Here is a 115343-nt window from a genome sequence, read left to right as displayed (position 1 = left end):
TAATTGGCCGATTGCACCAGCTGCACCGGCGTGTAGTCCACCTCGGTCAGCAGCAGGCGGTTCTGCACGTCGCCATTCGGCGCCACGATCACCAGCAGGATGCGCTTCTCGCCCAAACGCAAGAACTCGATCTGCTGGAACACCGACTCGCGGCGCGGGCTCGACACCACGCCGGCAAACTGCGACAGCGAGGACAGCATCTGCGCCGCGCTGGTAATCATCTTTTGCGGCTGCGGCGATTGCAGGCGCAATTGCGCGCCCACCGTCTGCTCATCGATGTGCTGCACCGTCAGCAAGGTATCGACAAAGATGCGATAGCCGCGCGGCGTCGGCACCCGGCCGGCCGAGGTGTGCGGGCTGGCCACGTAGCCCAGCTCTTCCAGGTCGGCCATGATGTTGCGGATGGTGGCCGGCGACAAGTCCAGCCCGGAAATCTTGGACAGCGCGCGCGAGCCCACCGGCTGGCCGTCCGCGATATAGCGTTCGACCAGCGCCTTGAGCAAAGTTTGTGCACGATTATCGAGTTGCATACGAAATAACGGTATAGATGTTCTGCTTATTATGCACGGCTATCCTGCATCTGCCCACGTATCCATGCGAGGAGTTCGTCGAAAGTGCTGCAAATGGCGTCCGGCGTGACGCCCGCTTCCAGATGGGCGCTGCTGCCGCTGCGGTTCATCCACACCGCGCGCAGGCCAGCCGCTTGCGCGCCCTGCACGTCCAGCCGCAGGTCGTCGCCGACATACACCGCGTCCTGCGGCGCCACGCCCATGGCCGCGCAGGCGGTCTGGAAAATCGCCGGATCGGGCTTGGCGCTGCCGAACTGCGACGAGGACAGCTTGTACTCAAAGTGGTGATCCATGCCGATCACTTCAAGATCGGCGTTGCCGTTGGTGATCACGCCAAGGCGCAGCATGCCTTGCAGCAGCGGCAGCACCGGCATCACATCGGCAAACGGCACCACCAGGTTGCGCTTGAAGGCAAAATGCTGCATGGCGCCCTCGATGTGGGCGCGGTCCTCGCCGGTCTCGGCAAAAACTTCTTCCAGCGCCTCGCGCCGCAGCTGGTACAGGTCGGCGATCAGCTCGGGACGGCGCTCGAGCAGCGCCATGCGGCGCACCCGCAGCTCGGCCACGCTAAAGGCCTGCGCCACCTTGGGCGCGTGCTGAGCCAGCCAGGCGTGCCAGCTGGTCTCGGCGGCGGCAATCACCGGGCCGATCGGCCACAAGGTGTCGTCGAGGTCAAACAGCAGGGCGAGGGGGCGGCGTGCAGTCATGGCGATATAGGCAAATAAACACCATGGTAACATCAGCATTATTCCGCTGGAGATCCCGTGCTGTTACCCATCCTGAAACGCCTGGCCCCGGCCATGCTGCTGACCGGCTGCGCCGCCATCAATTCACTACCGCCGACTGACTTTACCTCCTACGTCGTGCTGGGCGAATACGGCGCCGCCGTGGCCCGCGTGCTGATCGATGCACCGGCCTGCCCCGCGATCGTCATCGACCAGCGCAGCCAGCCCATGACGCTGCGCGCGCCGGCCCAGACCATCGCGCTGCGAACCACGCCGTTTGCCCCGGCCGATTCCAAGCCGGCCGAATTCCCGCTGCTGACCTGCGAGGCCACGCTGCCGTCCGGCGCTGCCAGCGCCACCGTGCTGGGCCGCCCGCTGCCGCTGCCGAAAGCCGAGCCGCAGCGCATCGTGGTCATCGGCGACACCGGCTGCCGCCTGCAAAAGAGCAGCAATAGCTACCAAGCCTGCAACGACCTCGCGCAGTATCCATTTGCCACCGTGGCCGCGCAGGCCGCCGCGTGGAAGCCCGACCTCGTGATCCACGTTGGCGACTACCACTACCGGGAGAACGCCTGCCCCGAAGGCAACGCCGGTTGCGCCGGCAGCCCGTGGGGCTACGGCTGGGATGCGTGGGACGAAGATTTCTTCGCGCCCGGCGCCCGGCTGCTGGACGCAGCGCCGTGGATCATGGCGCGCGGCAATCACGAAAACTGCCTGCGCGGCGGCCAGGGCTACTGGCGCTTCCTCGATCCGCGCCCGCTGCTCAAGGGCCGCGACTGCAACGCCGCCGCCGATGACGACGTTGGCAACTACAGCGATCCCTACGCCGTGCCGATCGGCCTGTCCACCCAGCTGCTGGTGCTGGACACCGCCAACACCACCTGGAAAGGCTTGAAGCCGGGCGACACCGGCTACGCCAAATACCGCGACCTGTACCGCAAGCTGGACGCGCTGTCGCAGCAGGCGCCGCGCAACATCGGCATCATGCACCACCCGCTGCTGGGCATGGGCGCCGACCGCAAGGCCGACGGCAGCATCGTGCTGCTGCCGGGCGACGCCGGCCTGCAAGCGAGTTTCGGCTCGCTCAACCCGCTGTTGTTCCCGCCGGCGATACAAACCATGCTCTCCGGCCACGTGCACCTGTGGCAGCAGGCCAGCTTCGGCAGCGCCCACCCGAGCCAGTTCATTGCCGGCTTTGCCGGCACCTCGGAAGACATCGTGCCGCTGCCGGAGCGCTTGCCGGCCGGCGTCACGCCGGCCCCGGGCGCCGTGGTCGAGCACTTCAGCTCGTGGGTGGACGGCTTCGGCTTCATGACCATGGAACGCCGCAGCGCCGCCCAGTGGGATGTGGAAGTGCATGATTTACAAGGAAAAATCCGCAACCGCTGCCGCATCGACGGGCGCAAATCCGAGTGCGACGTGGCGCAGGTGAAGTAAGCCGGCGTCACACGCTGTTACATCGATTTGCAGGGCCGGCAGTATCAAATGCACTAAAATACGGCCCACGAGTGTAATATGCTGCCTCCCGTGCGCGCTGCCGGGCCTTATTCGTTTTGGAGAGAGAGTTTTATGAAAAGTTCGTATCTGCGTGCGGGTTTCGCCCTGCTGTGTGCCGCCATCCTGAGCGCCTGCGGCGGCAATGGCGGTAGCCTGCAACTGTCCGGCGGCATCAGCTACGTTGGCCCGGCCAAGGCCGGCTTGGTGCTGATCAATAACAGCAACGGCGAAAAGCTGACCATCGAGACTGGCGCTACCGCCTTCTACTTTACCAAGCTGCTGGGCACCGACGAGGGCTTCGACATCGGCATCCTGACCCAGCCGGCCGGCGCCAATTGCGACATCGTCAACAACAAAGGCACGGCCAACTACTACACCGTGGGCCGCACCGTAGTCACCTGCACCGCCACCCCATTCACGCTGGGCGGCACCATCAAGGGCCTGAAGGGCACCGGCCTGGTGCTGGCTAACGGCGCCGATACCGTCGGCGTGACGCCACCGGCCGCCGCTGGCGCCGACGTGGCCTTCACCTTCCCGTCCAAGGTACCCAATGGCGCCCTGTACGGCGGCACCGTGCTGACCCAGCCTGCGGGCCAAACCTGCACCTTCGACCCGGGCCTGAATCCGGGCACCATGCCGTTTGCCGACCAAAAAGGTCTGATCGTCAACTGCACCAACAACTAAGCCGCCGGCCGTTTAAACTTTGGAGAAATACATGAAATTTTCGTTTGTAAGCGCTGTCGCAGCGCTGGCCGTAGTGGCCGCGCTGGCAGGTTGCGGCGGCAAGGCGCAGTTCACGGTACAAGGCCGTTTTATCGATGGTCAAAACAACTACGTCAGCCTGCCCAATGGCGGCTTGATCCTGAGCAATGGCAACGAGACCATTACCGTGCCGGCGGGCGCCACCAGCTTCAGCTTCCCGACCAAGATCGATTACGGCACCGATTACAACATCCTCGTCGTTAAAAGCGCCGACCACATGGGCTGCGGCGTCACCGGCGGCAGCGGCTCGGCCGGCCATAACGTCAGCATTCAAGCGGTGGTGCAATGCATCCAGAACAGCTACACCATCAGCGGCAACTACACCGGCGTGACCGTGGCTGCCGACGGCAAAACCGCCCGTACCGTGACCCTGATTAACGGCTCGACCGGCGGCTCCGTCACCATCAGCAGCGCCAACGCCACCAACGGCGCCGGCACCTTTGTGCTCAGCGGCGCGGTGTACGACGGCCAAGCCTACGGTGTGACCGTGGTTGATCCGAACAACGGCCTGAGCTGCACGCTGGCCAATGGCACCGGCGTCATGCACGAGATCGCCGTGACCAACCTGCAGCTGACCTGCGTACCGAAATAAGCAGGACAGGAGGAGATATTCAGTATCGGAATAATTGATATTGGGAAAATAAAGTGGATTGATATGCTGTCACGCAGCATACTGCACTTGTCTCCTCCACTTCTTGCAAAGGAAATGGATTTAGCCCGCTAGCTTTAGCGGGCTTTTTTTTTTGCCTGATTACTTGAGCAGCTTGGCCAGCGCGACGTACTGGGCCAGGCCGACGGCTTCCGGGCGGTCGGTGGGGTTGATGCCGGCGGCGATGATCTGCTCTTCCGTGAACATGCCGCTCAGGCAGTTGCGGATCACCTTGCGGCGCTGGGAGAAGGCTTTCTGCACCACGGCCTCCAGCACTTCGCCATCGCACTCGAGCGGCTTGGCGATCGGGATCATGCGCACGATGGCAGAATCGACCTTCGGCGGCGGGTCGAACGCTTCCGGCGGCACCACGAACAGCAGCGACATATCGTAGCGCCATTGCAGCATCACCGACAGGCGGCCATAGACCTTGCTGCCCGGCTCGGCCACCATGCGCTCTACCACCTCTTTTTGCAGCATGAAGTGCTGATCCTGCACCAGCGGCGCGAAGGTCGCCAGGTGGAACAGCAGCGGGCTGGAAATGTTGTACGGCAGGTTGCCGACGATGCGCAGCTTTTGCCCCTCCGGGACAGGAATGCTGGCAAAGTCGAATTTCAGCGCATCGCCCGAGTGCACGGTCAGCTTGTTCGGCGGATAGGCCTTCTCCAGCCGCGCCACCAGGTCGCGGTCCAGCTCGACCACGTGCATGTGCTTGAGGGTGCGCAGCAACTGGTCGGTCATGGCGGCCAGGCCGGGGCCGATTTCAACCATGGCGTCGTCCGGCGCCGGGTCGATGGATTCGGTGATGCTGCCCAGCACGTGCTGGTCATGCAGGAAGTTTTGGCCGAAGCGTTTGCGGGCTACGTGTTGTTTCATTTTTGATTGTCCAAAGAATTGTTGACCATGGCCAGCGCGGCGCTGATGGCGTGCTCCATGCTGCCGGCGTCGGCCTTGCCGAGGCCTTGCGCCGCCAGGTCCAGCGCGGTGCCGTGATCGACCGAGGTGCGGATCAGCGGCAGGCCGAGCGTGATGTTGACGCCTTTTCCAAAGGTCGCGTATTTCAGTACCGGCAGGCCTTGGTCGTGATACATCGCCAACACGCAGTCGGCGTCTTGCAGGTATTTCGGCTGGAACAGCGTATCGGCCGGATATGGGCCGCGCGCGTCGATGCCGCGCGCCTGCGCCGCGGCCAGCGCCGGGGTGATGGTCTCGATCTCCTCGCGCCCCAGGTAGCCGCCCTCGCCCGCATGTGGGTTCAGGCCGCACACCAGGATGCGCGGCGCGGCGATGCCGAACTTGTTGCGCAGATCGGCGTCGAGGATGTCCAGGATGCGCGCCAGGCCGTCTTGCGTGAGCGCTGCCGCCACGTCCTTCAGCGGCAGGTGGGTGGTGGCCAGCGCCACGCGCAGTTGTTCTCCCCCCACGGCCTGCGGCCCGGCGAGCATCATCACCACCTGCGGCGTATTGGTCTTCTCGGCGAAATACTCGGTGTGGCCGGAGAACTTCACGCCGGCGTCGTTGATGGTGCTCTTTTGCAGCGGCGCGGTGACCACGGCTTCAAACCAGCCGGCCTGCACGCCCTCGATCGCGGCATCGAGCGTAGCGAGCACGGCGCGGCCGTTGTCCTTGTCCAGCTTGCCGGGCACCACGTGCGCGCTCAAGGGCACGTCGATCACGCTGATCCGATCCGGGCCGAAATGCGGCAAGCCGCCATTGCGCACCGCCATCAGCGACAGCGCGGACACTTTAATCCCGGGATCGATATCGTTGGCCGTCATGGCCAGGAAAGCAGCGTCGCCCAGCAGCACGCAGTTGACCTCGTGCCGCCGCGCCCACGCTGCGCGGATAGAAATTTCTGGACCGATGCCGGCCGGTTCACCAACCGTCACGGCAATGGCGGGGCGCACTCCCGGGCGCCGTTTGGATAGAGTGGCGCTCATGCGTGCTCCCCTTTCGTCTTACTTGTTCGCAGCGTTGGCGGCTTTGTCGTCGTCGTTGCGGTACTCGACATAAGCGCGGTCGCGCACTTCGCGCTGCCAGCTCTCGGTCGCTTCTTCCAGCTTGCGGTCGCGCAGTGCCTGGCGGGCGTTGTTGCGTTCGCGCTCTTTCGAAACGTCGTCGCTCTTGCGCTCCAGCACCTGGATCAGGTGCAGGCCGAAGCTGGTTTCCACCGGCTCGCTGACTTCGCCGATCTTCAGGTTATTCATGGCCGCCTCGAATTCCGGCATGGTGTCGCCCGGATACAGCCAGCCCAGGTCACCGCCCTTGGAGGCCGAGCCGTCGTTCGACACCAGGCGCGCCAGGTCTTCAAACTTGGCGGCGTTGTTGTCGAGGCGCTCTTTGAGCTCCAGCAGCTTGCGCTTGGCGTCGGCCGCGCTCATGGTCGGCGTGACCTTGATCAGGATGTGGCGCGCGTGGGTTTGCTGCACGGCGGCCACGGCTTGCGCCTCGGCCAGGCTGCGGCGGTCCACCGCCTTCAGAATGTGGAAGGCGCCGGTGCTCTTGATGATAGGCGTCACCTGGCCTGGCTTCAGCTTGGTCAGCGCCTCGGCGAAGATCGGCGGCAGGCGCTCAGGCTGGCGCCAGCCGACCGCACCGCCTTGCAGCGCGTCGCTGGCGTCCGAGTAGGTGGCGGCCATCTTGGCAAAGTCGGCGCCGGTGCGCAGCTGGCGCATGACTTCCTCGGCACGCGCGCGGCGCTGGGCGATCACTTCCGCGGTGGCGTTGTCCGGGATGCGGATCATGATCTGCGAGATGTTGATCTCGAACTGCTCGGCGGCGGCGGCTTTTTCAGCGGCCACAAAGCTGTCCACTTCAGCATCGGAAATCTGGATCTTGGCGTCGACTTCATGCTCGCGCAGGCGCTGCATGATGATCTCTTCACGAATCTCTTCGCGGAAAGCGGCGTACGGCGTGCCGTCTTTTTCCATTTGGTCGCGCAGCTGCTGCACGCTCAGTTTTTGCGCTTCGGCGATACGGCCGATGGCGCGGTCCAATTGCAGGTCGTCCACGCGCACGCCCATTTCCTTGGCCATTTGCAGCTGCGAACGCTCGACGATCATGCGCTCCAGCATCTGGCGGCGCAGGTCGGCGGCCGATGGCATCTGCACGTTCTGCGCCTTCATGCGCGCGGTCACGGTCTTGATGCGGTTGGCCAGCTCGCGCTGGGTGATGACGTCGTCATTGACCACCACCACGATCGAGTCGATCGCGACGTTGCCCGATTCGCCCGGCGGGATGAAGCCGGCGCTGTCTTTCTTGGGAGCCGCTGCGGCGGGTGCCGCAGCCGGGGCCGCAGCAGCGGCAGGCGCGACAGCCGGTGCGGCCGCTGGCTCAGCTTTCTTCTTCGAAGAGAACAGGCTACAACCGCTGAGCGCGGCCGTGCACAACAGGACTGCGAGGAGTTTCATCTGGTACTTACTGGCATTACGCATGTTAAGAACGCTCAAGAGGTGTAAGAAAAAATCAAACCGAAGTGTACATGGAGTTAGCGGCCATAGCCTTCATTCAGGCGCTGGTAGCCGGGGATGCTGCTCTTCATCGCTTCCAGCGGGCTGCCGACGCCGAGATGCGACAGGCCGTTCAGCTCGAGCTGGAAGAAGATCTGGGTCGAGGCCTTGGTCGAGGTGGTCACGAAGCGCTGGGCGCCGGTGCGGAATACCCAGCAATCGGCGTTGTACTCGAGACCGACCAGGCTTTCGAGGATTTTTTTATCCTGCACCGAGTAGCTGATGCGGCCCACGCCATACCAGCGCTGGAAAATCGGCCACTGGCTCGACAGCTCGATATTCTTGAAGCTGTCGCGCAGGTAGCGGTAGCCCAGGTTCAGCACCTTCTTCTGGCCCGGTATCCACTGCGCGGTGTAGCTTTCCGAGACGATGCGGCTCTGGCTCGGGTTGTACTGCACGGCGCTGTCGAAGGCCCAGGTTTCCGAGATGCGACCGGTGGCGGCCAGCAGGATGTCGGAGTGGGCGTCGACCACCGGCGTGCCCGACGCCAGCTGCACCTTCTGGTCGCGGAAGTAGAAGCGCTGGCCGAACGCCAGGCGCAGCGCCTCGGCGCCGTTGGCGTCGAGGAAGCGCGAGGTCAGCGCGGCGGTCAGCTGGTTGGCGTCGCCGATGCGGTCCGAGCCGACGAAACGGTTCTCGCTGAAGATCTGGCTGAAGTTGAAGGTGGCCGCGTCGGTATCGAAGGTCGGGAACTTGCTCTGGTCGCGGTACGGCGTGTTCACGTAGAACAGGCGCGGCTCCAGCGTCTGCGTCATCTCTTTGCCGCCGAATTTGACGTCGCGCTCAAACACCAGGCCGGAGTCGAGCGAGAAGGTCGGCACATTGCGCGACAGGTTCTCGGCCTTCTGCGTGCCGAACGAGTCCAGCTGGTAGCTGGCCATATTCACCATCAGCTTGGGCGTGATGAAGTAGCTCGGTCCGATGATCGGGTAGCTGACTTGCGGGATCGCCACCAGGCGGGTGCCGTTGATCAGGGTCGGGTGGTAGAAGCGGGTCAGCTCGGAGTCGAAGGCCCAGTCGAAGCCGCCCGCCACGTCGTACTGCGCCGCGTGCAGGTTGACTGCCGGCAGGCGGTCGTACGGCCGCGTCACCGTCAGCGATGGATCGACGATCGACTCTGGATCTTGCAGCACCTGGTACTTTTGCACGCGCGCGGTCAGCGTCCAGAACTCGCCGTGGTAATCGGTGCGCAGTTCGCGCAGCAATTGGCGCTCAGTCGAGCTCGATACCGTCTTGGAGAAATCGTTCGGATAGTTGTTATCCGAGGCGGCGCGGAAGTTCCAGCTGTACTCCCAGTCCTTGCTCAAGTCCTGGGTGTGGGTCGAGCGGATCATCCAGCGGTCGCTCTGCACGTCCGGGTTGGCCTTGCCATATGCGCGGTCGTGCGGCAGGTACTCGATGTAGGTCTCGCCGTGGTACAAGCCGCTGTCGGTCTCGCCCAGGTAGCGGCCCAGCGCGCCGAGCTGGAGGCCGCGGTTGCCGATCAGCTTGGGGTACACCGTCAAATCGCGGTTCGGCGCGATGTTGAAGTAGTACGGCACCACCAGCTCGGCGCCGTTCTTGGAGCCGAAGCCCGGCGTCGGCGACAGCCAGCCGGAACGGCGCGCGCCCGACAGCGAGAACGACAGCGCCGGCGTGCCGATGATGGGCACGTCCTTGAAATAAATCAGTGTCTTGCCGGCGGTGCCGACGTCGCGGCCCGAGTCCAGGTTCAGCGTGTCCGACTTCAGATACCAGTCTGGATCCGCGCTCTGGCAGGTGCTGTAGGTGCCGTTGACCACCTGCGCCTCGTCTTCGTTGATGAAGTTGAGGCGCTCGGCCTTGCCCTGCGCATGGTTGGCTTCCAGCTTATAGGTCGGGTTGAGCATATAGCCCTTGCCGGTGTCCATGTTCAGCTTCAACTCGTCGCCGGTGAAATAGTCGCCGAAGCGCCAGATTTTCACGTTGCCGGTGGCCTCGATTTCGTCTTCGACCTGGCGATAGCAGGCGCTATCGGCCTTGACCCTGGTCTTGTCCTTGACCAGCTCCGCGTCGCGCTCCAGCGTGACTTCGCGCTCCGGGCGGCCGCCGATATCCTCGGCCTTGATGACTGTGACGGCGTTCTTGTCTTCCACGCGCGGCGCGCGCTGCTTCGGCGGCCCGGCCTGGGCATAGGCGAACGACGGCAGCGCCGTGACAGTGAAGATGGCGGACAGGGCATACGCCAAGCGATGCGGTTTGGGCATGCGACTCATGAAAAGAAGGAACCAAGCACCATGAAAGGCGATTTTTTAAGTTGAATCCCTTATTATATGGGAATCTTCACCTGACGCCGGTTTCCTCGGCATGCTTCAATGTCTTTATTACAGAATTTAACCTCCGATACACGCCTGCAACTGCTGGTGACCTGGCTGCGCGGCCTGAACGTTGTCGACGTGGACAGCATACGCCCGGCCTCGGCCGACGCCAGCTTCCGCCGCTACTTCCGCCTCGACGTCTTGCCGGAACAGCAAGCCGCGCTGGGCGCGACCCTGATCGCCATGGACGCGCCGCCGGAGCGCGAAAACGTGCTTGGCTTTGTCAAAGTTGACGAAATGCTCACGCACGCGGGCGTGACCGTGCCGCGCATCATCGCTACCGATTACGAAGCCGGCCTGATGCTGTTGTCGGATCTGGGCACCACCACCTACCTGGCCGCGCTGAACCACGACAACGCCTCGACCATGTACGCCGAAGCGCTGGAAGCGCTGGTCAGGTTCCAGATCACCAGCCGCCCGGACGTGCTGCCGGAATACGACCGCGCCTTCCTGCTGCGCGAGATGAACCTGTTCCCCGAGTGGTACATCGGCAAGCACCTGAATGCCACCCTGACCGACAAGCAGACCGCCGAACTGCAAGGCGTGTTCGATGCCATCCTGGCCAATGTCACCGCGCAGGCGCAGGTCTACGTGCACCGCGACTACCACTCGCGCAACCTGATGGTGGTCGATGCCGGCAATCCGGGCGTGCTCGATTTCCAGGATGCGCTGTACGGCCCCATGACCTACGACCTGGCCTCGCTGCTGCGCGACGCCTACGTGTCGTGGGACGAAGAACTGGTGCTGGACTGGGCCATCCGCTACTGGCAGCACGCCAAGGCGCTGGGCCTGCCGGTCAACGCCGACATCGACGCCTTCTACAAGGACTTCGAGTACATGGCGCTGCAACGCCACCTGAAAATCCTCGGCCTGTTCTGCCGCCTGAACTACCGCGACGGCAAGGCCCAGTACCTGGAAGACCTGCCGACCGTGATGGAATACGTGCGCAAGACGGCCGGCCGCTACAAGGATCTGAAGCCGCTGGTGCGTTTGCTCGATCTGCTGGAAGACACCAAGCCGCAAGTCGGCTACACCTTCTAAAGGCCCGCGCATGAAAGCGATGATTTTCGCCGCCGGCCGCGGTGAGCGCATGCGTCCCTTGACCGATACCACGCCAAAGCCGCTGCTGAAAGTGCGCGGCCGTCCGCTGATCGTCTGGCACATCCTGAACCTGGTGAAGGCCGGGATTACCGAGATCGTCATCAACCACGCGCATCTGGGCGATCAGATCGAACAGACGCTCGGCGACGGCAGCCAGTTCGGCGCCAAGCTGCTGTACTCGCGCGAAGAGAAAGCGCTGGAAACGGCGGGCGGCATCGCCAAGGCCCGCGAGCTGCTGGGCGAAGAACCGTTCGTGGCGATTTCGGGCGATATCTACACGCCTTATTTCGACTTCGAGCAGGTCAAGGACGTCTTGCACGACAAGGACATGTGGGGCAATCCCTACCCGGCCGACAAGCGCGACATCTGCTGGCTGTACATGGTGCCGAATCCTGATTGGCACCCGGAGGGCGACTTCGGCATGAACATGTATACGCTGACCAACGACGGTTCGCCAAAATGGACCTTCGGGAACATCGGCGTGTATCGCATGGAGATGTTCGACCGCATCACCGCCGGCGAATACGCCAAGCTTGGCCCGCTGCTGCGCGAATACGCGGACAAGAAACAGGTCGGCGGCGAAGTGTACGAAGGCGAATGGCACAACGTCGGCACCGTCACGCAGCTCGACCTGCTGAACGCCCCGCTCGCAGCGCTGGCGCCGGCCAGCAAGGGCGTGCAGTGATGACGGCCGCTGTCGCCGACTATGTCGCCCGCCGCGCGCGCCTGCTGGCGCAGATGCCCGCAGGCGCGGTGGCCGTGCTGCCGACCGCACCGGAAGTCGCGCGCAACAGCGACAGCGACTACCCCTACCGCCACGACAGCTACTTCTACTACCTGACCGGCTTCACCGAGCCGGAAGCCGTGGTCGTGCTGGTCGCCGCGCAAGGCGAAACGCCGGCCCGCGCCATCCTGTTCTGCCGTCCGAAAAACATCGACCGCGAAATCTGGGACGGCTACCGCTACGGCCCTGAAGGCGCACGCGCCGCCTTCGGCTTCGACCAGGCGCACGCCATCGAAACGCTGGACGAACAAATGGCAACGCTGCTGTCCAACGCGCCATCGCTGTACTACCCTCTGGGCAGCAAGCTCGATGTGCGCGTTGCAGACTGGCTGTCCGCCGTGCGCGCCAAATCCCGCACCGGCGTCACGCCGCCCGCATCCACGGTCGACCTGCTGCCGCTGCTGGACGAAATGCGCCTGCTGAAAGACGACAGCGAACAAGCCACCATGCTGCGCGCCGCCACCATCTCGGCCCAAGCGCACATCCGCGCCATGCGCGCCGCTCGCGTGGGCGTCTACGAATACGAACTGGAAGCGGAACTGCTGTACGAATTCCGCCGCAACGGCGCACAAGCGCCAGCCTACACCTCCATCGTCGCAGCGGGAGCGAATGCCTGCGTGCTGCACTACAGCGCCAACAACGCGCAGTCGAAAGACGGCGACCTGGTGCTGATCGACGCCGGCTGCGAACTCGATGGCTACGCCTCCGACATCACGCGCACCTTCCCTGTGAATGGCCGCTTCAGCGCACCGCAAAAACGCCTGTATGAACTGGTGCTGTCCGCGCAAGCCGCCGCATTGAACGCCATCGCCCCCGGCCTGCCCTACTCCGGTGCGCACGAAGCGGCGGTCAAGGTGCTGGCGCAAGGCATGCTCGATCTCGGCCTGCTGAAAGGCACGCTGGAAGAAATCATCGCCGGCAAGAGCTACCTCCAGTTCTACATGCACGGCACCGGCCACTGGCTCGGCATGGACGTGCACGACGTCGGCCAATACCGCGACGTGACGCAAGCCGACAAGCCATCGCGCGCGCTCAAGCCGGGCATGGTGGTGACGGTGGAGCCGGGCATCTACGTGCGTCCGGCCGAAGACGTGCCGGAAGAGTACTGGAACATCGGCATCCGCATCGAAGACGACGTGCTGGTGACCGCCGACGGCTACACCATCCTCAGCGCCGCTGCGCCAAAGACCGTGGCCGAAATTGAAGAACTGATGCAGCATGACTGAACTTGATTACGACATCGCCATCTGCGGCGCGGGCCCGGCCGGCATGGCGCTGGCGGCGCTGCTGGTGAAGCGCGGCGTGCCTGCGGGCCGCATCGCGCTGATCGATGCGAAGACGCTGGAGCAAGCCGGCAAAGACCCGCGTTCGCTGGCGCTGTCGTGGGGCAGCCGGCAGATACTGGAAGAAATTGGCGGCTGGCCTGCTGCGGCGACGGCCATCGAACAGATTCACGTTTCGCGCCGCGGGCAGTTTGGCCGCAGCCTGATCGACCGCAAGGATTACGGCTTGCCGGCATTGGGCTACGTGAGCCGCTACGGACATCTGGTGAACGCACTGGGCGCGGTCTGCGCACACGCAGGCATCGCCTCACTGCGCCCTGCCCGCGTGATCGCACTGGACGAAAGCGACGACGCAGTTACGCTAACGATTGACGCCGAGGGTACGCCTCAGACACTGCGCGCGGCAATCGTGGTGCAGGCCGAGGGTGGGCTGTTCAACGAACAGCAAACCCGCGCCACCAACCGCGATTACGAACAAACCGCCATCATCGCGCAAGTGCGCAGCACCACGCCGCCACCGCACCGCGCCTACGAACGCTTTACGGAGCAAGGCCCGCTGGCGCTGCTGCCGCAAGATGGCGAGTACTCGCTGGTATGGTGCGTGCGTCCTGAGACTGCGGCCGAGCTGCAGGCGTTGGACGACAGGGACTTCCTGAAAGCGCTAGGCACTGCCTTCGGCGAACGCGTGGGCGCATTCACGCACACCACGCCGCGTTTGGCCTTCGCGTTGGGATTGAATGCTGCGCCGCGCAGCACTGCGCGCACCGTCGCTATTGGCAATGCAGCGCAGACGTTGCACCCGGTCGCAGGTCAAGGTCTTAATCTGGGGCTGCGCGATGTGACCGTGCTGGCGCGCCTGTTGGCGCAAAGTGCAACGCCAGGGACACTGGCGAAATTTACCGAGCAGCGCCAGCGCGACCGCAGCACCACCGTGCGCATCACCGATACCATGGCGCGCATCTTCGCCAACGACAACCCGACCCAAGCCCTGCTGGGATTGTCGCTGGCCGCAATCGACATGATAGGTCCGGCACGCGGGGTACTAGCGGAACTCATGATGTACGGCCGCCGCTAACCACTACCCCGCACGCTTTTAGCGATACGCTGGAATCACCACTTAGGGGTCTGACCCCGTACGGGGTCAGACCCCGCGTGGCCGTGCGGGTTAATCAGGTGCGAGTAATCGAAGCACCACCATCCACCAGCGACGCCGTGCCAGTCACAAACGAAGAATCATCCGAAGCCAGATACAGCACCGAACGCGCCAACTCCTCCGGCTGCGCCACGCGCTTCAGCGCATGCAGGTTGGTGACAAACGAAGTCGACTCCGGCGTGTTATTCATCTCGCGGTACATCTGCGTATCCACAGCACCCGGCAGCACCGCATTCACCCGCACACCCTGCGGGCCGTATTCCGCCGCCAGTGCCTGGGTCAAGCCAATCAAGCCCGCCTTGCTAGCCGCATAAGCCGCCACACCCGGGAAAGCAAAGCTATAGCCAACAAACGTCGAAGTGAAAATCACCGAACCGCCGCCATTTTTGGCCATGGCAGGCACCTGGTATTTCGCGCCAAGGAAAGCACTGGTCAGATTAGCTGCCAGCGTGTCGTTCCAACCCTGCTCCGAAACACCACTGGTCTCGCCCATCTCACCCAGCGTACCCGCGTTGTTATAGGCGATATCCAGCCGCCCATACGCCTCAACAGCGGTCGCAACCAGCTGTGCATTGAACGCTTCAGAAGTCACGTCACCAGCCAGCGCAATGGCTTGACCACCATCAGCCTTGATCTCAGCGACCAGGCTATCGAGTTCCGCTTGACGGCGGGCGGCCACCACCACCTTGGCGCCTTCGGCGGCGAACAGCTTGGCAGTTGCGCGGCCGATGCCGGAGGATGCGCCAGTAACGATGGCAACTTTGTTTTGCAGACGATTCATGTTGGAACTCCTTGAAGTGGGTTGATGTAGCCATCTTAGGCTTCACCAAACCCACCATCAATCGGCTCAAAATGAATCAATCATTCACAAAAAGTGAATTTACTCCACCGCCTTGACCATATCTTCGATGACCTTCTTGGCGTCGCCGAAGACCATCATGGTGTTGGCCTGGTAGAACAGCTCATTGTCCAGGCCTGCGTAGCCGGAAGCCATCGAGCGCTTGTTGACGATGATGCTCTTGGCCTTGTACGCCTCCAGAATCGGCATGCCTGCGATCGGCGATTTCGGATCCTTGGCGGCCGGGTTAACCACGTCATTCGCGCCCAAAATCAGCACCACGTCGGTCTGCCCAAACTCGCCATTGATGTCCTCCATCTCGAACACCTGATCGTAAGGCACCTCAGCCTCCGCCAGCAGCACGTTCATGTGGCCAGGCATGCGGCCTGCCACCGGGTGGATCGCGTACTTCACGGTCACGCCCTTGTGCGTCAGCTTTTCCACCAGCTCCTTCAGCGAGTGCTGCGCGCGCGCCACAGCCAGACCGTAGCCCGGCACAATGATCACGCTCTCCGCATTCGCCATGATGAACGAGGCGTCATCGGCCGAACCGGATTTGACCGGGCGCTGTTCCTTCGCACCACCACCACCGGCATCCGAAGGCGCACCGCCAAAGCCGCCGAGAATCACGTTGAAGAACGAACGGTTCATCGCCTTGCACATGATGTACGACAGGATGGCGCCCGACGAACCCACCAGCGAGCCGGCAATGATCAGCATCGAGTTATTGAGCGAGAAGCCAATCCCCGCCGCCGCCCAGCCGGAGTAGGAGTTCAGCATCGACACCACCACCGGCATATCCGCGCCGCCGATAGGAATGATGATGAGCACGCCCAGCACAAACGCAATCGCGGTCATGATCAGGAATGGCGTCCACGCAGGCTCCGTGCCGCCAGCCACCACGAAGGTCAGGCCCAGGCCAACCATCACAATCGCCAGGATCAGATTCAGCAAGTGCTGGCCCGCGAAGCTGACCGGCGCGCCCTGGAACAGGCGGAACTTGTATTTGCCCGACAGCTTGCCGAACGCGATCACCGAACCGGAGAAAGTAATCGCACCAACAAAGGTACCGATAAACAGCTCGATGCGATTCCCGGTCGGCAGCGCTTCGCCAACCGCTGCAATGCCAAACGCGTGCGGCTCCGACACGGCCGCCACCGCGATACACACAGCGGCGAGACCAATCAGCGAGTGCATAGCCGCCACCAGTTCCGGCATCTTGGTCATCTCGACCTTCTTCGCCAGCACCGCGCCGATGCCGCCGCCGACAATCACGCCCAGCGCCACCAGCCCGAGGCCCAAGCCGCTCCCCGTGCCGGCCGCCGCTGCGGCAGCAGCTTCCGATTGCAGCTTCAGAATCAGCGCTATCGTCGTCACAAACGCAATCGCCATCCCGGTCATGCCAAACGCATTGCCTTGGCGCGCGGTCGCCGGCGACGACAATCCCTTCAGCGCTTGAATGAAGCACACCGATGCAATCAAATACAGCATCGTCACCAAGTTCATGGAGATGAAGTTCATTGCTTATCTCCCTTGGTCTTAGGTTCCTTCTTCTTGAACATCTCCAGCATGCGCTGCGTGACCAGGAAGCCGCCGAACACATTGACCGCCGCCAGCGCCACCGCCACCGTGCCGGCCACCTGCCCGACGATGCCCTCGGTCAGCGACGCCGCCAGCATGGCGCCGACAATGATGATCGCCGATACCGCGTTAGTGACCGCCATCAGCGGCGTATGCAGCGCCGGCGTAACCGTCCAGACCACGTGGTAGCCGACGTAAATGGCGAGTACAAAAATAATCAGATTAATGATGGTGTGGCTGATTTCCATGTCAGTCTCCTTATTTGCGCAGCAGTTCGCCGCCGGTGCACAGCAGCGTGGCCTTGATGATTTCATCTTCGCGGTCGATCACCAGCTTGTCTTCCTTGTCGATGATCAGCTTGAGGAAGTCCAGCACATTGCGCGCGTACAGCGCCGAGGCGTCGGCCGCCACGTGCGTGGCCAGATCCGGTTCGCCCACGATGTGCACGCCGTGCTTGACCACCGTTTTGTTCAACTCCGACAGCGGGCAGTTGCCGCCCTGCGACACCGCTAGGTCGACGATCACGGAACCGGGCTTCATGGCCTTCACGGTTTCTTCGGAAATCAGCACCGGCGCAGGACGGCCAGGGATCAGCGCGGTGGTGATGATGACGTCGGCAAGCTTGGCGCGCTCGTGCACCAATTCGGCTTGGCGGCGCATCCAGTCGGCCGGCATCGGACGCGCATAGCCGCCGACGCCCTGCGCGATTTCCTTTTCTTCATCGGTCAGATAAGGCACGTCGATGAACTTGGCGCCCAGCGACTCGACCTGCTCTTTCACCGGCGGGCGCACGTCCGACGCTTCGATCACGGCGCCGAGGCGCTTGGCGGTGGCAATCGCCTGCAAGCCGGCCACGCCGACGCCCATGATCAGGACACGCGCCGCCTTCACCGTGCCGGCCGCCGTCATCAGCATCGGCATGAAGCGCTGGTAGGTGTTGGCCGCCACCATCACCGCCTTGTAGCCGGCGATGTTGGCTTGCGACGACAACACGTCCATCGACTGCGCGCGCGTGATGCGCGGCACGGCTTCCAGCGCAAACGCCTGCAAGCCGGCTGACGCCATCGCGGCGTTGTTGTCTGTATCGAAGGGATTGAGCATGCCGATCACCACCGTCCCCGGCTTGATCTGGGCGCGCTCGTCTGCATTGGGGGCACGTACTTTGAGGATCACATCGGCGGCCCAGACCTCGCTGGCGGGCACGATTTGTGCACCAGCTGCAACATAGGCTTCGTCGGTGACGGAAGCCGCCACGCCTGCACCGGACTGCACCAGCACCTGGTGCTTGGCGGCCAGTTTCTTGACGGTCTCCGGCGTGGCCGCCACCCGGGTCTCACCCGGCCGAGTCTCGGCCGGTACGCTTATTCTCATGGTGCCTCCAAATGATTAATAAACTGACTAGAATCTATCATGGATTTTTAGACCATGATACTTAATACTTAATTGACTATAGCCACTGGTTTCATCACATCAAGTGTGACTATTTGTCATTAATTCGCTGCCAAATCTGCGGCGGCGCAAACCAAATGGCCGGAACAGGCTAAAATATCGGCTCTTTCAAGGATGACTCATGCCGCGTATCTGGAAACCCTCTGTTACTGTTGCCGCCATCGTCGAAAAAGATGGCAAGTTTTTGCTGATCGAAGAAGAAACCAGCGACGGCATCCGCATTAACCAGCCCGCCGGCCATCTCGACCCGTATGAGTCACTGCAGGATGCGGTCATCCGCGAAACACTGGAGGAAACTGCATACGACTTCACGCCGACCGCGCTGGTGGGCATGTATATGTCGCGCTACACCTCCAACCGCACCGGCGAAGAAGTGACGTACTTGCGTTTCACCTTCTGCGGCTATCCGGGCGAGAAGCATGACCGTCCGCTGGACGAAGGCATTTTGCGCACCATGTGGCTGACGCGCGACGAACTGGCCGCTTGCGCCGACCGTCACCGCAGCCCCACCGTGCTGCAATGCGTGGACGAATACCTGGCGGGCCACCGCGCGCCGCTGGAACTGATACAAACACACGCTTCCGTGTTCAAGGAAGCGCTTAGCACTGCGAATGGATAGGTAATGAGTAACGGGTCGGGCAAAAAAAGGGTCGTAATCGGCATGTCGGGCGGGGTGGACTCCTCGGTCTCGGCGTGGCTGCTCAAGGAACAAGGCTATGAAGTCATCGGCCTGTTCATGAAGAACTGGGAAGACGACGACGACTCCGAGTACTGCTCCACGCGCCAGGACTGGATCGACGCGGCCTCGGTGGCCGACGTGGTGGGCGTCGACATTGAAGCGGTCAACTTCGCCAGCGAATACAAGGACCGCGTGTTTGCCGATTTCCTGCGCGAGTACCAGGCGGGCCGTACGCCGAACCCGGATGTGCTGTGCAATGCCGAGATCAAATTCAAGGCCTTCCTTGACCACGCGATGTCGCTGGGCGCCGACTTGATCGCCACCGGCCACTACGCGCGCGTGCGCCAGCACAATGGCAAGAGCGAGCTGCTGAAAGCCGTCGACCATACCAAGGACCAGAGCTACTTCCTGCACCGCTTGAATCAGGCGCAGCTGTCGCGCACCTTGTTCCCGCTGGGAGAGATTCCGAAAACCGAAGTGCGCAAGATTGCCGAGAAGCTGAAACTGCCGAATGCGGCCAAGAAGGATTCGACCGGCATCTGCTTCATCGGCGAGCGCCCGTTCCGCGAGTTTTTGAACCGCTACCTGTCGTACAAGCCGGGCCCGATGATGACGCCGGACGGCAAGGTGGTGGGCGAGCACGTGGGCCTGTCGTTCTACACGCTGGGCCAGCGCAAGGGCATTGGCGTGGGTGGCTTGAAGGCGTACAAGAATGCTGACGGCAGCAACGACGCGTGGTATGTGGCCAAGAAGGATGTGGCCAACAACGTGCTGTACATCGTGCAGGGGCATGACCATCCGTGGCTGCTGTCGTCGACGCTGCGCGCTGATCAGGCTAGCTGGATTGCCGGCGAGGCGCCGGAGGCGCGTGCGATGGCGGCCAAGACCCGCTATCGTCAAGCCGATGTGGCGTGCGAGATCGCGCCGGAAGGCGAGTCTGACTTTGCGTTGAAATTCATGGATGCGCAGTGGGCCGTTACCCCCGGCCAGTCGGCTGTGCTGTACGACGGTGATGTTTGCCTGGGTGGCGGGATCATCTCCTGACCCGCACACCGCATGCCGGGGTCTGACCCCGTACGGGGTCAGACCCCTTGGGGCCGCCGTGCGGGTTAAGGGGCGGCTGGTCCCTCACCCTCTGCCGGCGGGGTTTCGCCGGCAGCTTTCTCCATCGCCGCGCGCTGCCGCTTCACCATCGCAATCACCACGTTACGAATCGTATTCAGCACCGTGTCGGCCTTGAACGGCTTGACGATAAAGCCGCTCACGCCCATCGCATGCGCCGATTGAATCGTGCCGGCGTCAAGTTCGCTGGACACCATGAAAACCAAGGTCTTCGGCCAATTGGTGCGGATCTCGCGCAGCGATTCGGTATCGCTTTCAATCTGCTCCTTGGCGATGCAGACGATGTGCGGCTGGTGCTTGATCAGCAGCGTCATGGCGCTGGCCGTGGTATGGGTGAGGCCCACCACATCGTAGCCGCCGTCCAGCAGCACGGTGTTGAGCAAGCCGCGGGCGACGGCGCTAGAATCGATAACGACTGCTTTTAACATCTTGCAAACCTTGTTATTAGTGGGGCCAGAGCAGCATGTTCCAGCTCACGCCAACCCGCACATCTGTTTTCAATGCTACCAGTTGTCGAGAAAGATACAGCATTTCGCGTTCTTTTCGTAGTGTTTCGCCCAGCGTGTCCTTCAGAATGCCGGCGCCAGCCATGATGGCGTCCAGAGTGCCGTATGTACGCAACAGTTTGGCGGCGGTTTTCACGCCCACCTTGGACACGCCGGGGATCGAATCGGTGACATCGCCCATCAGCGCCAGCAGGTCGGGCAGCTGCTCGGGCGGCACGCCCCACTTCTTTTCGACCCACGCGTGGTCGTGCCACTCGCCCTTGAAGTGATCCCAGACGCGGGCGCCGTTGGCGATCAGGCCGTGCAAGTCCTTGTCGGTGGTAGCGATGGTGGCCTCGCCACGGCCCTCGGCCAGCCAGCGCATCACCACCGTGCCGATCACATCGTCGGCCTCGACCTCGGGCAGCGATACCACATGCATGCCGAAGCCGCGCAGCTTGTCGTAGAACGCCGGCAGCGCATCGCGCAGCGGCGACGGCATCGGCGCGCGGCCCTCGCGGTAGCCGGCGTACAAATCATGGCGCCAGGTGCGGCCGCCGAAATCAAAGGCCGGCAGCACGTGGGTGGGGTCGTGGTCGTGCAGCAGCGTGCGGAAGGACGACAGCGCATGGCGCAGCGCGATCTCGGCCTTCTCGGGACTGTCAGGTTCTTGGCTGGCTTCGTAGACGCGGCGCACAATATTGAGGCCGTCGATGGCAAGGAGTCTACCCATGTTCAACTTCATCCGGGCTTGTTCAAGCCGCCATTCTAACCGACTTACTTCAGCAGTTCGTAGGGGCCGCCGCGTTCGAGCGCGCGCTGGAACGCCGGGCGGCTGTGGATGCGCTTGAGGAAGGCGCTCAGGTTCGGGCGCTTCTCGTCCAGCCCGCCACGCGCGGACGCCGCTTCCAGCGGGAAGCTCATCTGGATATCGGCCGCGCTGAATTCGTCGCCGGCAAACCAGCTGGACTTGCCCAGCTCGGCTTCGAGGTAATCGAGGTGGCGCTCGATCTGCGGCAGGATGTAGCTGCCCTTTACGCGCTGCGCAATACCGCGTGCGATCGGCTTGACGAAGAATGGCGCCGGGCTGGTTTCGACACGGTCAAAGATCAGTTTCATCAACAACGGCGCCATCGCCGAGCCTTCGGCGTAGTGCAGGAAGTAGGTCCAGCGGCGGCGCTCCGCCGTGCCGGCCGGCGGCACCAGGCGGCCATTGCCGTAGGTGTCGATCAGGTACTCGACAATCGCGCCCGATTCGGCCACCACAATCTCGCCATCGCTGATCACCGGCGACTTGCCCAGCGGGTGCACGGCCAGCAGTTCCGGCGGCGCCAGCATGGTCTTGGGATCACGCTGATAGCGCACGATCTCATATTCCAGGCCCAGTTCTTCCAGCAACCACAGCACCCGCTGCGAACGTGAATTGTTGAGATGGTGGACTACGATCATGGTTGGATATCCTGAAAAAGAACGGCCGTGCGCCGCAACCTCGCTAGCTTAGCACGCCTTGCACCTACCGTTTGGATGTGGATTCCGCCGGGAAACAGCAGTACACTCGACGGATCGCTAGCCGTCGCCGGAGTGTCCATGAATTTGCTGTCACCGCGTTACCTCGCCCTCAATGCCGCTGTCGTCACCCTGCTGGTTTCACTGGCGCTGGGGGCGCCGTGGGAGATTCCGGCGGTGGCCGCCGCGCTGACCATCGTCGGCATCAGCGACCTGCTGCAGACCAAGCGCGCGCTGCGCCGCAACTATCCGATCCTGGCCCACTTCCGCTTCTTCTTCGAATCGATCCGTCCCGAGATTCGCCAGTACTTCCTTGAAGACGACACCGTGGCCGAGCCGTTCTCGCGCAACCAGCGCAGCATCGTCTACCAGCGCGCCAAGCTCGACACCGACAAGCGCCCGTTCGGCACGCAGCTTGATGTCTACGCGCCAGGCTACGAATGGATCAACCACTCGATCGCACCGGCGCCGGAACAGCATCACGACTTCCGCATCGAAATCGGCAACCACCCGGATTGCCCGCGCGCGCAGCCGTACTCGGCCAGCGTGTTCAACATCTCGGCGATGAGCTTTGGCGCGCTGTCGGCCAATGCCATCCTGGCGCTCAACGGCGGCGCCAAACAGGGCGGCTTCATGCACGACACCGGCGAAGGCAGCATCAGCCCGCACCATCGCCAACACGGCGGCGACCTGGTCTGGGAAATCGGCTCCGGCTACTTCGGCTGCCGCAACGACGATGGTAGTTTCTCGGAAGCGAAGTTCGCCGCCAACGCGGCCTCGCCGCAGGTCAAAATGATCGAGCTGAAGATGTCGCAAGGCGCCAAGCCGGGCCACGGCGGCGTGCTGCCGGCGGCCAAGATCACGCCGGAGATTGCACTGACGCGCGGCGTGCCGATGGGGGTCGATTGCGTGTCGCCGTCGCGCCACTCGGCGTTCAGCACGCCGATCGAAATGCTGGAATTTATTGACCGCCTGCGCAATCTGTCGGGCGGCAAGCCGACCGGCTTCAAGCTGGCGATCGGCCACCCGTGGGAATTTTTCGGCATCGTCAAAGCCATGCTGGCGACCGGCATCGTGCCGGACTTCATCGTGGTCGATGGCGGCGAAGGCGGCACCGGCGCCGCGCCGGTGGAATTCACCGACCACGTCGGCACGCCGCTGCAAGAGGCGCTGCTGCTGGTGCATAACACGCTGGTCGGCGCCAACCTGCGCGACAAGATCAAGATCGGCGCCTCGGGCAAAATCATCACTGCGTTTGATATTGCGCGCACCTTGGCGCTGGGGGCGGACTGGTGCAATTCGGCGCGCGGCTTCATGTTCGCGCTGGGCTGCATCCAGTCGCAAAGCTGCCACACCGACCGCTGCCCGACCGGCGTCGCCACGCAAGATCCGTCGCGCCAGCGGGCGCTGGTGGTGCCGGACAAAATCCAGCGCGTGGCCAACTTCCATGAGAATACGATGAAGGCGCTGGCGCAGCTGATTGCCGCCGCCGGCATGACGCACCCATCGCAGCTGCGTCCGCGCCACCTGGTGCGGCGCATCTCGTCCAACCAGGTGAAACTGGTCTCGACGCTGTTGCCTTTCCTGGAGCCGGGCGAACTGCTCGATCCAAGCCAGCTCTCGCGCCTGCCGCCAGTCTTCGGCCATTACTGGCCGATGGCGCAGGCTGAGACCTTCGATCCTTACTGCGGTTGATTAGCGCTGCACGTGCAGCTTGATGACGCGTTTTAGCGGGGCGGAGGTATCGGACTTGGCCGGCGGTGCGCTGTCGCAGGAGCCGCAGCTGGAGCAGCCGCTGTCGTCGCCGCAGCCGGATTTGATGTTGAATAGTTTGGCCATGCGCGCTTCATCGAAGCCGCGCTTGCTCAAGCCCGCCACGATCTGACGGCGCAGCGCCGCCGGCAGGTACTTGGTGCAAAAGTGCGCCAAGGCCACCAGCACGATCAGCGCGACAATAATCTGCTGCCACATATCAGCCTCCAATCAGGGCCAGCGAAATACGGTAGGTCAGGAACGACGCAATGTACGCCAGCGCAAACATATAGCCGGCCATCAGCAGCGCGTAGCGCGTGCCGCCGGTTTCGCGGCGCACCACCGACAAGGTCGACATGCACTGCGGCGCAAACACATACCACGCCAGCAGCGACAAGGCGGTTGGCAACGTCCACGAGGCAGCGATGATCGGCTCCAGCGACTGCGCCAGTTCGTCACCGCTCTGCGACAGCGCATACACCGTGCCCAGCGCGCCCACCGCCACTTCACGCGCGGCCAGGCCCGGCACCAGCGCAATGCAAATCTGCCAGTTGAAGCCTATCGGCGCGAAGATGTATTCGAGGCCGCGGCCCAGGATGCCAGCCAGGCTGTAGTAGATCGGCGGATGCGTCGCGCCCTCCGGTGCGCCCGGGAAGGAGCTCAGGAACCACAGCAAAATCATCAGCGTCAAGATAATCGTACCGACGCGCGACAGGAAGATCTTGCAGCGCTCCCACAGGCCCAGCGCCAGGTTCTGCATGTGCGGCCAGTGGTAGGCCGGCAGTTCCAGCATCAGCGGCTGCTGCTGGTTCGCGCCCAGCGCGCGCTTGAAGAAGTACGCCACCGCCATCGCCGAGAAAATGCCGGCGAAGTACAGCGCAAACAGCACCAGCCCTTGCAGGCTCAGGAAGCCGTACACTTCGCGCTCGGGAATAAAGGCCGCGATAATCAGCGCGTACACCGGCAGGCGCGCCGAGCACGTCATCAGCGGCGCGATCATGATCGTCACCAGACGGTCGCGCGGATTTTGAATGGTACGCGCCGCCATCACGCCCGGAATCGCGCAGGCAAAGCTGGACAGCAGCGGAATGAAGGCGCGGCCCGACAAGCCGACGCCGCCCATCAGGCGGTCCAGCAGGAAGGCCGCGCGCGGCAGGTAGCCGCAATCTTCCAGCACCAGGATGAAGAAGAACAGGATCAGAATCTGCGGCAGGAACACCAGCACGCTGCCGGCGCCGCCGAGGATACCTTCCACCAGCAGGCTGCGCAGGATGCCATCCGCCATCGCGCCCTTAATCAGCTCGCCGACGCCGTCCACACCAGCCTTGATCATATCCATCGGCACGTTGGCCCAGCTGAACACGGCCTGGAAGACCAGGAACATCAGCACCGCCAGGATGATCGGGCCCAGCACCGGGTGCAGCACAATATCGTCGACCTTCTCGCTCAAGCGATCCTCGCCCGAAGCCGGGTTGCTGACCACCAGGTCGAGAATGCGGCGCACCTCGCGCTGGGTTGCTTCCACGCCGACCGCGTCGATGGCCGACAGCGCGTGCGGCTGGCTTACCGGCAGCGGCCACATCATGTCCAGCGCGCGCAGCAGCGACTTCTCGCCGCCGGCCTGCACCGCCACGGTTTCCACCACCGGCATGCCCAACTCTTGCGACAAGCGGTCAGCGTCGATGGTGATGCCGCGCTTCTTGGCCACGTCGACCATGTTCAGCGCCAGGATCATCGGCAAGCCGAGACGTTTAATTTCCAATACCAGGCGCAGGTTCAGGCGCAGATTGGTGGCGTTGACCACGCACACCACCACGTCCGGCGCCGGTTCGCCCTTGCGCAGGCCGGCCACCACGTCGCGCGTGATTTCCTCGTCCGGCGTGTGGGCCGTCAAACTATAAGCACCGGGCAAATCCAGCACGCGGAAACCGTTGCCGCCGCTGGTAGTAAATGCACCTTCTTTGCGCTCGATGGTCACGCCAGCGTAGTTCGCCACTTTCTGGCGCGCGCCGGTCAGGCGATTGAACAAGGCGGTCTTGCCGCAGTTCGGATTGCCCAGCAAGGCCATCATTGGCGTCCGGGACACGGCCGGCGCCGGCGGCGCCTGTTTTTCTACTGCACCCATTGATTTATTCCGGTTGAATCGAGACCAGCGCCGCTTCAAAGCGGCGCAACGCAAAAGTGGAGTTGCCGACCTTGATGGCCAGCGGTTCGCCGCCCGGCATGCCGCGCTTGAGCATGCGGATTTTCTCGCCCGGCACGAAGCCCAGCTCCATCAGGCGACGCGCCAAACCAACGCCGTCATCGGCACCCTGGCCGGGCGAAACGTGCACCACGGTGGCGCTAGCGCCCACCTTGAGGGTGTCCAGAGTAATGAGGGGAACAGCGTTGGTCATGAGCAAGTCCAGCCGGATTTAATACTAGCATTATAAACGGTAATGCGAATGACTTCTATTTAGCTTGCAAACCGCTGAAATTTCGGGCACTATACGATTAATGATAATGATTCGCATTAAGTAACAAGCAATCATGTCAGGAAGAACTTAAACCAGACTTATTCAGCCTAGCCAGAAGGTGCATCAATGATTGTTTGTGTGTGCAACAACATCTCCGATCGCGAAATCCGTCAAGCCATGGAATTGGGTATCACGTCGATGGAAGAGCTGCGCGGCGCCCTGGGCGTGGCGACCGTTTGCGGTCAATGCTTTTCCTGCGCGGAAGAACTCCTGACCGAACACCTGGCTGCGCAAGCCGCGGCCGAACTCAAAGAGACCGTGCTCAAGCGCCCGGTCTTCGCCAACTAAATGAACAGCATGACCTACAACCGGACGGCCTCGCTGTCCGGTGATGACGCCGGCCTGGCGCTGGAATGGCAGCGCCGCGGCCGCAAGCTGGCGCCGATGGCGGCAATCGTTGTAGGTCACGTGGTACTGTTTTATCTTGCTTACTCGGGCATGCTGCGCAGCGTGACGCATGCCATTTTGCCGCAGGTGGTCAACGTCACCTTCGTGGCCGCGCCGGAACCGCTGAAAGCGCCGCCGCCGCCGAAGATGGTGCCGCTGGTGCAGCCGAAGCAAACCTTCGTGCCGCCGCTGCCTCAGCTGAACATCGTGCAGACCGAGCCGACCATCACTTTGCCGCCGCCGCAACCGCGTCCTGCTGAGCCGACCACTGCCGTTGCGGCAGCGGTCGCGCAAGTCGCCCCGCCGGCGCCGCCGCAACCGGCCGCACCGAAAACCGTGTCGGGCGTGGAGTACATCCGCGCACCGCAGCCAACCTACCCGAGCATGTCGCGCCGCATGGGCGAGACCGGCGTGGTGACGCTGCGCGTGCTGATCGGCGAGAAGGGCACGGCCGAGCAAGTGACCGTGCAGAAGTCGTCCGGCTTCAATAATCTCGATGAGGCCGGCCGCCAGGCCGTGCTGCGCGCACTGTTTAAACCGCACGTAGAGGACGGCAAGGCCATCCCGGTCTACGCGCTGGTGCCAATCAACTTCCAGCTCGGTTAAAGATCTAACCGTCCCTCGATAGAATCGTCCATCGTCTTGCCGATCACGGCGCCGATCAGCATCTTGACGCTGGCGACGGCCTTGCCGTGCTTGGTGTCCCAATAGTAGCCATAGGTCGGCGCAAACTTGATCAGCGTGATGCGCGGATCGTCCTCGCCTTCCGTGAACCAGGTCTTCATCGTAAAGCTCCATAGCTCTTTGAGCTTGAGCGAATCGCGCGTCACGGTGGCGATGCCTTCGAGGTGCATGAATTCCGAATGCGCCGAACCTTGGAAGTACAGCGTGGCCGACGGGTCAGCCGCCAGCTCCAGGTTCTTCAAACTATCGCTGGCCGAGATGAACCAGAGATTGCCGACTTCGTCGACCTGCAAGGCTGTCATCGGCCGCGCGTCGCCGGGGCCGCCGTTGGCGTCGCTGGTGCAAAAGAAGCAGCCGGGTGTACTTTCGACGAAATCGCGGATCTTGCGCACGGCGTCTTCGCCGATTAAATCTTGGTGGTGAATAGCGTCCATGGTGTCCTCCTGAGTGAACTTGCATGGTAACGGCGCGAGCGATAACGCTCAGTGGGTTGCACCACACTGCGAATGCTAATAATTGTCATTAGCTCCAATATTTTCAGGCCGGGGATATTGGTACACTTTAGCGGCCATTCGTAGTCAATCCCTACACGTTGTCCGCTTGTTCATGGCAAAATGCCGGTATTCCTGCAACTATTTAGAAAGCCTCCCATGAAGGGCGACCAAGAAGTCATCCGCTTGCTGAACGCACAGCTGACCAACGAACTCACCGCGATCAACCAATACTTCCTGCATGCACGCATGTACAAGCACTGGGGTCTGGAAAAGATCGGCAAGAAAGAATACGAAGAATCGATCGGCGAAATGAAGCACGCCGACAAACTGATCGACCGCATCCTGATGCTGGACGGCCTGCCTAACCTGCAAGCCATGCACAAGATCATGATCGGCGAAAACACCGAAGAGATGATCAACTGCGACCTGAAACTGGAACGCGGCGCGCAGATCACCGTCAAGGAAGGCATCGCTGCCGCCGAGAAGGCCGCCGACTACGTGTCGCGCGACCTGCTGTTGATGATCCTCGAAGACACCGAAGAACACATCGACTGGCTGGAAACGCAGCTGGATCTGATCGCCAAGATCGGCATCCAGAACTACCTGCAAAGCCAGATGAACGAAGAGTAAAACGAAGAGTAAGACCTAGCGCCGGCAATCAAGCCGGCGTTTTTTTTATCTTCACCAGCAAAACAGCTACTGCGCCGCACAGCATCAACACGCCGGCCAGGCGGATCACATTCTCCGGATTCCCACCCAGCAGGCTGCGGTAATACAGCGGCAGCGTGAAGATCTGGATGATCATCGGAATCACGATGAACATATTGAAGATGCCCATGTAGACGCCGGTGCGCTCCGGCGGAATACAACCCGCCAGCATTACATACGGATTGCCCATGATGCTGGCCCACGCCAGCCCGATGCCCACCATCGGCACGAACAGCAGCGCCGGCGTATGAATCTGCGGAATGCTCCACATCGCGGCGCCGGCCAGCGCCAGGCAAACACTGTGCGTGATCTTCGGTCCATAACGCCGGGTGAACGGCACCAGCGCCAGCGCACCGACGAACGCGATGAAGTTGTAGAACGCGCCCACCTGCCCTGCCAACAGCCCCGCATCACGGAAGCCTTGCGAGGCCTGGTCGGTGGTGCCGTAGATGGTGGTCGACAAGGACAGCATAATGTACTGCCAATAGCAGAACATCGCATACCACTGGAACAGCTTGACCCACGCCAGCTGGCGCATGGTGTGCGGCATCTCGCGCACCGCGCTGACGATATCGCCCAGCGCGTGGCGCCAGCCGGCCGGCCTGGCGCGCATGGCCCGCAGTTCTTCCTCGCTCAGCGGATTTTCCTTGGTGGTCTTCAAAGTCCACAGCACGGAGCTGATCGAAAACACCGCGCCGATCATGAACGCGACGATCACGATGTGCGGAATGTGGCTGCCGTTGACGGCATCCTTGTTCATGCCCAGCCACACCAGCAGCGACGGCGTCAGATAGGCCAGTGTTTGTCCAAGACCAGTGAACGCGCTTTGCGTCAGGAAGCCGATCGAATGCTGCTCCGGTTGCAGCTTGTCGCTGACGAAGGCGCGGTACGGCTCCATCGTCACGTTGTTGGCCGCGTCCAGTATCCACAGCAGGCTGGCCGCCATCCACAGCATGGGGCTGAACGGCATCGCCAGCAGGCCAAGGCTGCACAGGATGGCGCCAATCAGGAAGTACGGCGTGCGCCGTCCCCAGCGCGTGATGGTGCGGTCGCTCATGGCGCCGATCAGCGGCTGCACCAGCAGCCCGGTCATCGGCCCGGCCAGCCACAGATACGGCAAGCTGGCTTCATCGGCGCCGAGGTATTTGTAGATGGGGCTCATGCTGCTCTGCTGCAGGCCGAAACTGAACTGGATGCCGAAGAATCCAATGTTCATGTTCACGATCTGCCAGAACGACAGGCGCGCCTTCATGACGCGGCTCCCCATCTTTGAATCCACGGCGTGTAGAAGCTGATATCGGCCGGCACCGCGCCGGAGATGCCGCAAATGGCGCCGGCAAAGGCGTTGGCGCGCGCCAGCGTGAGCGCCAGCGGCCAGCCTTGCGCCTGGCCGAACAGGAACACGGCGGAGAAGGCGTCGCCTGCGCCGACAGTGTCGACGATGCGTTCGGGCGCGTGGCTCTCGTGGTTGGCGATGACCGTGCCATCGGCGCCGAAGTACATGGCGCCGCGCTCGCCCAGCGTGACGATCAGGCCTTGCAGGCCGAAGGTGCGCATCAGGGTCTGGCAAGCCTCCTGCATGTCGGCCGGCTCGGTGTGGGTGTACCAGCGGAACAGGTCTTTCAGTTCGTCCTCGTTGACTTTGACGATATCGGCCAGTTTGAGCGACTCGTGCGCGATGCGCTCGGTGACTTGTCCTTCGCGCACGTTCAGGTCCAGGTAGCGCTGGGCATTGGTCGCCTCCAGCATCGCGCGCAAGGTACTGCGCGACTGCTCGTGGCGCTGGGCCATGGTGCCGAAGTAGATCACCTGTGGCTGCGCATCGGCCAGCGCTTGCAGCGCTGCTGCGGTCTGCACGTAATCGTAGGCCTGGTCGGGCAGGATGATGAAGCGATGTCCGCCCGCGTCACGCTCGACCACCACGCGGCCGGTGGCCTCGCGCGGGTCGACCTGCAGCGCCGCCTTGCTCATGCCGAAGCGCGCAAATTCATCGGCGATGCGTGCGCCGTTCTTGTCGCTGCCGATGCGCGTGACCATCAGCGTGGCGACGCCGAACGCCGCCAGGTTGCGCGCCACGTTGAACGGCGCGCCGCCCACCACCTGCTCGGTGATGAAGTCATCCACCAGTGCTTCGCCGAAGACGGCGACCGTGTGTTTGCTCATGCTGCCGCTCCACGTTCCAGCCAATGCATTGCATAGGGTTCCAGCGTCACCGCGCCATCCAGTATGCCGCCGTCCAGGCAATCAGTCCACCGTCCCGGCAGGGCCATGCTTTGCGGCTGGCTGGAAAAATTCATCACCGCCAGGAACTGGTCGCCGCGCGCCAGCGCCAGCACGCCATCCGGCGCCTCCTCCAGCAGGGTACGCGCGGCGTTGGCAGCCAATGCGTCATGCTGTCTACGCACCCGCACCATGCGGATCAGGGACTGGTACATCTTGCCGGCGCAGGTGCCGGCGTAGTCGCGGCCCTTCCAGCGCGAGCGGTCGAACACGGGACGCTGCAGCCAGCGGCTGTCCATGGCGTGCTGCGGCCGCAGCAGATAGCTATCGTCGTTCTCCATCGCCAGCTCGTCGCCCATGTACAGCACCGGCAGCGCGCCAAAGCTCAAGGCCAGGCCATGCAACAACAACAGGCGGCGCAATGCCAGTATGCGTTCTTCATCCGTGGCAGCGCTTTGCAGCCCTGCCAGCGATGCCGCCATGCCGTTGGTGCCGTGCGCCGCGTTCGGGTCGCTGCTCTGGAAGGTCGCGCCGACAGCGTAGCTGCCCTCGGCACCGGCGAAGAAGCGCGAAGCGCGTGCCAGGCGGGCCTTGGCATCGTGGCCGCCGGCCGCTGCTTCGGCACGCAGCACGTTCCAGCCGATGTCGTCGTGGCAGCGCACGTAGCTGAGCCACGTTGCGGCTTGCGGCAGATCGGGCGTGTTGCGGATCACTTCCCGCAACACGCTGGTGCCCTGCTCCGACAAGGCCAGCCAGCCAGCCGCCATCAGGCTGCTGTGATAGGCGATATGGCACTCGCGCGCACCGGCGCTGCCCAGGTAGGCCGGCAGTTCGCGCGTCGGCACGATGGCCTCGGCCTTCAGCAGCACGCCCGGCGCCACGATATCGACAATCGCGCGCAAGGCTTGCAGGATCTGGTGCGCCTCCGGCTGGTTCATGCTGTTGGTGCCTTCGCGCTTCCACAGGAAGGCGGTGGAGTCTAGGCGGAATACTTCAATGCCGCGATTGGCCAGCCGCAGCAAGGCCGCCGCCATTTCGGCGAACACCGCCGGATTGGCGTAGTTCAGGTCCCACTGGTACGGATAGAAAGTGCTCCACACCCAGCCGCCCATTGCTTCCACGTGGGTGAAATTACCGGGCGCTACTTGCGGGAACACCTGCCCCAGCGTCGCCTCGTAGCGGTCCGGCATGGTACGGTCCGGGAAGGTAAGGAACATGGCGCGCGCCGCAGGATCGCCGCCCTTCGCAGCCAGCGCCCATGCATGGTCGTCCGCCACGTGGTTCAAGATGAAGTCCGAGCACAGGCTGATGCCCGCCGCACGCAGCTGCGTGGTCAGCGCATCGAGATCGGCGTTGGTGCCCAGCGCCGGCTCCACGTCGTCGAAACTCGATACCGCAAAGCCGCCGTCGTTCTCGCCGGCGCGCGCGCGCAGGAACGGCAGCAGGTGCAGATAGCTGACACCGATCTCCTGCAGGTAGGGGATGCGCGCCGCCACGCCATTCAGATCGCCGCCGAAGTTCTGCACATAGGCGCAGTAGCCCAGCATGCGCTGGCTGAGGAACCAGTCCGGCTGCGCCGCGCGCTGTGCATCCAGCGCCCGCAGTTCCGCCGGGCGCGCCGAGTACAGCGCGCCCAGCGACGCCATCAACTCGCCCAGCCACGCATCGAAGCCCGCATGCCCGCCGTACAAGCCGGCCAGCAGCCGGCGCAGCACTGGTTCATACACGGCCAGACGCTGCGCGGCCTGCGCTTGCAAATCATGGGGCAGGACCGCGAGCATGCGCTCCGAGGTGACATTAGAAGGCATAGGACAGGCTGACTTTTGCGGCGCGGCCGGAGATGGAGCGGGCGGCGTGACCGTCGCCTTCCACTTCGGTGTAGCCGATCTTGTTGAACAGGTTATTGACGCTCAGCGACAGCACGGTTTTCGGCGTCAGGTTGTAATTGAGGTAGGCGTTGACCACTTCATACGCCGGCAGCACGATGGTGTGCGCATCATCGCCCCACGACTTGCCGGTGCCGATCACGCTGGCGCCGATGGTCGCATCGCCAAAGCTGTACGAAGGCGCCAGCTGGTAGATGTATTTAGCCTGGCGGCGCGGCGTATTGCCGATGTTGGCCACGTCGGCTGCGGCGGTGCCGGTAATCTTGGCGTCGGTGTAGGTCAGGCCGCCGGTGATGCGGAAGCCGCCGTTGCTGTAAGCGCCTTCCAGCTCCACGCCCTTGGCGTCGTACTTGTTGGAGGTGCTGCGCTGGGTGGTGGCTTCGTAGTTGCTCTCGTCGGTCTTGGCCTGGAACAGGGTGACGAAGGTGCTGATGCCGCCGCTGCGCCATTTCACGCCGCCTTCAATTTGCTTGACGGTGTTGATGTTGATCGGCGCGCTGCCATCGAGCGGGGTGCCGAACAGGATGCGGTCCGCATTGAAGGCCACGCCGTCACTGACGCGGGCAAACGCCGACAGGTTTTTGGTGAATGCGTAGTTGCCGCCCACCGAGTACGAGTTGTGATTGAGCTTGTAGTCGACAAACTGCTGGGTGGCCGGATCGTAGCGCAGCGCGCCGCCGCTCATGGTGGCGATGTTGGCGGTGCCGCTGGCCTGCTGGCGGTCCTGGCGGATGCTGGCGTCCACATTCAGCGCGCCGGTTTCATAGCCAAGGTTCAGGTACGGCGAAGTGAGTTTGTACTCCATGTCCACCGCGCGCGAGCAGCAGCCGCCGAAGGCCGGGCCGACCAGTCCCGGCGTGGCGCTGGCGGTTTGCAGCAGCGCCGGTTTGTCGCCGGTGGCCTGCATCAGGTACTCGTTGAAATTCCAGGTCAGGGCCAGCTTCTGGGTCGACAGGTACAGGCCGGCCGTGGTGGTCAGCTTGCTGCCGTCGGCCAGCGCAAAGGTCTTGGCCAGCTTGGTGTCGTTCAGCGTATTGCCGGCGTCGTCGATCGAGGTGTTGAACACCACCGCCGAGAAGGCGCGGCCGTTATACGCCTTGCCCTTGTTCGGGCCGGTGGCATAGGTATAGTTGCCGACCGTGCCGTTGTTGGCGGCGAATACGCCGACGAAGCGGCCCGTGTTATCGGAGGTGCGGAACTTGTCGCTCAGGGTCCAGCCATCGCCAAGATTGAACGAGCCTTCGAGGCCGATGGAGTCGCTCTTCACTTTCAGGCCGTCGTTGACGTTGGTCGAAACCGGCGTGTTGTTCTTGCTGAGGGCGACGTCACGCACCCAGTACGGCGAGTAGAAGCTCACCGTGCGCGGATCGATGCCGGGGATTTCCTGGATCTGCTGGTTCACCACTTGCACCGGCACCGGCAGCGCGGTCGGCGCCTTGTCGTCGAGGTGTTTGAACGACAGGCGGATCCAGCCGTTGTCCAGCTGGTGCGTGATATTGCCGCGAATCTGGCCACCGCCCTCGGTGCTCATGCCGGTGTTGCGCACGCCTTCACCGGTGCGGTAGCTGCCGCCGATGAAGAAACGGGTCTTGTCAGAGATCGGCGCGCCATAGTCGAAGTCGTAGCGGGTTTCATCGTAGCCCAGGCCGCGGCTGATGGCGATGTGGCCGCCCTTCTCTTCGCCGGTCTTGGTGATGAAGTTGATGATGCCGCCCGGCGCATTGGTCGCCAGCGTCGAGGCCGAACCGCCGCGCACCACTTCCAGGTGATCCAGCGTGCCGTCGATCTTGACGTAGCTGTCCGGCGTGATGAAGTTGAAGTCGCCCGACTGCAGTACCGGCAGGCCGTCTTCCTGGATTTGCACGTAGCGCGCGCCGCCGGCCGAAATCGGCACGCCGCGCACCGTGATGTTGGCGTTGCCCTCGCCGCCCGAGGATTCCGAACGCACGCCGGGCACCGCGCGCAGCACCTCGGCCGCGCTCAGTGGCGCGGCGTTCTTGATGGCGTCGCTTTCGAGGGTACTGATCGAAACGCTGGTCTTCATCTTGGACGACGCGCCGCTGGTGCCGGTAACGACCACGCGCTCCATGTTCAGGCCATCCGTGGCCGGGGTTTCCTGCGCGGCGGCGCCGCCCATGTGCAGGATTGCGGTTGCGACAGCGGCAGCGATGCCGCCCAGTTTGAGGGTGCTGTGGTGCATGGTCGTCTCCAGTTATTGTCGTTGTTGCTGCTTTATTGAGCAGATGAGCCCATTATGCAATCGATTGCATTGAATTGCAAAAGACTTTTTCATCAAGCCGTGCAAGCTCAATGCAATCGGTTGCACAAATCAGACAGTGCTGGCGCGGACGATCAGTTGGGTAGGTAGTTGCAGCGAGGGCGCGGGACGGCCTTCGGTCAGTTCCAGCAGCGAGGCCACCAGCGCGCGGCCGGCTGCCTGGATCGGCTGCTGGACCGTGGTCAGCGGCGGGTGGAAATAGCTGGACAGCTCGATATCGTCATAGCCGACCACCGCCACTTGCCGCGGTACCTCGATGCCCAGCTGGCGCAAGCTGTTAATCGCGGTCATGGCCATCAGGTCGCTGCCGGCGAACACGGCGTCGTACGCCACGCCGCGGCGTTGCAATTCCTCGACCGCCAGGCGGCCGCCGTCCGGCACGAACGAGGCCTGGACCTGCAGCGCCGGATCGGCCGCCATGCCGGCCTGCGCCAGCGCGCGGCACAAGCCCTGGTAGCGCTGGCCGATTTCCGGCAGGTTGATATCGCCAAAGAAGGCGATGCGCTGGCGGCCCTGCGCCAGCAGGTGGGCGCCGGCCAGCGCGCCGCCGGCCACGTTGTCGCCGCCGACGGTGCAGTACAGCTGCTGCGGCAACTGCGCGCCCCACACCACGATCGGCACATGGCGCGCCGCCAATTGGTTGAGCTGGTCATGATGGCGCCATTGGCCGATCAGCACAATGCCGATCACACGGCCGGTATCGAACGGCGCGGCGGCGGCGTCGAGTTCGCTGGCATCGACGCGCGACACCAGCATGTCGAAGCCCTGCTCGGTCAGCGCATCGGCCAGGCTGCCCAGCATGGACAGGAAAAACGGATCGGACAGGTGCTGGCGGGTGGCCGGGTCGTACGGCACCACCACGCCCACGGTGCGGTTCTGCTTCATGCGCAGGTTTTGCGCGCCGATGTTGATGCTGTAATTGAGCGAGCGCGCCAGCTCCATGACGCGGGTGCGCGTCTCTTCGCTGATCAGCTTGCTGCCGGCCAGCGCGCGCGAGACGGTGGACGTCGACACGCCTGCCAGCCGCGCGATGTCGGCCATTTGCAGGCGCCGGCTGTCTGCTTCTGGCGGCGTGGTCTTCGGCATGGGCTTAGGCTGGCACGGTGTCCTTGAACGACTGGCGCTCGGACAGCTTGTCGTACAGCTTGGCCAGATTGGCGTAATCGTCGCGCCACGTAATTTCCGGGAAGCGGAACGACAGCCAGCCCAGCGTGCAACCCACCGCCACATCAGCCAGCGAGTAATGGATGCCGGCGCAATAAGCCTGCTCGCCCAGCTTCTCCGACAGCGACTTCAAGCCGAGATCGACCTTGCGCATTTGGCGCGCCATCCACTCTTCGCTTTGCAGCTCTTTCGGACGCATGGTGCGCTCCAGACGCACGCTCACTGCGGCATCCAGCATGCCGTCGGCCAGCGCTTCCCAGCACTTGATGTCAGCACGGTCGCGGCCATTCGGCGGCAGCAGCTTGCAGACCGGCGTCAGCGTATCGAGGTACTCAACCATGACGCGGGAATCGAACATCACCGTGCCATCTTCCATCACCAGGCTAGGCACTTTGCCGAGCGGGTTGAGCTGGCTGATGGTGGTATCTGCCGCCCATACATTTTCCAATTCAAACTGGTAATCGAGCTTTTTTTCCGCCAAAACCACGCGGACTTTGCGGACGTAAGGACTGGCGAGGGAACCGATTAGTTTCATAGACGCTTATAGAGGGAGAACAGGCCTCAGTATAACATCGGCGGCTTCGGCCCCGGCCAATGGTAAAATCACGGTCTGCTCTTTCAACTTCCGTTCTTTCGATCATGACCACTACTCCTTACTCCACGCTGTCGGCCTTGTCGCCGCTGGACGGCCGCTACGCCGGTAAAACCGATCTGCTGCGCCCTATCCTGTCCGAATCCGGCTTCATGCACCACCGCGTCAAAGTAGAAATCTCCTGGCTGCAAGCGCTGTCGCTGGCCGGTTTCGATGAAATCAAGCCGTTCTCGGCCGCAGGCAACGCCCTGCTGGACAAGATCGCCAACGAATTCACCGAAAAAGATGCCGCCCGCATCAAGGAAATCGAAGCCGTTACCAACCACGACGTCAAGGCCGTGGAATACTGGCTGAAGGAGCAAGTCAAGGATGTGCCGGAACTGGTGGCTGCGTCGGAGTTCATCCACTTCGCCTGCACCTCGGAAGACATCAACAACACCTCGCACGGCATGATGCTGAAGGCCGCGCGCGACAACGTCATGCTGCCATCGCTGCGCAACGTGATCGCCAAGCTGACCGAAATCGCCCACGCCAACGCCGAACTGCCGATGCTGTCGCGCACCCACGGCCAGACCGCCAGCCCGACCACCCTGGGCAAGGAAATGGCCAACGTGGTGGCCCGCCTGCAGCGCGCCATCAAGCGCATCGAACAGGTTGAAATCCTGGGCAAGATGAACGGCGCGGTCGGCAACTACAACGCCCACCTGTCGGCCTACCCATCGTTCGACTGGCCTGCGTTCTCGAAGAACGTGATCGAGCAGCGCCTGGGCCTGGTGTTCAACCCGTACACCATCCAGATCGAACCGCACGACTACATGGCCGAACTGTTCGACGCCTTCGCGCGCGCCAACACCATCCTGCTGGATCTGAACCGCGACATCTGGAGCTACGTCTCGCTGGGCTACTTCAAGCAGAAGCTGAAAGCCGGCGAAATCGGTTCCTCGACCATGCCGCACAAGGTCAACCCGATCGACTTCGAAAACTCGGAAGGCAACCTGGGCCTGGCTAACGCCGTGCTGAAACACCTGTCGGAAAAACTGCCGGTCTCGCGCCTGCAACGCGACCTGACCGACTCGACCGTGCTGCGCAACATCGGCGTCGGCCTCGGCTACGCCCTGCTGGCCTACGACAGCTGCCTGCGCGGCCTGAACAAGCTGGAAGTGAACCCGGCCCGCCTGGAAGCCGACCTGGACGCCAACTGGGAAGTGCTGGCCGAGCCAGTGCAGACCGTGATGCGCCGCTACGGCATCGAGAACCCGTACGAACAGCTGAAAGAACTGACCCGCGGCAAAGGCATCTCCAAAGTCGCGCTGCAAGAGTTCATCAACGACCTGGCCGTGCCGCAGGAAGCCAAGGATCTGATGCTGGCCATGACCCCAGCCAACTACACCGGCATCGCCGCAGCTCTGGCAAAAGCCATCTGATGTAGAAAAGCAAACTGCTTTACACTAGCCCCGACGACGCTCGCGTCCTCGGGGCTTTTTTTTACCCCGGACAAAAGGGTCTGACCCCGTACGGGGTCGGACCCTGACGCCAACGGTTTGCGGGTTTCAAAGGTGCCGCAAGCACACAATGCAATTCTTTGGTATATTTAGTCCTAACACGTACTATTTCCCCGGAGCTGTTTTATGCCACGCTATACCAAAATCGCCATGTTGCTGCATTGGCTAGTCGCCTTGCTCATCATTGCCACCTTCTTCCTCGGCCTGTCGATGGTTGCCATCCCGGGCTTTTCGCCAACCAAGCTCAAGTACTTCTCCTGGCACAAATGGATGGGCGTCACCGTGCTGTTCCTGGCCGTGATCCGCATCCTGTGGCGCAAGGCCAACCGCCCGCCGCCACCGCTGGCGTCGATCCCGGCGTGGCAGCACATGATCGCCGAGGGCATGCACGTGCTGCTGTACCTGCTGATCTTCGCGGTGCCGATTTCGGGCTACCTGTATTCGTATGCCGCCGGCGTGCCGGTGGTGTATCTGGGCCTGTGGCAAATGCCGGCCGTGATCGATCCAAATCCTGAACTTAAGGCAACTTTAAAAACTGTTCATTATGTTTTGACCATGACGATGGCCGCAGCTGTAGTGGCCCACGCCCTGGCCGCACTCAAGCATCACTTTATCGACCGCGACGTCACGCTGAAACGCATGCTGCCGCTGTAATCCCTCACACACTGGAGCCTTACACATGAACACCTTTAAAAAAATCGCCCTCGTCGCTATGCTTGGCGTCGCCTTTGCCGCCAGCGCCGCTGCCCTGAAAACCGATCCGGCCAAGAGCACCGTGACCGCCACCTTCAAGCAAATGAACGTGCCGATCGACGCCAAATTCAAAAAATTCACCGCCAACATCGACTACGATGCGGCCAAGCCTGAAGCCGCCAAAGCTACCGTTGAAGTAGAAACCGGCAGCATGGATCTGGGCGATGCCGACTACAACAAGGAAGTGGCCAAGAAAGAATGGTTCAACGCCGCCCAGTTCCCGAAAGCGACCTTCGTCTCGTCCTCGATCAAGCCAGCCGGCGCCGGCAAGCTGACCGTGACCGGCAAGCTGACCATCAAGGGCAAGACCACCGACGTCAGCTTCCCGCTGACCGTCAAAGCCGACGGCAAGACCCAGGTGTTTGACGGCGCCGTGCCGATCAAGCGCCTGGCCTACAACATCGGCGAAGGCGAGTGGAAAGACACCGGCATGGTGGCGGATGACGTTACCATCAAGTTCCACGTCGTCGCCGCACAATAATCCCCCACCACCAACGGAGACCTAGAAGATGAAACTGCAGATCGTAATCGCCACGCTGTTGGCCGCCTCGGCCACGTCCGCCATTGCCGCAACCTACAACCTCGACCCGACGCACACCTATCCAAGCTTCGAGGCCGACCACATGGGTTTGTCGGTATGGCGCGGCAAGTTCGACAAAACCAGCGGCACGGTGAGCTTCGATGCTGCCGCCAAGACCGGCTCGCTCGATGTGAAAATCGACGCGTCGTCGATCGACTTCGGTCTCGAGGCGATGAACAAGCACGCCAAGGATGAGTCGATGTTCAACGTCGCCAAGTTCCCGACCATCACCTACACCAGCAAATCGTTCAAGTTTGAAGGCGACAAGCTGGTGGCGGTGGACGGCGAGCTGACCCTGCTGGGCGTGACCAAGCCGGTGGCGCTGAAAGTGAACAAGTTCAAGTGCATCATGCACCCGCGCTACAAGAAAGAAGTCTGCGGCGCCGACGCCACTGCCGAATTCAAACGCAGCGACTTCGGCCTGAATTACGGCCTGCCGAACTTCTCGCCGGAAGTAAAACTGGCGATCCAGATCGAAGCCATCAAGGCCGACTAACGGTGTACCGCGGGAGGCCTGCCAGGCCTCCCTAAAATTCCAGTTGACGTGTACGTAAGGTATGACGATACTTTGCTCGCTACAACTTCTCTGGAATATAAATGAAAAAATCCCTTCTCGTGCTCGCTATCCTGAGCACCGCTGCCTATGCCGACGAAGGCATGTGGATGCCGCAGCAACTGCCACAAGTAGCCAAGCAATTGGAAGCCGCCGGCCTCAAGCTCGATCCCGCCAACCTGACCAAGCTGACCGAATTCCCGATGGGCGCCATCGTCAGCCTGGGCGGCTGCTCGGCCTCGTTCGTGTCGCCACAAGGCCTGGTTGCCACCAACCACCACTGCGTGTACGGCAGCGTGGCGCACAACTCGACGCCGGAGCGCGACCTGCTGGCCAACGGCTTCCTGGCACACAACTTCGGCGAAGAACTGCCGGCCGCACCGGGCACCCGCGTCTACGTGACCAAGGAAGTGACCGACGTCAGCAAGCAGATCATCACCCCGGCGGTGGCCAAGCTGAGCGGCAAAAAGCGCAGCGATGCGATCGAGAAGAATCAGAAAGCCCTGCAAACCGAGTGCGAAAAAGACGCCGGCCACCGCTGCACCGTGTCGTCCTACTACGGCGGCCTGGAGTTCTACCTGATCAAGCAACTGGAAATCCGCGACGTGCGCCTGGTGCACGCGCCGCCTGAAGGCGTGGGCAAATTCGGCGGCGATACCGACAACTGGATGTGGCCGCGCCACACCGGCGACTACGGCTTCTATCGCGCCTACGTCAGCAAAGACGGCAAGGCGGCCGACTACAGCAAGGACAACGTGCCTTACCTGCCGCAACACTTCCTGAAGCTGGCGAAAGAAGGCAGCAAAGAAGGCGACTTCATCATGGTGCTGGGCTATCCGGGCCGCACCAACCGTCACCGCCTGCCGTCGGAAGTGGCGTTCACCTTCGACTGGAGCTATCCAGCGTTTGTGAAGTCCTCGGCTGAAAACCTGGCCATCATTGCCGAGACCACCAAGGACAACAAGGACACCGCGCTGAAATACGCATCGCAAGTGGCCAACATCAACAACTACTACAAGAACCGCCAGGGCATGCTGGATTCCTACGCCGGCAGCGACATGCTGGCGCGTAAAACCGCCGAGCACGAAGCGCTGAAAACGTGGATTAACGCCGATGCCAAGCGCAAGGCCGAGTTCGCAAGCGATATCGACGCGGTGGAAAAACTGATCGCCCAGCGCGACGCCGAGTACAAGCGCGACTACTACTTCAGCTCGTCCAAGCCGCGCCTGCTGAACACCGCCCGCGTGCTGTACCGCCTGGCGAACGAGAGCGCCAAGCCGGACGTCGAGCGCAAGTCGGGCTACCAGCAGCGCGACGTGGCACGGATCAAATCGTCGGTCGACGCGCTGGTGCGCAACTACGATGAGAAGGTCGACAAGGCGCTGGTGCTGAACAGCCTGGTCAAGTACGCAGCCCAGCCGGCAGCGCAGCGCAATGCGGCGTTTGATGCGGTGATCGGCATCAAGGATGGTCAGAGCAAAGCCGAGCTGCAAGCCGCGCTGGACAAGCTGTATGCCGGCAGCAAGCTGGGCGATGCAGCCGAGCGCAAAGCATGGCTGGAGCGCAAGCCTGAGCAATTCAAGGCCAGCGACGATGCCTTCATCAAGGCCGCCGTGGCGCTGTATGGCCCGGACCTGAAATCGGAAGCGGAAGAGGAAGAGCTGGGCGGCAAGCTGCAACAGGCCTACGCCAACTACATGAAGGCCAAGATCGCCTACATGCACAGCAAGGGCCAGGCCGTTTATCCTGACGCCAACAGCACCCTGCGCGTAACGTTCGGCAAAATCGCCGGCCGCGAACCGGGTTCGGACGGCACCAACTGGAAGGCCTTCACCACCGTGGAAGGCGTGGCAGCGAAAGCGACCGGCCAAGGCGAATTCAACGCGCCTGCTGCGCAGCTGAAAGCGATCAAGGCCAAGGATTACGGCAAGTACGTTGATCCAGTGCTGAAATCGGTGCCGGTGGCCTACCTGGCCACGCTGGACATCACCGGCGGCAACTCCGGCTCGGCCGCGCTGAACAGCAAGGGCGAATGGATCGGCCTGGCGTTTGACGGCACGCTGGATTCCATCATCTCCGACTGGGACTTCAACAAGGCCATGACCCGCGACATCCAGGTCGACCTGCGCTACATCCTGTGGAACATGAAACACGTCGACCACGCCGACAACCTGCTGAAAGAAATGAACGCCGAATAAGGGGTTGACGCTGCCGTTCGCCTTAAAAGTGCGCGGCACCAACCTACCCCGCACACCGCTGCGGCCAGGGTCTGACCCCGTACGGGGTCAGACCCTTTCGTTTTGGGGTACTAACAGCAGCAAACCAATCGCGCGATAGCTCAAACTCATCCGCAGTACCCCATTAGAAAAAGTCCTGCCGAATCCCCCGCGCAAGAAGAATCGGGTACATTAGCGGTTCCCTCAACCAGCCCGAAGGAGATGTCATGCCCGCGAAGAAAATCGCCGTTGTGATCGGCAGCTTGCGCAAGGATTCGATTAACCGGAAATTCGCCCACGAGGTCATCGCCCTCGCACCGCCGTCGCTGACATTCGAGATCGTCGAAATCGGCGAGCTGGCGATGTACAATCAAGACCTGGAAGAGAACGGCGCCACCGCGCCGCAAGCGTGGACGCAGTTCCGCCAGCGCATCAAGGAGGCCGACGGCGTGCTGTTCTTTACGCCGGAGTACAACCGTTCCACTCCGGCGGCATTGAAGAACGCCATCGACGTAGGCTCCCGTCCTTACGGCGCCAGCGCGTGGAGCGGCAAGCCTGCGGCCATCGTCAGCGTGTCGCCCGGTGCGACCGGCGGCTTCGGCGCCAATCACCACCTGCGCCAGTCGATGGTGTTCCTCGATATGCCGCTGCTGCAGCAGCCGGAAGCCTACATCGGCGGCGCCGGCAATCTGCTCGGCCCGGATGGCAAGATCAATAACGACAGCACCAAGCAGTTCCTCAAGAAATTCATCGACACCTACGCCACGTGGGTGGAGACCAACGCCAGGAAGTAATCAGCGCTTGATGGCGGTGAAGGCGTAACCGGCCGTGGTCAACGCGGCCGGCGGCTCCTTCGCCGGCGCACCACGATTCAGCGCCAGCAAACGGGGCGCGCCGCGTGCCGGCAGCAAGGCCAGATCAGCCCCCGGCAAGCGCTGCGCCAGCGTCGCCGCCTCGTCCTCCTCGCAACTGACATACACCCGATACGACGAACGGCTATTGCCCAGCTCCAGCATAAAGCCCGCCACGCCCCGCGAACCCGGCGCACCCGCCATCGCAGTCACCCGCAAGCGCGTGTTTTGCTTGCGCAGTTCGAGCGTGCTCCAAACCCTCATCGGATACAGCTGCGGCGCACCGCGGCCAGCCGCTGGCATCGGCCGCGCTCGCCCCAGCGCAGCGTCACGCTCTTCTTCGCTCTCGGCCACGATGACCGGCGCACCGCTACGCAGCGTCCGCAACGGCGCCAGCCCGTCATAACGGCCTGCAGCGGGCGGCAGCACCAGCAGCACGTCGGCCTTCGGCCAGCCCGCCACAGCCTCCTCGCTGTAGGCCTCGCCGTCCGCATCCACCGCCAGCAGGCTTAGTCCCTGAAAGCGCACCAGCGCCATGCCCTTGCCCGCCAATTGCACCCGTCCCTGCGCCATCCCCGCCGTGCTGCCGCCGTCGCTGCGCAACTCGATCGCATAACGCGGCCCGATTTGCGCCACGCCCCAGCTGCACGCCAGCGCCAGCACCACCACCACCACCACCACAATCACCATTTTCATACGGTTCTCCCGACTGATCGACTCCCAGCCAGTAGACCACCACCCGCCTGAATTTGCCTTGAAGCAACGCAAGCCCCGGCTGCGGGCGCTCAAAAAACGGGCACGAATGATACAATGCGGCCCGGGCTTATCCTGCTCCACCTCCCTACAACACCCTCTGAGATCCAGACGACCATGCACCCAGACATGCCGACGCCTTATGAAAAAGGCAATCAAAACCAGACCACCACGTGGAGCGAATGCATCGCCTTTTACGAAGAGCTGGCGCAACGCTTCCCGCAAGTGCTGCGATTTGAGCAGATCGGCGTGTCCGACGGCGGCATCCCGGTGCATGCGGGCGTAGTCAGCGCCGACGGCGTGCACGACCGCGCGCAGATCAAGGCGGAAGGCCGCACCGTCTTCTTCAACAACAACGGCATCCACCCCGGCGAACCCGAAGGCGTGGACGCCTGCATGGCCATCGTGCGCGACCTGTGCTTCGATCCGGCCAAGCTGGCCGCCCTCGGCAAGACCGTGCTGCTGTTCGTCCCGCTGTACAACGTCGATGGTGCACTGAACCGCGCCAACACTTCGCGCGTGAATCAGGACGGCCCGGAACAATTCGGCTTCCGCGGTAACAGCCGCCACCTCGACCTGAACCGCGACTTCGTCAAGTGCGATACGCTCAACGCCCGTCTGTTCAACCAGCTGCTGACCAGCTGGGATCCAGACGTGATGGTGGACACCCACACCTCCAACGGCGCCGACTACCCGTACACCATGACGCTGATCCACACGCAGGCGGACAAGCTCGGCTACGGCCTCGGCCCCTTCCTGCGCGAGACCATGCTGCCGCACATCTACAAGGAGATGGAAGCGAAAGGCTGGCCGACCTGCCCATACGTCAATCCGGTCAAGGACACGCCGGACGACGGCATCGCCGAATTCCTCGAAGTGCCGCGCTTCTCGACCGGCTTCGCCGCCCTGCACCACGTGATCGGCTTCATGCCGGAGACGCACATGCTCAAGCCCTTCAAGGATCGCTACGACTCGATGCGCGCCCTGCTGGACGTGACCATGGACTTCACCATCCAGTACGGCGAACAAATCAAGCAGCTGCGCGCCGATGCGCGCGAACAAGCGGCCAACGCCACCGAGTGGACTGTCAGCTGGAAGATGGACGAAGACCATCCATCGACTTTCCGCTTCAAAGGCTACGAAGCAAAGCGCAGCCCATCGCTGCTGGGCGACTACCAGCGCCTGTCCTACGACCGCAGCAAGCCGTGGGAAAAGGACATCGCCTACTACAACAGCTTCGTGCCGTCGGCCACCGTGCGCGCGCCGAAAGGCTACATCGTGCCGCAAGCATGGCGCGAAGCCATCGCGCGCCTGCAATGGAACGGCGTCGACATGGCCCGTTTCGACGAAGCCTCGGTCGTGGAAGCGCAGTACTATCACATCGTCTCCGTGACCTCGCGCCCAAGCGCCTACGAAGGCCATATGTACCACGACGAGGTGCAACTGGAAGCGCGCACCGCCAGCTTCACCGTGCAGCCGGGCGACTATTTCGTGCCGCTCAAGCAGGCCAACGCCCGCTACGCCGTCGAAACGCTGGAACCGCAAGCCCACGACTCCTTCTTCCGCTGGGGCTTCTTCAACAGCATGCTGGAAAAAAAAGAAAACTACTCCGATTACGTGTTCGAAGACCTCGCGCTGGAGATGCTGGAAACCGAGCCTGAACTGAAAGCGAAATTCGACGCATGGAAGGCCGCCAATCCGGCACTGCTATCGGATCAGGACGCAGTCCTCGGCTTCATCTTCGCCAACGGCAAGCGCCACGAAGAACCAGAATGGCGCCGCTACCCGGTGCTGTCGGTCTTCTAAAATTTAGTCCCTGCGTTACACAACATGCGCACCGTGGCGATCCTGCGGTGCGCATGCAAGCTGCCCACAAGGCCATAGCCATGCATTACGCACTCAATCTGCGCACCTTCTTCTATAGCCATTACTTTTCGCTTGGCTTGCGTTTCGCCGCCGGCCTGGTGGGCGTGACGCTGATTACGCTCCAATTTGCCGACATGGCCGTCGCCATGACGGTCTGCATCGGCGCGCTCTGCACCGCGCTGATGGATATGCCCAGTCCCCAGCGCCACAAGTTCAACGAGATGAGCGCCTCGGTGCTGCTGTGCAGCGCCGTCACTTTGCTGATTAGCCTGTGCGCACCGTATCACTGGCTGCTCATGACCATGCTGGTGGTGGTCAGCTTTGCCGCCTGCATGATGGTGGTCTACGGGCGCAAGTCCATGCCGCTGCAACTGGCCACGCTGTTCATCATGACGATGTCGATGGAGCACTCGATGACGGTGCGCGAATCCTTCGTCCATACCGGCTTGTTCACGCTGGGCGCGGTGGCTTATTTGGCCTACGCGATGGGCATCTCGTGGATACTGCGCCACCGCATCAAGCAGCAGGTGCTGGCCGAGGCGCTGTTTGAACTGGCGGCATACATCGACATCAAGGCCGACTTCTACGACACGCGCTACAACCTCACCGAACAATTCAATAAGCTGATTCGCCATCAAAGCCTGCTGGCCGACCGCCAGCAAGCATCGCGCGATCTGATCCTGCGTTCGCACAACAACGCCAAGGATGCGATCGTGGTGCAGGTTCACGTCTGCATGCTGGATTTGTACGAGCTGATTCTGTCCACGCACACCGACTACGCTCTGCTGCGCGCACACCTCGTTGACTCGCCGGTGATGAAGACGCTGCACGACCTGGCCTACAAGGCCGCGCGCGATATTGAATCGGTGGCTTACGATGTGACACGCAAAAAATCGTCCTATCCTGAGATTACCTACGAGCCGGAACTGGAAGCGATTGAAGCCGAACTGGCCGCCATCCAAAAGCGCATCGACGAAGGCAAGCCGCAGCAAGAGGCGTTGGCCGTGCTGCGCGCCCAGCGCAACAAGATCCGCGCCATCATCAAGATGATCGGCGAGCTGCACCAAGCCAGCCAGAAGGCCTACGACACCACGCCGTTCTGGGCCGACGCTGATATGGGCCCGTTCCTGTCGCAGCAGAAGTACGAGTTCCGCATGATCCTCTCGCACCTGCGCTGGGACTCGCCGATCTTCCGCTTCTCGCTGCGGGTGGCGATGGCGATTTCGGTCGGCCTGCTGGTTGGCGCGTGGCTGCCGTATGCGGCGCACAGCTACTGGATCGTGCTGACCATCGTGATTATCCTGAAGCCGTCGTTCAGCATGACCAAGCAGCGCCGGCGCGACCGGATCGTCGGCACGGTGATCGGCTGCATCATCACGGCGCTGATCCTCAAGTTCCTCAACTACCCAGCCTTCATCCTCGGCGCGCTGGTGCTGTCCACCGTGGCCATGCCGACCTTTGTCTACCTGCGCTATCGCTACGCGGCGGTGGCGGTCAGCGTGATGATCCTCTTGCAGATGTATTTGCTCGCACCGGGCAACGAGAACCTGATCATGGAGCGGCTGGTCGATACCATCGTCGGTGCAGCGGTAGCGACGGCGTTCAGCTTCGTACTGGCGAACTGGGAATACCAAACCTTGCCACGCCTCGTGCGCGGCGTGCTGGATGTGAACCTGCGCTACATGCAGGCCAGCTTCGATCTGCTGCAAGGTAAGGGCAAGGACGATTTCGCCTATCGCATTGAGCGCAAGCGCTTGATGGATTCTCTCGCAGCGCTCAGCTCCGCGCTGGTGCGCATGCTCGACGAGCCAACCAGCAAGCAGCGCGCGGTGGAAGACATCAACCTGTTCATCGTGCAGAACTACCTGCTGATGGCGCACGTAGCGGCGCTGCGCGCGATCCTGCGCCGCCATGCGAAGGAATTGCCGGCAGGCCCAGTCAACGCCATGCTGAGCGAGAGCCACGATCAAGTGGTGCAGATTCTCGAACACGCGCTCGATCCGCATGCGGCTGAGGCGAGCGAAGACGCGCTGATGTCGCCATCGACCTTGTCGGCGCAGGAGACCGCCGCTGCGGCAGCGGCGCAAGTGCCGTGGTCTGGCTGGCCGCTGGTTCAGCGCCGCATCCGCCTGCTGCAAGCGGATGCCGTGAAGATTATCGTCCACAGCGAAGCAATCCTGCGCGACGTGAGCTAAGATAGGACGATGAACTCCTCATCGTCCTCCTTCACCACCCGCGACCTGCTGTCCGCCCTGCTGGTCGTCATCATCTGGGGCACCAACTTCGTCGCCATGAAAGTCGGCTTGCGCAGCCTGACGCCATTTCAAATGGGCGCGGCGCGCTATGTGTTCGCCATCCTGCCGCTGATCCTCTTCATCAAGCCGCCCAAGCTGGCGCCGAAGTGGGTGATCGCCTACGGCCTGAGTCAGGGCGTGGGCCAATTCGGCTTCCTTTTCCTGTCGCTGAAAGTCGGCATGTCCGCCTCGCTGGCGTCGGTGATCCTGCAAACGCAGGTTTTCTTCACCGCCATCTTCAGCTTCATGCTGCTGAAAGAACGCACCAGCCGCGCACTGTTGGCTGGCCTTGCACTGGCTGCACTGGGCTTGCTGTGCTTCGCTGCCAGCTCGCTGCAATCCGTTAGCGCCAGCGACATCACGCCTGCCGGCTTTGCGCTATGCCTGACCGGCGCCGCCTTGTGGGCCGTCTCCAACATCGTGGTGCGCAGCGCGCAGAAAGCTTCGCCGGGCTTTGACGTGATCAGCTTTATCGTGTGGTGCGGCGCGGTGCCGATTATTCCCTTCGTGCTGCTGTCGCTGGCTTTTGACGATCCGGCCACGCGCTGGCAGTGGGTTGATGCGCCGTTCTCCGCATGGATAGCGGTGGCCTACATCGGCTGGATGTCCACCATCGTCGGCTACGCGCTGTGGACACGGCTGCTCAAGCGCCATCCGGTCAATCGCGTTGCGCCATTTAGCCTGGGCGTGCCGGTGGTCGGCATCACGTCGGGCATGCTGGCCCTCGGTGACGTTATCACCGGCTGGCAGTGGGCGGGCATCGCGCTGATTGTCGCAGCGCTGGTCTGCACCATGTTCGGCGGCCGCTGGCTAGACCGCAAAGCCTGATCAAGCCGCGAAGCAGACGCGGTTGCGGCCCGTCTCCTTGGCGCGGTACAGCAGCGCGTCGGCCTTTTGCAGCATGGCCTCCGCCGTGCCTGCCGCGAGATCGGCATACACGCCCATACTCATGGTGACCTTCAACTCCGGGTGCACCTGGTGCCATGGGAAGGATTCGATCATCCCGCGCAGCTTGTCGCACAGCGCTGCCGCTTGCGGCAATTCAGTCTCCGGGAAAGCGATCACGAACTCCTCGCCGCCGTAGCGCGCCACCAAGTCGCTCAAGCGCATATGGCTGCGCAGGATTTCGCCGACCTGGCGCAGCACCGCGTCGCCAGTGGCGTGCGAGAACTGGTCGTTAATCTTCTTGAAGTAATCGATATCGCCGATCACCACGCTCAGTGGGCGCTTGTGGCGCACCGCGTGGCTGAACAGCGTGGAAGCCTGCTCGTCGAAGTGGCGGCGGTTGTGCAGCTTGGTCAGCGCATCGCGCACACTGAGCTCGCGCATTTGCTCCGCTTGCAGCAGGATGGTCTGGTGCGAATCCTGTAGTTCCTTGTGGCTGCGCGCCAGCTTCTCGCTCATGTCGTTGAAGGCGGCGGCCAGTTCGGCCACTTCGTCCTTGCCTTGCACCGGCACGCGCTGCAGCAGCGAGCCGCCATGCATGGCGCGCACGGCGTCGGTCAGGCAGCCCAGCGTGCGGCCCAAGCTGCGGCTCAACAGCAGGCCAAGCGCCACGGCCAGCACCGCAGCGGCGCTGACGCCGAACCACAGCGCGTCGCGCATCGCCGCCAGGTATTGGAGTTCCTGCTTGCTCGGCGTGATCACGCCTTCCGGCGACACATAGGCCACCACGCTGCCATTGACGGTGACGGCGCGCGCGTCCTTGCGCGCCGCGTCGGGCAGCGGCTCGCCGGGGTGATACACGCCGGCGCCCAGCAGCACGCGGTAATCCTGATCGGCCAGGATGAAGCGGAATGGCGGCTCGCCAGCGCGAGGCCGGCCCTCGCCGCCCTGAGGCGGTGGCGGCGGGCGGCGCTCCTCGCCTTGCGCGCCGTCCGACAGCGGCGGCGGACGGTCGCCGGAACGCATGTACTCATCGAAACCGTCGCGGCCGGGGCTGGCCTGCCAGCTGCCGTACTGTTGCAGATACGCGGTGACGGTCGCATGGAAATGCTCTGCTGCCTGCTCACGCCGGATGCTATCCACCTTCTTGGTCATGCCGACGTAGGCCAGGCCGCCCACCATCGCTACCGCCGCCAGTCCGGTCAACAACAAGGCCAGCATGAATTTTGTGCGCAGAGACATCCCAACCCCATTAGAACATTGCCAAAAGGACAGCAATCATACCGCAAGGAAGTTTGGCTGCCAAAAAAATCAGCGCCTTGGCGTTGCTCTTAAGCACCACCTTTTCATAGGAGAAACGTGGAGTTATACGAATAACTTATTACTCGTATCATAAATCAAAAGTTTATTTATTACTGGAGAGCGCGCATACTGCAACGCATCAAACGAATATTTACGGAGCTTCTGATGAGCACTACGACCTACACCAACTACGCTGAGACTGGCTACTTCGCCAATATTGCCAATGCCGCGCGCCAACTGTTCGACGCCGTGTTCGCTGTACAGCCGGTTATGTCGCAGCGCAACAAAGAAGAAACCATCTGGTGGCTCAACAGCTTGGCCAATGACTGCGAGCGCCATTCCCCGAGCCTGTCTGCTGAACTGCGTTACTTCGCTTCCCGCGGCTAATCGAATTTACGAATTTATTTTTAGGAGAATACTATGCTGACCATCATCGAAAACCTGCCTGCTGCAATCGCCCTGTCCGGTCTGGTACTGCGCCTCTACCTGGGCGGCAAACCAGAAACCAAGGCAGAATAAGCTGCAAAGTTACTGAGCAAAATGGCAAAAAGCCCCCGTCGGCACTGAGCGCGATCTTGAGCGCGTTCAGGCTGACGGGGGCTTTTTAAGTTTTAACGCCTTAGTTCAAGCGCGAGTTACGCATCCCATACAGGAAGTAAGTCAAAATCGCCGCGCTCATCCAGATCACGAACACGGTGTAAGTCGTCATCGACAAACCGAACATCAGATACAAGCAAGCCGCAATACTCAGGCCCGGCACCAAGTAAGGGCCGCCCGGCACGCGGAAGCCCTTCACTGCAGACGGGCCTTCCTTGCGGCGCATCACCGGCACCGCCAGCGACACCACGATAAACGCCGTCAGCGTGCCCATGCTGACCATGTCCCACAAGAAGGTCGCGTCAACAAAGCCGGCCACCAGGCCAACCACGATACAGACGATCAGCGTGTTCTGCACCGGCGAACCGGTACGTGCGCTTACCTTGCGGAACGACGGCGAAATCAGGCCGTCCTTGGAAATCGCGTACAGGATGCGGGTCTGGCCGTAGATGGTCACCAGCGTCACGCTGAACACCGAGATCACCGCGCCCGCCGCCAGCACCAGCGCCGGCCAGGTTTGACCGGTGACGTTTTGCAGGATCACGGCCAGGCCGGCTTCTTGACCGGCAAATTTAGCCGCAGGCTGCGCGCCCATCGCGGCCACCGCCACCAGCATGTAGAACAAGGTAACGATGCCCAGCGCGGCCAGGATACCAATCGGCACATTGCGGGTTGGATTGCGTACTTCTTCGCCGGCAGTGGCCACGGTGTCCAGGCCGATGAAGGAAAAGAACACAGTCGCCGCAGCCGCCGTCACGCCGGCCATGCCGGTGAAGTGGGTGCCGCCGTCCGGGCTGAAGAACGGGTGGAAGTTGTTGATGTCAAAACCGCTAAACGCGATTACGACGAAGAAGATCAGGATGGCCAGCTTGACCAGCACCATGATGGCGTTGGTGGTGGCCGATTCCTTGGCGCCGCGCACCAGCAGCACGCAGCACAGGCAGACCAGGATAATCGGCGGCAGGTTGATGTGGCCGGTGTGGATCTCGATGCCGTGCGCGGTCGAGACGATCATCGGCGTGCGCAGCAGCTCGGGGATGTGCCAGCCGAAGGCGTTGTTGAGGAAGTTGTTCAGATAGTCCGACCAGCCGATCGCGGTGGCGCTGGCCGCAAGACCATATTCGAGCAGCAGGCAGGCGGCCATGATGAAGGCCAGGAACTCGCCCACGGTGGCGTAGGCAAACGAATACGAGGAGCCCGAGGCTGGAATGCGGAACGACAGCTCGGCGTAGCACAGCGCGGTCAAGCCAGCGGTAATCGCAGCGATCAGGAAGGACAGAATCACGGAAGGGCCGGCCTTGGGAACGGCCTCCACCATCGTGAAGAAAATACCGGTGCCGATGGTGGCGCCGACGCCGATCATCGTCAGGGGAAACAGGCCTATGGAGCGGTGCAGGCCATTGCTGCTGGAAGCTTGTTCGGTGTTTTTATTGTCGACCGGCTTGGTACGGGTCAGTTTCTGGACCAGCGTTTGGTTCACAGGCAATTCCTTGTGGGAGTATATGTTCGGGCAAAAACACAGCGATTATAGGGCTTTCCGCTGCGCGGCCCTACAGGTATTTTGTGCCAGAAATGCAACCCTCGTCGCCTCGGCGTTACAAGTGCTTACTTTTGATACAGCGCCATGTATAGATTGGAAACTAGTGGCAGGTTACCCTTGAGGCAAGTGTTACCCCAAGCCAAGAAGGAGCCAGCCATGCCGATCAAAAAAATCCCGACCGTATCCCGCCGCTTCCATCCCGCCGCCCTGACCGGCGCCGCCGTGATGCTGGTCGGCCTGGCCATCACCCTGACCGCGCTGATCGTCCGCGCTTAACCGATATAGAACGCGCCGGGCAGCTTGGCTGCCTTGCGATCAAAGGTCGCCGTGCGCGAGCAGCCGGCGTGCCTCGCGATTCCGATAATCAAACAGTCTGCCAAATCCGCTGACGATAATTTAAACCGGCGTAGCGCCTGTAAACGTGCGCAGCCTTTTCAACCTTCAGCTCAGGCATATTCACAAGCCGGGTTAATACCGCGTGTAACTCAACTCTCCTGAGTTGAAAGCTATAACTCAACACCCAAACTAACTCTGCCACGACAACGAGACTGACAAATCCTTGCTCAGTTCGTGACAACGTATTGATCAACGACGCTGCTTGTGCATACTGCTGGGCATCATCTTGCATGAAGTACCTGAGCAGCACGTTGGTATCCAGACCAATCACTTGCCTGCCCTCACAGCCCGTTTCACCGCGATTTCCAGCAACTCGTCTACGGAGCAGTCTAGATCAAGCCTAGGCAAGATGCCCTTGAGTTCAGTAATTGATCGATTCTTGGCGATCATTAAGACTTGCCCATCTTCATACTTCAAAAGCTCAATGCGATCGCCATCCTTGAGACCAAGTGCTTTCTGTATAGATCGCGGCAGCTTAATCGTCCCGTCAGCCGCGAAAACTGTCATAGCCATGATGAACTCCTCATGTTAGTGAGGCTTTCACTGTAGGCTGATGGTGGGGACAATCAAGCGGGCCGCGCTGTGGGTTTGCGCGGCCGCAAGGAGTTGCTTAAGCGAGGGCGTCGATGTTGTTGCCCAGGTTGGACGTGCTGCTGGTAGTGGCGGATTTGGCGGCTTGGGCCATGTCGTAGACCAGTTGCTCTTGCTGGGTGACGGTGCCGTCTTCGTTTTTGTCGGCCGCTTCGTAGGTCTTGGCAGCGCTGCTCGAGCTTACGCCGCCTGCACCGCCGCTACCTCCTCCTCCGCCTTGCGGTGCACCGCCTTGTGGGCGCGGTGGTTTGAAGTCGCCGCTCTTGATGGCCGACTCCAGATCATCTTTGGTGATCGATCCCGTCCCTTCTTTGTCGATGGCCTCGTACTGCTTGGTCGCGTCGTCGGCCGAGACGCCTTTAGACTCAAGGCCTTTCACGAATTCGTCCTTGGTGACCGAACCATCGGTGTCGGTATCCATATCGCTAAAGACCTTGGATGCGAGGCGCGCTGCACCTTTCGCTGGATCGAATGCGGGCGCGCTGGTGCTGCTGTTAGAAATGCTGCTGATTGCTGTCATGGCTCTTACTCCGTAGTTAAGGACAATGCTGCTCCTATTAACGAAAGAATCCATGTATCTATGACCCCACCAAGTGTAAAGGCGGGTAAAGATCAACCGACGCGCACCACCATCAAGCCCGCCCGCAAGCCAATGCGTACATCGGGATTCGGGAACACCACCAGCTCTTCCGGGAACTGAACGGTATAAATGGTATCGCCATCACGCGCAATCTCTTCGCCCTGTTTCATGGCGGTGAAGTTATGCGTCTCTTTGCCAAACGCCATTTGGAATTGGTCGCTCAACTTGATGATCTGGCGCGCGGTATTGAAAATATGCGGACGCTGCGCACCTTCGCGCTTGGGCGCACCGCGCAGCAAATCATCCAGCGCTTGCGATGCGTCCTTGAACTGCGCAAGGTCGTTCTGACCCAGCGTGCCGATGCGGCCCAGTTCAATCGTGGTTCCCGCCGCAGCGTGATGCTCGGACGAGTAGTAGCTATAGGTGCCCACCGACGCCGGATTCATGATGATGGCGCCGATGCCCGCAAGTCCCAGCCAATCAATCAGCGCGCCACGCGCCGCATCGGGAATCAACTCCGGCACGATGGCGAAAGTCGGATACACCGATGGACGGATCGCAGTGTGCAAATCGAGATGCCAGCGCACCGGCCCAGCATCCTTGAAGAACGCAGTAGTGGCCGCGATCATCACATCGGCACGCGCGGCTTCCACCGTACCTTCCAAGGTGCCGCGCTGTTCGCGGAACATGCGGTTCAAATCCGCATCGATGAAGCGCCTGCCGGCGCGGATAGCATCAATACTGCCAACACACAGCATCAAGTCCACAGCCAGCGCGGAAGGCTGGTGCGACAGGGCATCCAGCAGATAAGCCACGACTTCAATCGGGCCGGTCTCGTCGCCATGCACGCCGACAGAGACCAGCACCGCCGGCCGCGCCGCGTCGCGCGCACCGCCAGCAGCCTTGATCGTGATGATGCCGTCCGCCGGCTCGGCGACCGAGAAACCGGCCGCCGTGAAACGCTGCGCGACGGCGCTGAAGTCCGCCTCCGCCAGCGCGCGTACGGCTGGCGGCAACTGCGCGGGCAAAGCTGCTGGTGAATCACTCATCGAATTACGCCGCCAATGCCGTGGTGCTGGCGTTGACCGCCTCCGACAATGCCCACACATCCAGCATGGCTTGCTCCAGATCCGTCGCCGCAGCGTAGCCGGACAAGCCCAGCGTGTTGGCGACGACTTCCACCGCCTCCGCCGCCGTGTGATCGCCGGTCGCTTGCTTCAGCACTTGCGACAGTAAGCGTTGCTGCGTGCGGCGCAGCGCGTTCTGCGCATAGCTGCGCAGCTGTTCTTGCGAACGGCTGACTGCAGGCAGCTTCAGGCCACGCTCCAACGTATCGATGCCGACTTGCGCGCGCAGCGCCAGGCCAACTTGCAGGAAGGCCGGCAAGTCCATGCCAGCAGGACGCGATACCGACAACGCCGCAAACACAAACGCTGCCACCGACTCAATCGCATCGACAGCCTTCCACGCATGCACAAACTCCACGCGCAGACCGGCAGTCAATTCCGCTTCGGACTGGCCATCGGTCGACGACAGTGCCACCAGCGTTTCCGGCTTGGCGAACAAGGCGGTCAATTCGGCCACACCGTTGCGCAGCTGATCGGCAGGCACCGACAGCGCGCCTTCAATCACTGCTTTTTGCAGCACGCGGGTATGCGCATCAACCTTGATCGACACAGCACGCGGCACTTTCAGAGCATCCGCATCCAGCGCATTGAACACCGGCGCCAGGTTCAGCGCAGACCAAGCTTGGCCCCACGCCAAAATAACTTCCGCTTCATCGACGCCATGCTCGCCAGCCAGCTGGCGCAGCATCAGTGGGCCGCAACGGTTCACCGATTCATTTGCCAGCACGGTCGCCAGAATCGCATTCGCCAGCGGGTGTGCCAGCGCTGGACGCGTGGCTACCAGCAGATCAGGGAAGTACGGCTTCAGCACCGACTCGGCCCAGCTGTTATCGGTCAGCGGCAGCGCCGACAGAATGCGCTTGTAGCGATTCTTCACGTTGGCGATGACCACTGCCAGTTCCGGCGTGGTCAGGCCACGGCCATCGGCCTTGCGGCGCGCCAGTTCGGCCACCGACGGCAGCTGCTCCAGTTCACGCGACAGTGCGCCCTCTTCTTCCAGCGATGCGATCAACGCTGCATAACCATCTTGCACACCGGCGTCGGTCTGCGCTTGCAGTTCGCGCACCAGCAACTGGGTTTGCAGCGTGTTGTCGCGCAAGACCAGGCGCTCGATATCCTGCGTCATTTCGTTCAGGATGCGATTGCGGTCTGCTTCGCTCAACTGGCCGGCGTTCATTTCCACGTCCAGCCACATCTTCGCGTTCACTTCGTGGTCAGAGCAATCCACGCCGGCCGAGTTGTCGATCGCATCGGTGAAGATGCGGCCGCCCGACAGCGCGAACTCAATACGGCCCGCTTGCGTCGCGCCGAGGTTACCGCCTTCGGAAACCACTTTGCAGCGCAGCTCATTGCCGTTGACGCGGATGTTGTCGTTGGCGCGATCTTTAACTTGCGCGTGGGTCTCGGTGGACGATTTGATGTAGGTGCCGATACCGCCGTTGTAGAACAGATCAACAGGCGCCAGCAGAATGCGGTGCATCAGTTCTTCCGGTGGCAGCGCGGTTTCTTCGATATCCAGCACGGCACGAATTTCCGGCGACAGTTCGATCGAGCGCGCGGTACGCGGGAACACGCCGCCGCCCTTCGAGATCAGTTCCTTGTTGTAGTCATCCCACGAGGAGCGCGGCAGCGCGAACATGCGCTCGCGTTCCTTGAACGAGACTTCCATGTCCGGGTTCGGATCGAGGAAGATGTGACGGTGATCGAATGCAGCCACGATCTTCAGCTTGCGCGACAACAGCGCGCCGTTGCCGAATACGTCGCCCGACATATCGCCCACGCCGACCATGGTGACTGGCGTTGCGTGAATGTCGTGATCCATTTCGTAGAAGTGGCGCTTGACCGCTTCAAACGCGCCCTTGGCGGTAATGCCCATCTTCTTGTGGTCATAGCCGTTGGAGCCGCCCGACGCAAACGCGTCGCCGAGCCAGAAGCCACGCTGCACGGCGATGCCGTTAGCGATATCGGAGAAGGTCGCGGTGCCCTTGTCTGCCGCCACCACCAGGTACGGGTCGTTGCCGTCGTAGCAAACGGTGTCGGTCGGCGAAACGATTTTGCCCAGCACGCGGTTATCGGTCACTTCCAGCAGGCTGGAAATGAACAGGCGATACACTGCTTCGCCTTCCGCCGCGATGGTTTCGCGCGCGGCGTCTTTCGGCATCTGCTTGCAAACGAAGCCGCCCTTGGCGCCGGCCGGCACGATCACCGCGTTCTTCACCATCTGCGCTTTTACCAGGCCGAGAACTTCGGTACGGTAGTCTTCCATGCGATCCGACCAGCGCAGACCGCCGCGCGCCACAGGGCCGCCGCGCAGGTGCACGCCTTCAAAGCGGCGCGAGAACACGAAGATTTCGCGGAATGGACGCGGCTCCGGCACCAGCGACAAATTGCTGGTGTCGAATTTGAAGATGATCTTGTCGCCCTTCTGCTCATTCTGGAAGTAGTTGGTGCGCAGGGTTGCGCCGATCAGCGTTGCCATTGCTCCCAACACTTCTTCGCTGTCGGCGTGGTTAATGGCTGGCAGGCGGCTCTTGATATCGGCCAGCTTGTCCAGCGCCGCAACGCGGGTCGCTTCAGGCAGCGCAGGATTAAAGCGCTGCAGGAATACGTCTACCAGTTCTTTCACGATCACCGGCTGCTTGCGCAGCGTCTCCGCCATGTAGCGCACCGAGAAGCGCGGGCTAGCTTGACGCCAGTAGCTCATGTAAGCACGCACCAGCTGCACTTCGCGCACGCTCAAGCCGCCTTCGACCACGAGGCCATTCAGGCGGCCGTCTTCCGCTTCGTTGTTGAACAGTGCAGCGAACAGTTCTTCCGCTACCGGCACGATTTCCGCGTGCGCCAGCTTGGCCGCACTGGCGGCATCTACCGACAGGCTGGTGACGAAGTGGCGCTCGCCGTTCACGCGCAGCGAGTGTGCGTGTTCGCGGTCGATGGCAACGCCGGCGTTATGCAGCGCTGGCAGGATGGTCGACAGCGATGGCACGCGATCCACCGAGTACAGGCGAATGGTGGTGTGGCCGTTGTCCGCTTCCACGCGCACGCTAACGCGCGATCGATCAGGGTTGCGCAGAATCGCGCCCAGATCGTGAAAGGCAGCGGATGGCGTGGTCGCAGCGACGTAATCCGGCGGCAGCGTGGCGCACATCTTGCGCATGCTGGCGCGCAGCGGCACGTCGGTGACGGCGTCGGCCAGCACGGAGAACTGGTCGTGCCAGCCGTCCATCACCGCCAACAGCGGTTGCTGGATATCGGTTTCCAGATCCAGCGGATAGCGCGCGCCGTGCGCGATCAGGTAGACGCGGGCCAGCGGGCCATCGGCCACCAGCGTTTGCGAGCTGACGTGGCCAGCACCGGAACTGGCTTGCAGCGCTTTCGCCAGCGCCGAAGCGACGCTTGCGCTGTAACGCTCACGCGGCAGGTAGACCAACACGTTCAGGTGACGCGCATACACGTCGCGGCGGGCGAACACTTTGGCGCGTGGCTGCTTGTACAGCGACACCACGGCGCCGCACACTTCGGCCAGCCATTCAGGATCGGCTTCCAGCGCTTCGGTACGCGGCAGCGACTCAAGGATTTCAACGAATTTCTCAGCGCGGAAGCCTTCCTGGCGCACACCGGCGATGCTCAGCACGCGCGCCACGCGGCCACGCGCGAACGGCAGGCGGTTCAGCGGGGTCGAAGTCGCGGCGCGGGTGAACAGGCCCACGAAGCAGTATTCACCGAGGATCGCGCCTTGCGCGTCGGTGTGGCGGATGCCGATGAAGTCCAGCTGCTGGTCGCGGTGCAGCGTGCCTTCCACGTCCGCCTTGACGATGGACAGGGTGTGCGCGCGCTTGGACAGCGTATCGAAATCGCCAGGGATGTTGGCGAGGCAGGTGCCGTACACCGGGTGAGAAGTATCTTGCAGCACGCCGATACGGCTAGGGATATCGCGCTCGAGTTCACGCACGCCCGGCTTGACGGCGTAGTAAGCGTAGCCGAACGGCTCGAAGCCCTCGGTCTTGGCCCATTCGAGGAAGGCGGCGACTTCCTTGCCTTCTTCGTTATGCGATGCGGCTTCGGCGCCGATGCGGCTGAAGTGATCCAGCATGGCGGCGCGGTCGCGGCGCACCACGGCGGCGTCGCGCGACACCATGACGATGCGCTCCACCAGCATGCCGAGTTCCGCCTCCGGCAGATCTTCCGACAGCAGCACCAGCACATACGATTCCAGCTTGTCGCCGGCTTGTCCGACGCTGGTGACTGCGCCGTCGGCGTTGCGCGCCACCGGCAGCACCGCATTCAGCACGCCGTTGGCAGCCACGCGCAGTTTGCGCATCGCCATCACGATGGAGTCCACCAGGTACGGCGCGTCGTCATTGAGGATCAACAGCGCGGTGGCCTTGCCACCACGGCCATCATCGTAACGCAGCTTGGCGATTTGCGCGCCGCTGCCGGTGCGCTTGGAAGCTTGAGTGAAACCGTCCCACAAAACCGGCGCGAGACTATCGGGCGCCGTGCCCGCAAGGTCTTCATCGTCGAGAGAACCGAGCCACGCGCTGATGAGCGCGGCGACTTCGGTGGCGGGCTTGTTTGCATTGACCAAATCCAGCGTTTGTTTGCGCAGGTCTTGTGGTGCTTGTTTCATCTTGCTTCTCCAATACGTTATAGGTATCTTGTGTTGCAGAAGGCCGCGCCGGCTTGTGGCTGCGCTGTGCCTTAGTCGTACAGTCCGGGGAGTCCCAGAATCCGGCTTAACTCCTCCAGCGCATTATGCACTTCAATCGCCAATTGCGGGTCTGCCAAATCGGCAGGTTCCAGGCGGTCGCGGTAGTGTTTTTCCACCCATGCTACCAGCGTGTGATACAGCGCCTCGGTCATGAACACGCCTTGATGCATGGCTGCCGCTTCGGCATCGGTCAGCGCCACGCGCAGACGCAGGCACGCAGGGCCGCCGCCGTTGCGCATCGACTGGCGCAGATCGAAGTGAATCAATTCATCAATCGCGCTGCCGCTGGCAACCAGGCCTTCCAGATACGCAGCGACGGAAGCGACTTCCTGGCACTCTTGCGGAATCACCAGCGCCATTTTGCCATTGTCTTTGCTTAGCAGCTGGCTGTTGAACAGATAGCTCGCCACCGCATCGGCCACCGGCACCTTGGCGGTATCGACACGGATCGCGTTCAGGTCTGCGCCCACGCCGGCCATCGCACGGCGCAGCTGGTCGAGCGCGCCCGCTTCGTCGGCGAATGCCTGCTCGTGGTAGAACAGGGCATTGGCGTTACCCACTGCGATCACGTCGTTGTGGAACACGCCTTGATCGATAACGTCAGGATTTTGCTGGATGTAGACGGTGCGTTCTGCCGACAGTCCGTGCAAGCGTGCCACCGCCTGCGAAGCCTCCAGCGTTTGACGCGCCGGGAATTTTTTCGGCGCCGATGCGGAAGCATCAAACTCGGTGCGGCCGTAGACGAACATCTCAACGCCGGCGCTGCCGTGGTCTTTGCACAGGCGGGTGTGATTGGCCGCGCCTTCATCGCCGAAGGCTGGGGTGCCCGGCAGCGCATCGTGCACGGCGAAGTGCTTTTCATCTTTGAAGATGGCGCGCAGCGCGCGGGCCGACTGTGTGTGTTCGAAGGCGCGGTGCAGTTTGTTGTTCAGGTTAGCAGCGGTGAAGTGCAGGCGGCCATCGGCGCTGTCGGCCGATGGGCTGACCGTCGCCGCGTTCGCAGTCCACATCGGCGAAGCCGAATATGCGCACGCCAGAATCACCGGCGACTCTTTCGCGGCCTTGGACAACACCTCCGCATCCGTGCCGGTAAAGCCGATGCTGCGCAGCAGTCGGAAGTTCGGACGATCCTGGGGCGGCAGCAGCGCCTGGCCGAAGCCGCGTGCAGCCAGCGCGCGCATCTTGGCCAGGCCTTGCAGCGCCGCCAGCTTGGGATTGGATGCGCTCTTGACGTTGTTGAACGACGCCACGTTGCCGAACGACAGGCCGGCGTAGTTGTGCGATGGGCCGACCAGGCCGTCGAAGTTGAATTCGCGTGCGGACATTGAAGCTACCTTTTAGAAGTTCATGCCCGGCGACAGTTTCGCAGGCATCTCGAGGACAGGGTTTTCAATCGATGCAACTGGGTAGGCGCAGTAGTCCGCCGCGTAGTAAGCGCTAGGACGGTGATTGCCCGACTGGCCCACGCCGCCGAACGGCGCGCTGCTTGCTGCGCCGGTGGTTGGACGGTTCCAGTTGACGATGCCGGCGCGTGCGCGCACTTGGAAAATCTTCCACAGGTTTTCGTCGTTGGAGATCAGGCCCGAAGCCAAGCCGAATTCGGTGTTGTTGGCGGCCTTGATGGCGCTGTCGAAATCGGCCACGCGGATGATTTGCAGCAGAGGGCCGAACCACTCTTCGTCCGGTATGCCCTTCGCATCGGTGACGTCGACGATGCCTGCCGAGACGAAGCCGGTGTTGGCGTCCAGGTGCTTCATTTCGAGCAGCAGCTTGCCGCCCTTGGCGACCAGGTCAGCCTGCGCTTGCACCAGGCGCTTGGCGACAGCGGCCGACACCACTGGGCCCATGAACGGCGCAGGTTCGGCAGCAGGGCCGCCGATGGTCAGGCGGCTCGCCACGTCCACCAGGCGCGCGACAATCGCATCACCAGCCGCGCCGGTAGGCAGAATCAAACGGCGCGCGCAAGTGCAGCGTTGACCAGCCGAGATGAAGGCCGAGGACACGGCCATGAACACGGCAGCATCAACTTCCTTGGCATCCCAAATCACCAGCGGATTGTTACCGCCCATTTCCAGCGCCAGCATCTTGCCCGGCTGGCCGCCGAATTGTTTATGCAGCGCGGTGCCGGTCTGGCAGCTGCCGGTGAACAGCACGCCGTCCAGCAGCTTGCTCTGGCCCAGCGCGATGCCGGTTTCGCGGCCGCCGTTGACCAGATTGATCACGCCTTTCGGCAGGCCGGCTTGTTCCCACAGCTGCACGGTTTTGACGGCGGTGCGCGGCGCGTATTCACTCGGCTTGAATACCACGGTGTTACCAGCGATCAGCGCAGGCACGATATGGCCGTTAGGCAGGTGGCCGGGGAAGTTGTAAGGGCCGAACACGCCGAACACGCCGTGTGGACGGTGACGCAGCACGGCTTCGCCATCGGCGATCTTGTTGCTGGACTCACCGGTGCGCGCGCCGTAGGACTGCACCGAGATGTCGATCTTGTTGGCCATGGTGGTCACTTCAGTGCGCGCTTCCCACAGCGGCTTGCCCACTTCTTCAGAGATCAGCAGCGCCAGTTCCTCGGCATCTTGCTTGAGCAGATCACGGAAACGGGTGCATACGGCGATACGTTCGGCCAGCGGAGTCAGTGCCCATGCTTCAAACGCGGCGCGTGCGGCGGTCGTCGCTTGCGCCACGTCCTGCGCGGTGGACTCGTTGCTGCTCCACGTTTGCTTGCCGGTGGCCGGATTGATGGTAACCAGTTCTGCGCCGCTGCCGTGCAGCCATTCGCCGTTAATGAAGTTGCTGATGTCTGCTGCAGAATTAGCCATTGTTTTTCCTCGGATTGAGAGTCAGGGTGCGCACGGTGTCGCCGGTTTTGCAGTGCAGGAGCTGCTGCTCTGCTTCCGGCAAAGCGACAGCGCCGTTGACCGGCACCGACTGCGACAAGATCATGCGGAAATCTTTGAGCGTGGTGTTCGACACCAGCATCGGTTCGGCCGTTGCGCTCTCCGGCGCGCAGGCGGAATCCCAGTCGGTAGTCGGGCCGATTTCAGCCAGTGCGCTATCGCGCATGGCGCGCAGTTCGGACACACGCGCTTGCAGCACCGGGCCGGCGTCGAAGATATCGACGTAGCCTTCGAAGTACATGCCTTCCTGCTCCAGCAGGCGGCGCGCCGGCGCGGTCGAGGTGTGCACCTTGCCGATCACTTCCTGCGCGTCGTCCGGCAGGTAGGCCACGTACAGCGGCTGGCGCGGCATCAGTTCTGCGATGAAGGACTTCTTGCCGACCGCGGTCAGCGCGTCGACGTGGTCGAAATCCATCTTGAAGAAGTGGCGGCCCAGCCCCTCGTAGAACGGCGAACGGCCGCTCTCCTCCTGGTAGCCGCGCATTTCGGCGATCAGCTTTTCAGTGAACAGGTGCGGAAACTGCGCGATGAAGAGGAAACGCGACTTGGACAACAGCTTGCCATTATTCCCCGTGCGGTAGTCCGGGTGCAGGAACAGCGAGCACAGTTCGGTGCTGCCGGTCAGGTCGTTCGACAGGTACAGCGTGTCCATGCGGGTGAACACATTCAGCTCGCGGCTGGAGTGCACCAGGGTGCCGATGCGGTAGTTGTAGAACGGCTCCGTCAAACCCACCGAGCCTTTGATGGCGCACACGCCGGCCAGGCGGCCAGTGTCGGTGTCCTCCATCACGAACATGTAATCACGTTCTTCGGGCGGGATGGTTTCGGCAAACGAGGCGACGGCGATGTTCAGGCGGTCGCCCATCATTTTCATGTCCGGCTTGAGCGTGGTCATGCCGCTGCCCACCTGCGTGGCCATGACATACAGGGCGTCGAGATCGTCGGCTTGAATTGCGCGTACTACTAGCATAGGTGGTCTCTTATATTCTGACGCAGATGACGGTGTCGCCTTCAGCGACGTTAAGCGCTTCCTGCACCTCTGCAGACAGCGCCACGCTGAGTTGCGATTCGAGCGATGGGCAATGCGTGATCACGGCGCGGAAGTTGTGCTCCGAACCGGACGACACGGCATAGCGCAGTTGCGGCTCGCGGCCACGGTCCGGTATTTCGACCGAGGTGGATACGCGGCGTTGCAGCGCGCCGGTAAAGGTGCGCAGCGAATTTTTATGGGCCTGCAAGATCGGGCCACCATCGAAGATGTCGATGTAGTCGTCGGCCTCAAAGCCTTCTGCGGTCAGCAGGTTGAAGGCCAGTTCGCCCGATGGATGGATCTGGCCCATGGCCGCTTGCGCATCGCCCGGCAGCAGCGGCACGTAGACTGGATAGTGCGGCATCAGCTCGACGATCAGGGTGCGGTTACGCGCGCCGCCGATGGTACGCTCGGCGTCGAGGAAATCCATCTGGAAGAATTTGCGGCCCAGCGCATCCCAGAACGGCGAGCCGCCTTCACTGTCGGTCACGCCGGCCAGCGGCACGAAGAAGCGGTCGGCGAAACGGTGCGGCGCCAGCACGGCAAACATCAAGCGGGCGCGTGACAGCAGCGCTGCTTCCGGCGTGCCGTGTTCACGCTCGCCGACGTAGAACGACGACAGTTGCGAGTAGCCGGTCAGCTCGGAGCACAGCGTCAGGGCATGCACGCTATGGCTGATGTTGAGGTCACGCGAGACCTGCTGGATCACGTCGTTGCGGAACGAGAAGTAGGTGCCGTTGGAGCCCGCTGCCGCAAACATGGCGGCGGTGCCGACGATGGATTTGTCCTCGGACTCCAGCACCAGCAGGTAGGCTTCTTCGCTAGGAATGTCGACATGCGCGGCAAACGACGCGATCGACAGTTCGATCATGGCGAGGATTTTCTCGCGCGTCTTGGGCAAGGTATGCACTCCCGGCATGGGCACTGCGGCCAGCGCTTCGAGGGCTGCAATATCCGCAAGTTCAACCGGACGGACTACATACATGAGAACTCCTTAGAGAATGCGTGCGGACCCAGCGCGCAAAGAACGCGCAGGGCCGAAAGGTAAAGCGGCGGATCAAAATCCGCCGCCGTGGTGTTACTTACGCTGCTTGCAGCAGGCCATCCAGCGACACGCGCAGGATGCGGTCCGCTTCAGCGATCTGCTCGTCCGAGACGATCAGCGCTGGCGCCATGCGCACCACGTCCATGCCGGCGATCAGCACCATCATGCCGTTGGCTTCAGCGGCTTTCTGGATGTCCTTCGAGCGGCCCTTCCACGCATCGCTGGTCACCACGCCCAGCAGCAGGCCGGCGCCGCGCACTTGCGAGAACACTTGCGGGTAGTCGGCCACTACTTTTTCCAGCGTGGCGCGCAGCTTGGCGCCGGCTTCTTTCACACGCGCCAGGAAGGCTGGCTGGTTGATGGTTTCCAGCACGGTCAGCGCCACGGTAGCGGCCATCGGGTTACCGCCGTAGGTGGTGCCGTGCGAACCGACGCTCAGGGTGGCAGCCAGTTCGTGGGTGGTCAGCATCGCTGCGACCGGGAAGCCGTTGCCCAGCGCCTTGGCCGAGGTCAGGATGTCCGGGGTGATGCCGTAGCTCATGTAGTGGAACAGCTCGCCGGTGCGGCCCATGCCGGACTGCACTTCGTCGAAGATCAGCAGGGCGCCGGTTTTGTTGCACAGGTCGCGCAGCTCTTGCAGGAAGGCTTTATCGCCTGGCACTACACCGCCTTCGCCTTGCAGCGGCTCAACGATCACGGCACAAACGTCGTCACCGATGGCGGCGCGGGCCGACTCGATGTCGTTGTAGGTGATGTGGTCGATCGACGGTGGCAGCGGCTCGAAGCCTTCGGTGTATTTCGACTGGCCGCCCACCGACACGGTGAACAGGGTACGGCCGTGGAACGACTGGTAGCACGAAATGATGCGCGATTTGTGCGCGCCGAATTTGCTGTGCGCGTGCTTGCGGGCCAGCTTCAGGGCCGCTTCGTTGGCTTCCGCGCCGGAGTTGCAGAAGAAGGCGCGATCAGCGAAGGTCGCTTCGGTCAGCGCCAGTGCCAAACGCAGCACCGGCTCATTGGTGTAGCCATTGCCGAGGTGCCACAGGGTGTTGGCTTGGCGGGTCAACGCTTCCACCACGATAGGGTTGCAGTGGCCCAGCGCGGCCACGGCGATGCCGGAGGTGAAGTCCAGATAGTGTTTGCCGTTCTGATCCCACAGATCCAGACCCGCGCCTCGAACCGGAACCATCGCTGCCGGTGCGTAGGTCGGCACCAGTACCTCGTCGAAAGTCTGACGAGTCACAGGACGGTTGAGAGCGGTCGATTCTACTTTGGCGTTCATGGCATTCCCTATCAATGGTGGGTACGGTGCGGCACAGCGCCGCGGTGACCCATTATAAAAAGCGGCATGCTAAAACTCTTTTCAAATGGCGACAAGAATTTTTACTTTTGGCCGCAAAGTAAGCTTGTCAGAATGTTCAGGCGGACGGCATCAGCTTGCGCTGGCGCTCTTCGCGCGGCGTGTTGCCAAATAAAGCACCAAAGGCGGTGGAGAAGTGGGAGCCGGAGGAGAAGCCGCACATCAGCCCCACCTGCACGATCGAGTGATTGGTCTCCAGCAACAGCTGGCGCGCCCGTTGCAGGCGCAGTTCGAGGTAGTAACGGGATGGCAGACTGCCAAGATATTGCTTGAACAAGCGCTCCAGCTGGCGGCGCGACAGGCCAACCAGGTTGGCGATGTCGTCGGTGGACAGCGGTTCCTCGATATTGGTTTCCATCAGCGTCACCGCTTCCGACAGGCGCGGCTGCAAGGCGCCGAAGCGGGCTTGCAGGGCCACGCGCTGGCGCTCTTCCGGCCCGCGCACGCGCTCCACGCACAGCGTTTCCTTGATGCTGGCCTGCACATTGGCGCCGAACAGCTGCTCTACCAGCGTCAGGGCAAAGTCGATGGACGCCGCGCCGCCGCAGCAGCTCAGGTGGCGGCCGTCCAGTTCAAACAGGTGGGGCGTGAGGATGGCGCGCTCAGTGATGTCCTCGGTATCGGCATACAGCGCCCACGGCAGCGCGATGCGCACGCCGGCCATCAAGCCGGCCTTGGCCAGCCACAGCACGCCGGCGCCGACGCCTCCCCAGTACTCGGCCGAGCGGCAGCGCTCGATCACGGCACGCGCCTGTTCGGGCGGCAGCGGCGCTTGCTGCTCGTCGGCCACCAGCAGGGCGATGTGCCAGCCCGGCTGGGCCAGCACTACTTGCGCAGGGGTCATGGTTTCCAGTTGCAGCACCTCGCGGCCGAGCGCGGCGGCAGCCAAGCGCAGCGGCTGCACCAGTCCGGCCCAGGTGATGCTGTCCGCTTCGCCCGCGTTGACCAGCAACAGGCGCAAAGGCTGCTGCTGGGCGAGACGGGAAAGGGTATCAAAAGACATTCAGGCTACTCCGGCGCAAGGGCGGTGGCAGGACGCTCGCTGCTCCATTGGCTCGCTATCATACCGGAGATCAACAATCCGGCGCCGAGCAAGCCGTTCCATGCCAGCGTCTCGCCGAGCCAGAAATAGGCGAAGATGGCGGCGCAGCCCGGCTCAAACGCGTAGATGACGGCCGCCTCGTTGGCGCTGCTGTGGCTCTGGCCCCAGGTTTGCAGCGAGATGATGGCGGCGGTGGCGATGACGCCGAGGTAAATCAGGTTGACGCTGTACATCTGCAAACCCTTGCTGACGTAGGCAATGTAGTCCGGCATATCCTGCGCGCGCTCGGCCCAGCCCAGCGGCACCTCGGTAATCAGCAGCCAAACGGCCGCGCACACCGCCACCGTGAGGATTTGCGAAGCGGTCAGCGCCATCAGCTTTTCCACCTTGCGGGTGGTGGTCTCCATCAGCTTGACGTAAATGCCGAAGAACAACGCGCACAGCAGCGCCAGCGTGTCGCCACGCCCCCAGCTGAAGCTGCCTTCCCAGCACAGCGCGAACAGGCCGGCCACCGACAGCACCAGCGCAAACAGGATGCGGCGCTCCAGCTTGGCCCCGAGCGCCACGCCGATCAGCGGCGGCACCAGCACGTTGAGGCCGGTGATGAAGGCATTGCGGTTGGAGCTGGTCAGCGCCAGCCCCTCGATCTGGAAGACGTAGCATAGGAACAACACCACGCCCGCCAAAATGCCCCAGCGCAGGTCGCGCCAGCGCACGCCCCACAGGAAGGGCAACAGCAGCACGCTGGCCAGCGCAAAGCGGCACAGCACGATCCAGCTGGCCGACAGGTAGCCGGTCATGTCTTTCATTGCAGGGAAGGTGGTGCCCCAGACGAGGGTGACAAGCAGCAAGGCGGCAATGCCGCGCAGATGAACAGGCATGGTTATTCTTATGGTTAGCGTCCGCATAGTGTACCCGCCGGAAAGCCCGATGCGAAGCAGCTATAATCACGTCCTATGGGTGAACGATACTTGAAAAGCATCCGGCTGCTGGCCGAATGCATGCAAGGCTATGAACGGCTCTCCGGCGAACACGTGCGCCGGAGCGGCTTGACGCACGCCCAGTTCGACATCATCGCCACGCTAGGCAATACGCCCGGCATGTCCTATAAAGAACTGGGCGACAAGACGCTGATTACCAAGGGCACCCTGACCGGGGTGATCGAGCGGCTCGAACAAAAAGGACTGGTGGAGCGTCAGCGCAACGACTGCGACAAGCGTTCCTTCTTTGTGAAACTGACCCCGGCCGGCGAGCAGACCTTCTGCACCGTGTTCCCGGAAGTCATCTCGCAAAGCGGCAAGGCGTTTGCCAATTACACCGAGGACGATTTCGAGCAGCTTGAAAAAACCCTGTCGGCGCTTAAAACTGTCATCATGGCCGGGCAGACGGGCAGTTCGTCCACCCATGAATGCGATTAAAAAACCAAGGATACAGATTTGAAAACTTCTCTGCTGGACGGCAAAAAGCCGGCCAAATTCGACAAACACATTATCGGCAACCTGCTGCTGGACGTAGCGCCTGCGGACGAAGTGCGCCAGGAAGCGCTGATCGTCGGCGTGCGCAATGAAGACGGCGAGATTTACCGCCTGATCGGCGCCAGCACCCACCGCAGCTTCATGAACGCGGTGGAAGAACTGTTCGACCTCGATCTGGTCGACGAACTGGAAGACGTGGACGATCCGGTCGAAGGTTGCGACGCCATCTTCCGCGAAGAGTAAGCGGCCACTCACATGAGGTGTTGGGTGAAATCCACGCCGCAAAAAGTATTTTCAAGAAAAGTGCCGCACGGCAATATTTTGAGTATAATTTTTTGCAATGGACAGACTCGACGCCTTCAAGACTATCGCTGCTCAAGCGAGCCGGGGCGAACTCACGTTCCCGGCCAACGTCAACGCCGCCCTGCGCTTGCAGCAGGCGTTGAACGATCCTGACTGTCACATCGAAGCAGCTGCCAAGCTGATACAGGCGGACCCGTTGCTGGCGGCGCGTAGCGTCGCCATTGCCAACTCGGTCGCCTACAACCGTTCCGGGACTGAAATTTCCAGCGTGCGCGCGGCCGTGCAGCGGCTCGGCATCCGCACCTTGCAATCGCTGGTGGCGGCGCTGATCGTGCGCCAGATCGGCAGCGAGGTCACCGAGCCATCGCTGGCGGCCAAAATCAATCAATTGTGGGAGCACACGGCGCACGTGGCGGCGCTGTCGCAAGTAATTGCGCGCCGCGTTACCCACGTCGATCCTGATACCGCCCTGTTTGCCGGCATCATGCACGAGGTGGCCGGTTTCTACATGCTGGCCAGCGCCAGCGAATTCCCCGAGGTAATGAGCGGCGAGCCGGAAGACTGGGTTGAGCACGGCGAGATCGACATCGGCCGCGGCGTGATGGAGCACTTGTGCGTGCCGGAAGGCGTGGTCAAAGCGATTGAATCGATGTGGATCGGCCTGCGCGCACTGCCGCCGGAAACGCTAGGCGACACGCTGCTGCTGGCCAATGACCTGTCGCCGGTGCATTCACCGCTGCATCAGCGCCCCGGCGCCACCACCCTGCAAGGCGCCCGCACCATCGACTTCGTGGTCGGCGAAGGCACGCTGCACGCCATCATGACCGAATCCGCGCACGAGGTGCAATCGCTGTACGCGGTGCTGATGCTGTAGCAAAAACTTGCTTCAGCGATTGTGCTTCAGCCAGCGCATCGCTCCAAACCTCTATTTGTTCCTCTGAGGCTTTAGTCAGCCTATTCCGAACAGTTTGCGGCAATGATCCAAAGCGCTGTGCCAGCTGTCGTTCCAGTAACGTGACCGCCCCTTCTCTACGCCCTTGCGTCAGCCCTTGCTCCAACCCTTGCTCCAACCCTTGCTCCAGACCGCGTTTCAGTCCACGCTCCATCCCTTGTTCCAGGCCCTCTTGCTTACCTTCCCGCCTGCCTAACTTCAGACCTTTCTTCATGCCATCGTTGACGAACATTTGTTCCAATGGATTGAGCAATTTCATGTCATGCTCCTTTCCCAGTGAGCGGATAGCCTGCCAGTAGCGTCGTTGACACTGCTCGGGCAAAACCATCATCCAGTTGATCACATTGAATAACACCATTATGCGCCTGCGGCTCCAGCGATGCTGGAACAGTAAGCTAGTCAAATGCAGCTTGTCCTTGTAGAGCCTGTGCGGATCATGATGAGCCTGCAGGGTGCACAGATGAACCAGTGTGACCCAGGCAATCGGATTATGCGAGGCTGCCAACACGTTTGGGTCGGCGACATAGTCGAGCAGCTTCGCTGTAGTGAAAGAGAACACTCTTGCCATGCCTCGATATTGCTGGCGGAAGCGGCTCGGACGCCAGCGAGGATCCGCATCAGCCAGCACCACAAAGCTGACCACAGGCCAGCTATGCGCCTTACCAATGCGATAGTTGTAGTCGTGTACCCGCCGCGCCAGCCCAGCGTCGTGTTGAGCCTGAATTTCAATGTGAATCAATATCTGCCTCTCGCAACCATCGCGCATGCAAACTTCGAACAGCTTGTCAGCCACCATCACATCCGCCGCAGCGCCGATGCCGAATCCTGCCAGCTCTTTATCACGGCAACGCGGCCGCTGTTTCCAATTAATGTGAGCGCTGAAGTCGGGAAAATAAAAGTCCATGAAAGGACGGAAAGCGTGCGCCAATGCAACTTTCCAAGGCAGGTCGTAGCGAGCGGATACGGTGGCATTAGACATCCGCCCAGTCTGCGGTCATACGCCAATGAGGCTTATGAGAAAAGGCAAAACATCGTCCCTGATGCGCACAAAAAAAAGCCCGCTGGGCAGCGGGCGAAGTCCAAAACTAGGGATCTCCTCCAGAGGAGACGAGACCAGAATACTCCCCTCGCCCTCTCCCGCTCTGTGCGCCAGTTCACATAAGCAGCATGTTTTACCAGACCGGCATGGTTTGTTTCCATGCATCGAGTTGCGATACGCGCGCCAGCCACGCCATCAGCTTCGGATACTGCGTGACCGGCAGCTTGGCTTGCTCGATGTAAGTCAGTGATGGGGCAATGGCCAGGTCGGCCAGCGTCAGCGTATCGCCAACGATCCAGTCGCGGCCGGCGAGGTGCTGCTCCAGCACGCCAGCAAACTGCGTCACCAGGCGGCTGGCACGGTCGATCTCCACTGAGTCCGGGCCGCCGTTACCGCTCAGGCCTTTCCAGATGTGCTCGTAGACGATGGTGCCCAGCGGAGGCGCAAAGTGCTGCGCCGACCACAACATCCAGCGGTTGATATCGGCACGCACGAGTATGTTTTCTGGATACAGTTTTTGCCCAAAAGTACGATCAGCCAGGTACTGCATGATGGCGCACGATTCCCACAGCGTGAACTCGCCGTCTTGGAGCACCGGCACCTTGCTATTCGGATTGAGGGCGACGAGGCGGCGGCGATCCTCCGCGCTCATCAGATTAACTTCGGTCAGCTCCAGCGACGCGCCCATGTGGACGGCGGCCAGCATCACGCGGCGCGAGCTGGAGGAGGCAGGATGATAGTAGAGGCGCATTTGAGATCTCCGATGAGTTGAGGTCTTCATCGTAGATCTGCACTGCGACAGTTTTTGTCAGGAGTCGTCGCGGATGTTGTGTTCCAGGCGCCAGGTCTTGAGCAGGTCATGGCGGCGGGCCGGGTAGCGCTGCTGCAGCGACTCCACCGCCGCGATGCGGTCAACGCGGAAATGGCGGAAGGCCATGCGCATCTCGCACCACGCGGCCAGCAGGCGCTTGCCATCAAAGAAGGCCAGCGCAAACGGCCACACAATGCGGTCAGACGGCGAACCGTGTTCGTCTCGGTAAGACATGCGCAAGCGATGCTGGTAGCGGATCGCCTCGCGCACGGGGCGCACGTGGATGTCGCTGGCGTCTTGCTGGTCTTGACCGATCGGCACCCACAAACTGGTTTCGGCCATATCGTCGCGCAGGTCTTTCGGCGTGGCGGCGGCGATCTTGGCAAGCGCGTTGTTAGCGGCTGCGGCCAGTGCCTCGTCGCCCTGCCGCCGCACCCAGCGCGCGCCGAGCACCAAAGCCTCCAATTCGTCCGCACCGAACATCAACGGCGGCAGGAAGAAGCCGGACTTCAGCATGTAGCCGACACCGGCCTCGCCTTCCAGCGGCGCACCAAGGCCGGACAAGGTTTGAATGTCGCGGTAAATGGTGCGCTCGGATACGCCAAGTTGCTCCGCCAGCTTGGCGGCAGTAACGGGACGACGATAGCCGCGCATGGCGTCCATCAGCATGAAAAGGCGGCCGGTACGGCTCATGGCGGTGATCTCGTGAGGATTAAAGTCCGGGCACTACTATGCCATATTCGCCGAATTTTTTACGCATGCGCTCAGCCTCTTTTTGCACATCGGCCGAACGCTCGGCGCCGAGTTTTTCCACGTCGATCCGCACCTGCTCCGCTGCGGCGGCAAACTGCGTGCGCGCTTCGTCCTGGCGCTTCAATCCCTCCAGCGCCATCCCCATTTGGAACAACGCGCTGGAATAGCCCGGCTGTGATTTCAGGCCTTCCTGCAAGGCCGCTCGTTCTTCGTCATAGCGGCCAAGGTTATGCAGGGTCAGCGCCGAGTGATAGTTGACGCGCATGCCTGCACGCCCCCACAGCTTGACGCCCAGATCACCGGCAGCACTCAGCGCGCGCAGGCTTTCTTCGTTGCGCCACCGGTCACGTTCACCAATGGCGTAACTGATCAAACGCGAATACTGCGCTTCCTGAAAACGCTTGTTGCGCGCCGCCAGATCGGCTTTAAAGTTGCGCGTATCCGCGCCGATGTTCCTTGCGCAGCTGCGATACTCGGTCTCACCTCCGCTGCCCCACACGCTGAATACCAGTTCTTCGTCGATGCGTTTTAACAGCGATGACATCACGCCGTAATCACCGGCCTTGCAGGCGAAGTAAGCGTAGGCGTTCAAGTTCCACGGATCGGGATAGGCTTTGATCATGGCGTCGAAGCTGGTTTTCATATCATCCCAGTCAACCGCACTGTCTTCAAACAGCTTGCCGTAATAGTAGATCTGGTCCAGATTCCAATACACGCGCGCATACATCGCCTCACGATCCGTACCCTTGCCCTTGGCAGCCAAGCGTGCGATCTGCTCCACGCCGTCCGGCGCGCCGCCCCACATTGGCAACGAGTAGAACGCTGCTGAAAAATACTGCTCGTGGTAATCGGGATTTACGATTGCCGCGCCTTCCCACGAAGCGCGGTAGTGGCTATTGAAATTGCGCGAGTACGGCAGCACCTCCAAACGGACACGATACCAGTTGGCGTCAGTGCCGCCGCGCTTTTTATAAGCCGCCAACGACATCTTGTCGATGCGCTGATAGGCTTCTTCCACCGCCTGATTCATTGGCTCGATATCTTCCTTGCGGATCTCCGAATACTTGCCATTGCCACGGAAGGACAGCGCACGGTTGTACAGTAGATAGATGTGGAACTGCGGCGCGACTGCCGATTTCGGGAACTTGGTTTCCCATTCCGTGGCGCGGGCTTCTTCCTTCTTCCAGTATTCAAGATCCCGAGTGCGCATCGGGTAGTTTTTGATCTCGCTGTAGAACACCGCCAATCCCCAGATGCCGCTTGGCGTGCGCACATTGTCGCTATTCAGCTTGTCGTGCAGCTTTTCGAGACCGGCGTAATCGCGCTCACGCAGCATGCGGCGGGTATCGCCTGCGATGGCGGCGCGTGCCTTGGCCTCTGCGCCTTCACGCGAGCCTTCGCGGCCTTTCTGCGACAGCTCGGAGCAGCGCTTGCCGATGTTGGCATCCGCGCCCATATCCAGCAGGGCCGCTTGCAAGGCAGGCTGGCCTGCCTCTCCTGCAATCGTGTACGCGGTACGGCAATTGGCGGTCATGTAGTTGATGTTGGCGCCAGCCGCCACCAAGCGACGAGCGATCTGCTCAACGCCGGCGGCGCGTTCTGGCGAATAGGCGCTTAGCACTGCTGCATGCAGCGCGGTACGGCCTTCGTCCGAGGTGAGATTGTCGGCCGCTGCGCCATTCTTCAACAGCAGATCGACCAGTGCGTAATCAAGTCTGCCGGCTGCACGTGCCAACACGCTAGGCTTAACGTTGATATTCGGCTTGGCGCCGCGCTTGATCAGCAGGATCGCCATCTTCTCGTTGCCGACATCGACTGCTTCGCTGAGCGGCGATGCGGAGACACGTTCGTTCGGCGTACGCGGATCGGTAGGAGGATCGACGCGCGCGCCTTTCGCCAGCAGATACTCGACCATCTCGGCTTTATCGGCGCGCACGGCTGCGCGCACCGCCGCACTGTCGCCGCCATTGATGGCTTGGCCCCGGCGCAACAGAAAATCGATGGCGGACTTTTGACCGCTGGCTGCGGCAACGCTGAGCGGACTTTCGCCTTCCGCCATCAGCGCTGCACCGCGATCCGATGATTGATCGAGGATACGCTGCATTTCGTTCACATCGCCACGGCGCACCGCTTCCACGAAAGCTGCACGGCGCGTTCTGGCATCGCGCTTGGCTTCCGCGGCGGCGAATTCTGCATCCGACAGCATCAAGCGCTGCGCGGCCAGCTCCAGGCGTCCGGTCTCCGGGCTCGCCGCCTGCTGCGGATTGCCGACGCCTACCCATTCGCTCACTGCAATCGGCCGCTGCAAGGATTTGCCGTCCACGTAGACGCTGACGTAGCCCATGTAGTTGAGCAGTCCCTTGCCGCTGTCGATGGTGTTTTCCTCGCTAGCTTGATCTGGCAACTGGCGGAAGTTCATCACCTCGCGAATGAAGCGATCAGTCTTGGCCAGATCAACATCGGTGCACGGCGCTGATGACAGCTTGGGATGGAAGCTGCACATCTTGGCGCTGCTGCGCGTGCGGATAAACCACGTGGCGTGTGGATCGCCGGTGTGGCCGTCCGGTCGTTCAATCAGCAGCGAGGCGGAGATAGGTTCGCCGTCATATTGCGCGAGACGGTCGTGGATTGGACGCTGCGGATGTTGCTGCGGCCAGAAGGCCATGAACTCGCGCGCATTGATCGGATGTTCGCGCAGCGCGGTTTGGTAGCTCAAGTCCCATTTCAAATCGGCTTCCGTGGCGGCGTGCACGGACAGCGCCATGACCGACAGCATTGCGCCGGCCAGCAATTTCTTCATCATTCGCATTTCACTCCAACAGGAAATTGCGCCGTGGCGCCTCCATGTTGGCGCTCTCGGTCGCCGTTTCATCTTTTAGCGCGACGCCGGATAGTTGGCGCCGCCGCGATTCGGACAGCAGGTAGTGAAGCTTGAACGCTGCGGCCTCGTAGGTCAAGCCTGCCGTGCGGACGTTGGAGATGCAATTGCGATGGGCGTCGGTGAGACCGGGGCGCGGTGCGTAGGTAAGGTAAAGCCCCATGCTGTCGGGAGAACTCAGGCCGGGACGTTCACCAATCAGCACCACCACGATTTGCGCGTTCAGCAGGTGGCCGATTTCGTCGCCGATGGCCACGCGTCCCTGGTGGACGATGGTGATGGGGGCGAGATGCCAGCCTTCTAACTTCGCCATCAGGGAGCGCAAGAATGGCGCGGCGTTCTGCTCAATCGCCAGCGCCGACAAGCCGTCTGCGATGACGATGGCGAGATCGTAGCGTGCGGCGCTGCTGTCGACGGCCAGAGCCTCCAATTTGTCGCGCGAGGCGGCGTCAAGCCGGCGGCCGAGGTCTGGACGCTGGAGGTAAACGTGGCGGTCTCGCGCTGCGCTTTGCACACTCACGCACTGCACGCCGCTACACGCTGCAACCAGCGCTGCGCTCAACGCCTCCTGGTCTAACGCGAGATGCACCGCGTCACGCGCCCTCGCATGGGCCAATTGAAACACTAACTGCTCCGCCGTCGGCTGACTCACACCGCTACGGCCCAGCGCAATCCGCGCCGCCGTGAAGCGCCGCAACGATTGCCACGGATTGATCGTCACCGGCTTATCCATGCAACACCTTCTGGAAAACCGCAGGCAACGCATCCTGCAAAGTAAACTGCTCATCGCCACTCACAATGCCCATGCCCTGCAACCACGCATCAAACTCCGGCGACGGTTTTAGTCCCAACGCGCGCCGCACATACAGCGCATCATGGAACGACGTAGTCTGATAATTAAGCATGATGTCATCCGCGCCCGGCACGCCCATGACGAAGGTGCAACCGGCGGTGCCCAGCATCGTCAGCAGCACATCCATATCATCCTGATCCGCCTCGGCGTGATTTGTGTAGCAAACATCGCAGCCCATCGGCAGGCCAAGCAGCTTGGCGCAGAAATGATCTTCCAAGCCCGCGCGCAAAATCTGCTTGCCGTCATACAGATACTCTGGCCCGATAAAGCCCACCACCGAATTCACCAGCAGTGGCTCAAAGCGCCGCGCCACGGCATACGCGCGCGCCTCACAAGTCTGCTGATCGACACCATGATGCCCATTGGATGACAACGCACTGCCCTGCCCCGTCTCAAAATACATCACATTGCTGCCGACCGTGCCGCGCCCCAGCGACAACGCCGCCTGCCGCGCCTCGTCCAACAGCGACAGCGAAATACCAAAACCAGCATTCGCCGCCTGCGTCCCCGCAATCGATTGAAATACCAAATCCACCGGCGCACCGCGCTCGATGGCGGCGATGGTGTTGGTCACATGCGTGAGCACGCACGACTGCGTAGGAATCGCATAGCGCGCAATGATCTCGTCCAGCATCGAGACGATGCTAATCACCTGCGGCACATTATCGGTTGCAGGATTGATGCCGATGACCGCATCGCCGCTTCCATACAACAGCCCATCCAGCAAGCTGGCTGCAATGCCGGTGGAATCGTCAGTAGGATGATTGGGTTGCAAGCGCGTAGACATCCGTCCCGGCAAACCGATGGTATTGCGGAAGCGCGTCACGACACTGCACTTGCGCGCCACTAGCACCAAGTCCTGCACGCGCATAATCTTGGACACCGCCGCCGCCATTTCCGGCGTAAGGCCAGGGGCCAGCGCGGTGATTGCCGCAGTATCAGCATCATCGCCGAGCAGCCAATTACGGAAATCGCCAACGCTCAAATGCGCCACGCGCGCAAAAGCCGCCGCGTCGTGCGTATCAATAATCAGCCGCGTGACCTCGTCATCCTCGTACGGCACCAGTGCTTCGTTGAGAAACACCGTCAGCGGCAATTCCGCCAATGCCATCTGCGCCGCCACGCGTTCCTCCGCGCTGCCCGCCGCCACGCCGGCCAGGTAATCGCCCGAACGCGCAGGCGTCGCTTTCGCCATCAAGTCCTTGAGATCGCGGAACTGGTAGGTCTTACTGCCGACCCGGTGCCAATAGCTGCCCATCGCTGCCCTTTCGGTTACGTTGCGGCGCCGTCGCCAGGAAGCAGCCATAGCCCAGCAACAGGAACGCCACAAATACGCAGAAGATCAGCCAATTGTAATAGATCATGGTCGCCATGCAGATCACCGCGCCCACCAGTGCGATCGCCGGGAACAAGGGATAAAACGGCGCGCGGAACGGCCGCGCCATTTCAGGCTCCATGCGGCGCAATTTAAACAGCGCCAGCATGCTGATGATGTACATCGTAATCGCGCCGAACACCGACATGGTGACGATATTCGCAGTCAGCGTTTGTCCGCCGAACTTGATCAGCTCATCGCTGTAAATCGCCGCGATGCCGACCACGCCGCCAGCCAAAATCGCGCGATGCGGCGTTTTAAAACGCGGATGAATCTTCGCAAAATACGATGGCAAATAAGCTTCCCTTGCCAGTGCATAGATCTGCCGCGAGTAGCCAAGGATGATGCCGTGGAAGGACGCAATCAATCCAAACAAACCAAGCCACACCAGCATGTGCAACCAGCCGCTGTTCTCGCCGACGATTAGCTTCATCGCCTGCGGCAGTGGATCGTTGATGTTGGCAAGCTTAGTCCAATCGCCAGCGCCGCCGGCGAAGATCATCACGCCCAGCGCCAGCAGCACCAAGGTCAGAATCCCGGCGATGTAGGCAATCGGTACGGAGCGCTGCGGATCCTTGGCTTCCTCCGCCGCCATCGCCACGCCTTCAATCGCAAGGAAGAACCAGATCGCAAACGGAATCGCCGCGAAGATGCCGGGAATGGCCGCGAGGCTGAATGTGTCCTGGCCCGCCCAGCCGCCCTTCACAAAATTCGCCATCGAAAAGCCGGGCGACACCACGCCCATGAATACCAGCAGCTCAAAGATCGCCAGCAGCGTGACGAATAATTCAAAGCTGGCCGCGATCTGCACCCCGGCGATATTCAGCGCCATGAAGACAAGGTACGCACACACCGCCGCCGTCTTTGGATCAATGGCAGGAAACTGCACATTGAGATACGCACCTATCGCCAGCGCGATAGCCGGCGGCGCAAACACAAACTCAATCAGCGTGGCCGCACCAGCGAGATAGCCGCCCAACGGCCCGAAAGCGCGCTTGCTATAAGCGAACGGCCCGCCCGCATGAGGGATGGAAGTAGTCAACTCCGTAAAGCTGAAAATAAACGCCGTGTACATCGCCGCGATGAACAAAGCAGTGATCGTGAAGCCCAGCGTGCCGGCCGACGCCCAGCCATAACTCCAGCCGAAATACTCGCCCGAGATCACCAGCCCAACGGCGATGCCCCACAATTGAAACGTGCCCAGCGTCTTCTGTAACGTAGCTTGCATGGTCGCCTCCTAGAGAGATGATCAAACATGCAAGCCCTATGCCAGCCGCCACGCACCAAAGCGGAGCGGTCGATGAGCAACGGGGTTGACGTTGCCGGCCGCTTTAAAAGCGCGCGGCACCAACACAACCCGCACACCGCTACGCACAGGGTCTGACCCCGTACGGGGTCAGACCCTTTCGGTAGGGGTGCTTTTTGAGACCGTTGTTGAACATCAACGAGTACTCATCTTGCTCCCCCGAGAAGCACAAAAAAAATCCCTCCACGAGGGAGGGATTTCTGAGGAAACCGAGGCTTAAACTACTGCGCCATCCGTTTCGTCTTTTTCCTTGATCGGCTTGATCAGATCTTCGCGCTTCACGCCCAGCCACATGGCCACGGCGGCAGCAACGAACACCGACGAGTAAATACCGAAGCAAATACCAATGGTCAGCGCCATCGCGAAGTAGTGCAGCGTTGGGCCGCCCAGGAACAGCATCGACAGCACCATCATCTGCGTGCAGCCGTGGGTGATGATGGTACGCGAGATGGTCGAGGTAATCGCGTTGTCGATCACCTCATGCACCGACGCCTTGCGCTGCTTGCGGAAGTTTTCGCGGATACGGTCGAAGATAACCACCGATTCATTCACCGAGTAGCCCAGCACCGCCAGAATACCGGCCAGCACGGTCAGCGAGAATTCCCACTGGAAGAACGCGAAGAAGCCCAGGATGATCACCACGTCGTGCAAGTTAGCGACAATCGCCGCCACCGCAAACTTCCACTCGAAGCGAACCGCGAGGTAGATCATCACGCCGATCACCACCATCACCAGTGCGTTCAAGCCGTTCTGCGCCAGCTCATCGCCGACCTGCGGGCCGACGAATTCCACTTTTTGCAGCGCCACCAGCTCAGCATCACCCGCGCCGGCGCAAGATTGCTTGACCACGTGCTCGCCCTTGGCGGTCACGGTGTCGATCTGCTTCAGGCTGCCGGTTTCGGCCTTGCACAGCGCGTCGAACACCTGCGCCGATGCATCCTTTGGCGTGATGCCCTTCACCACCGGCAAACGCAGCATCACGTCGTGCGCGGTGCCGAAGCCGGTGGCTTCCGGCTGTTCGTAGCCGATGCTTTCCAGCGTGTGGCGGATCCGTTCCAGATTGGCCGGCTGCTGGTACTTCAGTTCCATCACGGTGCCGCCGGTGAACTCCACCGAGAAATGCAGGCCCTTGTGGATCAGGAAGAACACGGCCGCGACGAAGGTCAACGCCGAAACGACGTTGAACACCAGCGCATGGCGCATGAACGGGATGTCTTTTTTAATGCGGAAAAATTCCATCTTCAGTGCCCCTGATTATTTCTGACCCGGTACCCAAACGGTACCAATGGCGATCGATTGCAGTTTCTTCTTGCGGCCATACCAGAGGTTGACCACACCGCGCGAGACAAATACGGCGGAGAACATCGAGGTCAGAATACCCAGCGTGTGCACCACGGCGAAGCCGCGGATCGGGCCGGAACCGAACACCCACAGCGCCACACCGACGATCAGCGTGGTGACGTTGGAGTCGATAATGGTGGCCCATGCGCGGTCGAAACCGGCGGCAATCGCTTGCTGCGGCGAAGCGCCGGCACGCAGTTCTTCGCGCACGCGCTCATTAATCAGCACGTTGGAGTCAATCGCCATACCCAGCGCCAGCGCGATAGCGGCGATGCCCGGCAGGGTCAAGGTCACCTGCATCTGCGACAGGATCGCCAGCAGGAACAGCAGGTTACACGCCAGCGCAAACACGCTGAAGAAACCGAACATCATGTAGTAGGCAATCATGAACACCGCGATGGCGGCGAAACCGTACATGGTCGAATGCTTGCCCTTGTCGATGTTCTCGGCGCCCAGTGCAGGGCCGATGGTGCGTTCTTCGATCACTTCCATCGGCGCCGACAGCGCGCCGGAGCGCAGCAGCAGTGCCAGTTCGGCCGAGTTCTCGGCGTTGCCCATGCCGGTGATGTTGAAGCGGCTACCCAGTTCTTGCTGGATGGTCGCCACCGACAGCACTTCCGGCTTGCCCTTCTCGAACAGCACGATGGACATTTTCTTGCCCACGCGGTCGCGGGTGGCGTCGCGCATGCGGCGGCCGCCGTCGCCGTTCAGGTCGATGCTGACGGCAGGTTGCTGGTTCTGGTCGTAGCTGGCCACGGCGCTGGAGATGTAATCACCGCTCAGCACCACGTCTTTGTACAGCACCACCGGCACGCCTTTACCCACGGTGAACAGCTCGGAGTTCAGCGGAATCGCCGCCGACAGTTCGGTACCCGGCGTGACCGACTCGTCGACCATGCGGATTTCCAGCGTTGCGGTGCGGCCGATCACGGCACGCGCACGCGCCACGTCCTGCACGCCCGGCAACTGAACCACGATACGATCCGGGCCTTGCTGCTGGATGATAGGCTCAGCCACGCCCAGCTCGTTCACGCGCTTGGACAGGGTCGAGATATTTTGCTTCACGCCATCGTCGATGGTTTGCTTGAGCGCGGCTGGCTTCAGGCTTACCACGGTTTTCAGCTCGCTGCCTTCGCCGGAATCGACGTACAGCAGGTCGGCCAGCTGGCCGGACAGCACGTCCTTGGCTTTCTGGCGGGTAGCGTCGTCGCGGAATTTGATTTCGATGGTGTCGCCCACGCGGTCGATGCCGGCGTGACGCACGTTCTTGTCGCGCAGCGAGCTACGCGCTGCTGCTTGCAAACCCTGGATGCGCTTGTTCAGCACCGCCTTGGTATCGACCTGCATCAGGAAGTGCACACCGCCGCGCAAGTCGAGGCCGAGGTACATCGGCAGCGCGTGCAGGCTTTGCATCCATTTCGGCGTATCGGCTTGCAGGTTCAGCGCCACCAGATAGGTTGGATCGCTAGGATCGGCGTTCAGGCCTTGCTCCAGCACCGACTTGGCGTGGAACTGGATGTCGGGGGTGGCAAAGCGCACCCGCACCGAGGCGTACGTGCCGCTGCCGTCAAAAGCGATGCCGTTATTGGCGATGCCGGCCTTGGTCAGCACGTCGGCCACCTTGGCGGTCATCTCGGACGTCATCTTGACGGTCGACTTGCCGCTGGTAACCTGCACTGCCGGCGATTCGCCGAAGTAGTTAGGCACCGTGTACAGCGCGCCCAGCAGGATGGCCACGGCAATAAGGATATATTTCCAGACTGGATAACGATTCATATAGCTCTAACGTTCAATGTAGACGTCAAAAGGCCCGCGCAGGGCGCGGGCCAGTGGGAATTACAGGCTCTTCAGCGTGCCGTTTGGCAGCACCATCGTGATCGAGTTCTTTTGCACCACCAGTTCGGCGCCGCTGGAGATCTCCAGGGTCACGTACAGGTCGGAGATCTTGGTGATCTTGCCCAGTACGCCGCCGGCGGTCACGACTTCGTTCCCCTTGGCCAGCGCTTCCATCATGGCTTTTTGCTCTTTGGCGCGCTTCTGCTGAGGACGGATCATCAGGAAGTACATGGCCACGAACATCAGAATCAGGAAACCGTACTGGCCCAGGAAGCCGCCGGCGCCCAAGGCTTCGACAGGGTTGGATTGGGCATATGCATTGGAAATAAAGAACACTGGTGACTCCGATATCTATAGTTTGAAAAAACAGCGCTGTATTCTAGCACTGGCCGCAAGGCGTTAGGACTTTTACACCCCTCGCGCGCGATCGGCGTGGAATTGCTGCACCCACGCCGGGAAACGGTCGGCATCCAGGGCGTCGCGCATCTGCTGCATGATGTCCAGGTAGTAGTGCAGATTGTGGATGGTATTCAGGCGTGCGCCGAGGATTTCCTGCGTGCGGTTCAGGTGGTGCAAGTAGGCGCGCGAGAAGTTTTTGCAGGCGTAGCACGAGCAGGTGCTGTCGTACGGCTCCTTGTCATCCTTGTAACGGGCGTTCTTGATCTTGATGTCGCCGAAGCGGGTGAAGATCCAGCCGTTGCGGGCATTTCGAGTAGGCATCACGCAGTCGAACATATCGACGCCGTTGGACACGCCAGCCACCAGATCTTCCGGCGTACCGACGCCCATCAGGTAATGCGGCTTGTTGGCCGGCAGTTTCGGGCCGATGTGTTGCATGATGCGCATCATGTCTTCCTTCGGCTCGCCGACCGACAGGCCGCCGATGGCCAGGCCCGGGAAGTCGATCTTTTCGAGGCCTTCCAGCGATTCGTCACGCAGTTTTTCGAACATGCCGCCCTGGACGATGCCGAACAGCGCGTTCGGATTCTCGCCGCGGTGGAATTCGTCGTGCGAGCGTTGCGCCCAGCGCAGCGACATGCGCATCGACTTGGCCGCTTCGTCCAAGGTGGCTGGGCGGTTGTCGATTTCGTAAGGAGTGCATTCGTCGAACTGCATCACGATGTCCGAATTCAGCACGCGCTGGATCTGCATCGAGATTTCTGGCGACAGGAACAGCTTGTCGCCGTTGATCGGCGAGTTGAAGTGCACGCCTTCTTCGGTAATCTTGCGCATCGCGCCCAGTGAGAACACCTGGAAGCCGCCGGAGTCGGTCAGGATCGGCTTGTCCCAGCCCATGAAGTCGTGCAGGCCGCCGAACTTGGCCATGATGTCATTGCCCGGACGCAGCCACAGGTGGAAGGTATTGCCCAGGATGATCTGGGCGCCGATTTCCTTCAGCTCCAGCGGCGACATCGCCTTGACCGAGCCGTAGGTGCCGACCGGCATGAAGATCGGCGTTTGCACCACGCCGTGGTTCAGCTTGACCTCGCCACGGCGGGCGTTGGTCACGCCGGTGGTGTCGGTTTTATGCAGTTTAAATTCGAGCATTTCTTATTCCTTGTTCTGCGTCGTCAGCAGCATGGCGTCGCCATAGCTGAAGAAGCGGTATTCATTGGCGATCGCGTGGGCGTAGGCCTTGCGGATCTCTTCAAAACCGGCGAAGGCCGACACCAGCATCAGCAGGGTCGACTTAGGCAGGTGGAAATTGGTGATCAGGCGGGTCACGGTCTTGAACTTGTAGCCCGGCGTGATGAACAGCGCGGTATCGGCGCTGCCGGCTTCCAGCTGGCCGCTCTGCGAGGCCGATTCCAGCGCGCGCAGCGAGGTCGTCCCCACTGCCACCACATCGCGGCCGGCAGCACGGGCCGCGAGCACCGCGTCCACGGTCTCCTGCGGCATGGTGTACCACTCGGTGTGCATCTGGTGCTCGGACAGGTTCTCGTTGCGCACCGGCTGGAAGGTGCCTGCGCCCACGTGCAGCGTGACATAGGCGAAGTTGACGCCCTTGGCCTTCAGTTTCTCCAGCAGCGGCTCGTCGAAGTGCAGGCCGGCGGTTGGTGCGGCGACAGCGCCCGGCACCTTGTTGAACACGGTCTGGTAGCGGTTTTCGTCAAACGAATCGGCATCGTGCTCGATGTACGGCGGCAGCGGCAGGCGGCCGTGGGCTTCGATCAGGTCGAACACGTCGGCATCGAAGTGCAGCGTGAAGAATTCACCGGCGCGCTCGCCGACGGTGACGTCGAAAGCATCTGCCAGACGCATCTTGGTGCCGGCCAGCGGCGAGCGCGAGGCGCGCACCTGTGCCAGCACGGTGCGGTTATCCAGCACGCGCTCCACCAGCGCCTCGACCTTGCCGCCGCTCTCCTTGGTGCCGAAGAAACGGGCTTTCAGCACGCGGGTATTGTTCATCACCAGCAGATCGCCCGCTTGCAGCAGATCGACGATATCGGCGAACTGGCGGTCGATAATCTGCTCGCCGTCCAGGTGCAGCAGACGGGAGGCGCTGCGGTCTGGCAGCGGGAATTGCGCAATACGCTCTTGCGGCAAGTTAAAATCGAAATCGGAAAGCGAATACATGTGAGGACTCTGTTAACAAAAATACGGTAGGCCTTACAATACTGGCGGCCAACCCTCTATTTTACGCCATATGCCTGTTTCACCGTCGAAAACTGCCAAAAAAACCATCAGCGCGGAGGCCAAGCTGGCCAAATTGGGCTTGCACACCGATATGGACCTGGTGCTGCACCTGCCCATGCGCTACGAGGACGAAACGCAGGTCATCACCATCGAAGAAGCCCGGCTTCATGGCGGCGACACGTCCCAAGTTGAGGGCGTTGTGACAAAAAACGAGATCGCTTTCAAGCCTAGACGACAACTTTTAGTGCATATCAGCGACGGCACCGGCGATTTACAGCTGCGTTTCATGAATTTCTACGGCAGCCAGGTCAAACAGCTGGCCGAGGGCACGCGGGTGCGCGCGCGGGGCGAGTTGAAACATGGCTTCTTCGGCGCCGAGATGGTGCACCCGGCTTACAAGGTCGTGAACGAGGGCGCACCGTTGCCAACCTCCCTGACGCCGGTCTATCCGTCCGGCGAGGGGCTGTCGCAACCGGTGCTGCGCAAGGCCATCGGCGAGGCCATGAAACGGGTCGATTGGACTGACACGCTGCCGGCCTCCCTGCGCGCCGAATTGCAGCTATCCGATCTTGAACCGGCAGTGAAGCTGCTGCACTACCCTCCGCAGAACGTCGATAACTATGCGCTGGCTGACCGCTCGCATCCTGCGTGGACGCGGGTGAAGTTCGATGAGCTGCTGGCGCAGCAGCTGTCCCTGAAACGCGCCCAGCGCGCGCGCCGCGCCAAGGGTTCGCCGCCGCTGACCAAGGTTGGCGCCTTGTCGCGCGATCTGCAGGCGGTGCTGCCATTTAAGCTGACCGGCGCGCAGCAACGCGTGCTGGCCGAGATCAGCGCCGACCTGCGCCAGCCGTATCCGATGCAGCGCCTGCTGCAAGGCGATGTCGGTAGCGGCAAGACCGTGGTGTCGGCGCTGGCCGCCGCGCAGGCCATCGATAGCGGATACCAGGCCGCGTTGATGGCACCGACCGAGATTTTGGCCGAGCAGCATTTCCGCAAGATCGCCGCGTGGATGGAGCCTTTGGGCGTGAAGGTCGCATGGCTCACCGGCAGCTTGAAGAAAAAAGAAAAGCAAGCCGCCTACGACATGATCGAATCCGGCGAGGCGCGTCTTGTAGTGGGCACGCACGCGCTGTTGCAGGACGTGGTGACATTTGAGAGCCTCGGCCTGTCCATCGTCGACGAGCAGCACCGCTTCGGCGTCGGCCAGCGCCTGACCTTGCGCAACAAGGGCAACGAAGGCGCAGTGCCGCACCAGCTGATGATGTCCGCCACGCCGATCCCGCGCACGCTGGCCATGACCTACTACGCCGACCTGGAAGTATCGGTAATTGATGAACTGCCGCCGGGCCGCAGCCCTATCGTCACGCGCGCCATCGACCAGAATCGCCGCGATGAAGTGATTGAACGCGTACACGCCGCCGCACAGGAAGGCCGTCAAATCTACTGGGTCTGCCCGCTGATCGAAGAGTCGGAAGCGCTGCAACTGCAAACCGCCACCGAGACGCACGCCCTGCTGGCCGAAGCCCTGCCCGACCTGAACGTAGGCCTCGTACACGGCCGCATGAAGCCAGCGGAAAAGCAGGTGGTAATGGACGCCTTCACCGCCAACGAAATGCAAGTGCTGGTCGCCACCACCGTGATCGAGGTAGGCGTGGACGTGCCGAATGCCTCGCTGATGGTGATCGAACATGCCGAGCGATTCGGCCTGTCGCAGCTGCACCAGCTGCGCGGCCGCGTGGGTCGAGGCTCAGCGGCGTCGGTCTGCCTGCTGCTGTATCAAAGCCCGCTGGGCCACGTCGCCAAGCAGCGCCTGATGACCATGCGCGAAACCACCGATGGATTCGAAATCGCCCGCCGCGACCTGGAGATACGCGGCCCCGGTGAATTCCTCGGCGCCCGCCAATCGGGACAAGCGATGCTGCGCTTCGCCGATCTGGAAACCGACGGCTGGCTGGTCGATCAAGCCCGCGACGTCGCCCACGACCTGCTGCACGCAAACACGCCCGAGAAAGCCGCCACCGTGGAAGCCCACCTCGCCCGCTGGCTAGGCGGCCGCGAGGAATTCCTCAAAGTCTGACTAGGGAGACTCCGGCTCATTCACGCGGGTCTGGGCTGCTTTTACCACTTTTTTAGCGGCCTTGGCGTAGCGACAAGCCTGCCGCTCGTACATCCGCCGTGCGCTTTCGGTTTCCCTGTACATCCGCCAAAAAAAGGCTATGGCAAACAGGAAAATCGCTATGAGCACACCGAAGCCCCACCTCTGCTCTTGAACACCTCTATTTACTATTTTAGAGATATCGGATGAGTTCACAGCGTCACAAATAACTTGTCGTTCCCTCGCAGTGAAACCTGTGTCTTGGGATGTAGCCTGCGCACAAGAGGCAAACTTAAATCCAGATCCGCCAAATGGCTTTGCATCCGTCACGCTCAGCAGCATGTACTTCTTGGTCTCATTTAATTGAACTAGAGCACGCTCTGACACTGCGATAACTGTCGCAGCCACTGCGCCATTGAAGAAAAGACCTGCCAATAAAAAAGGAAAAACTCCCCACCACCACTTTATCTTTGAAGCACTCTCAGCTAATCCAGGCTTTTCAAGATCGAAGAAACCACCGCATCTCTTGATGTCACCGATATCTTCGTCGTTCTTTTTCCCCCACTTGATGACACGCTTCATATGACGTAAGGTGCGGACGTTCAATCCAGTGTTGAATCTGAACTGCAACAGCGCAGCTTGTTTTTCTTGGAATTGCTCAAAAAACTTTAATGTACTGCGGCCCCGATTCAAGGAAAAAAATGCCCATATCCTTGACAGGATCGTATGGCCAGAACGCGTACGCCACCAAATCAGAGCAGCGGCTAGAAGAATGAGCACGGAAAAACCTGCGCCTCCTTTCAGAAGCGCAGAAAAAATTGTGCCGAGAGAATTGATGCCATCCATAATTAGCTCCTCATCACGATAGAAGCATCATGTTAGATCCGTCGATTCACAGTACTGTGACGAAGATTCAAAATGTAGCGAATCGTCTTTAGAAGCAGAGATAAATCCGGTTCGCGATATCTACCACGAAGTCCGGCCTCAAATACGCCGCGAACACCAGCGCCAGCACAATGGCGGCGGCGCCGCGTAGCAGCCAGGTCTTCATCATGCGGCCTGCGCGCGCACGATGGGGCGCTCGTTGATCGGCAGGTTGATGAGGCCCGACATCACGCCCAGCGCAATCGCAATGCCCCACACCATGTTGTAATTGCCCTGCGTCGAATACAGGTAGCCGCCAAGCCACACGCCGAGGAAGCTGCCTACTTGGTGCGAGAAGAACACGATCCCCGCCAGCATCGACATATGCTTCACGCCGAACACACCGGCAATGATGCCGTTCGTGAGCGGCACGGTGGAAAGCCACAACACGCCCATCGCCGCTGCGAACAGGTACACCGTCAGCGGCATCAATGGCGCCAGCAGGAACAGCGATATCACCACGGAACGCGAGAAGTAAATCGTCGACAGCAGGTAGCGCTTGGGGAAGCGGCCACCCAGTTTGCCCGCGTAGTAGGAACCAAAAATATTGAACAAGCCAATCAGCGCCAGCGCCAATACCGCCACGCCAGGATTGCCGATGCCTTGATCCTTCAGGTACGCAGGCAAGTGCACGCCGATGAACACCACCTGGAAGCCGCACACGAAATAGCCGGCGACGAGGAACAGGAAGGAGCGATTACCCAGCGCCTCGCTGGCCGCCTCGCGGATGCTTTGCTGCGGGCCATGCGCATGCTCCACCGCTGGCTCGCGCAGGTAGAAGGCCATCGGTATCATCAGCAGCACGATCAAGGCGCCCAGTATGTAGAAGGCATTCTGCCAGCCGACAGCGGAGATGAGCTGCTGCTCGATCGGCATCATCATGAACTGGCCGAAGGAGCTGGCCGCGCCCGAAATGCCAAACGCCCACGAACGTTTTTCCGGCGGCGCCACGCGGCCGATAATGCCGCTGACCGCGCCGAACGCAGTACACGCCAAGCCGATGCCGACCAACACGCCGGAGCCCAGCACGAACAGGGTCGGATGCGTGACAGTCGCCATCCACACCAGGCCAAGCATGTAGGCAATGGCGCCGACCAGCACCACGCGCATGGTGCCGAAGCGGTCGGCCGCCATGCCGGCGAACGGGCCGAAGGCGCCCCACATCAGGTTTTGCATGGCCTGCGCCAGCGAGTAGGTCTCGCGCGTCCAGCCGTTGGCCTGGGAGATTGGCTGCATCCAGAAGCCGAAGCCGTGCCGCACGCCCATCGCCAGCGTCAGCACGACGCCGGTGGCGAGCAGCACGTTCTTGAGTGTGAGTTGGCGGTCTGCTGTGAACATGGTCTATCCCCTGTTATTCAATTCGTATCAGGGGATTGTAACCAGTTCAGGTCAAACCTGCTTACTCGTCGGCGGGATAGCGCAGGCCGATCTGCGCGCGGATTTCGTCCAAGGTGCCCATGATGGCCAGCGTTTCGGCGTGCGGCATTACCGGGCTTTCGATCAGGCCTGCGCGGATGCAGCGGCCGACTTCTTGCGCTTCGTGGGTGTAGCCGTTGCCGCTCTTAGGCAGCGTGATGGTGCGTTCGCTGCGCGAGGCGCCGTCCACCAGCGTCACGGTGAAGCTGTCGGTGTTGTGGAAGCGGTCGTGCAGCCGCACGAAGCCCTTCTCGCCCGAGATGGTCAACTCGGTCGGCGTGCGCGAACGCAAGCTGCATGCGCAGGACGATACGCCGCCGCCCTCATGCGACAAGGTGAACGCAGTTTGCATATCAACGCCGGTGGCAGTCATCTCCGCCTGCGCCTTCACGCCGGTAACGCCACCGAGGAAGAACGACGACATCGACAGCGGGTAGATGCCCAAATCCAGCAGCGCGCCGCCACCCAGCTCCGGCGCAAACAGGCGGTGCTCCGGGCCTGCGTCAGAGGTGAAACCGAAATCGGCGGCGACGTGGGCCGGCTTGCCGATCTCGCCGCTATCGACAATGCGCTTGGCCTCCACGATGGCCGGCATGAAGCGCGTCCACATCGCTTCCATCACGAACAGATTTTTTGCGCGCGCCAGGTTGATGATGTCTTCTGCCTGGCGGCGATTCATGGTGAACGATTTCTCCACCAGCACCGCCTTGCCGCCGTTGAGGCACATCAGCGCGTTCTCGTGGTGCATAGGGTGCGGCGTGCCGATGTAGATCACGTCCACATTGGGATCATCGGCCAGTGCCTGGTAGCTGCCGTGGAAACGCTCGGCGCCGTATTCCTGGCCGAACGTGGTAGCGCTATCTACGGAGCGCGAAGCGACGGCGACGAGTTTTGCATCAGGCGTGTCCTGCAAAGCAGTGGCCATGGCCTTGGCGATTTTGCCCGTGCCCAAAATACCCCAGCGAATTACCTGCGTCATGGCGTCACTTTCTGCCGCGTCGGCGGCGAGTTGGTTGATATTGAATTGATTATTTTACTGCGCTTGCCCGCTGCTTGCCCGCTTCGCACGGAACACGGTTGTATCGGCATAAAACGCCTCATCCTGCTCCGGCCACCAGCCCGGCACGCCCAGCGCTTGCATCGGCGTGAAACCGGCGGTACTCAAGCCTTCGCCGGCCAATTGCCGCGATACCGTGGCGTCGATCCATGCGCGGCGCGCGGCGTGATCCAGCGTGAAGAATTCTTCACCCGCCAGCACGATGCGCGTGTGCGCGGTGATCGCCTTGCGCGGCGCGACCAGCTTTTCCATCAGCGCATGGCCGAACAGCCAGGCCTCGGCATCCACGCCCCACTGCGCGCGGCGCTCAACGAAGGCTTCATGCCAGCGATGCCCGCGCAGCGCGTCAATCAGCGCTTGGCCTGCTGCGTTATCGCGCACCACCAGCAGCGCGGCGTTTTCGTCGAAGATGGTGGCGCCGTCACGCGCAGGGCCGCGCGATTTGCCGACGCCGTCGAGCGCAATCTGCGCTGCCTGCAAGGCGTTCAGCTGGACTTTGATGCGCGGGAAGGTCAGCCACACAAGGCCGTTGAAGAAGTCATGCAGGTTGTCGCGCGTCGGCACGCAACCAGTGGCGCCGATGTGCTGCTCGTAGGCCGTGCCTTCCGGCAGATCCTCTTGCGGCACGAAGGACAGCGGCAACCCAAGGTGATTGCGCAGGCCCAGTGCGGCGGCCTGCCTGGAGAACTCATCGCGGAAGTGCGCGTCTTTCGACAACAGGCCGGCCGCGTCGCGTACCGATTCGTACCAGGGACGCGACCAGTCGATTGTATCCAGCACTTCCAACACTCGTTACACCATTTTCCAGTTGATGGTTTCGCCGGCGTTGAGAGGGATCACCTGCTGGTCGGCCAGCGGCAGAGCTTCCGGCAGCGTCCATTGTTCGCGCTTGAGCGTGATCTTGCCTTGGTTGACTGGCAGGTTGTAGAAGGCCGGGCCGTTCAGCGATGCGAAGGCTTCCAGCTTATCCAGCGCGCCGGCACGTTCGAAGGCTTCGGCGTACAGCTCCATGGCGTGCAGCGCTGTGTAGCAACCGGCGCAACCGCAAGCGGCTTCCTTGGCGCCCTGCGCGTGCGGCGCGGAGTCGGTGCCGAGGAAGAAGCGCTCGTCGCCGCTGGTCGCTGCGGTCACCAGCGCCAGGCGGTGCTCTTCGCGCTTCAGCACCGGCAGGCAGTAGTAGTGAGGACGGATGCCGCCCTTGAAGATGTCATTGCGGTTGTACAGCAGGTGATGCGCGGTGATGGTCGCGGCGATCGGGCCTTCTGCTTCCGCCACGTATTGCGCGGCGTGCTTGGTGGTGATGTGTTCAAACACGATATTCAGCGCCGGGAAATCGCGGCGCAGTGGGCGCATTACGCGTTCGATGAACACGGCTTCGCGGTCGAACAGATCGATATCTTGATCGGTGACTTCGCCGTGGACGAGGAACGGCATGCCGAGTTCCTGCATCTTCTCCAGCGTCTTGTAGCAGTTGGACAGATCGGTCACGCCGGCGTCCGAGTTGGTGGTGGCGCCGGCCGGGTATAGCTTCACCGCGTGCACAATGCCGCTTTCCTGCGCGCGCACGATCTCGTCCGGCTGGGTATTGTTGGTGAGGTAGAGCGTCATCAACGGCTCGAAGTCCATGCCCTGCGGCAGCGCAGCCAGAATACGTTCGCGGTAAGCGACAGCGGCGGCGGTGGTCGTGACCGGAGGTTTCAAATTCGGCATCACAATCGCGCGGGCGAACTGGCGGGCGCTATGCGGCAGCACGCTGGCCAGCGTCGCGCCATCGCGCAAATGCAGGTGCCAGTCGTCTGGGCGGGTGATGGTGATGCTGGAAGGCGTTTGAACGAGGTCGGACATGGCAGCGGGCTCTCAAAATACGAATAGCCGATATTTTACCCGCTGCCAGTCCTTCAGGCTAAATCAGCCGCCGGACGGGGCCTTGGTCTGCGCGGCCCAAGCCTTGGTATCCGCGAGGATTTTGTCGAGGCGGGCGCGGTCGTAGACAGTGCCGTGGCTGATGACGGTGCGGATTTTGCGCGTGGCGCTGATGTCTTTCAGCGGATTTGCATCCAGCACCAGCACGTCGGCCGACTTGCCCGCTTCCAGCGCGCCGTAGCGATCCAGCTTGCCCAGGAAGCGCGGGCCGTTGATTACGGCCGATTGCAAGGCTTGCGCCGGCGTCAGGCCATAGTTCACGTACAGGCCGATTTCATCGTGCAGCGCCTGCCCCGGGTAGTCGTACGAATTCAGGAAGCCCGCATCCGTACCGGCGATGATGCTCACGCCTTCCTGCTGCAAGATCGGCAACAAGGACGCCGATTTCTCAAACACCGCCTTGCGCTGCGCAATCGCCGCCGCATCATCCTGCGCCGCGCGCTGCACGCGCCAGTCGTAGGTGGCACGCAGGCCTTTGCCGATGTACTGCAAGGCTTCGTCGTGGGCGTGATCGTCCTGATCCAGATACGCCACTACGCGCGACACCGACAACGTCGGCACCACCGCAGTTCCCTTGGACGCCATGTAGCGGAACGATGCACGCGCAGTCGCTTCATCGTAAGTGGCGAGGCTTTGCTTGACGGCTTCTTTGCCGGTCAGCGTGCCGGCCGCCACTTGCGCCGTCAGCTCTTTCTCTTTCGGCGTGGACGCGCGCAGCAGATAGGATTGGTGCTCCACCGTGCCGAGGCCCGCATCAAACATGGTCGCCAAAGTCAGTTGCACCGGGATGTGGCCCGAGGTGCGCATGCCGCGCTCTTTGGCCTGGCGCAGCGCTTCCAGATAAATCTCCGGCTTCAGCGTGTTTTCGGTGATCTTCACGAAGTCCACCTTCTGGCCTTGCAGCTTGTCTAGCGCGCGGCTCACCTCTTCCGGCGTGCCGACTTCAATCGTGCCCTTCCACAGCGGCTTGTAGCCTTCCAGCTTGGCGGCCGAGGTGAAGATGGTCGGGCCTTCCAGCTTGCGCTGGTTGACCTCATCACGCCACTGCAACACGGTATCGGGCAAATCGCCCGAGCAATCGCGAACTGCGGTGATGCCATACGCCAGATACAGTTGCAGCAAGTGCTTGTTCTCATCAATCAGCGCCGGGCCGCCGCCGAAGTGCACATGGGTGTCCCACAGGCCCGGCATCACGTATTTGCCCGGCAGGCTGATGGTCTTCTTGGCCGCGTACTGCGACAGCTGCTTGTCGTCCACCACCGCCAGGATGGTGTCGCCCTTGAGCACCACCGACTTGCCGGTCACCGCTTTGCCGCCGGCGACGTCAATCAGCGTCGCCTTGGTCAACACCAGGTCGGCGGCGATCTTATCCGCTGCATGAGCCGCGCTCAGCAGTCCCAGCGCCAGCATCGCGCCACTCAATTGCTTAATGGAAATATTCATTAGTGAATTATACGAGCTAAAAAGTCGCGCGCGCGTTCCGTTTGCGGGGCATGGAAAAAGTCGTCCTTGCTGCTGTCCTCCAGGATCGCGCCTTGATCCATGAACACCACGCGGTTGGCGACCTTGCGGGCGAAACCCATCTCGTGGGTGACCACCATCATGGTCATGCCCTCCTGGGCGAGGCCGACCATGACGTCCAGCACCTCGTTGATCATTTCCGGGTCGAGCGCCGAGGTGGGCTCGTCAAACAGCATGGCAATCGGATCCATCGCCAGTGCGCGGGCGATGGCCACCCGCTGCTGCTGGCCGCCGGAAAGCTGGCCGGGGAACTTGTCCTGCTGCGCCAGCAAGCCGACCCGGTCGAGATATTGCAAACCGCGCGCGGTCGCCTCCTCCACGCTGCGGCCCAGCACCTTGATCTGGCCCAGCGTCAGGTTGTCGCGCACGGATAAATGGGGAAACAGCTCAAAATTCTGAAACACCATGCCGATACGCGCCCGCAGCGCCGGCAAATCCGTGCCCTTGTCGCCTACCGAGGTGCCATCGACCGTAATTTGCCCTTGCTGGAACGGTTCCAGCCCATTGACGGTCTTAATCAGCGTGGACTTGCCGGAACCGGACGGCCCGCAAATCACCATGACATCGCCTTTTTCTACCCGCGTGCTGCATTCCTTGAGCACTTGGAACTGACCATACCACTTGCTGATATTTTTGATTTCAATCATAAGAAAATAGATTATTTTGCGGCTGGCTGCGCGCTTGACAGCGCCCCTGCCCACAAGGATACTGCGGAACTTGCCAATAGTTTCAGCAGCCGGCGCACCCAAAACCGGCTGTCGCCATCACAAAGAAGACCGCAGCGGCGGCTATCCTGCCCGCTGTGCAGGCTCAGAGAGACACTACCACAGGAACCCCAAAAATATGAACAAACAAAGCCGATTGACCACGTACATCCTGATTGGACTGGTGCTAGGCATCATTACCGGTTACTTCGCCCACGACAATCTGGCCAGTCCAACCGGCTTTGCCGACACCATGGCGCTGATCACCACGCTGTTCCTGCGCCTGATCAAGATGATTATCGCGCCGCTGGTGTTCTCGACGCTGGTATGCGGCATTGCCAAGATGGGCGATGCGACCGCGGTCGGCCGCGTCGGCGTGAAAACGCTGGGCTGGTTCTTCATCGCCTCGGTGATGTCGCTGAGCCTGGGCCTGGTGCTGGTCAACATCTTCCGTCCGGGCGATGCGCTGCTGGGCCACATGGCCGCTACCGCCGCCAAGGCTGACCTGGCCACCTCCAGCCTGACCTTGAAAGACTTCGTCACCCACCTGGTGCCGTCGTCCATCGTCGATGGCATGGCCAAGAACGAAATCCTGCAAATCGTGATCTTCTCGCTGTTCTTCGGTTCGGCTGCGGCGGCGGTTGGCCCTAAAGCCAACGCGCTGATCGAAGCGCTGGACGGTGTCGCGCACGTGATGCTGAAGGTTACCGGCTACGTGATGAAGTTTGCACCGTTTGCCGTGTTTGCTGCGGTTGCCGGCACCATCGCCAAGAGCGGTCTGGGCGTGCTGTCGACCTACGGTGTGTTCATGGCCGAGTTCTACTTCGGCATCGTGCTGCTGTGGGCGCTGCTGATCTTCATCGGCTTCCTGTTCCTGAAAGGCCGCGTGTTCGCGCTGATGAAAGAAATGCGCAGCCCGGCGCTGCTGGCCTTCTCGACTGCATCGAGCGAAGCGGCGTATCCGAAAACCCTGGAAGGTCTGGAGCGTTTCGGCGTGCGCAACCGTATTGCCTCGTTCGTGCTGCCGATCGGCTACTCGTTCAATCTGGATGGCTCGATGATGTACTGCACCTTTGCCACCGTGTTCATCGCGCAGGCGTATGGCATTGAAATGTCGCTGGGCCAGCAGATGACCATGATGGCCGTGCTGATGCTGACTTCGAAAGGCATGGCCGGCGTGCCGCGCGCTTCGCTGGTGGTGATTGCCGCGACGCTGGGCCAGTTCAACATTCCAGAAGCGGGCATGCTGCTGCTGTTGGGCATCGACCACTTCCTCGACATGGCGCGCTCCGCGACCAACGTCATCGGCAACGGCATCGCCACCGCCGTCGTCGCCAAGTGGGAAGGCGAGATGGACCCGCCGAAAACCGCCGAAGCGGCGTAAACGTCAAACCAAAACGCCACCTACACGGTGGCGTTTTTCTTTACTGCTCTCCGGTCAGCTCACGTAACTTCCTCCGCAGCCGCACATTATCAAGAACGGCGGAGACCATCGTCATCATCATAATGACAATGAACGCCTCGCTTCCAAAAAACTTAAAGAATAACCACGCTCCCAACGAGCAGATTATTCCCGTAACCAATAACAGCAATCCATCTTTCATGGTGCCCTCCTGACCTGTTTAATTTTACGCGTCTTTAAAATCTTTGGATGCCGCACTAGAAGTGATGCCAACCAAGGACGATGCAAATGGTTCATTTGTGCCTCACGTAGCACATCTGCGAGGGAAGTCCCTCCCGCCAAATTGCGCCCAGTAGCCACAGCGATACTGCCAATAACAGCCCCCACATAAAAAGAGGCGTTTATCGTACTGAGGACTGCCAACTTTCCGCCTTTAACACCAGTGCTGAGCAATTCTCCGACACTCTTATCTTTCCCGAATCGATCAATCAGTCCCAGAAGCGTCGAAGCAGTTGAAACAGCTGACTGACTCGTGCCAAACAAATTCTCGGGCGTTGGCAAACCCAATCCATCCATGTTCTCTTTGAAGTATTTGTAAAAGTCCGACATAAGTCCTCCAATGTGAAAGGTGTCATCGGAGGGTAGTCTGCAAAATCATGATGCGCTTTGCGGCGGCTCATAGCAAGCAAGCGGGGCTGTTGTGCGGAATCGTTAGTTGGCTTGGTGTTTTTCGCAATTGCGACGGGCGTATGAGTGATGCGCCATCGAGGGATAACGATAACTGGATGGGGACGATATGACTGCTACGCGGCGCGCGGCGTTGAAGACTTTGTTGGCGGGAGCGGCGGTCGCGCCGCAGTTGGCGCTTGCTGCGCCGGAACCGAAATGGGGACGCGGTGTCGGCATCGGCTTCACGCAGACGCACATGAAAACCTTCGCCCACTCGCAAGAGCAAAGCTGGATGAGGGAAAAGATGGATGTCTCCACCGTCCATATCCGCATGAAGAACGACCGCCACATCGTGACGTTCCATTACTCGCTGGACGGGAAGAACTGGATACAGCATTCGTGGCAGCTGGAAGTCTCCGGCTTGCACGACAATGTGTTTGGCGGTTTCCTCAGCCTGCAACCCGGCGTGTACTGTGCGGGTGCAGGCGTGGTGACGCTGCGCGATTTCAAATATCGCGCACTCGTTTAAATCTGCTCGGCGTAGGTCTTCACCAGCTCGTGCAGGAACACGCGGCCTTCCATCAGCGATTGCACGCCGATGTACTCATTCAGGCCGTGGATATTGCCCAAGTCCGGCGTCAGGAAGATGCCGCTGATGCCGTAGGTTGGAATGCCGGCCGCGTTGAGGAACTGGCCGTCGGTAGCGCCGGACTGCAAGATCGGCATCACCGGCACGCCCGGCCACATCTTCGCGGTCAGCTTTTCAACCGGTTCCATGATGGCACGCGTCAGCGGTGGCGGCGCTGAATTCTCGCCGCGGATTTCCAGCGTTTCCACTTTCACGGCAGGGTCGTTAATCGCGCTAACCAGCGCCTGGCGCACGGTTTCCTGCGTCACGCCCGGGAAGATGCGGCAGTTGACGTTGGCGCGTGCACGCTGCGGCAGCGCATTGGTAGCGTGGCCTGCATCGAGCATGGTCGCCACGCAGGTGGTGTGCAGCATGGCGGCCCAGCTGGCGTCTGCATTCGAGACAGTAGCAACCGCCTTGGCGTCGCCCGGATTCTGCACAACCGCCTTCATCGCATCGGCGATTTCCTTGTGGCCCGCTTCCAGCTGGATCTTTGCCATCGCATTCAGATAGCCTTTGCTGCCATCAGTCAGCTGGATCGGGAATTCATAGCCCTGCACTTTCGACAGTGCGCCAGCGAGATGATAGATCGCGTTGTCCTTCATCGGACGCGAACTATGGCCGCCGCGATTCACCACTTCCAAGCGATAGTTCTGCGCCACCTTCTCGCCCGCCTGCACCGTCATCGTGATGCGCTTGCCGGCTGCGTTCAGCTCACCGCCTGCGCCTTCGTTCAGCGCGTAACCAGCATCGATCAGCTCACGGCGATTTTTGGTCAGCCACTCGGCGCCATTGAACGCGCCTGCGGTCTCTTCGCCGCAGGTCAGCGCCATCTTCAGCGTATGGCGTGGCTTGTAGCCTTCTTGTTTAAAACGGATCAGCGAATCGGCCCAGATAGCCGCTTGCGCCTTGTCGTCCACCACGCCGCGCGCGTAGAACTTGCCGTCTTCTTCGATCAGGGTGAACGGATCGCGCGTCCAGTCTTCGCGCTTGGCTTCCACCACGTCGATGTGGGCCAGCAGCAGGATCGCTTTCGCCTTTGGATCACGGCCCGGCAGCACCGCCACCAAGCCGCCTTCTTTCGGATGCGCCGGATCAGCAAACAGGTGCAGATCCGATTCCGGGAAGCCCGCCGTCTTCAAGCGCGCCGCGATGCGTTCAGCGGCCAGCGTGCAGCTGCCCGACGACAGCGTGGTGTTGGTTTCGACCAGCTCTTTGTACAGGGCGCGGAATTGCTGTTCGGTTGGATCGGCAGCGTAAGCACTTTGTACGCATGCCAGCATGGCGGTTACTGCACCCAAAACAAAACGAGACTTCATGGTCGATCCCTTTTAATTAAACTATGTTCACAGTGTCTTCTTCGTCAGCCTTAGCCTGCTGGCGCTCCCACATTTGAGCATAGAGTCCGTCCGCTGCCAATAGCGATTGATGCGTACCTCGTTCAACAATGCGGCCATGATCGAGCACGATAATCTGCTGCGCATCCGCTACCGTGGACAGGCGGTGGGCGATCACCATGGTGGTGCGGGTGCGCGAGATTTCTTTCAACTGCGCCTGGATCGCCTGCTCTGCTTTCGAGTCCAGCGCCGACGTGGCCTCGTCGAAAATCAGAATCGCAGGATTCTTCAACAGCGTGCGTGCAATCGCCACGCGCTGCTTCTCGCCGCCGGAGAGTTTGAGGCCGCGCTCACCGACCATGGTCTGGTAGCCGTCCGGCAGGCTGTCGATGAAATCGTGGATCGATGCGGCGCGCGCAGCCGCCACAATCTCATCGTGCGATGCCCCCGGCTTGCCGTAAGCGATGTTGTATTCAATGGTGTCGTTGAACAGCACCGTATCCTGCGGCACGATGCCGATGGCGTGGCGTACCGAGTCCTGCGTCAGAGAGCGCAGGTCTTGGCCGTCAATGGCGATACCGCCCGCATTCACCTCGTAGAAGCGGAACAGCAAGCGCGATAAGGTGGATTTGCCGGAACCGCTGTGGCCCACCACCGCCGTGGTGGTGCCGGGCGCAATGGTGAAGTCCACGTCGAACAAAATCTGGCGCTTGGGATCGTAGCTAAAGTCTACGTGGTTGAAGCGCACTTGCGCGCCGTGCGTGACCAGCGGCTTCGCATCCGGCGTATCAGCAATTTCCTTGTTCTGATCCAGCAGCGAGAACAGCTTTTCCATGTCGGCCAGGCTTTGCTTGATCTCGCGGTAAATCACGCCGAGGAAGTTCAGCGGAATGTACAGCTGAATCATGAAGGCGTTGACCAGCACCAGATCGCCCAGCGTCATCTTGCCTTCAATGACGCCGACGGTCGCGCGCCACAGAATCAGCGTGACCGCCACCGCGATAATCATCGACTGCCCGGTGTTCAGCAGCGACAAGGAGGTCTGCGATTTCACCGCCGCGCTTTCATAGCGCTGCAAGCCTTCGTCATAGCGCTTGGCTTCGTACTCCTCGTTGCCAAAGTACTTCACCGTTTCGTAGTTGATCAGCGAGTCGATGGCCTTGGTGTTGGCCTTCGAATCCAGGTCATTCATGGTGCGGCGGAAGTGGGTGCGCCAGTTGGTAATCACGATGGTGAAGGTGATGTACGATGCCAGCGCTACAAAGGTAATCACCGAGAACCAGATATCGTAATGCGTGACGAGGTAGCCCAGCACCAGCGTGATCTCCACCAGCGTCGGCAGGATGTTAAACAGCGTGTACGAAATCAGCGAGCCAACGGCGCGCGTACCGCGTTCGATATCGCGCGTCATGCCGCCGGTTTGGCGATTCAAGTGAAAGCGCAGCGACAGCGCGTGCAGGTGGCGGAACACTTGCAGCGCAATGGTGCGCACCGCGCGCTGCGTCACGCGCGCAAACAGGAACTCGCGCAGCTCGGTGAACAGCGTGGTCGATACGCGCAGCACGCCGTAGGCCACCAGCGCACCAAGCGGCAGCACCAGCAGCGCTTGCGGATGCGATGGCGTGATGGTCAGCGAATCGATCAGCTTCTTCATCACCACCGGCACGCCGACGTTGGCCAGCTTGGCGCCGACCAGGCAGCCCAGCGCCAGCAGCACGCGCCATTTATAGACCCACAAGTAGGGAATCAGGGTTTTGATGGTGGCAGTATCGCTGCGGGTAGGAGCGGCTTTGCTGGCGGGGGCTGGCTGGGAATCGGAGTAACGGCGCATGGCGGATCTTGGCTTTTTATGGTTCAATCCCGATAATTGTAGCCCCTGAAGAGAAATCACGATGACCACGCCTCAAATCCCCACCGTCAACACCATCAATCGCGGCCTGCCAGCCGGGAAGATGCCGGAACTGCGCATGATGCCTTCGCCGTCCGATGCCAATGTCTACGGCGATGTATTCGGCGGCTGGATCATGGCGCAGGTGGACATCGCCGGCTCGCTGCCGGCCACGCGCCGCGCCAATGGCCGTGTAGCGACGATTGCGGTGAACTCGTTCGTGTTCAAGAACCCGGTGTTCGTGGGCGACCTGCTGTCGTTCTATGCTGATATTGTCAAGGTTGGCAATACGTCCATTACCGTGCAAGTGGAAGTGTACGCAGAGCGCAATCGCCTGCAAGCCGATACCGTGAAAGTGACCGAGGCCACCCTGACCTACGTCGCCACCGACTCCGACCGCAAGCCGCGCAAAGTGCCGTCGATTGAAACGCTGATCCATTCGTAAGCCACAGCGGCCCGCGCCTCGCCGCATGGACGAACATCGCCGCCTCTTTCTCGCAGCAGCGCTGACCAGCGCCAGCAACATCGTCAGTGCCGCCGGTTCGACTTATCCCTTTAGCTTGGGCGTCGCCAGCGGCTCACCACTGCCGGACGCCGTCATCATCTGGACGCGCATCCTGCACGATCCGCTCAACGCCGCAGCCACGCCGCCGATCGCCTTCAACGTGCGCTGGGAGATGGCGGAGGACGATCGGTTCCGCCGCATCATCGCCAAGGGCTCGGCTGACGCGCCGCCCGAACTCGCCCACAGCGTTCACGTCGACGTCACCGGCCTGCAGCCCGGCCGCTGGTACTGGTATCGCTTCATGCTGGGCGACGCAGTTAGCCCGATTGGCCGCACGCGCACCGCGCCCGCCAGCGCCAGCATGCCGCAGCAACTCAAACTGGCCGTGGCCTCCTGCCAGCACTGGGAATTCGGCACCTACGCGGCCCACCGCCACATCGCGGCCGCAGCGCCCGATCTGGTGGCCTTCCTGGGCGATTACATCTACGAGTGGGGCCCGTACCAGCTGCACCATCCAAAAACCGCACTAAGAACCGCTGAGAGCTTCACGCTGGCCGATTACCGCGCCCGCTACGCCCAGTACAAGACCGACCGCCACCTGCAAGCCGCGCACGAAGCCGCGCCATGGATCGTCACCTGGGACGACCACGAAGTCGCCAACGATTACGCCAACGAACGCGACGAACGCCTCGACCCGCGCTTTCTGCAAAGACGCGCCGCCGCCTACCAAGCCTTCTACGAACACATGCCGCTGCGACTGGCGCCGCGCGACTTCGCCCACCTGCGCATCTACCAGCGCTACGACTGGGGCAAGCTGGCGCGCTTCCACATCCTCGACGACCGCCAATACCGCGCCACCCACGCCTGCCCGCCGCAAGGACGCGGCGGTTCCAGCTCGGTGCTGCTGCGCGAATGCGCCGCCCTGAAAGACCGCAGCCGCAGCATGCTCGGCAAAGAACAAGAACAATGGCTGGCGCAAGGCCTCGCCTCCTCGCAAGCGCGCTGGAACATCCTCGCCCAGCAAACCCTGATGGCGCAAAACAGCCAGCTGCCGATCAAGACAGACGGCGACGGCCGCTTCTGGACTGATGGCTGGGATGGCTACCCGACGGCGCGCCAGCAATTGATGGACACGCTGCACACCAGCCGCGCCAGCAATCCACTCGTCCTCTCCGGCGACGTGCACAGCTTCTTCGCCTGCGAACTCGCGCATAACCCGACGCGGCCGCGCTCTCCCACCAACCAGGTACTGGCAACCGAATTCTGCGGCACCTCGATCACCTCGCCATCGCGCGCGCAATCTCGTACCGAGCAGTATGTATCGATGAACCACGGCATCAAGTATGGCCGCAGTGACAAGCGCGGCTACATGCTGCTGACCATCACACCCAACGACACCACCGCAAATTTTCTTGCACTGGACAACGTGCAAGACAGCGCCAGCGCCATAGTGCGCGCGGCCGGCTTCGTGGTTCGCAACGGACAGCCGGGCCTGAACCGCGCTTGAAACGCGGCGGCCAGGTTCTATACTGGCTGGCAGGGGGTGGCGTATGCTGAAAGTATCGAAGGACGAGATTGCGCACGAGCTTGATCGTTACTTGCATCAAGCACTGTCGCAAACCGTGGTAGTGGAAAAGGCCGACCACGCATCGGTGGTCGTGCTATCGCTAGCCGAATTCGAACGGCTACAGGACGTGGACGCCCAGCACTTTGCCGAGGCCGCCCGCAAGGCGAACGTGGAAGGGTATCTCAATCACGAGCACGAGGTACGCACCCGTTTGGCGTCAGCAATGCGAGCCCGCAGGCTCGCATGCATTCGGAAATAACTTAAGCCGCAGCCTTTTCGTCGCGCAGCTGGCGACGCAGGATTTTGCCGACGTTGGTCTTCGGCAGTTCATCGCGGAACTCGATGTACTTGGGCTTCTTGTAAGCGGTCAGTTCATGCTTGCAGAAGTCCAGCACCTGCTCGGCGGTCAGGTTAGGATCTTTGCGCACGATGAACAGCTTCACGGCTTCGCCCGAGTTCTTATCAGGTACGCCGATGCAAGCCACTTCCAGCACGCCCGGATGGGCCGCCACCACGCCTTCCACTTCGTTCGGATAGACGTTGAAGCCCGACACGATAATCATGTCCTTCTTGCGGTCGACGATGCGGGTGAAGCCCTCTTCGTTCATCACGCCAACGTCACCGGTTTTGAAGAAGCCGTCGCTGGTCATCGACTTGGCGGTTTCATCTGGACGGTTCCAGTAGCCGGCCATCACCTGCGGGCCGCGAATCGCGATTTCGCCGGTCGAACCGAGCGGCAGCTTGTTGCCGTCGTCATCCAGAATCGCTACCTCGGTCGATGGAATCGGCAGGCCGATGGTGCCGGTGAATTCCTTGATATCGAGGCGGTTGACCGTCGCCACCGGCGAAGTCTCGGACAGACCATAGCCCTCGATGATGGCGGTGCCGGTCACTTTCAGCCAGCGCTCGGCCACGCTCTTTTGCACAGCCATGCCGCCGCCGTTGCACAGCTTGTAGGACGAGAAGTCCAGCTTGGCGAAATCAGGATTGTTCAGCAGCGCGTTGTACAGCGTGTTCACCGCAGGCAGCACGGTCACCTTGTACTTCGCCAGCTCTTTCACGAAGCCCGGGATATCGCGCGGGTTAGGAATCAGCAGGCTCAGGCCGCCGGTACGCATGCTCATCAAAGCGCTAATCGTCAGCGAGTAAATGTGATACAGCGGCAGCGCGCCGACAAACACCATCTGCTCGCCGCCGCCTTTCATTTGCAGCCATGCTTCGTTTTGCAGCACGTTGGAGATGATATTACGGTGCAGCAGGATGGCGCCCTTGGACACGCCGGTGGTGCCGCCGGTGTACTGCAGGAAGGCGATATCGTCATGGCCCAGCTTAACCGGTTGCAGCGTCATGCCGGCGCCTTCAGCCAGCACCTTCTTGAACGAAACCGAACCCGGCAGCGAATACGCCGGCACCATCTTCTTCACATTGCGCACCACGAAGTTGACCAGCGCGCCCTTCAGGCCGCCCAGCAGGTCGCCCATGCTGGCAACGATTACGTGCTTGACCGGAGTCTGCGCCAGCACTTGCTGCACGGTGGTGGCAAAGTTTTCCAACACCACGATGGCTTCGGCGCCCGAGTCCACCAGCTGGTGCTGCAGCTCGCGCGGGGTGTACAGCGGGTTGACGTTGACCACCGTGTAGCCGGCGCGCAGCACAGCAGCCATGGCCACCGGATATTGCAGCACGTTCGGCATCATGATGGCCACGCGCGCGCCAGCTTGCAGGCCCTTGCTCTGCAGCCACGCGCCCATTTTTTGCGACAGTTGATCCAGCTCGCCGTAGGTCATGAACTTGTCCATGCACACGAAAGCGTTGCGGTCAGCGTACTTGCGGAAAGCTTCTTCCAGCAAATGGGTGACCGAGCGGTACTGGGTGTTATCAATCTCCGCTGGTACGCCTTCGGGGTACGACTTCAGCCAAATCTTATCCATCTTTATGCAGCCTTTTTCTTATCGCCGGGTGGTTCGTCGCGCAGCATGCGGCGCAGAATTTTCCCGACATTGGTTTTTGGTAGCTCCTCGCGGAACTCAATGTATTTCGGCTTTTTATAGCCGGTAAATTGTTCTTTGCAGTAGGCCATCAGGGCTTCTTGCGTCAGGTTCGGATCCTTGCGGACGACGAAGATCTTGACCGCCTCGCCCGAATGCTCGTCCGGCACGCCGATCGCGGCGCACTCCAGCACGCCTGGGTGCGCGGCAATCACGCCTTCCAGTTCGTTCGGGTAGACGTTGAAGCCGGACACCAGGATCATGTCCTTCTTGCGATCCACGATCTTCACGTAACCATTGGCATCCATCACGCCGACGTCGCCCGATTTGAAGTAGCCGTCGGCGGTCATCACCTTGGCCGTTTCGTCCGGGCGGTTCCAATAGCCGGCCATCACCTGCGGGCCGCGAATCGCGATCTCGCCGGCCACGCCCAGCGCCACTTCGTTGCCATCGTCATCGAGGATGGCGATATCGGTCGATGGCACCGGCAAGCCGATGGTGGCGGTAAATGCCTTGCTGTCGGCACGGTTACAGGTGGCCACAGGCGAAGTCTCGGACAAGCCATAGCCTTCGATGATGGACACGCCGGTCACCGCCAGCCAGCGGTCGTTGACGGCCTGCTGCACCGCCATGCCGCCGCCGTTGCAAATCTTCAGCGCCGAGAAGTCCAGCTTCGCAAAGTCCGGGTGGTTCAGCAGCGCGTTATACAGCGTGTTCACCGCCGGCAGCATGTTGAACTTGTACTTCGCCAGTTCCTTGATGAAGCCGCCGATGTCGCGCGGATTCGGAATCAAGATATTCAGCGCGCCCACGCGGGTGCCCCACATGGCGCAAGCCGTCAGCGCAAAGATGTGGTACAGCGGCAGCGCACACACAATGGTGACCTGCTCATCCGAACCGCCCAGCGCCGGTTGCGACCATGCCTCGCTTTGCAGCAAGTTGGCCACGATATTCTGGTGCGTCAGCGTCGCGCCTTTCGACACGCCGGTGGTGCCGCCCGTGTACTGCAAGAACGCCGGATCGTTGTACTGGCGTTCGACCGGCGTCAGCTTCATGCCGCCGCCCTGCGACAGCGCATCCTTGAAGCGCACCGCGTTAGGCAGCGAAAACGCCGGCACCATTTTCTTCACGCTGCGCACCACGAAGTTCACCAGCATGCCCTTCAGGCCGCCGAGCATCTCGCCCATGCTGGCCACCACGATATGCTTGACCTGCGTCTTGCCCAGCACCTGTTCCAGGGTGGTGGCAAAGTTTTCGAGGATGATGATGGCCTCGGCGCCCGAGTCGTTGAGCTGGTGCTCCAGCTCGCGCGGCGTGTACAGCGGGTTGACGTTGACCACCGTGTAGCCGGCGCGCAGGATCGCCGCAATCGCGATCGGGTACTGCAGCACGTTCGGCATCATGATGGCCACGCGCGCGCCCGGCTTCAGGCCGCGGCTCTGCAGCCAGGCACCGAGACGCTTGGAATACGCGTCGACTTCGGCATAGGTGAGGAACTTGTCCATGCAGACATACGCGTTGCGGCTCGCATACTTCTGGAACGACTCTTCCAGCAATTGAACCAGCGAACGGTACTGACTTGTATCGACCTCGGTCTGCATGCCCGGTGGATACGATTTCAACCAGATTTTCTCCATCCTGTGCCTCTTGTCTCGAATATTATTTATCGTTGTAAGGCCGGCGCACAGAGCCGGTCAGGGAGCTTGCTGATGATGCGATGCTATCGGGCAGCACGCCCGTACGCAAGCGCATTTAACCATAATTAGAACGGAGGTTCTAACGGCTTTTTATGCTGCAACGCCGCATCAATGCACGCCTTCGCCGCTTGGTAGCGCTTCCTTGCCCCCTTCGGCGTTGAGCATTGGCGGGCGGCCCAAGAGATCCAACTGCTGTCGGCGTTGGCCTGCATCAAGAGTTGCTATTTGTTGCACCGCACCATAAAAACGCACGAACGTTCGTTCCTGCTTGAGCAAGGCGCGGAAGGCGGGCAGATAATCGTGGTAAGTTCCCACCGCGCTGAGGTGGGCGTTGGTCAGCGGCTCGGCAAACCAGCGGTCGTAACCGGCATAGCCGCCCCAACTTTCCTTGAGCTTGGCGTAGTCGGATTTCAGGTGGGCGAAGATGCGGGCTTTCTCGGCGCGCTTGTGGCGGGTGCTGGTCTTGCCCGCGTACAGGTCGGCCAGCATTTTGCGGTGCCGCACCAACAGCGCTAAAAAGTCCTGGCGCCGGCTGTTGTAGCGGGTGTAAGCCTCGCGCATCGGATCGGTGCCGTACAGCTCCAGCCAGCGCGCCACGCCGGCTTCTTCCACCGCCGTGGCGAAGCCCTCGTTGAATTGCGAATCGCCCTGCACGTAGGCCACCTGGTGCGCCAATTCGTGGAACACCATGCGCGCCAGTTCGGCGTCCGAGTAGTTGATGAAGGTCGATAGCAGCGGATCGCTGAACCAGCCCAGCGTGGAATACGCCGGCACACCGCCCACCTGCACGTCGTTGCGCTCCTGGCGCAGTTCATCGGCATAGGCCATGGCGTCTTCCTTGCTGTAGTAGCCGCGATAACTGACGCAGCCCGCAATCGGGAAGCACCACTGGATAGGCCGCAGCGACAGCTCCGGCGTCGCCACCACGTTCCACAGCACGAAGGGCCGCGACAGGGCCGCGTAGTTTTTGTAGCTTGCGTTATCGGGCAGGCTCAATTCCTTGACCGCGAATTTACGGATCAGCAGCGCCTTTTCGAGGCGCGCCTTGAGCTGGGGATCGGTGGTGGGATCGCCCAGCCAGTCTTCAATCGGACGCGCGTCCGACCACAGCGAATACTGGCCTTGGGCAGCCTGCATGTAGTACTTGAATTGCGCGCAACCGGCCAGCATCGCCGCCGCGCACGCCGGCGCCAGCCAGAATCTGGCGCGGAGCATTTGGCGTGCAATTTTGCGCATACATCACCTTCAAGATGCGAGCCTCTCGACCTGTACCAGTGTATCGTAAAACGTCGGCGCGCGGCCCATATCGGTCAACTGTTGGCTGGTAACCTCATTGGCATTTTTGCCATCGGAGGCTAGCTTTTTCCACCACACTGACAAGCCGACAACCAATCCGGCACGCGCCTTGTCCGTCACGCGCGCCTTGGCCACAAAGGAGCCGCGGTCGTTGAAGATGCGAACCATGTCGCCGTTGGCGATGCTGCGCGATGCGCTGTCGTCCGGGTGGATGTCCAGGTGCGGCTCGCCCTCCGCCGAACGCAGGCTCTTGACGTTGACGAAGGTGGAGTTGAGGAAGTTGCGCGCCGGCGGAGAAATCATCGCCAGCGGGTAGCGCGCCGCCAGTTCAGGATTGCTGGCCGCCGATTCGTATGGCGGTATGTAGGACGGCAGCGGATCGAGTCCGTCCTTCTCCATTTGCGCGGAATAGAACTCGCACTTGCCGGACGGCGTAGGGAAGCCGCCTTGCGCGAACGGCGCATCCGGCATATTCAATTTCTGCCAGCCCTTTTGCTTCAAGGCGTCCCAGTCGAAGCCAATCGCGCGAACATCTTGCGCGTTGAAGGCTTGCGCCGCCAGTTCGTCGTCGCTCTCCTTGAAGCAGTCGTCGTCGAAGCCCATCTTGGCTGCCAGCAGGCGGAAGATTTCAGTATTGGCCTTGGCCTCGCCCATCGGCGCGATGGCGGCGTTATTCGCCATCATGTACAGGTGGCCGTAAGACGTGTGGGCGTCGATGTGCTCCAGCTGCGTGGTGGCCGGCAGTACGATGTCGGCGTAATCGGCGGTGTCGGTCTGGAAGTGCTCCAGCACCACCGTGAACAAGTCCTCGCGCAGGAAGCCGCGCATCACCTTGTCCGAATCCGGCGCAATCGCCAGCGGGTTGGAGTTGTAGACAATGACCGCTTCCACTGCCGGCCCAAACGAAGGCGAGGCAGGCCGCAGCAGGTCATCGCCGATAGTGGTCATGTTGATGGTGCGCGGGATTTTCTTCAACAAATCCGTGCGTTGCAGCTTGGGTTTGTTGGTCGGGAACGAGCCGCTGGACGACAGCTGCACGCCGCCGGCCGGATGACGCCACGCGCCCACCAGCGCCGGCAAGCACGCGATATTCCGCACCGCCATGCCGCCGCCGCGCACGCGCTGCACGCCGTAGTTGGTGCGGATCGCCACCGGCTCGCCGGCCTTCGCCATGCCGCCGTACAGGCGCGCCAGATCGACCACTTCATCGACCGTGATGCCGCAGGTTTCGGCCGTGCGCTCCGGCGTCCACTCGGCGGCGCGCTGCTTCAGCTGTTCAAAGCCCAGCGTGTATTGCGCGATGTAGTCGTGATCGAGCAGGTCTTCCTTGATCAGCACATGCATCAGTCCCAAAGCCAGCGCGGCGTCGGTGCCCGGCAGCAGCGCGATGTGCTGGTGGCACTTCTCCGCCGTCAGCGAGCGATACGGATCGATGGCAATCAGCTTGGCGCCATTGCGCTTGGCTTCCTGCGCGCGCGTCCAGAAGTGCAGATTCGATGCGATCGGATTACCGCCCCAGATAATCAGCAGCTTGGCGTTCTGGAACTGCTCCATGTCGGTGCCGATGGAGCCGCCGATGGTGTACTTGTAGCCGGTGAAGCCGGCCGTCGCGCAAATGGTGCGATCCAGCAGGGAGGCTCCAATCTTGTTGAAGAAGCGCGATGACATCGACTCGCCCTGGATCAAGCCCATGGTGCCGCAATAGCTGTACGGCAGGATCGCCTCCGGCGCGCGCTCGGCGATCGGCTTCAGTTTGGCTGCGATGGTGTCCAGCGCCTCTTCCCAGCTAATGCGCTCGAACTTGCCCTCGCCCTTTTTGCCGACGCGCTTCAGCGGGTACAGCAAGCGCTCTTCGTGGTAGGTGCGCTCGGTATAGCGCGCTACCTTGGTGCACAGCACACCGGCCGTGGTAGGGTGATCGGGGTCGCCTTTGACCGCGGTGGCAACGCCGTCTTCCACCGTCACCAGCAGCGCGCAGGTGTCGGGGCAGTCGAGCGGGCAGGCTGCGCGGACTTGTGTGGTTGTCATGTCAGAATCCAAAAAGCAATGGCTCAAAGCAGTATCGTAAACCATTGCGCGCGGACTGGCTTAACTCGTCTGACAAGGGCTACAATTAGGAAAGTGGAAATAGTGGAAAGTGGAGAAGTAGCATGAAACTGGTAGATCCCATCATTGCATTTCAATCCGAACTGCAGCAGATCCGGCGCGACCTGCACGCCCACCCTGAACTTTGCTACGAAGAACAACGCACCTCCGACGTGGTGGCGGCCAAGCTGACCGAATGGGGCATTCCCGTGATTCGCGGCCTCGGCATCACTGGCGTGGTCGGCATCATCAAGAACGGCACGTCGTCGCGCTCGATCGGCCTGCGCGCCGATATGGACGCGCTGCCGATGCAGGAAGTGAACACCTTCGCCCACGCCTCGGTGCACCCCGGCAAAATGCACGCCTGCGGCCACGACGGCCACACCGCCATGCTGCTGGGTGCGGCCAAGCACTTGTCCGAGCATCGCAACTTTGACGGCACCGTCTACCTCGTGTTCCAGCCGGCCGAAGAAGGCGGCGCCGGCGCCAAGCGCATGATCGAGGACGGCCTGTTCGAGCATTGCCCGATGGACGCCATCTACGGCATGCACAACTGGCCCGGCATTCCATCCGGTCACATGAGCGTGACCGAAGGTGCGCTGATGGCCTCCAGTAACGAGTTCTACCTCACCGTTAAAGGCAAAGGCGGCCATGCAGCCCAGCCGCACAAGTGCATCGACCCGGTAATGGCGGCGGTGCAAATTGCGCAGAGCTGGCAGACCATCGTCAGCCGCCGTACCAATCCTATCGATACCGCCGTGCTGTCGCTGACGCAATTCCACGCCGGCACTGCCACCAACGTCATTCCCGATGAAGCCAAGCTGTCCGGCACCGTGCGCACCCTGTCGTGGGACGTGCTGGATATGATTGAAAAACAAATGGAAGTGGTGGCTGTGAATACGGCTGCGGCATTTGGCGCGGAAGTGGAATTCAAATTCCGCCGCAACTACCCGCCGCTGATCAATCATCCTGAAGCGACGCGCTTTGCGGTGGAGGTGATGAAGTCCGTGATCGGCGCCGACAAGGTGGACGACAAAGTGGAGCCCTCGATGGCGGCGGAAGACTTCGCCTACTTCCTGCAAGCCAAGCCGGGCTGCTACATCTTCATCGGCAACGGCGAGGGCGACCATCGCGAAGGCGGTCACGGCCTCGGCCCGTGCGTGCTGCACAACGGCAGCTACGACTTCAACGACAACCTGCTGCCGGTCGGCGCCAGCTTCTGGGTGAAGCTGGTGGAGGCCAGCTTGCCGGCCGCCGCTTAAATTTGATCCGGGGCCGTGCCCACGCGCTGGCCCGGATTCAGCTGCTCCAGACCGATCAGCGCGGCCGAGTGATCGGCTTGCGGTATGGTTTTGGACAGCGTCATGTAGCGCGCCGTTACCAACTCCGTCAGCGGCAGCACGATGCCGGCCGCTTCCGCCGCCGCCAGGATATTGCGCTGATCCTTGAGCTGCGTGGTCACCTTGCCGCCGGCGACGAAATTCCGCTCCAGCATGCGCTGGCCGTGCACCTCCAAAATCTTCGACTCGGCAAAGCCGCCGCGTATCGCTGCGCGCATCGCTGCCGGATCGGCACCGGCCGCCTGCGCCAGCAACATGGCTTCCGCGACAATGTTGATGGTTGCACCAACGATGAGCTGATTGCACAGCTTGGCCACCTGCCCGCTACCGGCCGGGCCGACCAGCGTGGCGCGGCCCATGGCCGACAGCACCGGTTCGGCCTCGGCAAAATCTTCGGCCGCGCCGCCGGCCATAATCGCCAGCGCGCCGGCCGCAGCGCCACCGACGCCGCCTGACACCGGCGCATCGATAAAACGCCGTCCTTGCGCGCTCAGCAGCGCGTGGAAGGCCTGCGCCTCGGCCTGCTGGGTCGAGCTCATGTCGATCCACAGCGCCTTGCTCGCCAGCGCCGGCAAGGCCGCTTGCAGCACCAGCTGCACCGTCGGCCCGGCCTCCAGCATCGAGATCACGATCTGCGCATCGCGCACCGCCTCGCCCAAGTCCGCCACCGGTTGCGCGCCTGCCTCAGCCAGCGCTTGCGCCTTTGCATGCGTGCGGTTCCATGCTGTAACCTTGTGGCCAGCCGCCAGCAGGCGGCGCACCATCGGCTCCCCCATCAAGCCGATGCCAAGAAAAGCAATTTGCGTCGACAATTCCGCTCCCTGAATTATTTTCCGAACCCCGGTACAATCACGGGTTAGCCGTATAACAATCGAGAAATACTGCACTCACATTGCAAGGATACTATGTTCAACAAAAAAATGATCGCGGTTGCTGCCGCACTGGTCGCCGCTCAAAGCGCGTTTGCCGATGACAAACTGGTCGACTCCGTGTCGATCGACGTAGGTGCCGGCGAGCACGTACAAATGGTGCGTTTCAACGCCGCCAAAGACTGGGACAATAAATGGTTCCAATCGAACGGCACCCACCTGGGCGGCTACTGGGAACTGAGCACCGGCATCTGGCAAGAAAACCGTGCCAAGAATGTGGTCGGCGCGGAAGCAAAACTGTGGGATATCGGTTTCACCCCAGTGTTCCGCTTCCAGAATGACAACAAGAAGGGCATGTACTACGAAGGCGGCATCGGCGTGCACATGTTCTCCAAGCTGTACAACAACAGCGACAACCGCCTGTCGACGCACTTCCAGTTCGGCGACCACATCGCTGCCGGTTACGTGTTCGACAACAACTGGGAAGTGGGTGTGAAGCTGCAACACTTCTCGAACGGCGGCTACAAGAAGCCGAACTCGGGTGTGAACTTCGTCGAACTCAAAGCGGCGTACCACTTCTAAGTGTAGAAAATCAAAAGCCCCTTACGGGGCTTTTTTTATGACACATTGGATTCGGCGACAATCTTCCAGTTCTTGCCTTCCTTGGCCCAGTACTGCTTCTTGCGCACCGCGTGACGGAACTTGCCGATCACAATTTGCTGCGTGAAGTTGCTGACGATGACCTCTTCCTGGCTAGGCTGACGGAAGTAGCTCGGATCGGTAACGGTCACGGTAATTTTCTTCGCGCCCGGCAGGTAGCGGTTCTTGTCCAGCCAAGCATTGATATCCTCGTCCGCTGCCGATTTAAAGCGCGCCGAATACAGCGCCTTCAAGCTCGCGTCGTCACGATTCTCCACATCGCGCCGCCATGTCTCCACCAGCGAAGCGGCTTGGCGCAGATCCTTGTCCAGCTGCTCCTTGCTGACGAACTCCACCTGGTCGCCAATCAGAATCGGCGTCTTGCCAATTTCCACAGTGCGAGTCAGGAAATTCAAATCGTCATTGCTGACCACCACGCAGCCATCGGTCGACAGCGGCGGACGGCTGAAGGTCTCCGGCGGCGTGCCGTGCACCCAGATGCCCGAGCCGCTGCGGCCGTTCACCTTGTCCCAGTCATTCGGATAATCGAGCGGCAGCGCGCCCTTGCCGTACATATCGGGCAGCTTCACGCCGGGCAGGCGGCCGATCAGGTAATACACGCCCACCGGCGTGCGCATATCGCCTTCCTTGAGCTTGTTGATGCCCAGCTTGCCTTGGCTCACGTAAAAGTCTTGCAGCAGTCGTACGCCGTCGTTGCGGTTCTCGTACAGGTAGAGGCGGGAATGCTTGGCATCGACGATCAGCGCGTGCTTTTGATCCTTGCGCATTTGCAGCAGCGCGCGCGGCAGCAGCGCCGGCCCCGGACGCTCGGCCTGCAAGCGCACGGCAGCTTCGCGGCGCAGATCGGCCAGCTTGGCTTCCGAGCCGGGCGGCACGGCGGCGCCAAGTATGCCAACGGCGCGGGTATGCATCAACAGGATATCGCCACGGATCAGATGGCCAAGACGGAAGTTAGGATAAGCCTCGACCAGCGCATCGGCTTTCTGCTGCGCCGAGTTCAGGTCATGCGTTGCCAGATCCTTGTAGATGTCGTTGAGCAGCTCTTCAGGATTAGCTTTACGGGCGGCAGCCGCCCGCACCGGCTTTTTTGCGGCGTAACTGAACTCCCCTCCCACCAGGCTGAGGAGAACCACGGCGAGCACACTGCCCGCGCGCCATTTACGCAAAAATGAGTGTGACATCAGTTACCCGAGACTTCCTGCTTGATCTGCCATTTTCCACCATTTTTGACCATGATGAGCGTCTTGCGGCTGCGCGCCGTCAAGCGATCGGATTCGTAGGTCTGGCGGAAGGTGACCTTGGCGGTGTTGCCGTCCACTTTCACCTCGGGCGAAGCGACTTCCACGCGGATGCGGCCCTTGCCCTCGATGCGGGCGCGGCGCTCGTCGGCCCACGCTTTGCGCGTCACGCCCTTTGGCGGTTCGAACTGCTGGCTATAGTAGCCCAGGTAGGAATCGACGTTTTGCGCAGCCCATGCCTTGGCCCAGCCATTCACCTGCGCCATCACCGCATCGCGCTCGGAGTTATCCGGTTTGGCGGCGACTTTTTCCGGCTCAGGCTTGGCAGGTTTCGGCGGTTCGGCTTTGACCGGTGCAGGTGCAGGCGCAGGTGCCGGCGTTGGCGCTGCGGCGATTTTGACCGGTGCGGGAGCCGGGGCCGGCGCTGGTGCCGGAGTTGGCACAGGCGCTGCGGCCACTTTTACCGGGGCCGGCGTCGGCACAGGCGCTACTTTGGCTGGCGCTGGCGCCGGAATTGGAGCAGGTGCAGGCACTGGCGCCGCAGCGACCTTGATCGGCGCAGGCGTTGGCACTGGTGCAGGCACAGGTTTCGCTGCCACCGGCGCCGGCGCTGGAATCGCTCCCACTGCCGTCGCAACTTTAGGCGCGTTGGCCGGCGGTGGCGATACCGACAATGCCGGAATCCGTTGTGGTGCATTGGCCTGCGCAGCATTTTGCGGCGGCAACTGCGAAATCAAAGGCGGCTGCGCGCCGGCAGCGGGACGCGCCGGCACAACAGCAGGGGCAGGGGCAGGCGCAGGAGCCGGGGCTTGTGCAACTGCCGTCTCCACGCCAACGATCTTGCCGCCTGTGCTGGTCGAGAAGGTGCGCAGCATGGTCAGCTTCGACTTAGCCGGCACCGCCGTCGTCGAACCCAGCGCCAAGGCCTTGTCGTAAGCCTGACTGGCCATCTTGCCGTAAATATCGCCCAGATTTTCGTAGGCAGTCTGATAGCTCGGATTGGTGCGGATCGCCTTTTCCAGCGCCACGCGCGCCTTATCGTACTGGCCGTTGGCCGCATACAGCACGGCCAGGTTGTTGTACGGCTCCGGCAGATCCTTGTAATCCTCGGTGAGCTTGGTGAAGACGGCGATTGCCTCTTCCGACTTATTCTGTTCCGTCAGCAGCACGCCTTTCATGAACCGCATTTGCGGATCGCTCGGGTGTTTGCTCAGGTATTCATTAGTCTTGTTGAGTGCCTCGACCACCTTACCGGCCTTGGCCAGTTTGCTGACATCGGCGTAATCATCGGCGCGGGCAGGAGCCCAGGCCGACAGGGCCAATGCGCAATACAGCATTGTTTGGGCTGTCTTATTTTTCATTGAGGTTTGAAGCAGACGCGAAAGGCCACATGGTACACCTTTCATTTCCGCATATCAAAACTCCGCGTAATCTCGTTGCGCCAAAGCAAAAAGGCCCGCTCAATGAGCGGGCCTTTTTTTAATAACTAGCTTGACGATAACCTACTTTCACACTGGTTGCAGCACTATCATCGGCGTAGAGTCGTTTCACGGTCCTGTTCGGGATGGGAAGGGGTGGGACCGACTTACTATAGTCATCAAGCTTTGACTTGTATGCTGCGCAGCTCCTTATTGGGCTACGCAGCGAATCTGGGAGAAGTAAAGTTTGGGGGTATTAACTCATCAAGAGTAAATGCGTATAACCGTCAAGGTTATAGGGACAAGCCGTACGGGCAATTAGTATCAGTTAGCTTAATGCATTACTGCACTTCCACACCTGACCTATCAACGTCCTG

Annotated in this window: 102 protein-coding genes and 2 rRNA genes (1 of these 104 running past the window's edge); 34 read left to right on the top strand and 70 right to left on the bottom strand. The window is 61.5% G+C overall.

Annotation, left to right across the window (positions count from 1 at the left end; translation table 11 throughout):
* Both hrcA and GTP45_RS23430 read right to left on the bottom strand, forming a co-directional pair.
* A protein-coding gene (gene hrcA, locus GTP45_RS23435; protein WP_161016289.1) for a heat-inducible transcriptional repressor HrcA crosses the window boundary here: on the bottom strand, positions 1–530 show its 5' portion. It extends 487 nt beyond the left edge of the window; the window shows 530 of its 1017 coding nt (coding positions 1–530); the start codon lies at positions 528–530; its stop codon lies beyond the left edge, outside the window.
* A 29-nt stretch (positions 531–559) separates the two neighbouring features.
* Positions 560–1276, bottom strand: coding sequence for an HAD family hydrolase (locus tag GTP45_RS23430; protein ID WP_161016288.1), 717 nt, complete (start codon positions 1274–1276; stop codon positions 560–562).
* A gap of 57 nt (positions 1277–1333) precedes the next feature.
* On the opposite strand from GTP45_RS23430, the gene GTP45_RS23425 reads away from it, so the two are divergent.
* From GTP45_RS23425 to GTP45_RS23415, 3 genes are all read left to right on the top strand, one after another.
* Positions 1334–2731 carry a metallophosphoesterase family protein gene (locus GTP45_RS23425; RefSeq protein WP_371874500.1) on the top strand — a complete coding sequence of 466 codons (1398 nt, stop codon included), beginning with the start codon at positions 1334–1336 and terminating at the stop codon, positions 2729–2731.
* A gap of 132 nt (positions 2732–2863) precedes the next feature.
* The gene (locus GTP45_RS23420) at positions 2864–3475 is read left to right on the top strand and encodes a hypothetical protein (RefSeq protein WP_161016287.1); all 612 of its coding nucleotides are present in this window, start codon (positions 2864–2866) and stop codon (positions 3473–3475) included.
* Positions 3476–3506: 31 nt separating this feature from the next.
* Complete coding sequence (locus GTP45_RS23415; protein ID WP_161016286.1) at positions 3507–4145, top strand: hypothetical protein; 639 nt, start codon at positions 3507–3509, stop codon at positions 4143–4145.
* Positions 4146–4304: 159 nt separating this feature from the next.
* Here the strand turns inward: GTP45_RS23415 and rsmA are convergent, their stop codons facing one another.
* The 4 genes from rsmA to GTP45_RS23395 form a co-directional block, all read right to left on the bottom strand.
* Positions 4305–5078, bottom strand: a complete 774-nt coding sequence (gene rsmA, locus GTP45_RS23410) for a 16S rRNA (adenine(1518)-N(6)/adenine(1519)-N(6))-dimethyltransferase RsmA (protein ID WP_161016285.1) — start codon at positions 5076–5078, stop codon at positions 4305–4307.
* Entirely contained in the window at positions 5075–6142 is a 1068-nt protein-coding gene (gene pdxA / locus GTP45_RS23405) for a 4-hydroxythreonine-4-phosphate dehydrogenase PdxA (protein ID WP_161016284.1), read from the bottom strand. The genes rsmA and pdxA overlap by 4 nt, the downstream gene beginning before the upstream one ends.
* An 18-nt stretch (positions 6143–6160) precedes the next feature.
* Positions 6161–7612 (bottom strand): peptidylprolyl isomerase, encoded by a 1452-nt coding sequence (locus GTP45_RS23400; RefSeq protein WP_161016283.1) that lies wholly within the window; start codon positions 7610–7612, stop codon positions 6161–6163.
* Between the two features lie 77 nt (positions 7613–7689).
* On the bottom strand, positions 7690–9936 hold the full coding sequence (locus GTP45_RS23395) for an LPS-assembly protein LptD (RefSeq protein WP_371874499.1): 2247 nt from the start codon (positions 9934–9936) through the stop codon (positions 7690–7692).
* A 108-nt stretch (positions 9937–10044) separates the two neighbouring features.
* On the opposite strand from GTP45_RS23395, the gene GTP45_RS23390 reads away from it, so the two are divergent.
* From GTP45_RS23390 to GTP45_RS23375, 4 genes are read left to right on the top strand one after another with little or no spacing between them, the layout of a single operon-like run.
* On the top strand, positions 10045–11088 hold the full coding sequence (locus GTP45_RS23390; RefSeq protein WP_161016281.1) for an aminoglycoside phosphotransferase family protein: 1044 nt from the start codon (positions 10045–10047) through the stop codon (positions 11086–11088).
* Positions 11089–11098: 10 nt separating this feature from the next.
* Positions 11099–11833, top strand: coding sequence for an N-acetylmuramate alpha-1-phosphate uridylyltransferase MurU (gene murU, locus GTP45_RS23385; RefSeq protein ID WP_161016280.1), 735 nt, complete (start codon positions 11099–11101; stop codon positions 11831–11833).
* Positions 11833–13158, top strand: coding sequence for a Xaa-Pro aminopeptidase (gene pepP / locus GTP45_RS23380; protein ID WP_229258603.1), 1326 nt, complete (start codon positions 11833–11835; stop codon positions 13156–13158). Before murU ends, pepP begins: the two co-directional genes overlap by 1 nt.
* Positions 13151–14290, top strand: coding sequence for a UbiH/UbiF/VisC/COQ6 family ubiquinone biosynthesis hydroxylase (locus GTP45_RS23375; protein ID WP_161016278.1), 1140 nt, complete (start codon positions 13151–13153; stop codon positions 14288–14290). Before pepP ends, GTP45_RS23375 begins: the two co-directional genes overlap by 8 nt.
* A gap of 94 nt (positions 14291–14384) precedes the next feature.
* Here the strand turns inward: GTP45_RS23375 and GTP45_RS23370 are convergent, their stop codons facing one another.
* The 4 genes from GTP45_RS23370 to GTP45_RS23355 form a co-directional block, all read right to left on the bottom strand.
* The gene (locus tag GTP45_RS23370) at positions 14385–15149 is read right to left on the bottom strand and encodes an SDR family oxidoreductase (protein WP_161016277.1); all 765 of its coding nucleotides are present in this window, start codon (positions 15147–15149) and stop codon (positions 14385–14387) included.
* A gap of 99 nt (positions 15150–15248) precedes the next feature.
* Positions 15249–16727 carry an NAD(P)(+) transhydrogenase (Re/Si-specific) subunit beta gene (locus GTP45_RS23365; protein WP_161016276.1) on the bottom strand — a complete coding sequence of 493 codons (1479 nt, stop codon included), beginning with the start codon at positions 16725–16727 and terminating at the stop codon, positions 15249–15251.
* Entirely contained in the window at positions 16724–17035 is a 312-nt protein-coding gene (locus GTP45_RS23360; RefSeq protein ID WP_161016275.1) for an NAD(P) transhydrogenase subunit alpha part 2, read from the bottom strand. The genes GTP45_RS23365 and GTP45_RS23360 overlap by 4 nt, the downstream gene beginning before the upstream one ends.
* A gap of 10 nt (positions 17036–17045) precedes the next feature.
* Positions 17046–18158 carry a Re/Si-specific NAD(P)(+) transhydrogenase subunit alpha gene (locus GTP45_RS23355; RefSeq protein ID WP_161016274.1) on the bottom strand — a complete coding sequence of 371 codons (1113 nt, stop codon included), beginning with the start codon at positions 18156–18158 and terminating at the stop codon, positions 17046–17048.
* A 199-nt stretch (positions 18159–18357) separates the two neighbouring features.
* On the opposite strand from GTP45_RS23355, the gene GTP45_RS23350 reads away from it, so the two are divergent.
* A complete protein-coding gene (locus GTP45_RS23350; RefSeq protein ID WP_161016273.1) occupies positions 18358–18855 on the top strand; it encodes an NUDIX hydrolase in 498 nt (165 codons plus the stop codon).
* 3 nt (positions 18856–18858) lie between these two features.
* Positions 18859–19959 carry a tRNA 2-thiouridine(34) synthase MnmA gene (gene mnmA / locus GTP45_RS23345; protein ID WP_161016272.1) on the top strand — a complete coding sequence of 367 codons (1101 nt, stop codon included), beginning with the start codon at positions 18859–18861 and terminating at the stop codon, positions 19957–19959.
* A 65-nt stretch (positions 19960–20024) separates the two neighbouring features.
* On the opposite strand, the gene GTP45_RS23340 is transcribed toward mnmA, so the two are convergent.
* From GTP45_RS23340 to GTP45_RS23330, 3 genes are read right to left on the bottom strand one after another with little or no spacing between them, the layout of a single operon-like run.
* Positions 20025–20465, bottom strand: a complete 441-nt coding sequence (locus tag GTP45_RS23340) for an ANTAR domain-containing response regulator (RefSeq protein ID WP_161016271.1) — start codon at positions 20463–20465, stop codon at positions 20025–20027.
* A 16-nt stretch (positions 20466–20481) separates the two neighbouring features.
* The gene (locus tag GTP45_RS23335) at positions 20482–21255 is read right to left on the bottom strand and encodes a 5'-3' exonuclease (RefSeq protein WP_161016270.1); all 774 of its coding nucleotides are present in this window, start codon (positions 21253–21255) and stop codon (positions 20482–20484) included.
* A gap of 44 nt (positions 21256–21299) precedes the next feature.
* On the bottom strand, positions 21300–21971 hold the full coding sequence (locus GTP45_RS23330) for a glutathione S-transferase (protein WP_161016269.1): 672 nt from the start codon (positions 21969–21971) through the stop codon (positions 21300–21302).
* Between the two features lie 138 nt (positions 21972–22109).
* On the opposite strand from GTP45_RS23330, the gene GTP45_RS23325 reads away from it, so the two are divergent.
* A complete protein-coding gene (locus GTP45_RS23325) occupies positions 22110–23723 on the top strand; it encodes an FMN-binding glutamate synthase family protein (RefSeq protein ID WP_161016268.1) in 1614 nt (537 codons plus the stop codon).
* On the opposite strand, the gene GTP45_RS23320 is transcribed toward GTP45_RS23325, so the two are convergent.
* The 3 genes from GTP45_RS23320 to GTP45_RS23310 are packed head-to-tail and all read right to left on the bottom strand — an operon-like array spanning position 23724 to position 26176.
* Entirely contained in the window at positions 23724–23999 is a 276-nt protein-coding gene (locus GTP45_RS23320) for a DUF6587 family protein (RefSeq protein ID WP_161016267.1), read from the bottom strand.
* 1 nt (position 24000) lies between these two features.
* Positions 24001–25905 (bottom strand): ferrous iron transporter B, encoded by a 1905-nt coding sequence (feoB, locus tag GTP45_RS23315; RefSeq protein WP_161016266.1) that lies wholly within the window; start codon positions 25903–25905, stop codon positions 24001–24003.
* A gap of 4 nt (positions 25906–25909) precedes the next feature.
* Positions 25910–26176: a FeoA family protein gene (locus tag GTP45_RS23310; protein ID WP_161016265.1), complete on the bottom strand. Its 267-nt coding sequence runs from the start codon at positions 26174–26176 to the stop codon at positions 25910–25912.
* 186 nt (positions 26177–26362) lie between these two features.
* Between GTP45_RS23310 and GTP45_RS23305 the strand changes: the two genes are divergently transcribed.
* Both GTP45_RS23305 and GTP45_RS23300 read left to right on the top strand, forming a co-directional pair.
* The gene (locus GTP45_RS23305) at positions 26363–26584 is read left to right on the top strand and encodes a (2Fe-2S)-binding protein (protein WP_161016264.1); all 222 of its coding nucleotides are present in this window, start codon (positions 26363–26365) and stop codon (positions 26582–26584) included.
* A complete protein-coding gene (locus GTP45_RS23300; RefSeq protein ID WP_161016263.1) occupies positions 26585–27289 on the top strand; it encodes an energy transducer TonB in 705 nt (234 codons plus the stop codon). It abuts the gene before it with no gap.
* Here GTP45_RS23300 and GTP45_RS23295 read toward each other — a convergent pair.
* Positions 27286–27801, bottom strand: coding sequence for a pyridoxamine 5'-phosphate oxidase family protein (locus tag GTP45_RS23295; protein WP_161016262.1), 516 nt, complete (start codon positions 27799–27801; stop codon positions 27286–27288). The genes GTP45_RS23300 and GTP45_RS23295 overlap by 4 nt on opposite strands.
* A gap of 216 nt (positions 27802–28017) precedes the next feature.
* On the opposite strand from GTP45_RS23295, the gene bfr reads away from it, so the two are divergent.
* Positions 28018–28491 carry a bacterioferritin gene (gene bfr, locus GTP45_RS23290; RefSeq protein ID WP_161016261.1) on the top strand — a complete coding sequence of 158 codons (474 nt, stop codon included), beginning with the start codon at positions 28018–28020 and terminating at the stop codon, positions 28489–28491.
* 28 nt (positions 28492–28519) lie between these two features.
* Here bfr and GTP45_RS23285 read toward each other — a convergent pair whose 3' ends face one another.
* The 6 genes from GTP45_RS23285 to GTP45_RS23260 form a co-directional block, all read right to left on the bottom strand.
* Positions 28520–29836 carry an MFS transporter gene (locus tag GTP45_RS23285; RefSeq protein ID WP_229258602.1) on the bottom strand — a complete coding sequence of 439 codons (1317 nt, stop codon included), beginning with the start codon at positions 29834–29836 and terminating at the stop codon, positions 28520–28522.
* Complete coding sequence (locus tag GTP45_RS23280; protein ID WP_161016260.1) at positions 29818–30732, bottom strand: PfkB family carbohydrate kinase; 915 nt, start codon at positions 30730–30732, stop codon at positions 29818–29820. Before GTP45_RS23280 ends, GTP45_RS23285 begins: the two co-directional genes overlap by 19 nt.
* Positions 30729–32570, bottom strand: coding sequence for an alpha-amylase family glycosyl hydrolase (locus tag GTP45_RS23275; RefSeq protein WP_229258601.1), 1842 nt, complete (start codon positions 32568–32570; stop codon positions 30729–30731). Before GTP45_RS23275 ends, GTP45_RS23280 begins: the two co-directional genes overlap by 4 nt.
* A gap of 16 nt (positions 32571–32586) precedes the next feature.
* Positions 32587–34875: a TonB-dependent receptor gene (locus GTP45_RS23270; RefSeq protein ID WP_161016258.1), complete on the bottom strand. Its 2289-nt coding sequence runs from the start codon at positions 34873–34875 to the stop codon at positions 32587–32589.
* A gap of 129 nt (positions 34876–35004) precedes the next feature.
* On the bottom strand, positions 35005–36039 hold the full coding sequence (locus tag GTP45_RS23265) for a LacI family DNA-binding transcriptional regulator (RefSeq protein ID WP_161016257.1): 1035 nt from the start codon (positions 36037–36039) through the stop codon (positions 35005–35007).
* 4 nt (positions 36040–36043) lie between these two features.
* Complete coding sequence (locus GTP45_RS23260) at positions 36044–36652, bottom strand: glutathione S-transferase N-terminal domain-containing protein (RefSeq protein WP_161016256.1); 609 nt, start codon at positions 36650–36652, stop codon at positions 36044–36046.
* 104 nt (positions 36653–36756) lie between these two features.
* On the opposite strand from GTP45_RS23260, the gene purB reads away from it, so the two are divergent.
* The 6 genes from purB to GTP45_RS23230 all read left to right on the top strand — a co-directional run bounded on the left by purB (position 36757) and on the right by GTP45_RS23230 (position 43107).
* Positions 36757–38133, top strand: coding sequence for an adenylosuccinate lyase (gene purB / locus GTP45_RS23255; protein ID WP_161016255.1), 1377 nt, complete (start codon positions 36757–36759; stop codon positions 38131–38133).
* Between the two features lie 204 nt (positions 38134–38337).
* The gene (locus tag GTP45_RS23250; RefSeq protein WP_161016254.1) at positions 38338–38865 is read left to right on the top strand and encodes a cytochrome b; all 528 of its coding nucleotides are present in this window, start codon (positions 38338–38340) and stop codon (positions 38863–38865) included.
* 25 nt (positions 38866–38890) lie between these two features.
* Complete coding sequence (locus GTP45_RS23245; protein ID WP_161016253.1) at positions 38891–39445, top strand: YceI family protein; 555 nt, start codon at positions 38891–38893, stop codon at positions 39443–39445.
* A 28-nt stretch (positions 39446–39473) separates the two neighbouring features.
* Positions 39474–40040: a YceI family protein gene (locus tag GTP45_RS23240; protein WP_161016252.1), complete on the top strand. Its 567-nt coding sequence runs from the start codon at positions 39474–39476 to the stop codon at positions 40038–40040.
* A 101-nt stretch (positions 40041–40141) separates the two neighbouring features.
* Entirely contained in the window at positions 40142–42295 is a 2154-nt protein-coding gene (locus GTP45_RS23235) for a S46 family peptidase (protein WP_161016251.1), read from the top strand.
* Positions 42296–42540: 245 nt separating this feature from the next.
* Positions 42541–43107, top strand: a complete 567-nt coding sequence (locus GTP45_RS23230; RefSeq protein WP_161016250.1) for an NADPH-dependent FMN reductase — start codon at positions 42541–42543, stop codon at positions 43105–43107.
* Here GTP45_RS23230 and GTP45_RS23225 read toward each other — a convergent pair whose 3' ends face one another.
* A complete protein-coding gene (locus tag GTP45_RS23225) occupies positions 43108–43860 on the bottom strand; it encodes a hypothetical protein (protein WP_161016249.1) in 753 nt (250 codons plus the stop codon).
* A gap of 174 nt (positions 43861–44034) precedes the next feature.
* Here GTP45_RS23225 and GTP45_RS23220 point away from each other — a divergent pair, with 174 nt between their 5' ends.
* The 3 genes from GTP45_RS23220 to GTP45_RS23210 all read left to right on the top strand — a co-directional run bounded on the left by GTP45_RS23220 (position 44035) and on the right by GTP45_RS23210 (position 48905).
* Positions 44035–45723 carry a M14 family zinc carboxypeptidase gene (locus GTP45_RS23220; RefSeq protein WP_161016248.1) on the top strand — a complete coding sequence of 563 codons (1689 nt, stop codon included), beginning with the start codon at positions 44035–44037 and terminating at the stop codon, positions 45721–45723.
* 80 nt (positions 45724–45803) lie between these two features.
* Positions 45804–47978 carry an FUSC family protein gene (locus GTP45_RS23215; protein WP_161016247.1) on the top strand — a complete coding sequence of 725 codons (2175 nt, stop codon included), beginning with the start codon at positions 45804–45806 and terminating at the stop codon, positions 47976–47978.
* 9 nt (positions 47979–47987) lie between these two features.
* Entirely contained in the window at positions 47988–48905 is a 918-nt protein-coding gene (locus GTP45_RS23210) for an EamA family transporter (RefSeq protein ID WP_161016246.1), read from the top strand.
* Here GTP45_RS23210 and GTP45_RS23205 read toward each other — a convergent pair whose 3' ends face one another.
* On the bottom strand, positions 48906–50204 hold the full coding sequence (locus GTP45_RS23205; RefSeq protein WP_161016245.1) for a GGDEF domain-containing protein: 1299 nt from the start codon (positions 50202–50204) through the stop codon (positions 48906–48908).
* 225 nt (positions 50205–50429) lie between these two features.
* Between GTP45_RS23205 and GTP45_RS23200 the strand changes: the two genes are divergently transcribed.
* The gene (locus tag GTP45_RS23200; RefSeq protein ID WP_161016244.1) at positions 50430–50651 is read left to right on the top strand and encodes a hypothetical protein; all 222 of its coding nucleotides are present in this window, start codon (positions 50430–50432) and stop codon (positions 50649–50651) included.
* A 232-nt stretch (positions 50652–50883) separates the two neighbouring features.
* Here the strand turns inward: GTP45_RS23200 and GTP45_RS23195 are convergent, their stop codons facing one another.
* The 13 genes from GTP45_RS23195 to GTP45_RS23135 all read right to left on the bottom strand — a co-directional run bounded on the left by GTP45_RS23195 (position 50884) and on the right by GTP45_RS23135 (position 68061).
* The gene (locus GTP45_RS23195; protein ID WP_161016243.1) at positions 50884–52341 is read right to left on the bottom strand and encodes an APC family permease; all 1458 of its coding nucleotides are present in this window, start codon (positions 52339–52341) and stop codon (positions 50884–50886) included.
* Positions 52342–52765: 424 nt separating this feature from the next.
* Positions 52766–53068, bottom strand: coding sequence for a type II toxin-antitoxin system VapC family toxin (locus tag GTP45_RS23190; RefSeq protein WP_217363385.1), 303 nt, complete (start codon positions 53066–53068; stop codon positions 52766–52768).
* Positions 53065–53310 (bottom strand): AbrB/MazE/SpoVT family DNA-binding domain-containing protein, encoded by a 246-nt coding sequence (locus GTP45_RS23185; RefSeq protein ID WP_161016242.1) that lies wholly within the window; start codon positions 53308–53310, stop codon positions 53065–53067. Before GTP45_RS23185 ends, GTP45_RS23190 begins: the two co-directional genes overlap by 4 nt.
* 97 nt (positions 53311–53407) lie before the next feature.
* Positions 53408–53908 (bottom strand): EF-hand domain-containing protein, encoded by a 501-nt coding sequence (locus tag GTP45_RS23180; protein ID WP_161016241.1) that lies wholly within the window; start codon positions 53906–53908, stop codon positions 53408–53410.
* 92 nt (positions 53909–54000) lie between these two features.
* A complete protein-coding gene (locus GTP45_RS23175; RefSeq protein ID WP_161016240.1) occupies positions 54001–55017 on the bottom strand; it encodes a succinylglutamate desuccinylase in 1017 nt (338 codons plus the stop codon).
* Positions 55018–55021: 4 nt separating this feature from the next.
* Complete coding sequence (locus GTP45_RS23170) at positions 55022–59725, bottom strand: NAD-glutamate dehydrogenase domain-containing protein (RefSeq protein ID WP_161016239.1); 4704 nt, start codon at positions 59723–59725, stop codon at positions 55022–55024.
* 71 nt (positions 59726–59796) lie between these two features.
* Positions 59797–61131, bottom strand: coding sequence for an N-succinylarginine dihydrolase (gene astB / locus GTP45_RS23165; protein ID WP_161016238.1), 1335 nt, complete (start codon positions 61129–61131; stop codon positions 59797–59799).
* Between the two features lie 12 nt (positions 61132–61143).
* Positions 61144–62625, bottom strand: coding sequence for a succinylglutamate-semialdehyde dehydrogenase (gene astD / locus GTP45_RS23160; RefSeq protein WP_161016237.1), 1482 nt, complete (start codon positions 62623–62625; stop codon positions 61144–61146).
* The gene (gene astA, locus GTP45_RS23155; protein WP_161016236.1) at positions 62618–63673 is read right to left on the bottom strand and encodes an arginine N-succinyltransferase; all 1056 of its coding nucleotides are present in this window, start codon (positions 63671–63673) and stop codon (positions 62618–62620) included. Before astA ends, astD begins: the two co-directional genes overlap by 8 nt.
* A 10-nt stretch (positions 63674–63683) precedes the next feature.
* Positions 63684–64718 carry an arginine N-succinyltransferase gene (locus GTP45_RS23150; protein WP_161016235.1) on the bottom strand — a complete coding sequence of 345 codons (1035 nt, stop codon included), beginning with the start codon at positions 64716–64718 and terminating at the stop codon, positions 63684–63686.
* Between the two features lie 97 nt (positions 64719–64815).
* On the bottom strand, positions 64816–66060 hold the full coding sequence (gene astC, locus GTP45_RS23145) for an acetylornithine/succinylornithine family transaminase (protein WP_161016234.1): 1245 nt from the start codon (positions 66058–66060) through the stop codon (positions 64816–64818).
* A 136-nt stretch (positions 66061–66196) separates the two neighbouring features.
* Positions 66197–67141, bottom strand: a complete 945-nt coding sequence (locus GTP45_RS23140; protein ID WP_161016233.1) for a GlxA family transcriptional regulator — start codon at positions 67139–67141, stop codon at positions 66197–66199.
* A gap of 5 nt (positions 67142–67146) precedes the next feature.
* On the bottom strand, positions 67147–68061 hold the full coding sequence (locus GTP45_RS23135; protein ID WP_161016232.1) for a DMT family transporter: 915 nt from the start codon (positions 68059–68061) through the stop codon (positions 67147–67149).
* A gap of 75 nt (positions 68062–68136) precedes the next feature.
* On the opposite strand from GTP45_RS23135, the gene GTP45_RS23130 reads away from it, so the two are divergent.
* The 3 genes from GTP45_RS23130 (at position 68137) to GTP45_RS23120 (ending at position 69832) form a co-directional block, all read left to right on the top strand.
* Positions 68137–68598, top strand: a complete 462-nt coding sequence (locus GTP45_RS23130; protein WP_161016231.1) for a MarR family winged helix-turn-helix transcriptional regulator — start codon at positions 68137–68139, stop codon at positions 68596–68598.
* Between the two features lie 18 nt (positions 68599–68616).
* Positions 68617–68898: a hypothetical protein gene (locus tag GTP45_RS23125; protein WP_161016230.1), complete on the top strand. Its 282-nt coding sequence runs from the start codon at positions 68617–68619 to the stop codon at positions 68896–68898.
* A gap of 97 nt (positions 68899–68995) precedes the next feature.
* Positions 68996–69832, top strand: a complete 837-nt coding sequence (locus GTP45_RS23120) for an HDOD domain-containing protein (RefSeq protein ID WP_161016229.1) — start codon at positions 68996–68998, stop codon at positions 69830–69832.
* Here GTP45_RS23120 and GTP45_RS23115 read toward each other — a convergent pair.
* The 12 genes from GTP45_RS23115 to queA form a co-directional block, all read right to left on the bottom strand.
* Positions 69777–70889 carry a DUF4351 domain-containing protein gene (locus GTP45_RS23115; RefSeq protein WP_161016228.1) on the bottom strand — a complete coding sequence of 371 codons (1113 nt, stop codon included), beginning with the start codon at positions 70887–70889 and terminating at the stop codon, positions 69777–69779. The genes GTP45_RS23120 and GTP45_RS23115 overlap by 56 nt on opposite strands.
* 193 nt (positions 70890–71082) lie before the next feature.
* Positions 71083–71700, bottom strand: a complete 618-nt coding sequence (locus GTP45_RS23110) for a glutathione S-transferase family protein (RefSeq protein ID WP_161016227.1) — start codon at positions 71698–71700, stop codon at positions 71083–71085.
* Positions 71701–71757: 57 nt separating this feature from the next.
* Entirely contained in the window at positions 71758–72453 is a 696-nt protein-coding gene (locus GTP45_RS23105) for a helix-turn-helix transcriptional regulator (RefSeq protein ID WP_161016226.1), read from the bottom strand.
* A 19-nt stretch (positions 72454–72472) separates the two neighbouring features.
* Complete coding sequence (locus GTP45_RS23100; RefSeq protein WP_161016225.1) at positions 72473–75316, bottom strand: ankyrin repeat domain-containing protein; 2844 nt, start codon at positions 75314–75316, stop codon at positions 72473–72475.
* Between the two features lie 7 nt (positions 75317–75323).
* Positions 75324–76124 carry an ethanolamine ammonia-lyase subunit EutC gene (gene eutC, locus GTP45_RS23095; RefSeq protein WP_161016224.1) on the bottom strand — a complete coding sequence of 267 codons (801 nt, stop codon included), beginning with the start codon at positions 76122–76124 and terminating at the stop codon, positions 75324–75326.
* Positions 76117–77502, bottom strand: coding sequence for an ethanolamine ammonia-lyase subunit EutB (locus GTP45_RS23090; RefSeq protein WP_161016223.1), 1386 nt, complete (start codon positions 77500–77502; stop codon positions 76117–76119). The genes eutC and GTP45_RS23090 overlap by 8 nt, the downstream gene beginning before the upstream one ends.
* A complete protein-coding gene (eat, locus tag GTP45_RS23085) occupies positions 77471–78847 on the bottom strand; it encodes an ethanolamine permease (RefSeq protein ID WP_161016222.1) in 1377 nt (458 codons plus the stop codon). Before eat ends, GTP45_RS23090 begins: the two co-directional genes overlap by 32 nt.
* Before the next feature lie 294 nt (positions 78848–79141).
* On the bottom strand, positions 79142–80164 hold the full coding sequence (secF, locus tag GTP45_RS23080; RefSeq protein WP_161016221.1) for a protein translocase subunit SecF: 1023 nt from the start codon (positions 80162–80164) through the stop codon (positions 79142–79144).
* 15 nt (positions 80165–80179) lie between these two features.
* The gene (gene secD, locus GTP45_RS23075; RefSeq protein WP_161016220.1) at positions 80180–82042 is read right to left on the bottom strand and encodes a protein translocase subunit SecD; all 1863 of its coding nucleotides are present in this window, start codon (positions 82040–82042) and stop codon (positions 80180–80182) included.
* A gap of 60 nt (positions 82043–82102) precedes the next feature.
* Positions 82103–82438: a preprotein translocase subunit YajC gene (gene yajC / locus GTP45_RS23070; RefSeq protein ID WP_161016219.1), complete on the bottom strand. Its 336-nt coding sequence runs from the start codon at positions 82436–82438 to the stop codon at positions 82103–82105.
* A 72-nt stretch (positions 82439–82510) separates the two neighbouring features.
* Positions 82511–83650: a tRNA guanosine(34) transglycosylase Tgt gene (gene tgt / locus GTP45_RS23065; protein ID WP_161016218.1), complete on the bottom strand. Its 1140-nt coding sequence runs from the start codon at positions 83648–83650 to the stop codon at positions 82511–82513.
* Between the two features lie 3 nt (positions 83651–83653).
* Positions 83654–84679: a tRNA preQ1(34) S-adenosylmethionine ribosyltransferase-isomerase QueA gene (gene queA, locus GTP45_RS23060; RefSeq protein WP_161016217.1), complete on the bottom strand. Its 1026-nt coding sequence runs from the start codon at positions 84677–84679 to the stop codon at positions 83654–83656.
* Between the two features lie 70 nt (positions 84680–84749).
* Here queA and recG point away from each other — a divergent pair, with 70 nt between their 5' ends.
* Entirely contained in the window at positions 84750–86816 is a 2067-nt protein-coding gene (gene recG, locus GTP45_RS23055; protein ID WP_161016216.1) for an ATP-dependent DNA helicase RecG, read from the top strand.
* Here the strand turns inward: recG and GTP45_RS23050 are convergent, their stop codons facing one another.
* From GTP45_RS23050 to GTP45_RS23020, 7 genes are all read right to left on the bottom strand, one after another.
* Positions 86817–87680, bottom strand: a complete 864-nt coding sequence (locus GTP45_RS23050; protein WP_161016215.1) for a DUF6216 family protein — start codon at positions 87678–87680, stop codon at positions 86817–86819.
* 204 nt (positions 87681–87884) lie between these two features.
* Positions 87885–89096: an MFS transporter gene (locus GTP45_RS23045; RefSeq protein ID WP_161016214.1), complete on the bottom strand. Its 1212-nt coding sequence runs from the start codon at positions 89094–89096 to the stop codon at positions 87885–87887.
* A gap of 61 nt (positions 89097–89157) precedes the next feature.
* Entirely contained in the window at positions 89158–90153 is a 996-nt protein-coding gene (locus tag GTP45_RS23040; RefSeq protein WP_161016213.1) for a Gfo/Idh/MocA family protein, read from the bottom strand.
* Between the two features lie 54 nt (positions 90154–90207).
* Entirely contained in the window at positions 90208–91011 is an 804-nt protein-coding gene (locus GTP45_RS23035; protein ID WP_161016212.1) for a DUF3025 domain-containing protein, read from the bottom strand.
* A 12-nt stretch (positions 91012–91023) separates the two neighbouring features.
* Positions 91024–92076 carry a dihydroorotase gene (pyrC, locus tag GTP45_RS23030; RefSeq protein ID WP_161016211.1) on the bottom strand — a complete coding sequence of 351 codons (1053 nt, stop codon included), beginning with the start codon at positions 92074–92076 and terminating at the stop codon, positions 91024–91026.
* 63 nt (positions 92077–92139) lie between these two features.
* The gene (locus tag GTP45_RS23025; RefSeq protein ID WP_161016210.1) at positions 92140–93597 is read right to left on the bottom strand and encodes an amidohydrolase family protein; all 1458 of its coding nucleotides are present in this window, start codon (positions 93595–93597) and stop codon (positions 92140–92142) included.
* Positions 93597–94322, bottom strand: a complete 726-nt coding sequence (locus GTP45_RS23020) for an amino acid ABC transporter ATP-binding protein (protein ID WP_161016209.1) — start codon at positions 94320–94322, stop codon at positions 93597–93599. The genes GTP45_RS23025 and GTP45_RS23020 overlap by 1 nt, the downstream gene beginning before the upstream one ends.
* Before the next feature lie 196 nt (positions 94323–94518).
* Between GTP45_RS23020 and GTP45_RS23015 the strand changes: the two genes are divergently transcribed.
* Positions 94519–95763: a dicarboxylate/amino acid:cation symporter gene (locus GTP45_RS23015; RefSeq protein ID WP_161016208.1), complete on the top strand. Its 1245-nt coding sequence runs from the start codon at positions 94519–94521 to the stop codon at positions 95761–95763.
* A 40-nt stretch (positions 95764–95803) separates the two neighbouring features.
* On the opposite strand, the gene GTP45_RS23010 is transcribed toward GTP45_RS23015, so the two are convergent.
* Together GTP45_RS23010 and GTP45_RS23005 are read right to left on the bottom strand one after the other, a co-directional pair.
* Entirely contained in the window at positions 95804–95983 is a 180-nt protein-coding gene (locus GTP45_RS23010; RefSeq protein ID WP_161016207.1) for a hypothetical protein, read from the bottom strand.
* Complete coding sequence (locus tag GTP45_RS23005) at positions 95980–96390, bottom strand: hypothetical protein (protein ID WP_161016206.1); 411 nt, start codon at positions 96388–96390, stop codon at positions 95980–95982. The genes GTP45_RS23010 and GTP45_RS23005 overlap by 4 nt, the downstream gene beginning before the upstream one ends.
* Before the next feature lie 187 nt (positions 96391–96577).
* On the opposite strand from GTP45_RS23005, the gene GTP45_RS23000 reads away from it, so the two are divergent.
* Positions 96578–96979 carry a beta-xylosidase family glycoside hydrolase gene (locus GTP45_RS23000; RefSeq protein ID WP_161016205.1) on the top strand — a complete coding sequence of 134 codons (402 nt, stop codon included), beginning with the start codon at positions 96578–96580 and terminating at the stop codon, positions 96977–96979.
* Here GTP45_RS23000 and GTP45_RS22995 read toward each other — a convergent pair.
* Complete coding sequence (locus GTP45_RS22995; RefSeq protein WP_161016204.1) at positions 96976–98397, bottom strand: M20/M25/M40 family metallo-hydrolase; 1422 nt, start codon at positions 98395–98397, stop codon at positions 96976–96978. The two genes, GTP45_RS23000 and GTP45_RS22995, sit on opposite strands and share 4 nt — an antisense overlap.
* A gap of 16 nt (positions 98398–98413) precedes the next feature.
* Complete coding sequence (locus tag GTP45_RS22990; protein WP_161016203.1) at positions 98414–100246, bottom strand: ABCB family ABC transporter ATP-binding protein/permease; 1833 nt, start codon at positions 100244–100246, stop codon at positions 98414–98416.
* 61 nt (positions 100247–100307) lie between these two features.
* Here GTP45_RS22990 and GTP45_RS22985 point away from each other — a divergent pair, with 61 nt between their 5' ends.
* From GTP45_RS22985 to GTP45_RS22975, 3 genes are read left to right on the top strand one after another with little or no spacing between them, the layout of a single operon-like run.
* On the top strand, positions 100308–100748 hold the full coding sequence (locus tag GTP45_RS22985; protein WP_161016202.1) for an acyl-CoA thioesterase: 441 nt from the start codon (positions 100308–100310) through the stop codon (positions 100746–100748).
* Positions 100749–100773: 25 nt separating this feature from the next.
* A complete protein-coding gene (locus tag GTP45_RS22980) occupies positions 100774–102315 on the top strand; it encodes an alkaline phosphatase D family protein (protein ID WP_161016201.1) in 1542 nt (513 codons plus the stop codon).
* Positions 102316–102358: 43 nt separating this feature from the next.
* The gene (locus GTP45_RS22975; protein WP_161016200.1) at positions 102359–102634 is read left to right on the top strand and encodes a hypothetical protein; all 276 of its coding nucleotides are present in this window, start codon (positions 102359–102361) and stop codon (positions 102632–102634) included.
* A 1-nt stretch (position 102635) separates the two neighbouring features.
* Here GTP45_RS22975 and GTP45_RS22970 read toward each other — a convergent pair whose 3' ends face one another.
* The 4 genes from GTP45_RS22970 to GTP45_RS22955 all read right to left on the bottom strand — a co-directional run bounded on the left by GTP45_RS22970 (position 102636) and on the right by GTP45_RS22955 (position 109384).
* The gene (locus tag GTP45_RS22970; protein WP_161016199.1) at positions 102636–104306 is read right to left on the bottom strand and encodes a long-chain fatty acid--CoA ligase; all 1671 of its coding nucleotides are present in this window, start codon (positions 104304–104306) and stop codon (positions 102636–102638) included.
* A gap of 2 nt (positions 104307–104308) precedes the next feature.
* Positions 104309–106000, bottom strand: coding sequence for a long-chain-fatty-acid--CoA ligase (locus tag GTP45_RS22965; RefSeq protein ID WP_161016198.1), 1692 nt, complete (start codon positions 105998–106000; stop codon positions 104309–104311).
* A gap of 168 nt (positions 106001–106168) precedes the next feature.
* Positions 106169–107275, bottom strand: a complete 1107-nt coding sequence (locus tag GTP45_RS22960; RefSeq protein ID WP_229258600.1) for an aminopeptidase — start codon at positions 107273–107275, stop codon at positions 106169–106171.
* Between the two features lie 30 nt (positions 107276–107305).
* Positions 107306–109384 carry a molybdopterin-containing oxidoreductase family protein gene (locus GTP45_RS22955; RefSeq protein WP_161016196.1) on the bottom strand — a complete coding sequence of 693 codons (2079 nt, stop codon included), beginning with the start codon at positions 109382–109384 and terminating at the stop codon, positions 107306–107308.
* A 122-nt stretch (positions 109385–109506) separates the two neighbouring features.
* Here GTP45_RS22955 and GTP45_RS22950 point away from each other — a divergent pair, with 122 nt between their 5' ends.
* On the top strand, positions 109507–110703 hold the full coding sequence (locus GTP45_RS22950; RefSeq protein ID WP_161016195.1) for a M20 aminoacylase family protein: 1197 nt from the start codon (positions 109507–109509) through the stop codon (positions 110701–110703).
* Here GTP45_RS22950 and GTP45_RS22945 read toward each other — a convergent pair.
* Positions 110700–111593 (bottom strand): NAD(P)-dependent oxidoreductase, encoded by an 894-nt coding sequence (locus tag GTP45_RS22945; RefSeq protein WP_267876216.1) that lies wholly within the window; start codon positions 111591–111593, stop codon positions 110700–110702. The two genes, GTP45_RS22950 and GTP45_RS22945, sit on opposite strands and share 4 nt — an antisense overlap.
* A gap of 93 nt (positions 111594–111686) precedes the next feature.
* On the opposite strand from GTP45_RS22945, the gene GTP45_RS22940 reads away from it, so the two are divergent.
* On the top strand, positions 111687–112232 hold the full coding sequence (locus GTP45_RS22940; RefSeq protein WP_161016194.1) for an acyloxyacyl hydrolase: 546 nt from the start codon (positions 111687–111689) through the stop codon (positions 112230–112232).
* Between the two features lie 35 nt (positions 112233–112267).
* On the opposite strand, the gene GTP45_RS22935 is transcribed toward GTP45_RS22940, so the two are convergent.
* The 4 genes from GTP45_RS22935 to GTP45_RS22920 all read right to left on the bottom strand — a co-directional run.
* Complete coding sequence (locus GTP45_RS22935) at positions 112268–113491, bottom strand: L,D-transpeptidase family protein (RefSeq protein ID WP_161016193.1); 1224 nt, start codon at positions 113489–113491, stop codon at positions 112268–112270.
* Positions 113491–114909, bottom strand: coding sequence for a L,D-transpeptidase Cds6 family protein (locus GTP45_RS22930; protein ID WP_161016192.1), 1419 nt, complete (start codon positions 114907–114909; stop codon positions 113491–113493). Before GTP45_RS22930 ends, GTP45_RS22935 begins: the two co-directional genes overlap by 1 nt.
* A 128-nt stretch (positions 114910–115037) precedes the next feature.
* Positions 115038–115150, bottom strand: a 5S ribosomal RNA gene (rrf, locus tag GTP45_RS22925).
* A gap of 113 nt (positions 115151–115263) precedes the next feature.
* Positions 115264–115343 (bottom strand): 23S ribosomal RNA (locus tag GTP45_RS22920); the annotation flags it as partial.

The organism is Duganella rivi (assembly GCF_009857435.1).
GTDB classification, from domain to species: Bacteria; Pseudomonadota; Gammaproteobacteria; order Burkholderiales; family Burkholderiaceae_D; genus Rugamonas; species Rugamonas rivi.
This window is presented reverse-complemented; position numbering and strand designations above follow the sequence as displayed.

Coding starts and splice junctions, on each gene's coding strand:
- GTP45_RS23430 (WP_161016288.1), bottom strand. CDS start 1,276: ATGACTGCACGCCGCCCCCTCGCCCTGCTGTTTGACCTCGACGACACC.
- GTP45_RS23420 (WP_161016287.1), top strand. CDS start 2,864: ATGAAAAGTTCGTATCTGCGTGCGGGTTTCGCCCTGCTGTGTGCCGCC.
- GTP45_RS23415 (WP_161016286.1), top strand. CDS start 3,507: ATGAAATTTTCGTTTGTAAGCGCTGTCGCAGCGCTGGCCGTAGTGGCC.
- rsmA (WP_161016285.1), bottom strand. CDS start 5,078: ATGAAACAACACGTAGCCCGCAAACGCTTCGGCCAAAACTTCCTGCAT.
- pdxA (WP_161016284.1), bottom strand. CDS start 6,142: ATGAGCGCCACTCTATCCAAACGGCGCCCGGGAGTGCGCCCCGCCATT.
- GTP45_RS23400 (WP_161016283.1), bottom strand. CDS start 7,612: ATGAAACTCCTCGCAGTCCTGTTGTGCACGGCCGCGCTCAGCGGTTGT.
- GTP45_RS23395 (WP_371874499.1), bottom strand. CDS start 9,936: ATGCCCAAACCGCATCGCTTGGCGTATGCCCTGTCCGCCATCTTCACT.
- GTP45_RS23390 (WP_161016281.1), top strand. CDS start 10,045: ATGTCTTTATTACAGAATTTAACCTCCGATACACGCCTGCAACTGCTG.
- murU (WP_161016280.1), top strand. CDS start 11,099: ATGAAAGCGATGATTTTCGCCGCCGGCCGCGGTGAGCGCATGCGTCCC.
- pepP (WP_229258603.1), top strand. CDS start 11,833: ATGACGGCCGCTGTCGCCGACTATGTCGCCCGCCGCGCGCGCCTGCTG.
- GTP45_RS23375 (WP_161016278.1), top strand. CDS start 13,151: ATGACTGAACTTGATTACGACATCGCCATCTGCGGCGCGGGCCCGGCC.
- GTP45_RS23370 (WP_161016277.1), bottom strand. CDS start 15,149: ATGAATCGTCTGCAAAACAAAGTTGCCATCGTTACTGGCGCATCCTCC.
- GTP45_RS23365 (WP_161016276.1), bottom strand. CDS start 16,727: ATGAACTTCATCTCCATGAACTTGGTGACGATGCTGTATTTGATTGCA.
- GTP45_RS23360 (WP_161016275.1), bottom strand. CDS start 17,035: ATGGAAATCAGCCACACCATCATTAATCTGATTATTTTTGTACTCGCC.
- GTP45_RS23355 (WP_161016274.1), bottom strand. CDS start 18,158: ATGAGAATAAGCGTACCGGCCGAGACTCGGCCGGGTGAGACCCGGGTG.
- GTP45_RS23350 (WP_161016273.1), top strand. CDS start 18,358: ATGCCGCGTATCTGGAAACCCTCTGTTACTGTTGCCGCCATCGTCGAA.
- mnmA (WP_161016272.1), top strand. CDS start 18,859: ATGAGTAACGGGTCGGGCAAAAAAAGGGTCGTAATCGGCATGTCGGGC.
- GTP45_RS23340 (WP_161016271.1), bottom strand. CDS start 20,465: ATGTTAAAAGCAGTCGTTATCGATTCTAGCGCCGTCGCCCGCGGCTTG.
- GTP45_RS23335 (WP_161016270.1), bottom strand. CDS start 21,255: ATGGGTAGACTCCTTGCCATCGACGGCCTCAATATTGTGCGCCGCGTC.
- GTP45_RS23330 (WP_161016269.1), bottom strand. CDS start 21,971: ATGATCGTAGTCCACCATCTCAACAATTCACGTTCGCAGCGGGTGCTG.
- GTP45_RS23325 (WP_161016268.1), top strand. CDS start 22,110: ATGAATTTGCTGTCACCGCGTTACCTCGCCCTCAATGCCGCTGTCGTC.
- GTP45_RS23320 (WP_161016267.1), bottom strand. CDS start 23,999: ATGTGGCAGCAGATTATTGTCGCGCTGATCGTGCTGGTGGCCTTGGCG.
- feoB (WP_161016266.1), bottom strand. CDS start 25,905: ATGGGTGCAGTAGAAAAACAGGCGCCGCCGGCGCCGGCCGTGTCCCGG.
- GTP45_RS23310 (WP_161016265.1), bottom strand. CDS start 26,176: ATGACCAACGCTGTTCCCCTCATTACTCTGGACACCCTCAAGGTGGGC.
- GTP45_RS23305 (WP_161016264.1), top strand. CDS start 26,363: ATGATTGTTTGTGTGTGCAACAACATCTCCGATCGCGAAATCCGTCAA.
- GTP45_RS23300 (WP_161016263.1), top strand. CDS start 26,585: ATGAACAGCATGACCTACAACCGGACGGCCTCGCTGTCCGGTGATGAC.
- GTP45_RS23295 (WP_161016262.1), bottom strand. CDS start 27,801: ATGGACGCTATTCACCACCAAGATTTAATCGGCGAAGACGCCGTGCGC.
- bfr (WP_161016261.1), top strand. CDS start 28,018: ATGAAGGGCGACCAAGAAGTCATCCGCTTGCTGAACGCACAGCTGACC.
- GTP45_RS23285 (WP_229258602.1), bottom strand. CDS start 29,836: ATGGGGAGCCGCGTCATGAAGGCGCGCCTGTCGTTCTGGCAGATCGTG.
- GTP45_RS23280 (WP_161016260.1), bottom strand. CDS start 30,732: ATGAGCAAACACACGGTCGCCGTCTTCGGCGAAGCACTGGTGGATGAC.
- GTP45_RS23275 (WP_229258601.1), bottom strand. CDS start 32,570: ATGCTCGCGGTCCTGCCCCATGATTTGCAAGCGCAGGCCGCGCAGCGT.
- GTP45_RS23270 (WP_161016258.1), bottom strand. CDS start 34,875: ATGCACCACAGCACCCTCAAACTGGGCGGCATCGCTGCCGCTGTCGCA.
- GTP45_RS23265 (WP_161016257.1), bottom strand. CDS start 36,039: ATGCCGAAGACCACGCCGCCAGAAGCAGACAGCCGGCGCCTGCAAATG.
- GTP45_RS23260 (WP_161016256.1), bottom strand. CDS start 36,652: ATGAAACTAATCGGTTCCCTCGCCAGTCCTTACGTCCGCAAAGTCCGC.
- purB (WP_161016255.1), top strand. CDS start 36,757: ATGACCACTACTCCTTACTCCACGCTGTCGGCCTTGTCGCCGCTGGAC.
- GTP45_RS23250 (WP_161016254.1), top strand. CDS start 38,338: ATGCCACGCTATACCAAAATCGCCATGTTGCTGCATTGGCTAGTCGCC.
- GTP45_RS23245 (WP_161016253.1), top strand. CDS start 38,891: ATGAACACCTTTAAAAAAATCGCCCTCGTCGCTATGCTTGGCGTCGCC.
- GTP45_RS23240 (WP_161016252.1), top strand. CDS start 39,474: ATGAAACTGCAGATCGTAATCGCCACGCTGTTGGCCGCCTCGGCCACG.
- GTP45_RS23235 (WP_161016251.1), top strand. CDS start 40,142: ATGAAAAAATCCCTTCTCGTGCTCGCTATCCTGAGCACCGCTGCCTAT.
- GTP45_RS23230 (WP_161016250.1), top strand. CDS start 42,541: ATGCCCGCGAAGAAAATCGCCGTTGTGATCGGCAGCTTGCGCAAGGAT.
- GTP45_RS23225 (WP_161016249.1), bottom strand. CDS start 43,860: ATGAAAATGGTGATTGTGGTGGTGGTGGTGGTGGTGCTGGCGCTGGCG.
- GTP45_RS23220 (WP_161016248.1), top strand. CDS start 44,035: ATGCACCCAGACATGCCGACGCCTTATGAAAAAGGCAATCAAAACCAG.
- GTP45_RS23215 (WP_161016247.1), top strand. CDS start 45,804: ATGCATTACGCACTCAATCTGCGCACCTTCTTCTATAGCCATTACTTT.
- GTP45_RS23210 (WP_161016246.1), top strand. CDS start 47,988: ATGAACTCCTCATCGTCCTCCTTCACCACCCGCGACCTGCTGTCCGCC.
- GTP45_RS23205 (WP_161016245.1), bottom strand. CDS start 50,204: ATGTCTCTGCGCACAAAATTCATGCTGGCCTTGTTGTTGACCGGACTG.
- GTP45_RS23200 (WP_161016244.1), top strand. CDS start 50,430: ATGAGCACTACGACCTACACCAACTACGCTGAGACTGGCTACTTCGCC.
- GTP45_RS23185 (WP_161016242.1), bottom strand. CDS start 53,310: ATGGCTATGACAGTTTTCGCGGCTGACGGGACGATTAAGCTGCCGCGA.
- GTP45_RS23180 (WP_161016241.1), bottom strand. CDS start 53,908: ATGACAGCAATCAGCAGCATTTCTAACAGCAGCACCAGCGCGCCCGCA.
- GTP45_RS23175 (WP_161016240.1), bottom strand. CDS start 55,017: ATGAGTGATTCACCAGCAGCTTTGCCCGCGCAGTTGCCGCCAGCCGTA.
- GTP45_RS23170 (WP_161016239.1), bottom strand. CDS start 59,725: ATGAAACAAGCACCACAAGACCTGCGCAAACAAACGCTGGATTTGGTC.
- astB (WP_161016238.1), bottom strand. CDS start 61,131: ATGTCCGCACGCGAATTCAACTTCGACGGCCTGGTCGGCCCATCGCAC.
- astD (WP_161016237.1), bottom strand. CDS start 62,625: ATGGCTAATTCTGCAGCAGACATCAGCAACTTCATTAACGGCGAATGG.
- astA (WP_161016236.1), bottom strand. CDS start 63,673: ATGCTAGTAGTACGCGCAATTCAAGCCGACGATCTCGACGCCCTGTAT.
- GTP45_RS23150 (WP_161016235.1), bottom strand. CDS start 64,718: ATGTATGTAGTCCGTCCGGTTGAACTTGCGGATATTGCAGCCCTCGAA.
- astC (WP_161016234.1), bottom strand. CDS start 66,060: ATGAACGCCAAAGTAGAATCGACCGCTCTCAACCGTCCTGTGACTCGT.
- GTP45_RS23140 (WP_161016233.1), bottom strand. CDS start 67,141: ATGTCTTTTGATACCCTTTCCCGTCTCGCCCAGCAGCAGCCTTTGCGC.
- GTP45_RS23135 (WP_161016232.1), bottom strand. CDS start 68,061: ATGCCTGTTCATCTGCGCGGCATTGCCGCCTTGCTGCTTGTCACCCTC.
- GTP45_RS23130 (WP_161016231.1), top strand. CDS start 68,137: ATGGGTGAACGATACTTGAAAAGCATCCGGCTGCTGGCCGAATGCATG.
- GTP45_RS23120 (WP_161016229.1), top strand. CDS start 68,996: ATGGACAGACTCGACGCCTTCAAGACTATCGCTGCTCAAGCGAGCCGG.
- GTP45_RS23115 (WP_161016228.1), bottom strand. CDS start 70,889: ATGTCTAATGCCACCGTATCCGCTCGCTACGACCTGCCTTGGAAAGTT.
- GTP45_RS23110 (WP_161016227.1), bottom strand. CDS start 71,700: ATGCGCCTCTACTATCATCCTGCCTCCTCCAGCTCGCGCCGCGTGATG.
- GTP45_RS23105 (WP_161016226.1), bottom strand. CDS start 72,453: ATGAGCCGTACCGGCCGCCTTTTCATGCTGATGGACGCCATGCGCGGC.
- GTP45_RS23100 (WP_161016225.1), bottom strand. CDS start 75,316: ATGATGAAGAAATTGCTGGCCGGCGCAATGCTGTCGGTCATGGCGCTG.
- eutC (WP_161016224.1), bottom strand. CDS start 76,124: ATGGATAAGCCGGTGACGATCAATCCGTGGCAATCGTTGCGGCGCTTC.
- GTP45_RS23090 (WP_161016223.1), bottom strand. CDS start 77,502: ATGGGCAGCTATTGGCACCGGGTCGGCAGTAAGACCTACCAGTTCCGC.
- eat (WP_161016222.1), bottom strand. CDS start 78,847: ATGCAAGCTACGTTACAGAAGACGCTGGGCACGTTTCAATTGTGGGGC.
- secF (WP_161016221.1), bottom strand. CDS start 80,164: ATGGAATTTTTCCGCATTAAAAAAGACATCCCGTTCATGCGCCATGCG.
- secD (WP_161016220.1), bottom strand. CDS start 82,042: ATGAATCGTTATCCAGTCTGGAAATATATCCTTATTGCCGTGGCCATC.
- tgt (WP_161016218.1), bottom strand. CDS start 83,650: ATGCTCGAATTTAAACTGCATAAAACCGACACCACCGGCGTGACCAAC.
- queA (WP_161016217.1), bottom strand. CDS start 84,679: ATGTATTCGCTTTCCGATTTCGATTTTAACTTGCCGCAAGAGCGTATT.
- recG (WP_161016216.1), top strand. CDS start 84,750: ATGCCTGTTTCACCGTCGAAAACTGCCAAAAAAACCATCAGCGCGGAG.
- GTP45_RS23050 (WP_161016215.1), bottom strand. CDS start 87,680: ATGGATGGCATCAATTCTCTCGGCACAATTTTTTCTGCGCTTCTGAAA.
- GTP45_RS23045 (WP_161016214.1), bottom strand. CDS start 89,096: ATGTTCACAGCAGACCGCCAACTCACACTCAAGAACGTGCTGCTCGCC.
- GTP45_RS23040 (WP_161016213.1), bottom strand. CDS start 90,153: ATGACGCAGGTAATTCGCTGGGGTATTTTGGGCACGGGCAAAATCGCC.
- pyrC (WP_161016211.1), bottom strand. CDS start 92,076: ATGTCCGACCTCGTTCAAACGCCTTCCAGCATCACCATCACCCGCCCA.
- GTP45_RS23025 (WP_161016210.1), bottom strand. CDS start 93,597: ATGAATATTTCCATTAAGCAATTGAGTGGCGCGATGCTGGCGCTGGGA.
- GTP45_RS23020 (WP_161016209.1), bottom strand. CDS start 94,322: ATGATTGAAATCAAAAATATCAGCAAGTGGTATGGTCAGTTCCAAGTG.
- GTP45_RS23015 (WP_161016208.1), top strand. CDS start 94,519: ATGAACAAACAAAGCCGATTGACCACGTACATCCTGATTGGACTGGTG.
- GTP45_RS23010 (WP_161016207.1), bottom strand. CDS start 95,983: ATGAAAGATGGATTGCTGTTATTGGTTACGGGAATAATCTGCTCGTTG.
- GTP45_RS23005 (WP_161016206.1), bottom strand. CDS start 96,390: ATGTCGGACTTTTACAAATACTTCAAAGAGAACATGGATGGATTGGGT.
- GTP45_RS23000 (WP_161016205.1), top strand. CDS start 96,578: ATGACTGCTACGCGGCGCGCGGCGTTGAAGACTTTGTTGGCGGGAGCG.
- GTP45_RS22995 (WP_161016204.1), bottom strand. CDS start 98,397: ATGAAGTCTCGTTTTGTTTTGGGTGCAGTAACCGCCATGCTGGCATGC.
- GTP45_RS22990 (WP_161016203.1), bottom strand. CDS start 100,246: ATGCGCCGTTACTCCGATTCCCAGCCAGCCCCCGCCAGCAAAGCCGCT.
- GTP45_RS22985 (WP_161016202.1), top strand. CDS start 100,308: ATGACCACGCCTCAAATCCCCACCGTCAACACCATCAATCGCGGCCTG.
- GTP45_RS22980 (WP_161016201.1), top strand. CDS start 100,774: ATGGACGAACATCGCCGCCTCTTTCTCGCAGCAGCGCTGACCAGCGCC.
- GTP45_RS22975 (WP_161016200.1), top strand. CDS start 102,359: ATGCTGAAAGTATCGAAGGACGAGATTGCGCACGAGCTTGATCGTTAC.
- GTP45_RS22970 (WP_161016199.1), bottom strand. CDS start 104,306: ATGGATAAGATTTGGCTGAAGTCGTACCCCGAAGGCGTACCAGCGGAG.
- GTP45_RS22965 (WP_161016198.1), bottom strand. CDS start 106,000: ATGGAGAAAATCTGGTTGAAATCGTATCCACCGGGCATGCAGACCGAG.
- GTP45_RS22960 (WP_229258600.1), bottom strand. CDS start 107,275: ATGCTCCGCGCCAGATTCTGGCTGGCGCCGGCGTGCGCGGCGGCGATG.
- GTP45_RS22955 (WP_161016196.1), bottom strand. CDS start 109,384: ATGACAACCACACAAGTCCGCGCAGCCTGCCCGCTCGACTGCCCCGAC.
- GTP45_RS22950 (WP_161016195.1), top strand. CDS start 109,507: ATGAAACTGGTAGATCCCATCATTGCATTTCAATCCGAACTGCAGCAG.
- GTP45_RS22940 (WP_161016194.1), top strand. CDS start 111,687: ATGTTCAACAAAAAAATGATCGCGGTTGCTGCCGCACTGGTCGCCGCT.
- GTP45_RS22935 (WP_161016193.1), bottom strand. CDS start 113,491: ATGTCACACTCATTTTTGCGTAAATGGCGCGCGGGCAGTGTGCTCGCC.
- GTP45_RS22930 (WP_161016192.1), bottom strand. CDS start 114,909: ATGAAAAATAAGACAGCCCAAACAATGCTGTATTGCGCATTGGCCCTG.